Origin of the sequence: Candidatus Accumulibacter contiguus, assembly GCF_036625285.1 — a bacterium.
Classification (GTDB): Bacteria; Pseudomonadota; Gammaproteobacteria; order Burkholderiales; family Rhodocyclaceae; genus Accumulibacter; species Accumulibacter contiguus.
Map to the genome: position 1 here is coordinate 57,060 of NZ_JAZKUC010000001.1, position 115,343 is coordinate 172,402.

The 115,343-nt window shown below is 62.5% G+C and carries 102 protein-coding genes, 1 other RNA gene and 2 pseudogenes (2 of these 105 cut by a window edge); 52 read left to right on the plus strand and 53 right to left on the minus strand.

Annotated features, from left to right (window positions below; all coding sequences use genetic code 11):
- The 11 genes from V5B59_RS00275 to V5B59_RS00325 all read left to right on the plus strand — a co-directional run.
- Positions 1-83 carry the end of a DUF1175 family protein gene (locus tag V5B59_RS00275; protein WP_169069598.1) on the plus strand. The gene continues 637 nt to the left of window position 1, outside the view, so 83 of the gene's 720 nt are visible here — the last part of the coding sequence; its start codon lies beyond the left edge, outside the window; the stop codon is at positions 81-83.
- Positions 17-4,669: an alpha-2-macroglobulin family protein gene (locus V5B59_RS00280; RefSeq protein ID WP_308240060.1), complete on the plus strand. Its 4,653-nt coding sequence runs from the start codon at positions 17-19 to the stop codon at positions 4,667-4,669. The genes V5B59_RS00275 and V5B59_RS00280 overlap by 67 nt, the downstream gene beginning before the upstream one ends.
- The gene (locus V5B59_RS00285; protein WP_248594704.1) at positions 4,669-6,360 is read left to right on the plus strand and encodes a DUF2300 domain-containing protein; all 1,692 of its coding nucleotides are present in this window, start codon (positions 4,669-4,671) and stop codon (positions 6,358-6,360) included. The genes V5B59_RS00280 and V5B59_RS00285 overlap by 1 nt, the downstream gene beginning before the upstream one ends.
- Positions 6,357-7,175 carry a YfaP family protein gene (locus V5B59_RS00290; protein WP_169069533.1) on the plus strand — a complete coding sequence of 273 codons (819 nt, stop codon included), beginning with the start codon at positions 6,357-6,359 and terminating at the stop codon, positions 7,173-7,175. The genes V5B59_RS00285 and V5B59_RS00290 overlap by 4 nt, the downstream gene beginning before the upstream one ends.
- On the plus strand, positions 7,172-7,990 hold the full coding sequence (locus tag V5B59_RS00295; RefSeq protein WP_169069534.1) for a YfaP family protein: 819 nt from the start codon (positions 7,172-7,174) through the stop codon (positions 7,988-7,990). Before V5B59_RS00290 ends, V5B59_RS00295 begins: the two co-directional genes overlap by 4 nt.
- Positions 7,987-9,192 (plus strand): DUF3142 domain-containing protein, encoded by a 1,206-nt coding sequence (locus V5B59_RS00300; RefSeq protein ID WP_169069535.1) that lies wholly within the window; start codon positions 7,987-7,989, stop codon positions 9,190-9,192. The genes V5B59_RS00295 and V5B59_RS00300 overlap by 4 nt, the downstream gene beginning before the upstream one ends.
- Positions 9,193-9,448: 256 nt before the next feature.
- Positions 9,449-10,789 (plus strand): SWIM zinc finger family protein, encoded by a 1,341-nt coding sequence (locus tag V5B59_RS00305; RefSeq protein ID WP_248594697.1) that lies wholly within the window; start codon positions 9,449-9,451, stop codon positions 10,787-10,789.
- Positions 10,786-12,312, plus strand: a complete 1,527-nt coding sequence (locus V5B59_RS00310; protein ID WP_034914898.1) for a DUF5691 domain-containing protein — start codon at positions 10,786-10,788, stop codon at positions 12,310-12,312. Before V5B59_RS00305 ends, V5B59_RS00310 begins: the two co-directional genes overlap by 4 nt.
- Positions 12,313-12,337: 25 nt before the next feature.
- The gene (locus tag V5B59_RS00315; protein WP_034914910.1) at positions 12,338-13,426 is read left to right on the plus strand and encodes an ATP-binding protein; all 1,089 of its coding nucleotides are present in this window, start codon (positions 12,338-12,340) and stop codon (positions 13,424-13,426) included.
- A gap of 11 nt (positions 13,427-13,437) precedes the next feature.
- Positions 13,438-15,759 (plus strand): DUF5682 family protein, encoded by a 2,322-nt coding sequence (locus V5B59_RS00320; protein ID WP_169069536.1) that lies wholly within the window; start codon positions 13,438-13,440, stop codon positions 15,757-15,759.
- Entirely contained in the window at positions 15,756-16,955 is a 1,200-nt protein-coding gene (locus tag V5B59_RS00325; protein ID WP_169069537.1) for a VWA domain-containing protein, read from the plus strand. Before V5B59_RS00320 ends, V5B59_RS00325 begins: the two co-directional genes overlap by 4 nt.
- An 84-nt stretch (positions 16,956-17,039) precedes the next feature.
- Here V5B59_RS00325 and V5B59_RS00330 read toward each other — a convergent pair whose 3' ends face one another.
- From V5B59_RS00330 to V5B59_RS00455, 26 genes are all read right to left on the minus strand, one after another.
- Positions 17,040-18,065: a hypothetical protein gene (locus V5B59_RS00330; RefSeq protein ID WP_169069538.1), complete on the minus strand. Its 1,026-nt coding sequence runs from the start codon at positions 18,063-18,065 to the stop codon at positions 17,040-17,042.
- A 29-nt stretch (positions 18,066-18,094) separates the two neighbouring features.
- Positions 18,095-20,758: a calcium-translocating P-type ATPase, PMCA-type gene (locus V5B59_RS00335; protein ID WP_169069539.1), complete on the minus strand. Its 2,664-nt coding sequence runs from the start codon at positions 20,756-20,758 to the stop codon at positions 18,095-18,097.
- Positions 20,759-20,769: 11 nt separating this feature from the next.
- Positions 20,770-21,693, minus strand: a complete 924-nt coding sequence (locus tag V5B59_RS00340) for a sodium:calcium antiporter (protein ID WP_169069540.1) — start codon at positions 21,691-21,693, stop codon at positions 20,770-20,772.
- Complete coding sequence (locus V5B59_RS00345) at positions 21,690-21,953, minus strand: hypothetical protein (protein ID WP_211203313.1); 264 nt, start codon at positions 21,951-21,953, stop codon at positions 21,690-21,692. The genes V5B59_RS00340 and V5B59_RS00345 overlap by 4 nt, the downstream gene beginning before the upstream one ends.
- A gap of 206 nt (positions 21,954-22,159) precedes the next feature.
- Positions 22,160-22,522 (minus strand): hypothetical protein, encoded by a 363-nt coding sequence (locus V5B59_RS00350; RefSeq protein WP_248594698.1) that lies wholly within the window; start codon positions 22,520-22,522, stop codon positions 22,160-22,162.
- Positions 22,492-22,635 (minus strand): hypothetical protein, encoded by a 144-nt coding sequence (locus V5B59_RS00355; RefSeq protein WP_211203314.1) that lies wholly within the window; start codon positions 22,633-22,635, stop codon positions 22,492-22,494. Before V5B59_RS00355 ends, V5B59_RS00350 begins: the two co-directional genes overlap by 31 nt.
- A gap of 327 nt (positions 22,636-22,962) precedes the next feature.
- Positions 22,963-27,000, minus strand: coding sequence for a hypothetical protein (locus tag V5B59_RS00360; RefSeq protein ID WP_169069541.1), 4,038 nt, complete (start codon positions 26,998-27,000; stop codon positions 22,963-22,965).
- Positions 27,001-27,020: 20 nt separating this feature from the next.
- Positions 27,021-27,677 carry a phage tail protein gene (locus tag V5B59_RS00365; protein WP_169069542.1) on the minus strand — a complete coding sequence of 219 codons (657 nt, stop codon included), beginning with the start codon at positions 27,675-27,677 and terminating at the stop codon, positions 27,021-27,023.
- Positions 27,678-27,688: 11 nt separating this feature from the next.
- Positions 27,689-28,582 carry a baseplate J/gp47 family protein gene (locus tag V5B59_RS00370; protein WP_169069543.1) on the minus strand — a complete coding sequence of 298 codons (894 nt, stop codon included), beginning with the start codon at positions 28,580-28,582 and terminating at the stop codon, positions 27,689-27,691.
- A 5-nt stretch (positions 28,583-28,587) separates the two neighbouring features.
- Positions 28,588-31,641, minus strand: a complete 3,054-nt coding sequence (locus V5B59_RS00375; RefSeq protein WP_169069544.1) for a putative baseplate assembly protein — start codon at positions 31,639-31,641, stop codon at positions 28,588-28,590.
- On the minus strand, positions 31,641-32,036 hold the full coding sequence (locus tag V5B59_RS00380) for a GPW/gp25 family protein (RefSeq protein ID WP_169069545.1): 396 nt from the start codon (positions 32,034-32,036) through the stop codon (positions 31,641-31,643). The genes V5B59_RS00375 and V5B59_RS00380 overlap by 1 nt, the downstream gene beginning before the upstream one ends.
- Positions 32,037-32,044: 8 nt before the next feature.
- Positions 32,045-32,440, minus strand: a complete 396-nt coding sequence (locus V5B59_RS00385) for a PAAR domain-containing protein (RefSeq protein WP_034914372.1) — start codon at positions 32,438-32,440, stop codon at positions 32,045-32,047.
- Between the two features lie 3 nt (positions 32,441-32,443).
- The gene (locus tag V5B59_RS00390) at positions 32,444-33,079 is read right to left on the minus strand and encodes a phage baseplate assembly protein V (RefSeq protein WP_169069546.1); all 636 of its coding nucleotides are present in this window, start codon (positions 33,077-33,079) and stop codon (positions 32,444-32,446) included.
- Positions 33,076-34,149, minus strand: coding sequence for a phage late control D family protein (locus tag V5B59_RS00395; RefSeq protein ID WP_169069547.1), 1,074 nt, complete (start codon positions 34,147-34,149; stop codon positions 33,076-33,078). Before V5B59_RS00395 ends, V5B59_RS00390 begins: the two co-directional genes overlap by 4 nt.
- Positions 34,150-34,161: 12 nt before the next feature.
- Positions 34,162-34,851 (minus strand): LysM peptidoglycan-binding domain-containing protein, encoded by a 690-nt coding sequence (locus tag V5B59_RS00400; protein WP_034915962.1) that lies wholly within the window; start codon positions 34,849-34,851, stop codon positions 34,162-34,164.
- Positions 34,842-37,127, minus strand: a complete 2,286-nt coding sequence (locus V5B59_RS00405; RefSeq protein ID WP_332351301.1) for a hypothetical protein — start codon at positions 37,125-37,127, stop codon at positions 34,842-34,844. Before V5B59_RS00405 ends, V5B59_RS00400 begins: the two co-directional genes overlap by 10 nt.
- Positions 37,127-37,681 carry a phage tail protein gene (locus tag V5B59_RS00410; protein WP_034915954.1) on the minus strand — a complete coding sequence of 185 codons (555 nt, stop codon included), beginning with the start codon at positions 37,679-37,681 and terminating at the stop codon, positions 37,127-37,129. Before V5B59_RS00410 ends, V5B59_RS00405 begins: the two co-directional genes overlap by 1 nt.
- Positions 37,682-37,696: 15 nt before the next feature.
- Positions 37,697-37,822: a DUF6760 family protein gene (locus V5B59_RS00415; protein WP_308240066.1), complete on the minus strand. Its 126-nt coding sequence runs from the start codon at positions 37,820-37,822 to the stop codon at positions 37,697-37,699.
- Positions 37,823-37,848: 26 nt separating this feature from the next.
- Positions 37,849-38,226, minus strand: a complete 378-nt coding sequence (locus tag V5B59_RS00420) for a hypothetical protein (RefSeq protein WP_034915952.1) — start codon at positions 38,224-38,226, stop codon at positions 37,849-37,851.
- 58 nt (positions 38,227-38,284) lie between these two features.
- The gene (locus V5B59_RS00425) at positions 38,285-38,719 is read right to left on the minus strand and encodes a phage tail protein (RefSeq protein WP_034915949.1); all 435 of its coding nucleotides are present in this window, start codon (positions 38,717-38,719) and stop codon (positions 38,285-38,287) included.
- A 173-nt stretch (positions 38,720-38,892) separates the two neighbouring features.
- Entirely contained in the window at positions 38,893-40,032 is a 1,140-nt protein-coding gene (locus V5B59_RS00430; protein WP_169069550.1) for a phage tail sheath family protein, read from the minus strand.
- 9 nt (positions 40,033-40,041) lie between these two features.
- Positions 40,042-41,292 (minus strand): phage tail sheath family protein, encoded by a 1,251-nt coding sequence (locus V5B59_RS00435; protein WP_169069551.1) that lies wholly within the window; start codon positions 41,290-41,292, stop codon positions 40,042-40,044.
- 151 nt (positions 41,293-41,443) lie between these two features.
- Positions 41,444-42,298, minus strand: coding sequence for a Pvc16 family protein (locus V5B59_RS00440; protein WP_169069552.1), 855 nt, complete (start codon positions 42,296-42,298; stop codon positions 41,444-41,446).
- Positions 42,299-42,316: 18 nt separating this feature from the next.
- Positions 42,317-43,969: a DUF4157 domain-containing protein gene (locus tag V5B59_RS00445; protein ID WP_332351307.1), complete on the minus strand. Its 1,653-nt coding sequence runs from the start codon at positions 43,967-43,969 to the stop codon at positions 42,317-42,319.
- 36 nt (positions 43,970-44,005) lie between these two features.
- On the minus strand, positions 44,006-46,147 hold the full coding sequence (locus V5B59_RS00450; RefSeq protein WP_308240062.1) for an ATP-binding protein: 2,142 nt from the start codon (positions 46,145-46,147) through the stop codon (positions 44,006-44,008).
- Positions 46,148-46,759: 612 nt separating this feature from the next.
- The gene (locus V5B59_RS00455; RefSeq protein ID WP_169069603.1) at positions 46,760-47,515 is read right to left on the minus strand and encodes a fused MFS/spermidine synthase; all 756 of its coding nucleotides are present in this window, start codon (positions 47,513-47,515) and stop codon (positions 46,760-46,762) included.
- 422 nt (positions 47,516-47,937) lie between these two features.
- Here V5B59_RS00455 and V5B59_RS00460 point away from each other — a divergent pair, with 422 nt between their 5' ends.
- From V5B59_RS00460 to V5B59_RS00525, 14 genes are all read left to right on the plus strand, one after another.
- On the plus strand, positions 47,938-48,411 hold the full coding sequence (locus V5B59_RS00460; protein WP_034914782.1) for a 4Fe-4S dicluster domain-containing protein: 474 nt from the start codon (positions 47,938-47,940) through the stop codon (positions 48,409-48,411).
- Between the two features lie 12 nt (positions 48,412-48,423).
- The gene (locus V5B59_RS00465; RefSeq protein WP_169069554.1) at positions 48,424-50,271 is read left to right on the plus strand and encodes an aldehyde ferredoxin oxidoreductase family protein; all 1,848 of its coding nucleotides are present in this window, start codon (positions 48,424-48,426) and stop codon (positions 50,269-50,271) included.
- A 1-nt stretch (position 50,272) separates the two neighbouring features.
- Entirely contained in the window at positions 50,273-51,523 is a 1,251-nt protein-coding gene (locus V5B59_RS00470; RefSeq protein WP_034910387.1) for an NAD(P)/FAD-dependent oxidoreductase, read from the plus strand.
- Positions 51,523-51,777 (plus strand): sulfur carrier protein ThiS, encoded by a 255-nt coding sequence (gene thiS, locus V5B59_RS00475; protein ID WP_034910388.1) that lies wholly within the window; start codon positions 51,523-51,525, stop codon positions 51,775-51,777. The genes V5B59_RS00470 and thiS overlap by 1 nt, the downstream gene beginning before the upstream one ends.
- 24 nt (positions 51,778-51,801) lie before the next feature.
- A complete protein-coding gene (locus V5B59_RS00480; protein ID WP_169069555.1) occupies positions 51,802-52,059 on the plus strand; it encodes a hypothetical protein in 258 nt (85 codons plus the stop codon).
- 18 nt (positions 52,060-52,077) lie between these two features.
- Positions 52,078-52,176, plus strand: an RNA gene (ffs, locus tag V5B59_RS00485) — signal recognition particle sRNA small type.
- Positions 52,177-52,277: 101 nt separating this feature from the next.
- Complete coding sequence (gene dnaX, locus V5B59_RS00490) at positions 52,278-53,912, plus strand: DNA polymerase III subunit gamma/tau (RefSeq protein ID WP_332351316.1); 1,635 nt, start codon at positions 52,278-52,280, stop codon at positions 53,910-53,912.
- Between the two features lie 31 nt (positions 53,913-53,943).
- Positions 53,944-54,267 (plus strand): YbaB/EbfC family nucleoid-associated protein, encoded by a 324-nt coding sequence (locus V5B59_RS00495; protein ID WP_034910394.1) that lies wholly within the window; start codon positions 53,944-53,946, stop codon positions 54,265-54,267.
- Positions 54,267-54,869: a recombination mediator RecR gene (recR, locus tag V5B59_RS00500; RefSeq protein WP_034910397.1), complete on the plus strand. Its 603-nt coding sequence runs from the start codon at positions 54,267-54,269 to the stop codon at positions 54,867-54,869. Before V5B59_RS00495 ends, recR begins: the two co-directional genes overlap by 1 nt.
- Positions 54,870-54,968: 99 nt before the next feature.
- A complete protein-coding gene (gene petA / locus V5B59_RS00505; protein WP_169069556.1) occupies positions 54,969-55,565 on the plus strand; it encodes a ubiquinol-cytochrome c reductase iron-sulfur subunit in 597 nt (198 codons plus the stop codon).
- 3 nt (positions 55,566-55,568) lie between these two features.
- Positions 55,569-56,888: a cytochrome b gene (locus V5B59_RS00510; RefSeq protein WP_169069557.1), complete on the plus strand. Its 1,320-nt coding sequence runs from the start codon at positions 55,569-55,571 to the stop codon at positions 56,886-56,888.
- A 13-nt stretch (positions 56,889-56,901) separates the two neighbouring features.
- Entirely contained in the window at positions 56,902-57,612 is a 711-nt protein-coding gene (locus V5B59_RS00515; RefSeq protein ID WP_034916375.1) for a cytochrome c1, read from the plus strand.
- Between the two features lie 94 nt (positions 57,613-57,706).
- Positions 57,707-58,303, plus strand: a complete 597-nt coding sequence (locus V5B59_RS00520; RefSeq protein WP_034916377.1) for a glutathione S-transferase N-terminal domain-containing protein — start codon at positions 57,707-57,709, stop codon at positions 58,301-58,303.
- Between the two features lie 66 nt (positions 58,304-58,369).
- A complete protein-coding gene (locus tag V5B59_RS00525) occupies positions 58,370-58,786 on the plus strand; it encodes a ClpXP protease specificity-enhancing factor (protein WP_169069559.1) in 417 nt (138 codons plus the stop codon).
- A gap of 257 nt (positions 58,787-59,043) precedes the next feature.
- Here the strand turns inward: V5B59_RS00525 and V5B59_RS00530 are convergent, their stop codons facing one another.
- From V5B59_RS00530 to V5B59_RS00545, 4 genes and pseudogenes are all read right to left on the minus strand, one after another.
- Entirely contained in the window at positions 59,044-59,730 is a 687-nt protein-coding gene (locus V5B59_RS00530) for a TolC family protein (protein WP_332352160.1), read from the minus strand.
- The gene (locus V5B59_RS00535; RefSeq protein ID WP_332351322.1) at positions 59,667-60,464 is read right to left on the minus strand and encodes a TolC family protein; all 798 of its coding nucleotides are present in this window, start codon (positions 60,462-60,464) and stop codon (positions 59,667-59,669) included. Before V5B59_RS00535 ends, V5B59_RS00530 begins: the two co-directional genes overlap by 64 nt.
- Positions 60,457-63,681: pseudogene (locus V5B59_RS00540) on the minus strand (efflux RND transporter permease subunit). The gene V5B59_RS00535 and the pseudogene V5B59_RS00540 overlap by 8 nt, the downstream one beginning before the upstream one ends.
- A gap of 15 nt (positions 63,682-63,696) precedes the next feature.
- The gene (locus tag V5B59_RS00545) at positions 63,697-64,932 is read right to left on the minus strand and encodes an efflux RND transporter periplasmic adaptor subunit (protein WP_169069562.1); all 1,236 of its coding nucleotides are present in this window, start codon (positions 64,930-64,932) and stop codon (positions 63,697-63,699) included.
- A gap of 233 nt (positions 64,933-65,165) precedes the next feature.
- Here V5B59_RS00545 and V5B59_RS00550 point away from each other — a divergent pair, with 233 nt between their 5' ends.
- Positions 65,166-65,816 carry a TetR family transcriptional regulator gene (locus V5B59_RS00550; protein WP_332351325.1) on the plus strand — a complete coding sequence of 217 codons (651 nt, stop codon included), beginning with the start codon at positions 65,166-65,168 and terminating at the stop codon, positions 65,814-65,816.
- A 73-nt stretch (positions 65,817-65,889) separates the two neighbouring features.
- Here the strand turns inward: V5B59_RS00550 and V5B59_RS00555 are convergent, their stop codons facing one another.
- From V5B59_RS00555 to V5B59_RS00565, 3 genes are read right to left on the minus strand one after another with little or no spacing between them, the layout of a single operon-like run.
- Entirely contained in the window at positions 65,890-66,450 is a 561-nt protein-coding gene (locus V5B59_RS00555) for a hypothetical protein (RefSeq protein WP_169069563.1), read from the minus strand.
- Between the two features lie 31 nt (positions 66,451-66,481).
- Positions 66,482-66,907: a ProQ/FINO family protein gene (locus tag V5B59_RS00560; RefSeq protein WP_034918095.1), complete on the minus strand. Its 426-nt coding sequence runs from the start codon at positions 66,905-66,907 to the stop codon at positions 66,482-66,484.
- Between the two features lie 10 nt (positions 66,908-66,917).
- Positions 66,918-68,906 carry an SDR family oxidoreductase gene (locus V5B59_RS00565; protein WP_332351327.1) on the minus strand — a complete coding sequence of 663 codons (1,989 nt, stop codon included), beginning with the start codon at positions 68,904-68,906 and terminating at the stop codon, positions 66,918-66,920.
- A gap of 177 nt (positions 68,907-69,083) precedes the next feature.
- On the opposite strand from V5B59_RS00565, the gene V5B59_RS00570 reads away from it, so the two are divergent.
- The 4 genes from V5B59_RS00570 (at position 69,084) to V5B59_RS00585 (ending at position 72,468) form a co-directional block, all read left to right on the plus strand.
- A complete protein-coding gene (locus V5B59_RS00570) occupies positions 69,084-69,641 on the plus strand; it encodes a phasin family protein (protein ID WP_034918107.1) in 558 nt (185 codons plus the stop codon).
- Between the two features lie 45 nt (positions 69,642-69,686).
- Positions 69,687-70,904 (plus strand): patatin-like phospholipase family protein, encoded by a 1,218-nt coding sequence (locus V5B59_RS00575; RefSeq protein ID WP_034918089.1) that lies wholly within the window; start codon positions 69,687-69,689, stop codon positions 70,902-70,904.
- 90 nt (positions 70,905-70,994) lie between these two features.
- The gene (locus V5B59_RS00580; protein WP_169069564.1) at positions 70,995-71,654 is read left to right on the plus strand and encodes a TetR/AcrR family transcriptional regulator; all 660 of its coding nucleotides are present in this window, start codon (positions 70,995-70,997) and stop codon (positions 71,652-71,654) included.
- 40 nt (positions 71,655-71,694) lie between these two features.
- The gene (locus tag V5B59_RS00585) at positions 71,695-72,468 is read left to right on the plus strand and encodes a hypothetical protein (RefSeq protein ID WP_169069565.1); all 774 of its coding nucleotides are present in this window, start codon (positions 71,695-71,697) and stop codon (positions 72,466-72,468) included.
- Positions 72,469-72,550: 82 nt separating this feature from the next.
- Here the strand turns inward: V5B59_RS00585 and V5B59_RS00590 are convergent, their stop codons facing one another.
- Positions 72,551-74,029 (minus strand): WS/DGAT/MGAT family O-acyltransferase, encoded by a 1,479-nt coding sequence (locus tag V5B59_RS00590; protein ID WP_169069566.1) that lies wholly within the window; start codon positions 74,027-74,029, stop codon positions 72,551-72,553.
- Between the two features lie 80 nt (positions 74,030-74,109).
- Here V5B59_RS00590 and V5B59_RS00595 point away from each other — a divergent pair, with 80 nt between their 5' ends.
- The gene (locus V5B59_RS00595; protein ID WP_034908370.1) at positions 74,110-74,370 is read left to right on the plus strand and encodes an acyl-CoA-binding protein; all 261 of its coding nucleotides are present in this window, start codon (positions 74,110-74,112) and stop codon (positions 74,368-74,370) included.
- A gap of 32 nt (positions 74,371-74,402) precedes the next feature.
- On the opposite strand, the gene V5B59_RS00600 is transcribed toward V5B59_RS00595, so the two are convergent.
- Genes V5B59_RS00600 through V5B59_RS00615 form a run of 4 tightly spaced genes read right to left on the minus strand, consistent with a single transcriptional unit; the run spans position 74,403 to position 77,157 of the window.
- Complete coding sequence (locus V5B59_RS00600) at positions 74,403-74,681, minus strand: polyhydroxyalkanoic acid system family protein (RefSeq protein WP_034908372.1); 279 nt, start codon at positions 74,679-74,681, stop codon at positions 74,403-74,405.
- A gap of 18 nt (positions 74,682-74,699) precedes the next feature.
- Positions 74,700-75,566: a ribosome small subunit-dependent GTPase A gene (gene rsgA, locus V5B59_RS00605; protein ID WP_034908373.1), complete on the minus strand. Its 867-nt coding sequence runs from the start codon at positions 75,564-75,566 to the stop codon at positions 74,700-74,702.
- Entirely contained in the window at positions 75,563-75,898 is a 336-nt protein-coding gene (locus V5B59_RS00610; protein ID WP_034908374.1) for a 4a-hydroxytetrahydrobiopterin dehydratase, read from the minus strand. Before V5B59_RS00610 ends, rsgA begins: the two co-directional genes overlap by 4 nt.
- Before the next feature lie 20 nt (positions 75,899-75,918).
- Positions 75,919-77,157 carry a M48 family metallopeptidase gene (locus tag V5B59_RS00615; protein ID WP_034908376.1) on the minus strand — a complete coding sequence of 413 codons (1,239 nt, stop codon included), beginning with the start codon at positions 77,155-77,157 and terminating at the stop codon, positions 75,919-75,921.
- Positions 77,158-77,200: 43 nt separating this feature from the next.
- On the opposite strand from V5B59_RS00615, the gene orn reads away from it, so the two are divergent.
- Positions 77,201-77,746 carry an oligoribonuclease gene (gene orn, locus V5B59_RS00620; protein ID WP_034908380.1) on the plus strand — a complete coding sequence of 182 codons (546 nt, stop codon included), beginning with the start codon at positions 77,201-77,203 and terminating at the stop codon, positions 77,744-77,746.
- Between the two features lie 30 nt (positions 77,747-77,776).
- Here the strand turns inward: orn and V5B59_RS00625 are convergent, their stop codons facing one another.
- The 4 genes from V5B59_RS00625 to trxA all read right to left on the minus strand — a co-directional run bounded on the left by V5B59_RS00625 (position 77,777) and on the right by trxA (position 81,713).
- Positions 77,777-79,441, minus strand: coding sequence for an ArnT family glycosyltransferase (locus tag V5B59_RS00625; protein WP_169069567.1), 1,665 nt, complete (start codon positions 79,439-79,441; stop codon positions 77,777-77,779).
- A gap of 99 nt (positions 79,442-79,540) precedes the next feature.
- Positions 79,541-79,756 carry a 50S ribosomal protein L31 gene (rpmE, locus tag V5B59_RS00630; RefSeq protein ID WP_034908378.1) on the minus strand — a complete coding sequence of 72 codons (216 nt, stop codon included), beginning with the start codon at positions 79,754-79,756 and terminating at the stop codon, positions 79,541-79,543.
- A gap of 180 nt (positions 79,757-79,936) precedes the next feature.
- The gene (gene rho, locus V5B59_RS00635) at positions 79,937-81,193 is read right to left on the minus strand and encodes a transcription termination factor Rho (RefSeq protein ID WP_169069568.1); all 1,257 of its coding nucleotides are present in this window, start codon (positions 81,191-81,193) and stop codon (positions 79,937-79,939) included.
- A gap of 193 nt (positions 81,194-81,386) precedes the next feature.
- Positions 81,387-81,713 carry a thioredoxin TrxA gene (gene trxA / locus V5B59_RS00640; protein WP_034918327.1) on the minus strand — a complete coding sequence of 109 codons (327 nt, stop codon included), beginning with the start codon at positions 81,711-81,713 and terminating at the stop codon, positions 81,387-81,389.
- Positions 81,714-81,901: 188 nt separating this feature from the next.
- On the opposite strand from trxA, the gene fdxA reads away from it, so the two are divergent.
- Together fdxA and fadD are read left to right on the plus strand one after the other, a co-directional pair.
- The gene (fdxA, locus tag V5B59_RS00645) at positions 81,902-82,228 is read left to right on the plus strand and encodes a ferredoxin FdxA (protein ID WP_034918330.1); all 327 of its coding nucleotides are present in this window, start codon (positions 81,902-81,904) and stop codon (positions 82,226-82,228) included.
- Between the two features lie 115 nt (positions 82,229-82,343).
- Positions 82,344-84,020: a long-chain-fatty-acid--CoA ligase FadD gene (gene fadD, locus V5B59_RS00650; protein ID WP_288132517.1), complete on the plus strand. Its 1,677-nt coding sequence runs from the start codon at positions 82,344-82,346 to the stop codon at positions 84,018-84,020.
- A 49-nt stretch (positions 84,021-84,069) separates the two neighbouring features.
- Here fadD and V5B59_RS00655 read toward each other — a convergent pair whose 3' ends face one another.
- Complete coding sequence (locus tag V5B59_RS00655) at positions 84,070-84,669, minus strand: ankyrin repeat domain-containing protein (RefSeq protein WP_169069569.1); 600 nt, start codon at positions 84,667-84,669, stop codon at positions 84,070-84,072.
- A 251-nt stretch (positions 84,670-84,920) separates the two neighbouring features.
- Here V5B59_RS00655 and V5B59_RS00660 point away from each other — a divergent pair, with 251 nt between their 5' ends.
- The 5 genes from V5B59_RS00660 to ftsB all read left to right on the plus strand — a co-directional run bounded on the left by V5B59_RS00660 (position 84,921) and on the right by ftsB (position 89,808).
- A complete protein-coding gene (locus tag V5B59_RS00660; protein WP_169069570.1) occupies positions 84,921-85,463 on the plus strand; it encodes a hydrolase in 543 nt (180 codons plus the stop codon).
- Positions 85,464-85,566: 103 nt separating this feature from the next.
- Positions 85,567-87,210 carry a CTP synthase gene (locus tag V5B59_RS00665; protein ID WP_169069571.1) on the plus strand — a complete coding sequence of 548 codons (1,644 nt, stop codon included), beginning with the start codon at positions 85,567-85,569 and terminating at the stop codon, positions 87,208-87,210.
- Entirely contained in the window at positions 87,207-88,091 is an 885-nt protein-coding gene (kdsA, locus tag V5B59_RS00670; RefSeq protein WP_169069572.1) for a 3-deoxy-8-phosphooctulonate synthase, read from the plus strand. Before V5B59_RS00665 ends, kdsA begins: the two co-directional genes overlap by 4 nt.
- A 57-nt stretch (positions 88,092-88,148) precedes the next feature.
- On the plus strand, positions 88,149-89,432 hold the full coding sequence (eno, locus tag V5B59_RS00675) for a phosphopyruvate hydratase (RefSeq protein WP_169069573.1): 1,284 nt from the start codon (positions 88,149-88,151) through the stop codon (positions 89,430-89,432).
- 25 nt (positions 89,433-89,457) lie between these two features.
- Complete coding sequence (gene ftsB, locus V5B59_RS00680) at positions 89,458-89,808, plus strand: cell division protein FtsB (protein ID WP_169069604.1); 351 nt, start codon at positions 89,458-89,460, stop codon at positions 89,806-89,808.
- Between the two features lie 35 nt (positions 89,809-89,843).
- Here the strand turns inward: ftsB and V5B59_RS00685 are convergent, their stop codons facing one another.
- Complete coding sequence (locus V5B59_RS00685; protein WP_169069574.1) at positions 89,844-90,536, minus strand: SIMPL domain-containing protein; 693 nt, start codon at positions 90,534-90,536, stop codon at positions 89,844-89,846.
- Between the two features lie 217 nt (positions 90,537-90,753).
- Between V5B59_RS00685 and V5B59_RS00690 the strand changes: the two genes are divergently transcribed.
- Both V5B59_RS00690 and V5B59_RS00695 read left to right on the plus strand, forming a co-directional pair.
- A complete protein-coding gene (locus V5B59_RS00690) occupies positions 90,754-91,224 on the plus strand; it encodes a peroxiredoxin (RefSeq protein WP_169069575.1) in 471 nt (156 codons plus the stop codon).
- On the plus strand, positions 91,221-91,727 hold the full coding sequence (locus V5B59_RS00695; protein ID WP_034925611.1) for an FKBP-type peptidyl-prolyl cis-trans isomerase: 507 nt from the start codon (positions 91,221-91,223) through the stop codon (positions 91,725-91,727). The genes V5B59_RS00690 and V5B59_RS00695 overlap by 4 nt, the downstream gene beginning before the upstream one ends.
- A 72-nt stretch (positions 91,728-91,799) precedes the next feature.
- Here the strand turns inward: V5B59_RS00695 and V5B59_RS00700 are convergent, their stop codons facing one another.
- From V5B59_RS00700 to V5B59_RS00740, 9 genes are all read right to left on the minus strand, one after another.
- Positions 91,800-92,933: an ABC transporter substrate-binding protein gene (locus V5B59_RS00700; protein ID WP_034911143.1), complete on the minus strand. Its 1,134-nt coding sequence runs from the start codon at positions 92,931-92,933 to the stop codon at positions 91,800-91,802.
- A gap of 83 nt (positions 92,934-93,016) precedes the next feature.
- On the minus strand, positions 93,017-93,940 hold the full coding sequence (locus V5B59_RS00705) for a metallophosphoesterase (protein ID WP_169069576.1): 924 nt from the start codon (positions 93,938-93,940) through the stop codon (positions 93,017-93,019).
- Positions 93,940-96,552 carry a DNA mismatch repair protein MutS gene (gene mutS, locus V5B59_RS00710; RefSeq protein WP_248594699.1) on the minus strand — a complete coding sequence of 871 codons (2,613 nt, stop codon included), beginning with the start codon at positions 96,550-96,552 and terminating at the stop codon, positions 93,940-93,942. Before mutS ends, V5B59_RS00705 begins: the two co-directional genes overlap by 1 nt.
- A gap of 84 nt (positions 96,553-96,636) precedes the next feature.
- Positions 96,637-96,819 carry a hypothetical protein gene (locus V5B59_RS00715; protein ID WP_034911146.1) on the minus strand — a complete coding sequence of 61 codons (183 nt, stop codon included), beginning with the start codon at positions 96,817-96,819 and terminating at the stop codon, positions 96,637-96,639.
- A gap of 88 nt (positions 96,820-96,907) precedes the next feature.
- Complete coding sequence (locus V5B59_RS00720) at positions 96,908-97,969, minus strand: MaoC family dehydratase (RefSeq protein WP_169069577.1); 1,062 nt, start codon at positions 97,967-97,969, stop codon at positions 96,908-96,910.
- Between the two features lie 33 nt (positions 97,970-98,002).
- A complete protein-coding gene (locus V5B59_RS00725) occupies positions 98,003-99,058 on the minus strand; it encodes an HpcH/HpaI aldolase/citrate lyase family protein (protein ID WP_169069578.1) in 1,056 nt (351 codons plus the stop codon).
- Positions 99,059-99,117: 59 nt separating this feature from the next.
- Positions 99,118-100,338: a 2-methylfumaryl-CoA isomerase gene (locus V5B59_RS00730; RefSeq protein WP_034915844.1), complete on the minus strand. Its 1,221-nt coding sequence runs from the start codon at positions 100,336-100,338 to the stop codon at positions 99,118-99,120.
- Between the two features lie 24 nt (positions 100,339-100,362).
- Positions 100,363-101,592: a CaiB/BaiF CoA transferase family protein gene (locus tag V5B59_RS00735; protein WP_169069579.1), complete on the minus strand. Its 1,230-nt coding sequence runs from the start codon at positions 101,590-101,592 to the stop codon at positions 100,363-100,365.
- A gap of 145 nt (positions 101,593-101,737) precedes the next feature.
- Complete coding sequence (locus V5B59_RS00740) at positions 101,738-102,925, minus strand: CaiB/BaiF CoA transferase family protein (RefSeq protein WP_169069606.1); 1,188 nt, start codon at positions 102,923-102,925, stop codon at positions 101,738-101,740.
- A gap of 382 nt (positions 102,926-103,307) precedes the next feature.
- On the opposite strand from V5B59_RS00740, the gene V5B59_RS00745 reads away from it, so the two are divergent.
- The 11 genes and pseudogenes from V5B59_RS00745 to V5B59_RS00795 form a co-directional block, all read left to right on the plus strand.
- Positions 103,308-104,165 (plus strand): FAS1-like dehydratase domain-containing protein, encoded by an 858-nt coding sequence (locus V5B59_RS00745; protein WP_169069580.1) that lies wholly within the window; start codon positions 103,308-103,310, stop codon positions 104,163-104,165.
- 141 nt (positions 104,166-104,306) lie between these two features.
- Positions 104,307-104,810, plus strand: a complete 504-nt coding sequence (locus tag V5B59_RS00750) for a hypothetical protein (RefSeq protein WP_332351353.1) — start codon at positions 104,307-104,309, stop codon at positions 104,808-104,810.
- A 96-nt stretch (positions 104,811-104,906) separates the two neighbouring features.
- Positions 104,907-106,349, plus strand: coding sequence for a DUF6986 family protein (locus tag V5B59_RS00755; protein ID WP_288132500.1), 1,443 nt, complete (start codon positions 104,907-104,909; stop codon positions 106,347-106,349).
- 21 nt (positions 106,350-106,370) lie between these two features.
- Positions 106,371-108,038: an acyl-CoA dehydrogenase family protein gene (locus tag V5B59_RS00760; protein ID WP_169069582.1), complete on the plus strand. Its 1,668-nt coding sequence runs from the start codon at positions 106,371-106,373 to the stop codon at positions 108,036-108,038.
- 12 nt (positions 108,039-108,050) lie between these two features.
- Positions 108,051-109,232, plus strand: coding sequence for a MaoC family dehydratase (locus tag V5B59_RS00765; protein WP_169069583.1), 1,182 nt, complete (start codon positions 108,051-108,053; stop codon positions 109,230-109,232).
- Positions 109,233-109,234: 2 nt separating this feature from the next.
- Positions 109,235-111,253 carry a protein meaA gene (locus V5B59_RS00770; RefSeq protein ID WP_169069584.1) on the plus strand — a complete coding sequence of 673 codons (2,019 nt, stop codon included), beginning with the start codon at positions 109,235-109,237 and terminating at the stop codon, positions 111,251-111,253.
- Between the two features lie 55 nt (positions 111,254-111,308).
- Positions 111,309-112,310, plus strand: coding sequence for an ArgK/MeaB family GTPase (locus tag V5B59_RS00775; RefSeq protein WP_332352161.1), 1,002 nt, complete (start codon positions 111,309-111,311; stop codon positions 112,308-112,310).
- Positions 112,291-113,523, plus strand: a pseudogene (gene ccrA, locus V5B59_RS00780) (crotonyl-CoA carboxylase/reductase); the annotation flags it as partial. The gene V5B59_RS00775 and the pseudogene ccrA, both read left to right, overlap by 20 nt.
- Positions 113,524-113,682: 159 nt before the next feature.
- Entirely contained in the window at positions 113,683-114,045 is a 363-nt protein-coding gene (locus V5B59_RS00785) for a CBS domain-containing protein (RefSeq protein WP_248594713.1), read from the plus strand.
- A 128-nt stretch (positions 114,046-114,173) separates the two neighbouring features.
- A complete protein-coding gene (locus V5B59_RS00790; RefSeq protein ID WP_034912637.1) occupies positions 114,174-115,151 on the plus strand; it encodes an NADPH:quinone oxidoreductase family protein in 978 nt (325 codons plus the stop codon).
- A gap of 162 nt (positions 115,152-115,313) precedes the next feature.
- Positions 115,314-115,343, plus strand: partial view of a MaoC family dehydratase gene (locus V5B59_RS00795; RefSeq protein ID WP_034912642.1) — the 5' end (the start) only. 420 nt of this gene lie beyond the right edge of the window; the window shows 30 of its 450 coding nt (coding positions 1-30); its start codon is at positions 115,314-115,316; the stop codon falls past the right edge of the window.

Genomic DNA, 115,343 nt, shown 5'->3' on the forward strand with positions numbered 1-115,343 from the left:
AATGGAAGGATACACGGTGGCGACCACGCGACGACAACCCCAACTTCGCCGGCTATTACCGCCTGGCCTTCTTGTCACGCTGATCCTTGCGCTGCTGGGCATTCTCGGTCGGGCAACGGCCGCCGAGATGGCCGCAGCGAACTCCAACTATCGCCCGCTTGCCGGTGAGGAGTTCTTCCTGCTGGCCGAGACCAGCTACGCGTCTGACGAACAAGCCTCGGTGCGTCTGGAAATCCAGCGCGACTCGGCAGAGCTGGACGAATACGGCGGGGTAGACATCGCCGTCTACCGGGTGCCCGATCCGCTCGGCTTCCTGCGTGCCCAGAGCAATCTGCACCGCGTCAAGGTACCGGCCAAGCCGCAGCCCGAAGGCATGGCCAACATGCTCAAGCTCTCCTGGGACAAGATCTGGGCCAACACCCGCTTTGCCTGGAAACGTCTGTTCTCGCCGGCGGCACGCCGGGCGACGACCGCCGCCGCGCCCGAGTTGAAGACTGAAAAGGAAATCCTGACGCCGACGCGCCTGCGCCACCCGCCCGCCTATGCGCCACTGCCTGGTCTGACGCTCAGCGACCGCTTCCGCTACCCGGTGCATCGCGCCAAACCCATCGTGCCGCCGGCCGACGTCAAGCTCGCCGGCAGCAGCAGCGAGTTCCTGCCGAACAATGAAGGCAACGTTCGCGTCCCCCTCGGGCAGCGCACGCCCGGTCTGTACCTGGTCGAAGCCTCGGTCGGCAAGCACCGGGCCGTGACCCTGGTATTCGTCTCGGACAGCGTGGCGGTGACCAAGAATGCCGCCACGGAAATGCTGGTGTGGACCGCTCGCCGCAAGGACGGCGTTGCCGTCGGTGGTGCCGACGTCGTCTGGAGTGACGGCATCGGCGTCCTCAAGACCGGCAGCACCGGCGCCGATGGCGTCGCTCGTCTGGCCGCCACGAGTCCGGAAACCAGCTACATCTACGGTCAGGATCCGGCCGGCGGCGTTTTCATTTCGGAAAACTTCTACCATGACAGCGAGATCTACAACGCCAAGATCTACGCGGTCACCGATCGCCCGCTCTACCGTCCCGGCGACCTCGTCCAGGTCAAGTTCCTTGGCCGGGAATTCAGGAGCGCCCGCCGCTCCGAACCGGTCGCCTCGGGCGAAATTGGCGTCACGGTCATCGACCCGGCGGGGACCGAGGTTCTCACCCGCCGGCTGCGCTACGATTCGGCCAAGGGCGGCGAGACCGATTTTCGCCTGCCGACGGCGGCGCAGGCTGGCGGCTGGGAACTCGTCTTCGTCCGGGGCGAAGACAGTTACGGGGCCGCTTTCCGCGTTGCCGACTATGTCAAGCCGCATTTCGAGGCCGACATCGTCGTCGACAAGAGCGAGTTCAAGACCAGGGAGGCAGTCGGCGGACGCATTCGCCTCAGCTATCCCGATGGCAAGCCGGTGACCGGCGCGCTGGTCCGTATCACGGCGCGGGCGCAGCCACTGACGATGGTCGAAGGCGAACTGCGTTATGGCGGACAGTTTCCCATTGCCATCCAGGCTGCTGAACTGAAAACCGGCAGCGACGGCGTCGCTGTCTTCAGCCTGCCGCCGGCCGAGGAGCCTGCTCGCTACATCCTCAGCGTGCTGGCGCAGGACGGCGCCGCGTATCGCGTACGGGCGACCAAGGAAATCCTCATCGAACGTGGCGCCACCCTCTGGCAGATCAGCGCGCCCGCCTATTTCTCCCGCCCCGGCGAGGCAGTCGATTTCCGCTACACGCCGCAGGGCAAGGCCGGCCCCGGCAGTCAGCCGACGCGCTGGGAGATTCTCCGTCTCGAGGACCGGCAGCGGCGCGATGGCGCTCTCGCCGAGGCTTCGCTTGCCGATGGCGGTTCCGCGCGACTCGCCTTTCCCGAGCCGGGTTCCTACACCGTCAGCCTGCGTGACGCCAGGGGCAACCTGCTCGCGGCGACCAGCCACTGGGTTTCCGGCGAGGGAATGAAAGCGATTCCGGGCAGCGTCGAGATCGTTTTCGACAAGGAACACTACCAGGCTGGCGAGACGGCGCACGCGCTGATCACTTTCCCGCAGGCGGTCGGCGATGCACTGCTGACGCTCGAACGCGATCAGGTCGAGGCTTACGCACTGCTCAGCGGCAAGGCTGGCTGGCTGAGCGTCAGCCAGGTGGCGCCGGCACAGTGGCGGGCCGACATCCCGGTCCGGGAAGAATATGGCCCCAATGTCACTTTCTCCGTCCTCTACCTCGCCAATGGCGACTATGTCTTCCAGAACAAGGGCCTGCGCGTTGCCGTTCCGGGTGTCGAAGTCGCCATTCGCACGCCGCGTGAGCGCTATGCTCCGGGCGAGACCGTCACCCTCGAACTGGAAACGCGGGTCGCCGGACGGCCGACGCCGGCTCTCGTCAACCTCGGCGTCGTCGACGAGATGATCTACGTACTGCAACCGGAAATCGCGCCCAGCATCGGCAGCTTCTTCTATCACCCGCGCCGCAACAACGTGCGCACGACGGTCAGCCTGTCGTTCATCGGTTACGACCTGGCCCGTCTGCCGGCCAAGGGCAGCGCGCCGGTCCGCCGTTCGCTGTCGGAACGTGGCGTCAAGGTTCTCGAGCGTCCGCGGCGCGACGATACCGACACCGCCGGCTGGTGGCCGACGCTGATGACCGGCGAGAACGGCAAGGTCAGCGTCAGCTTCCGCATGCCCGATGCGCTGACCCGCTGGCGGGTCACCGCGCGCGCGATCACTGCCGGCGGCGTGGTCGGCCAGCAGACGCGGCACGTCGAGTCGCACAAGGACTTCTACGCCAAATGGACGGGTCCGACGACGTTCCGCCTGGGCGACCGCCCCGCTGCCACTCTCGTCGCCTTCAACCAGACCGGCGCCACGGCCAAGGTGCAACTGAGCGCCAGTGGCGGCGGCCTGGCCGTACGCCGCGAAGTCGAGCTGCAACCGGGAGCCAACAACCTCCCGCTGGCCCTCGACAAACCCGTCGGCGGCGACGTGGCGATCGTGCTCGCGCAGGGCGGCAAGGAAGTCGACAGCCTGCGCCAGGCGATCGGCGTCCTGCCCGCCGCCTGGCTCTCCGAACGCAGCCAGTCGCTGGAACTGCGCGATGCCGAGACGCGCCTGACGCTGCCGGCGGACGCGCGCGACCTCCGGATCAGTCTGGCGCAGGGCAGCGCCGGGCAGTTTGCGCGCATCGCCGAAGACCTCCTGGATTTTCCGTGGGGCTGTGTCGAGCAGACCGCCAGCCGCCTGCTGCCGCTCAGCTTCGTCTATCGCGGCCTGCCCGCCGATGCGCCGCGCGTGCGCGAAATCTCGCAATCGATCGCCACGCAGCGACTGCGCCTGGTCCAGATGGCCGGGCCGGAAGCGGTCTTCGGCTGGTGGGGGCCGGGCACCACCGACAGCGCCTGGCTCACCGCCTACGCCTATTACGCCGACTGGCACGCCGCGCGCGCGCTCGGCCTCAAACTGCCGGCGACGCACTGGCGGCAGAGCCTGGAAGCCTACAGCAAGCATGCCGCCAAGGAGCCGCTGCAGTTGCGTGTACTGGCCGTGTGGTTCCTGCAGGAAATGGAACTGCCGGTGCGCAACCTCCTGGAAGGTCTCATCCAGGAAGCCGCAACGCTGCCCGCGGCAAAGCCCGGCAGCCCGGGTCGCAACAGTCTCTGGCTGGGTGGCACGAACGCATCGGCCAATTCGCTGAGCCTGCTGCTGATCAGCCAGATGGCCCGCCAGCAGCAGCTCCCCATCGCCCCGGAACTCGCCCAGGCGATCGATGCCGCGCGCGAGTCGCTGCGCGCCCAGCCGGAAGCCCTCGGCCAGGCGCTGCTGGCGATGGAGGGCAAGGGGGCGGTGACGGAGGACGCTGCGCGCTGGCTGGCGACGCTCGGCCCTGGCGCACCCACCTTCGACCGTGCCCTGGCGCTCACCTGGTGGAACAAGGCCCTTGGCGGCAGTGCCCTGCCGGAAAGCGCGCCGCCAGGCCTCAAGGGGAGCTGGCAGCGGCACGGCGGCCCGTTTGGCGCAGCCACCTGGCGCTGGACCGACAGGGAAATGCCGGTCGCCATCAGCCTTGCCACTCCGCCACTTGCGCCGCTCAGCGCTTTCGTTCGTTACCGTTCGGCCGAACCCGAGCAGGGCAAGCTGCCGGTCAAGCTCGAACGACGCCTCTACCGTCTGGTGGTCGCCGAGACCGCCAAACCGGCCGGAAAGCCGCCCGACAAGCCACCTGCCGAAGGCGCCGCACTGGCCGGCGAGGCCGTCGAATTCAGGGCCGAAGCGGCGGCGGACGGCGACCTGCGCTCGAACGAACTGTACCTCGAGGAAATCAGGCTCAGCGCCAGCGCCGGGCAGTCGCTGCGCTACGGTCTGCTCGAGGTGCCGCTGCCGCCGGGTGCCGATGTCGAGCGCGGAACCTGGGGAATTCGCCTGCGCGGTCTGGACGGCGATACCGTCGTGCCGATGGAGAAGGCGCGTCATCAACCCGGCGAGCTGTCCTATGCGGTACCCGTCGACCAGCTTTCCGAAGGCCGTGTCTTCCGTCATCTGCTGCGCTTTGGCAGTCGCGGCAGCTTCGTTCTGCCGCCGGCGCGCTTTCAGCGCATGTACCAGCCGGATGAGAAGGCTTTCGAGGCGGTGACGGAGAGGCGCGTGCAGGTCAAGTGATGACAGGACTCCCGCCGCCACCACGCCCTGGCCTGCCAGTGCGCTGCCGGCTGTACTGCCTGGCCACCGGGCTGCTGCTGGCGGCTGCGCGGATCTCGGCGGCACCGGCTGTCGAACTGGTCTTCGGCGACCCGGAAGCGCCCACCGCGCTGCGTGTTTCCGCCGCCGGCAGCGAGGCCATGCCGGTACCCGGAACGACGCCGCTCGGCAGCCTGTGGAAGGTCTTTGTGCATGCCTACCTGAGCGCCGGCACGCGCCAGCCGGCCGATTACCACTGCAGCGGCCGCGACCCCGGCGAGGAATCGTATTGCTGTGCCCCCGGCGAGAGCATCGGCCGCGATGCGGCACTGGCCAAATCCTGCGGCCTCTATTTTTCTCCACGTCGGCTCGCCTTGTCGGCGGCCGACTGGCGGGCTTTCTGGCTGCGTCAGGCTCCGCAGGCACCGGCGTGGTTGTTCGAACTCGACAAGATGCAGCCGGCCAGCGAAGTCACGGTTCGCTCGCTGCTGGCCGCGCTGGCAGCCATCGACGCCGACACGCGCCGGCAGACGATGGCCGCGCTGCAGCGCGTCAGCCTCGAAGCGCGCGCCCGCCCGCTGCTCTCGCATCTGGGCAACTCGCTGCGCGTCAAGACCTGGAGCTGGAATGACGGCAAGGGCAGACGGATTGGCGGCTTCGCCGGCTGGCTCGCCGATGGAACGCCGCTGTGGCTGCGCGGCAGCGGCAGCAGCGCCCAGGTCATCGAGCAGGCGGCGCCGTGGCTGGCCGGCCAGTTGCCGCAGCCGACACCGCCTGACGAGGCTTGCGTACGCGTCCGTTTTTTCAGCCGCTACCCGCTCTCGGAAGTGCTGGTCGACGGCCGTCCGGCAGCCGAGGGCCCGCTACGCGGTCGTGTCGAAGCGCGTTTCAGCAACGCCCGCCGCCTGTTCTTCGCGAGCAGCGGCGAGCTCAGCCTCGGCCGTTCCGCCAGCCGCCCGGAAATCAGCGGCCGCTTCGCTCTCAACGAGTATGTCGCCCGCGTGCTGCAGCGCGAGGCTGGCGCGCAGCCGGCGGCGGCAGCGCGTGCGCTGGCGGTCGCTGCACGTACCTATCTCGTGCGCCACGCCGGACATGGCCGCGGCTGCTACGAGTTCGACGATGACAGCCGCACCCAGCGCGTCTCGCCGGCGCCACCGGAGCGGGCCGCCCTGCGCGCCGCCGAGTGGAGCGATGGCCTGGTCCTGAGTGGCGTCTCCGGTCGCTACCACCAGACCCGCAGCGCAGCGCAACAGCTCTCGTGGCAGGCCGCCGTGGCCGGCGCCAACGCCGGCGCGCGCTGGGACGAAATCCTCGAGAGCGCCTACGGTGGCGCCGGCTTCGGTATCGCCGGTGAAGCCGATGCCGGCGAATGTCAGCCGCTGAGCCGTGCCGAGAACTGGCTGGCTGGCCGGCAGGGCACCTGGAAGCGGCGGCTCGCCGGCGTCCCGGGTTTCGAGACGCCGGCGCCACTGCCGCGCGTGTGCCGCCTCGATCATGGCAACCCCTATGCTGACCTCGAGCGCGGCCGCATTTACGCGACGGGGATCGGCAGTGCCAATGAGCGGCTGACGATCGCTCACGAGTATCTGCATTTCGCTCTTGCCAACCATCCGCGTGGCCGCGACGAGGACTTCATCGAACGGACGGCGCGTACCCTGCTGGACATGCCATGATTCCCCGGACCTGCAAGCGTCGAATCCCCGTAGCGCTGCTGCTCGTTGCCACCGCGGCCACCGCTGCCGACACCGGCATCGTCCTCGACTCTCCGCGCGGCGGCTGGCGTAACGGCAGTCTCGCCGAAGACAAGGAATCGGCGATCGTCGCGGCTTACCCGAAACCGCCGGTCGATCGTGGTGGACAGAAAAATCGCACCCTGATCGAAGGACAATTGCGGCAGGCGGGCAAGAATCGTCCGCCCGGCCGACTGATCGTCAACGGCATCGACATGCCGCTGTACACCGATGCGCAGGGGCGCTTCGTCAAACCCTGGGCCTTCGGGCCAGGCAGCAACAGCGTCGAGATCGTCGCCCCAGGCGGCACTCGTCGCCGTCTGCAGTTTTACGAAAACCATGCCGAGAAGACGCACAGCAAGTTGCGCGTGGTCCTCGGCTGGGACGATCCGCGTGCCGAAGTCGATCTGCACATCCTGACGCCCGACGGCGAGCATGCCTTCTGGGCGCAGCCACTGCTCAAGCGTGGCGGCGGCCTGGACGTTGACAGCGTCGATGGTGGCGGCCCCGAGATATTTTCCACGGCAACGCCCTTGTCGGGCAACTATCTCGTCTATGTCAATTACTGGGGCAATTTCAACGCCGCCGGCTACAACTTCGATCCCGATGCCCACGACAAACCGCTGATCACCACCCGCATCACCATCGTCAGCAACGAAAACACTCCCGACGAGCGCCAGGAGACCGTGGTTGTCCCCTTGCGCCGCGTCGGCGACCTGACCTTTGTCCGCTCGCTGCGTTACGGAGAAAAGAAATGAGTCACCTGTCGAGCCGCCAATCGCTGGCCTTGTGCGCGCTACTTGCGGTGGTGGCGGCGGCCGACGCCCAGATTTCGCTGGACGCGCCGCGCGGTGGCTGGAAGCACTCCGGTGGCGAGTCGGCGCAGCACCTGCAGGACGTCCACTACCCGGCCAGTCGGGTCAATGCCGGGGGGGCGCGCAGCAGTGATGATGGTGGCGAACTCGGCGCAGCGATCCGCGGCAGAATCGCCGGCGCCGCGACGGCCAAGGCCAGACCGCCGCAGCTGCTGGTGGTCAATGGCGTTGCCATGCCGCTCAGCGTCACCCCGGATGGTTTCTTTGCCCGTCCCTACGCTTTTCCGCCCGGTGCCAACAGTGTCGAAGTACGGAGCGCTGACCGCCGGCAGGTGCGCAGGGTCAATTTCTACGACGCCAACCCGACTCGCCAGCGGGTCGGTCTGCGCGTCGTTCTCAGTTGGGACAGCGACATGACCGACATCGATCTGCATGTCGTTTCTCCGGATGGTCAGCATGTCTTTTTCGGCGAGCGGATTGCCAAGAACGGCGGCGCACTCGACGTCGATGTCACCGGTGGTTACGGCCCGGAAATCTACGCCATCCCGTCGCCCCCGCACGGCAACTGGCAGATCTACGTCAATTACTTCGGTGCCGGGATGGGCGCATACGGTGAAGCGGAGAGACAGGAAATCACCATCGCGCAGGTCGCGATCATCACCCGCGAAGGCACGCCCGACGAAAAGCTGCAGGTCTTCCGCGTTCCCCTGCGTCGCCCCGGCGAGCTGACTCTGGTCAAGTCCTTCGTCTACCCGTGATCGCTCGCCGGCTGCCAGTCGCGCTGCTGGCGGTCATGCTGCTCGCCGCCTGTGCAGAGAAAGCAGGCCCCCAGGCTCTCGAACACGAGGCCTATGTCTGGCAGCGACGCTGGTCGCCAGCACTGGCTGCGGCACTGCGGGATTCGGCCGACCTCGTGCGCGCCTGGCGGGTGCTGGCCGGCGAGGTCGATGCCGGCGGCAACTTTCGGCGGCTTGCCGTCGACCCGGCGGCACTGGCTGTCAGTGGTCGCCCGGCGATTCCTGTCGTACGCATCGAAGCGCCGCTGGCGACGCTCGACCGCGCGCAGCTGATTGCCGGCATCGTCGCCTTGCAGCGCGACTGGCCGGCATCGACGACGATCGAAATCGATCACGATTGCGGTACACGCCAACTCGCCGACTACGCGCGTTTTCTCGCCGCCCTGCGCCAGGAGCTTCCCTCCGGACGACGGCTGTCGCTGACCGTGCTGCCCGACTGGTTGGCTGCCTCAGAGCTGGACGGACTGTTGGCGACGGCCGACGAGATCGTCCTGCAGCTCCATGCGGTGCACGGATCGGCGCGCAGCCTGTTCGATCCCGCCGGCGCACGTGCCTGGACGAGCCAGCTCGCTCGCCGGATCGACAAGCCTTTCCGGGTGGCGCTGCCGACCTACGGCTCGCGCGTTGTGGTCGATGAGCGCGGGCGGATCAGGGCCATCGAGAGCGAAGTGCCGGTCGATCCCTATCGGGTCGCTGGCGTGCCGGACCAGGGACGCGAACTGTTCGCGCCTCCGGCCACGGTATCGGCCTTTCTGCGCTGGCTCGAAAAGTCGCCGCCGCCGCGGCTGTCCGGTGTCGTCTGGTTCCGCCTGCCGCTTGCCGGCGACCAGCGGGCCTGGACGCCCGCCACCTGGCGTGCCGTCATTCGCGATACTGAAACGGCGATCCGGCTGTCCGCCGAACTGCGGCCGGGCAATCAGCCGGGTCAGCAGCGCATCGTGCTGCGCAACGCAGGCATCATGGACACGACGCTCCCCGCCACCCTTATCGTCCAGGCCCCATGCCGTGGCCTGACGGGGAGTCAGAGCTACCTTCTCGAACGACAAGGCGAAGACAGCCTCTTCCTGCGTTCGCAACAAGCGCTGTTGCGCGCCGGCAGCGAAGTCAGCGTCGGCCTCGCGGACTGCCCGTCGGGGCCTGGCGGCCTGTGGATTGACGAGTAAGGGGTGGAGAGCGAGGGGCGACCGTTCCAGCGGTGATTCGAAGCGATCCGGGCCGGATGACGAGCATGTCGTCCAGTACATCTGCGGCCAGCGACAACTCGGGAGAACTGATACCATTCATCCCTATGGCGGCAAAGACCCATTCGCATAGGAAGTTCATGATCACTGGCTGGTGGCTGCGCGAAATACTCGATGGCCTACCGCGATTTCCCTCCTGCGTGGGTATTCGCGAAGAGGTGATCTGGGAGCCTGCGCTTTGACCGTCATCGGTGCAGAAGCAGTGCTGGCGCTGGCGCCGGATGCGTCGTCGGCGAATGCGGCGCGCGCGCTGGTGATGCCTGCCCGGTGGCCGGTCCTGGGTGCGAACGATGTCGCCGTATGGGGTGCATGTCAAGGCAGCGGATCAAAACCGTACCAGACACAAGTCGGGATCACCGGCGCCACCCCGGTATTTCGTTGCAGCTGTCCCAGCCGCAAGTTTCCCTGCAAGCATGCCTTGGCGCTGCTGCTGCTGCGTGCCAAACAGGAGGAACTATTCACCCAGACCGACGCCCCGGCCTGGGTCAGCGAATGGTTGAGCACACGCGCCGAGAAAGAACGGAAGAAGGAGGAAAAGCAGCGCCAGGAGACAGCCACTCCTGTCGATCCCGAAGTCGCCGAGCAGCGCGATCTGAAACGCCAGGCACAGCGCTGGAGCCGCATCGAAGGTGCGGCGACCGAGTTGCAGGCATGGCTGTACGATCAGATCGGCCGCGGGCTGGGCGCCATCGGCGATGAGCAGCTCGCTGGATGGCATACCATGGCCGCGCGCATGGTGGATGCACAGGCTGCCGGACTGGCATTGAGAGTGCGGGAGGCAGCGCAAGGCATCCGCCGGGGCACAGACTGGCCTGAGCGGCTGTTGCATCGCCTCGGCCTGTTGTATTTGCTGTGCACCGCAATTCGCCGCCGTGCAGAGTTGTCTCCGGAGATGCAGGCCGAACTTCGCACCATTGCGGGTTGGCCGTATGAAAAATCCGAGGTGCTGAGCACAGGAAAACGTCTGGCCGACCAGTGGACCGTCTTGGGACAAATCAGGGAAGAGAACGAAGACCACCTGACGGAACGGCGGGTGTGGTTACATGGGCAAAACAGTGGCCGACGTGCCTTGCTGCTGGAGCATGCCTTCGCCGGCAAGGGATTCGAGCAGTCCTGGCTGAACGGCTCCACTGTCGAAGCAACCCTGGCCTTTTTTCCGGGCACCAGCATGCTACGGGCACTGGTCGCCGAGGTGACGGCAAGCGCACAGACCCGATGGCCGGATTCGACCTTGAGCGCCGAGTGGCGGACGGTTGCCGAACGTGTCGCAAGCAGCCCCTGGGTACGTTTGCACCCGATGGTTTTGTCCGCGGCTGTACCCCTGCGGGCCGGTGACCATACTTTTTTGCTTGTCGAAGGCCAAACCGTAGCGCTGCATCTGGGCGATGACGACACCTGGAGATTGCTCGCCTACAGCGGTGGTCACCCGCTCGCGATGATGGGCGAATGGGATGGCCTGGCACTGCGGCCGCTCAGCGCATGGGGGGTCGATGGGCTGTGGCAAAGGAGTCCGGAGTGAGTACCTGGGCCGCATTGCTGCCGGTAGCCATGGTCGGTACCGAACGGCAGGCTGCCGTGGTGCCCGAGCTTGCTGGAGCGATCGGTGATCTGCTGGCCGAGCTTGCTGTGCTTGGCGACCACACCGCTCAACGTGTACTGCAAATGGCCGCCGTCTTGGCTACCTGCGCTCAGGCCGGCGTGCAGGGCACGGCCTGGCCGGGGCCCGTGCCGGCTGCAGCGGCCAGAGAAGTGCTGCCCACCGTGGATGACGCTTCTGCCGTGGTCTTGTTGGCCTGGGCTCTGCGCGAAGGGCCGCAACGCCTGCAGCAGCTTGTTTTTCAGTCGCTTGCCAAAAAGGGCTGTCGCTTGCCGATCGATCTGCTGCCATTGGCACTGGAGCAAGGCCGCCGCTCGCTGGCTTTGCGCGAATCATTGCAGCCAGTTCTGGGTGAGCGCGGTGTCTGGCTGGCAGGGCAGAATACCGCCTGGAACTATGCTTTTGGCGTAGAGGCTGCGGCGGCTGAGGAAGTGCGCTGGACGGAAGGCAGTCTGGCGCAACGGCGCGCGCTGTTGCGCGAGGAGCGCCGGCGCAATCCTTCTGCGGCGCGTGAACGGCTGACCGGAATCCTCGGCGAATTGCCTGGGCGCGAACGTGCCGAGCTGCTAGGCGAGCTGGCAACCGGCTTGTCGATGGACGATGAAGCGCTTCTCGACAGCTTGCGCAGAGACCGTAGCCGCGAGGTGAAACAGGTGACGCTTGGTCTGTTGCAGCGACTGCCCGACTGTGCCCATGTACAGCGGGCACAGCAGCGCATGCAGGCGCTGTTACGGCAGGAAAGAGTGTTGTTGCGCAAACACTGGCGGCTCGACGCGCCATCCGCCGTGGCGGACGAATGGAAAGCCGATGGCATTGAAGCGACACGGCCCACCCACGACGCGCTTGGCGAACGGGCCTGGTGGCTGTTTCAACTGGCCCGGCAGGTACCACTGGCCTGGTGGGTCCGATATACCGGCATGAACCCTGGCGATCTGGTCGAGTGGGCGATTTCCAGTGACTGGGCGGAGGCTCTGCTGCGGGCATGGCGCCACGCGCTGGCTGTCGAACCGGAGGTAGCCTGGTGCGAAGCCCTGTTGGACCACTCGCCGGAGACACCGTCTGCCGACAATTACATGAGCATTCTCGCCTTGTTGCCCCTGGCGAGACGCGAGCGCTATTGGGAAAAGCAGTTGAAGGATGGCAAATCCCGGTTGCGAACATTGCTCCATCAACTGCTGCAGGCCTGCCCACCCGGTGAATGCCTGTCAGCCAGTCTGTCGCTGGCCATCGCCAGTGCTGTCGCCGAAGCGGTCGGACAGCATGCCGACTTCAGCAACGATTACGCGCTACGTTCCGCCCTGCCGGAGCTTTGCTGTGTATTGCAGGGTGCGGCGCTGGAGCAGGTGCTAGAGCTATCCGGCGAAGCTGCCGGCAAGCCGGCGTTGCCAGAACTATGGCATACCGTCAGGCAGATCATCGCAACGCGGCAAGCCCTGAATTGTTAACGTATTGCTCGAACCCGAGGACACCATGACCGCATCCACTGCCATCCGCGAACATGCCGAGACACAATTTGCCGAAGAACTGTCGGAACTGAAAAGGCACGACACGCGTGCCCGCCCGCAAAACTGGGATCTGTCGCCATGGGCCGTCATCACCTACCTGATGGGTGGCAAGCTCGACAGCGGTTTCGCGATCAGCGCCAAATACATTGGCAATCAGCGCCTGATGGAAATTGCCGTGGCAACGCTGGCAACCGACCGGGCATTGTTGCTGTACGGTGTGCCCGGCACCGCCAAATCGTGGGTATCGGAACACCTGGCTGCGGCCATCAGCGGCGATTCGACGCTGCTCATCCAGGGCACGGCAGGCACCAGTGAAGAACAATTGCGTTACGGCTGGAATTACGCGCAGTTGCTGGCGCATGGGCCTTCTGAACAAGCCCTGGTTTCGAGTCCTCTGATGCATGCCATGCGGACCGGCAAGATCGCCCGTGTCGAAGAACTCACCCGCATCCCCGCGGATGTGCAGGATACGCTGATCACCATCCTGTCGGAGAAATCCCTGCCCATCCCCGAACTCAACAGTGAGGTCCAGGCAAGGCGTGGCTTCAACGTCATCGCCACCGCCAACAACCGCGACAAGGGGGTCAACGAGCTGTCTTCGGCGCTCAAGCGTCGTTTCAATACGGTGGTGCTGCCGGTGCCCGCCAGTGAAGACGAAGAAGTCTCGATCGTCGTCAAACGGGTAGCCGAAATGGGCCGTGCCCTGCAATTGCCGGCAGAGCCGCCGGCGCTCAAGGAGGTCCGGCGCCTGGTGCAGATATTTCGAGAACTGCGCAGTGGCCGGACCGCCGATGAAAGAACGCAAGTCAAGTCGCCCACCTCTACGCTATCGACCGCCGAGGCAATCTCTGTCATCAACAGCGGTATGGCGCTGGCTGGCCATTTCGGCGATGGCGTAATGCGCCCGCATGACCTCGCCTCCGGCCTGATCGGTGCAGTGGTGAAGGATCCGATCCAGGACAATATCGTATGGAACGAGTATCTGGAAACGGTGGTGAAAGAACGCGCCGACTGGAAGGATCTGTACCGTGCCTGCCGCGAGCAGCAAACCTGATCGCCACCGCAATGGCTGCACCGCATCTCTTTGGCATACGTCACCACGGCCCCGGTTGTGCTCGCAGCCTGGTGCGCGCGTTTGACGCCCTGCTACCCGATTGCATTCTGATTGAGGGTCCGCCGGAAAGCGAGGGCTTGCTGCAGGCCGTGCTGGCCGAGGGCATGCAGCCACCGGTGGCCTTGCTGAGTTATTGCCCCGACGAGCCACAACTGGCGGTGTATCACCCCTTCGCCGAGTTTTCGCCGGAGTGGCAGGCGATACGCTGGGCAGTATTGCATGCCGTGCCGGTACGCTTCATGGACCTGCCGATGGCAAATGACCTGGCATTGCAAAAGGCACATCGGCAAGCGGACGAAGCGTGTCCGGAACCCGCGCACGCAGAAGCTCCCGCTGCACAGGACCACCGGGATGATGCCAGCGCAGAAGCAGGCGCTCCGGCGAACCCGGCAGCCAGCGAGGACGACCGTGCGGGCGACCCGCTGAACTGGCTGGCGCACGCCGCCGGTTATGCCGATGGCGAAAGTTGGTGGAACCACATGGTGGAGGAACGCGGCGACGGCGAACAGCTGTTTGCCGCGGTCGCCGAAGCCATGACCGCCTTGCGGGCAGACTGGGGTGAGCAGCGCGATGACCCACAGGAGTCGCAGCGCGAGGTACTGCGCGAAGCGCACATGCGCCAGTGCCTGCGCGAGGCACAAAAAACAGGCGCGGAGCGCATTGCGGTGGTCTGTGGCGCCTGGCACTTGCGTGCCCTGCAGACGTCCGTCACCATCAAAGCCGATCAGGCCTTGCTCAAGGGTCTGCCCAGGGTCAAGGTGCAGTCCACCTGGGTGCCGTGGACCTACCGGCACCTCACGCGCAGCAGCGGCTATGGCGCCGGCATTGTTTCGCCTGGCTGGTATGAGCATTTGTGGCGCAGCCAGCATCTCCCGCAGCTGCGCACGGTCGGCTGGCTGGCACGCGTGGCGCGGCTGATGCGCGAACGGGATCTGGACTGCTCGTCGGCCCACCTGATCGAAGCCACGCGCCTGGCCGATGCGCTTGCAGCCATGCGCGAGCGTCCCGCTGCCGGACTGGAAGAATTGCAGGAGGCCACACGCTCGGTCTTTGCCATGGGGGACGATTCGCTGCTGCATTTCATCGCCGACGAACTGGTGGTGGGTGACCGACTGGGCAGCGTGCCTGCCGACGTACCCACCGTACCCCTGCAGCGTGATCTGGAACAGGCGCAGAAAACCTTGCGGCTCAAGCCGGAGGCCGTCCAGCGCACGCTCGATCTGGATTTGCGCAACAGCAACGACCTGGCCCGCAGCCATTTGCTGCACCGCTTGCGGCTGCTCGATGTGCCCTGGGGTGAGTTGGCCAAAGTGGGCCGCTCGCATGGCACTTTCCACGAAGTGTGGATACTGCAGTGGCAGCCCGAGTTTCTGTTGCAACTGATTGAGGCCAGCCAGTGGGGGCAGACACTGGTTCAGGCTGCCACCGCTCTGGTGATCGACAAGGTCGGGCGCGTCAGTGATCTGGCCGAACTTGCCGCCCTGGTGGATCGAGTCCTGCTGGCCGACCTGGACGCTGCAGTGCAAGCCGTCACGCAGGCGCTGCAAAGCCGAGCAGCGCTCACCGGCGATGTGCTGCAGTTATTGGCCACGCTGCCGCCTTTGGCAAATGTGTTCCGCTACGGCAACGTGCGTCAGACCGATGCGGCGATGGTTGCGCAGGTCCTGGACGGCCTGATCGTACGCGCCGCAATCGCCATGCCATTGGCTTGCCGTAACGTGGACGATGCGGCCGCTCAGAGCCTGCGCGAGAAATTGCTGGCCGCTCACACTGCGGTAGCGTTGCGCCAGGGCCAGGAGGAGACCCAGGCATGGCGGCAGGCACTGCAGCAGATCGCAAGCAGCACCAACACCAGGCAACTGCTGCAAGGCGTGGCGGTTCGATTGCTGCTCGACGATGCGGTCTGGTCGGTTGAACAGGTCGCGCAGGCGATGTCCTTCGAACTATCCATGGGGGCCGAGCCGAGCAAGGCCGCAGCCTGGCTGGAGGGGTTCCTGAACCGCAATGCGCTGGTGCTTCTCCATGATATGCGCGTATGGCAGCTGATGGACGAGTGGCTTGTGGGCTTGCGCGAAGAACACTTCGTCCGCGTGCTGCCTCTGGTACGACGCACCTTCTCGACCTTCAGCGCCAGCGAGCGCAGTGCTCTGGCACAACGTGCCGGACAGGGCAGGGTGGTCGCAGCCATGCCGAAACCGCTTGCCGGCTGGAACGAAGAGCGTGCTGCCCTGCCGCTGCCGCTACTGCGCCAGTTGCTGGGAGTGCAGCAATGAATCCAAGGATTTCCATCCCGCCGGGCGCACCAAGCGGCGTGCAACGCTGGCGGCTGGTGCTCGGCCGTGAGGCGGAATCGACTTGCGGAACCCCGCTTGGCGCAGCGGCCGAAATGGACAAGGCGCTGTCGGCGCTTTATGACCCCGAGGGTCCTGACGGCATGCACTCCAAAGAGCGGCGTGGCGGACGTGGCGGCTCGGCGCCGAGCGTGGCGCGCTGGCTGGGGGACATCCGCAAATATTTCCCGGCCTCGGTGGTGCAAGTCATGCAGCACGATGCGTTTGAGCGCTTGAACCTGCGCGAGATGTTGTTGCAGCCAGAGATGTTGCGCAATGTTCAGGCCGATGTGCATCTGGTTGCCAGCCTCATGGCCTTGTCACGGGTGATTCCCGCCGGCACGAAAGAAACGGCGCGAATGGTGGTGCGCAAGGTGGTGGATGAACTGATGAAGCGCCTGGATGAGCCCTTGCGCGCAGCGATCAGCGGCGCGCTCGACCGCAGCCAGCGCAATCGCCGACCGCGCCACAGCGAGATCGACTGGAATCGAACCATACGGAGCAACCTGAAACACTGGCAGGCCGAGTTCCATACCATCGTGCCGGAAACGCTGCTCGGCTATGGCCGCAAGGCACATCGGCCACAACGCGAGGTCGTGCTGTGCATTGACCAGAGCGGCTCGATGGCAGCCTCGGTGGTGTATTCCAGCATCTTCGGTGCAGTGATGGCCTCGCTACCGGCAGTCGCGACCAAACTGGTGGTATTCGACACGGCGGTGGTTGACATGAGCGAGCAGCTCGACGACCCAGTGGAACTGTTATTTGGTGTACAACTGGGTGGCGGCACCGACATCAACGCTGCGGTGGCTTATTGCCAATCCATCATCCGTGAGCCACGCAACACGATTCTGGTCCTCATCTCCGACCTGTACGAAGGCGGCGTCGAGGCGATGCTGCTGCGCCGTGCCGCAGAACTCGTGGACAGCGGCGTGCAGTTCATCACCTTGCTGGCCTTGAGCGACGAGGGTGCACCTGCCTATGATCGAGACCTCGCCGGCAAACTCGCCGCCCTGGGTGTGCCCTCGTTTGCCTGTACCCCGGATGCCTTTCCTGGCCTGATGGCCGCTGCGATTCGACGTGACGATGTCGCTAGCTGGGCAGCAGGTCAGGGCTTGGTGACGAGCCGGGCAGCTCGATAAAGGATAGAAAATCGATCGGGATGCGGTGTTCGCGCAGCAGTTGGCTGAGCTGGCCGGCGAACCTGACGGGGCAGGGTGATTGCGTCAGTCGAGCAGCCGCCCCGCTTCGTGGAGCAAGCTCCTGCAGCGAATGAGTTCTGCACGGGGAAAGCTGCAGGCGAGCAGGTTGACCACCGGAGCACTCCTCACCACCACTTTCGGCAGTACGATCTCGACCGCGGCCTCGCCAGTTCCTTCGGGTACCAGGACGTTCATCTGGTCGAGCCGCAACTTCGTCATGCCGATCCGAATGTAGTCGGGTCCGTGCGTGAGCACGTGCTGCACACGTCCGATGACGTGTTCGAGCGTCTCACCAGCGCTCGCTGCCAATGCCGCGAGGGAGCGCTCGTTCTCGGAGAGTTTTCGCTCCACGTCTTCGATTTTCTGTCGCGCACCAATGCCCTTTTCCAGCATCGCTTCGAGCCCGACACGCTGGCCCTTCAAGATCATCAGCCGCGTCTGCAACATCGAGCGCTGCTCCCTGAGATCCTTGCGCTGCATATCCAGCGATGTGATCTGTTGCAGCGCTTCCGTGAGCAGAAATTTGAAGGCACGGCGCCGGATTTCGATGCGCGCATCGTGCTCGCAGCCGCTTGGCAAGACCGGCTTCTTCTCGGTAAAAGAAACGCAGGTCCGCAGCACGTCGTTCTGTACCACACCACCGTCAGCCGCCACGCCGAAGCCTGTCGCCTCACGGCAGACGAAGCGCAATGTGGCCCACACGTGCTCCGCATCGGGCGTGTTCTCGAAGAAATCCTGAATCGCCTGGCTGCGGCTGAAGACCCTCGGGATGTCACGCGCGCTGGCGAAAAGGGCGCGCAAGCTCGGGTCCTCCGACCAGACCTTGGCGCTTGCTTCGATGGCGGGTGGAATCCCTGCCTCGATCTCGCGGCAGTAGAGCACCGCCTGCTCCACCGCCGGCCGGAGCTTGCCGCGGTAGCCGGCGACGAATTTCAGGCGCGGATCGATGATGCGAATGAGCTGCTCGATGCGCTGCTCGATGACCGCGGGGTCGACCGTGGAACCGGTCGCCTCGTCGTTGCCGCTGAAGAGCCAGTCGAGAATCCCCATCGATACTCCTTGTAGTGTCAGACAGGTTCCTATCCGGTGAGGATACGTTTGCACAGCCGCAAGAGCAGCTTGCGCGCCTCTTCGAGGAATAGCGTGGACGAGGCGACGGCCACCGCCACCGCCCACTCGGTCAGCGTCAGATCGACGGTGTCGAAGATGGCCTGCGCCGGGCGCCAATGCACGGCGACGATCTGCAGGACGACGACGGCGAAGAGGGCCAGCCACAGCTTGCCGTTGTTGAAAAACTGCGCGTTGAAAGCGCTCCCGTGTTCGGCGCGGGCGTTGAAGATGTTGAAAAACTGGAACAGCACAAAAGTGGTGAAGGCCAAAGTCATCGCCTTGGCAACATCGCCGGACTGCGTCGCCCAGGCGTAAGCACCCAGGGTGCCCACCGCCATCGTTGCGCCATAGAGCCCGATGCGCCACAGGCGCGGCGTCGAGAGGATTACCGCCTCCTTGCTGCGCGGGCGCTCGCGCATGATTCCGGGACGGGCGGGTTCAACGCCCAGCGTCATCGCCGGCGGACCGTCCATGATGATGTTCACCCAGAGGATCTGGATCGCCGTGAACGGCGTGGCGAAGCCGAACAAGGGCGCGCCGAGGACAGTGAGGATGGCGCCGATGTTGGTGGAGAGCTGAAAACGCACGAACTTGACGATGTTGTCGTAGATCGTGCGTCCTTCTTCCACCGCGCGCACGATGGAGGCGAAATTGTCATCGGTGAGCACCAGCGTCGCCGCTTCCTTGGTGACCTCGGTGCCGGTGATGCCCATTGCCACACCGATGTCGGCGGTCTTGAGCGCTGGCGCATCGTTCACGCCATCACCGGTCATCGCCACGACATGCCCCTTGGCCTGCAATGCCTCGACGATGCGCATCTTGTGCTCGGGCGCGACGCGCGCGAACACGGCGCTCTTCTCGACCAGCGCGGCGATTTCGTCCTGACTCAGGCCATCGAGTTCGCGCCCCTCGTGCGCCTCGCCGGAGAGGCCGAGTTCGCGCGCGATGGCCGCAGCGGTGACGCGATGATCGCCGGTAATCATCTTGACCTCGATGCCGGCGTCGCGGCAGGTGGCGATCGCCACACGTGCCTCGGCACGCGGCGGGTCGATGATGCCGACCAGGGCGTGCAGCGTCAGCTCGCGCACCCAGGGCAGCAGGTCGCCAGCGGGATCGAACTGCTCGGCCGGAATCACCCGCCCAGCCAGCGCCAGCACGCGCAGCGCCTGCTCGGCCAGTGCCTCGTTCTCGGCGATGAAGCGGTCGCGAATTGTGTCATCCAGTGGCATCACCACGTCGTGATGCAAATAGCCGATGGATAATGCCAGCAGGACATCCGGGGCACCTTTGACGCACAACCGTACCTGGTCGCCTTCATGGTGGAAGGTGGCCATGAACTTGCTGGCTGAATCGAAGGGAATCTCGGCGATGCGCGGCAGGTGTTCGACCGCCTCCTCGGCGTCGAGCCCGGTCTTGGCGGCGAGCGCCAGCAGTGCGCCTTCGGTCGGGTCGCCGATCAGTTGCTCATCCTTGATCCGGGCATCGACGCACAGCGCCGCCGGCAACAGGATGTGACGAACATCGCCCGCATCCGCGATACAGCCGTTGCTGCCATAGCCCTCGCCAGTGACGGCATGGCGTTGACCGTTGAAATAGACCGCCCGCGCCGTCATCTGGTTGAGCGTCAAGGTACCGGTCTTGTCGGAACAGATCACCGTGGTGCAGCCCAGCGTCTCGACGGCAGCGAGTTTCTTGACGATGGCGTTGCGCTTGGCCATGCGGTGCATGCCGAGCGCGAGGGTGACGGTCACTACTGCCGGCAGGCCTTCGGGAATCGCCGCGACGGCCAGTGCGATGGCGGTCATCGCCGTCTGTAGCAGCGGGTCGCCGCGCAGCAGGCCGAAGACAAACATCAGCGCCACGACGGCGCTGGCGATCAGTGCGAGGCGTTTGCCCAGGCTGTCAAGCTGCTGCTGCAGCGGCGTCTCGCCCTCGGCGGTGGCGGCGAGCAGCCCGGCAAGACGGCCCATTTCGGTGCCCATGCCGGTGGCGGTGACGACGGCTTCGAGGCGGCCGCGCGTCACCACGGTGTTCATGAACACCATGTTGTGTCGTTCCGCCAGCACCGACCTTTGATCAACAGCGTCGGGCAACTTGGCGACCGCCTGCGATTCGCCGGTCAAGGCCGCCTCCGCCACCTCAGCGCTGTGCGCCGACAGCACGCGCGCGTCGGCAGGAATGCGGTCGCCGGCCTCAAGCAGCAGAATGTCGCCCGGCACCAGATCAGCCGCCTCGATCAGGCGAACCTCGCCGTCGCGTCGCACGCGCGCCGTCGGCGCGAGCATGTTCTTCAGCGCCGCCAGCGCCGCTTCGGCACGATGCTCCTGAAAGAAGCCCAGCGTCGCGTTGAGCACCACCACCACGGCGATCACGATCGCGTCCTTGAGGTCGCCGATGGCGCCGGCCAGGACTGCGGCACCGAGCAGGATCAGGATCAGCAGGCTCCTGAACTGGTCAAGGAACTTGCGCCAGGCAGGCCGGGCCGGTTTTTCAGCGAGCCGGTTGGGACCATGCCTGGCAAGGCGTTGTTGCGCAACTTCTGCGGTCAGACCACGAGAGGGGTCTGACCCGATCTGGTGAAGGACTTCGGCAGTGGAGCGCGCATGCCAGGCAGTATCAGGATCAAGAGACATATTGAGTGAGATCAGGAAGTGAGCGTTGCCCAGACAAAGCCGACGTAGAGCATCAGCAACAGGAAACCGCGACCGCGCACGATCAGGCCGCTGCGGTTGGGCAGCAGCAGAAGCAGCGCGACGATGCCGCAGGCGAGCGTCAGCGCCACCTCGCTCATTGGCGCGACGATCGGATGTATCGTGCCGGCTACGCCAACGATGGCCAGACCGTTGAACAGGTTGCTGCCGATCAACGTGCCGACGCCGACATCGTCGTGGCCGCGCAGGCGAGACAGGATCACCGTCACCAGTTCTGGCAGAGATGTGCCGATTGCCACCAGGATCGCCCCGATCACGTAAGTGTCGACCGCAAACGCGGTGGCGATGCCCGTCGCGCCGCTGACAAACAGGCGACCGGCAGCGATCAGCGCGCCGAGGCCGAGTACACCGAGCAGCAGGCTCATGCCGGCAGACACTTCGGTGGCCTCAACGTCTGCCGCCACTTCTCGCTTGCGCAGGGCACTGCGCACGCTCCACACCAGCCAGGCGAAGAATACCGCCAACAGCAGCAATGCCTCGGCACCTTCGATCCGTCCGTCGAAAATCAGGAAGAAGCTCAGCGCCGGGACTGCGAGGGCAAGATAGAAATCGCGGCCGAAATCCTGCCGCGAGGTCTGCACGCCACCATACAGCAAGGCGAGACCGAAGATCAGCGCGATATTGACGATGTTGCTGCCCAGCGCATCGCCCAACCCGATCTCCGGCTGGCCAGCGAGTGCGGCGACGGTAGACACGGTAAGTTCCGGGCTGGAGGTGGCGAACGCCGCCAGTGTGGTGGCCACCACCACCTTCGGTACGCGCAGATGGAGTGCCGCGCCGAGGATGGACTTGAGGAATGCCTCGCCGCCCGCCGCCGCCAACAGCACGGCAGCCAGGATGAATGCCAGATCGGTCATGGCGATTGGTCAGACGCCTCGCGCGGGTGGCAAATGACCAACACATCGCACTGCGATTCCGCCAGCACATGCTTGGTCACGCTACCGAGCAGCAATTCTTCGACGACGGCCTCCACCCGACCCTTGCCCATCGCCAGGATGATGAGGAAGCCAATGACGATGTGGGCGATCAGCACCGGCTGGCGAAGCCACAACGACACGGTGCCCGCGGCGGCGGACATCCGTAACAGAAGAGCAAATTCACCAAAGACTCCGTGCATGATTCAGTGGCTCCGATTCGACACTTGCGCTCCTGGCTCAGGCTGGCATCAGGCTGGCATCAGGCTGGCGATAAGCCAGGAAGCCGATCAACACCACCGTTGCCCAGCCCAGGCGACCGACGTAGCGATGCAGTGCGGCCTCCCAATATTCCTGATCTGTTGCAACAACTACGGTGCCTCAGCGGACGGTTTTCCTGATTCTTGCGTTACGCTGCCAGCAATTCGTGCAGCCGGGTGGCCGTTTGCTCTTGCACCTCCACAGCCTCGAAAAGAGAAGCCGGGTAAAGAAAGTCCTCGCCGGAATCGTCAATGATCCGCAGCATGCTGTGGCTGTCCGCCGGGGCAAGCACTTCATAGAGCCGCCCGAGCGTCAGATCATCCGTCGAGAACTCGCCAAATCCTTCGCGAGACAGGCAAACCACAAACCTCATAGCCATTCCTTTATCTTCAGTTTCACCTTGCCGACAATACAGAATTCCATTGATCAATGCTACTCCAATTCCCGGACTTGCCGATGCCTTGACAAACACATCGGCATTCAGCCACGAAGAAAGGAAGTTTGTCGCCATTTTTCATAATCCCGACCATCTCCGGTATCGCAGATCACCGCAGCGATCCGCTCCAGAGCCGCATCGATTTCGCCACGCACCGATGCCGCCGCTTCCTTCGCCTCTTCCTGCATCCGCGCCGTAGGTTGGGCTGAGCCTGCGAAGCCCAACACCCTAAACAAGAAGCCAGGAAGCGCCGTTGGGCCGAGCGTGCGAAGCCCAAGCTCCTGAACCGGGCGGGAGAGGTGTGCAAGCAGAAAGATGCGAGGAAGATGCGCTGGTTGTTGGGCTTCGCAGGCTCAGCCCAACCTACACGGCTGGCGCGCAAGCTCAAGCGTGGCGAATAGCGAATGCGTGCTGCTGCTCGACAAGACCGGATGACGAGCTTTCCCAGCCGGCACCGCCTGCAGCGGGAGCGCGCGATCCAGTGTCACCAAGCGGCGCGAGTCGCTTTGGCAAGGCTACTTTTTCTTGCGATCAGCGATGCTCTTCTTCCGGCGGGGTGACGCGCTCTCGGGGGCGGCGCTCGGGGTCTCCGGAGCCTCGTCATCCGTCTCGATGGGGCCGCCGTGCTCTTGCGGGGTCTGATCGGGTTGCCGATGTGCTGCTGCCAGGGCTTCTTCGAGCTGTTTCCGGCGTTGTTCCTCTTCCTGCTGGAAGAATTCCATCCGCTGTCGCTGCTCTTCTCGGGTTCTGGCCCAGGCCTCTTCCATTCGCTGGTGCTCTTCTTCCAGCGCAGGGGAGGGGGCCGTGGGGGCCGGGGACGATGAAAAAACCGGCGGCGCCGTGGGGGTTGGGGGAGCGGGAGAATCCGCAAAGCTTGGGGGTGCCATGTCCATCTTCGCTGTCGTCTGGCGGGCGCTTACGCCGTCCGGTGCCGCTTTCGGGGATTTGCCATAGGCCTCGGGGTTGAGCAACTGGCCTTTCTCAAAATAGCCTGCCCCTTTTTTCTCTTCGACCGGGCGTCTGAGCTGATGGATGACCGGATCGTCGCGATCCGCCAGAACGAGGTAGCTGACCTCCCGGCCCGGTTCGCCGTAAACGGTGAACGCGGTGAAGTTGCGATTCCACTCGTAACCGGTCAGGAACGGCTTGCTGCCGATCGCGGTCAGGCTGACCGTGGCGTCTTCCTCCCTGGTCAGCGCGGCGAAGTAGGAGGGCATCTTGACGGTTCCCTTGCCCGCGGCGTCGAGTTGCACCTTGCCGCGGTACAGGCAGAGGTCTTCGGGCGATTCGACGAAGCTGTGGCGCAGCGTCTTGTTTTCGGGATCGAGCGGGTGGTCGATCAGGAAGGTACCGCTGCCTTTCGAGAGGACACCATTGACATGGACATTGCCGACGAAGTAACCAGCCCACTTTGTGCCGCCGCCGGGGGCGGGGCTAACGTAACTGTAAATGCCGTGCTTGGTTCCACTGCCTGATCCAACCGCATAGACCCTCAGGCCATAAACCTCGCCACTTCCGCCGCTATCGGCAATGACATAGACCCCTTCGGTGGTGTCCGTTGAGCCCGCTGGAGTTTCAGCAGCGAAGTATGCCGCCCGCTTCGGGCCGGCACCCGTTGCAGAACAACTGAGCGCCTCTTTGAATCCGCTTCCTTCGCCGGTTGCGAACGCTCGAATGCCGGAAACGGACCCGGAACCTTGGCTCTGGGCCAAGGCTTCGAGTGCGAGTGTCATGTCGGGTGAATCCTTTCTGCCATCCGCACGAAACGCGCCGGCCAGCTTGTGACCGCCGCCGTAGGCGTGGGCCGATACGGCGCATTTCCTTCCCGCTCCGGCGCCGCCGGAACTGGCGACGATCGCGATCGGCTCCCCGCTCCCGTCGTTCACCACCTCGGCCCAGACGCCATAGGTACCGTCGGCGGAACCGCCGCCTATTGCGCGGAACACGCCAGCGGTCTTTCGACCGGCACCCTCGGCGTGGGCAAAGAGGCCATATTTGGGTCCTGTTCCGGACCCGCCGGCGGTTGTTGTGAACGCGAACGTGTCGCCGGTCCCCTCGCTAACGGCAACCGCCCGAAGTCCTTCCGTGACGTCGGCCGTACCGGCATTGCGGTTATAGGAATAGAACTGCCCGCCATACTTGTTCCCTGAGCCATCGGCAGTACATACGATGCCCTGCTTTTGCCCCGGCCCTGAACCGAAGGCATTGACCGAGAACCCCAGCACGTTGCCGGTCCCTTGGCTACTGGCAGTGACCACGACTCCATCCGCGAAGTCGCTCGACTCGGCCGGGCTTTCGGCATTGAAGTACGCAGCCCGCTTGGGGCCAGACCCGAGTGCCACGCAACTGATCCCCTCTTTGAGACCTTTTCCATCCCCAGACGCTTCCATCCGCAAGCCCGAAACGTCTCCAGTTCCTGCGCTATTGGCTCGGACGTACAGCGCATTTGTCCACTCCGCTGTACCGGCCCCGCTGTACGCGCCAAACTGCCCAGCGTTTTTTTGCCCACCTCCCTCCACGATACTGGTAATGCCTTGTTTCGGTCCGCTTCCTGAACCCCTTGCGTTCACCTGGAGGCCCTTGGTAGCACCGTTTCCTTCGTTGTTGGCACGAACCTCAACGGCACTGGTGTAATCCGTCGAGCCCACTCGACTATCAGCCGCAAACAGGGCCGCACGTTTCTCACCAGCCCCGCTTGCCCAACATTGAATACCCTCTTTGAGGCCGGTTCCGGCGCCTTCTGCATTCACCCACAGAGCCATCACCTGACCAGTCCCATCGCTGCCTGCACCAGCCCGCAGCGCATTGGTGAAGCCCGGCGAGCTGGCCGCACTCGATGCATAGAACTGCCCGGCGAACTTGTCGCCAGCTCCACTCACCTCGCTGAGAACGCCCTGCTTGCGCCCGCTTCCCTCGCCAACTGCGTAGGCCTGGCAAGCGACTGTCTCACCCGTTCCGGCGTTCTGGGCGTAACCGAGCAGAGCCCTCGTGAAGTCCGCTGAACCGGCATCGCTGTAGGCGTGAAATCTCCCCGCGTCCTTCTGGCCGGCGCCGCTGACCTGGCAGGAAATTCCGTCCTTGCGCCCCGCTCCTGAACCCGACGCATCAACCAGGAGACCTTTCGTATCGCCCGTTCCTTCGGTCGTGGCGAGCACCTTGACGCCAACGGTAAGGTCCGCGGTGCCGCCGTCGCTCTCGGCGTAGAACTCGCCGGCCTGCTTGTGGCCGGTGCCTCTGGCAATGCTGACGATGCCTTGTTTCGGTCCGGTTCCTCCTGGGCCCCCGGCCTCCACCGACAGGCCCCGGGCAAGGCCGCTTCCTTGGTTTACGGCGCTGATGCTAACTCCCTCGGTAGGCTCGGTCGAACCGGCAGCGCTCTCGGCAAGGAATGAGGCGGCCTGCTTCTGTCCGCCACCGCGCACCTCGCTGACGACCCCGATCTTCAACCCGGTTCCCGAGCCGGTCAGGCCCGTCCATAGACCCATCACCGGGCCAGAACCTTCACTGCTGGCATCGGCGTGCAGCGCCTGGGTGAAGTCCGAGCCAGCTCCGCTCGTCGCGCTGAAGTAGCCGGCGTGCTTTTCTCCCCCGCCGCTGACTCTGGCGGTGAGGCCACGCTTCTCTCCGCTGCCGCTGCCAGTGGCATCGATGTCAATGCCGAAGACTGTGCCGCTGCCGTCGCTCGACGTGGTCGCGACGCGTCCGACGGCGACGCCAGCGGCGCCGTCGTCCGAGCTCACCACCAGCCGGCTGAGCGGCTCGGGCGTTGCGCCCAGACCGACATTGCCAGCATGCAGCTGCAAGTTGCCGACTATCGTTCCACCCGTGCTCGGCAGTGCACCCACATCCGCCGCCGTCGTCCCGTGCGGATTGCTGCCACCATCGAGACTCAGCGAACTGTGCCGGATCTGCGCGCCATCGCCGCCGGAGTGGTCGTGAGCATCGCCGTGGGTGACCAGCTTGCCGCGAACGCCGGCACTGAGCTTGCTTTCGTCGACGGCGCCATCGGCGAGCTGGTCGGTCGCCACCGCAGCCGGCGCCAGTGCCGCGCCTGCGAGTTGTCGCCCGTCAGCGAACACATCACCCGGATTGCCGGGAAGGTTGCCGCCAGCGGTCAGCGTGAATTGCGCCAAGCGGATCACGCTGCCGTCACCCGCCGGCGTCGTGGTGGACGCCAGTACCTGCGGCCTTTCCATGGTGCGGGTGTCGCCCGTGACGCCGGTGGCGGTACTGGGATCGCTTCCCTCTTCGTGGTAGGCGATCGTGACATGGACCGTCGCCCCGGCAGGGAAAGCCGCCGTGTCGCTCAGGCTGACGATGCGGCTGTCGAGCAATACCAGCTCGCGTCCGCCGCGATCGATGGCCATTCCGGGCTGGATGGTGATCTCCCGGTCGCCGCTCCGGCTGACCGCCAGTCCGTCGGCGACGCCGTAGTCGTGCAGCGCCGCGTTGTGCCGGCGGCGCATCACCAGATGGTATTGCTGTTCGTCGGTGAAATCCGACTCGACCAGGAACTGGTGATTGAAATAGTGCAAACGCTTGATATCAGCCATGGTGGTCCTTGCCTCTCGGGTTAATGGGCGAGATCGCCGAGCAGCGTGTCGACGCCGATCTGGGAGTGCACGCCGATCTGCATCGTGGTGTGCGCGGGATGGTAGTCATAGGCGGTGTGGGCCGGCTTCTCGAGGTCGATCAGGGCCCGGATGATCTGGTTCTGGCGCTGCAGGGTGGCCGGATCGGGATTGGGGATCGTCACGTTCACCCGGAAGTAATGCGGCGCGCTGCCGTTGATCTGGGTATCGACGCCGACGGTCGAATGCTCGCCGATCTGGAAGATGGTGTTCTCGCCTTCCGAGATTTCCGGATCCAGGCCCGTATAGATCTTCAACAGCTCGATCAGATTCTGCTTCGTGCCACGGCGGCGATAGAGCGGGACGATGTTGGCGAGGAATTCCCTCTGCTGGTTTTCCCGCCAGTCGGCGCGCAGCCCGAGCGCCACCCAGCCGGCCAGCCAGTCGAGGAATTCGCGTGGCGTCGCCAGTGGATCGAAAAGCTGGGGTATGGCGGCGATGATCTCTTCCAGCCCGCGCCTGGGCTCGCTATCGGCGCCATGCAGACCCGTCAGGACCTGCTCGAAGGCGAGCAGAAAACGACCCAGCAACGGGTCTTCGGAGAAGATGGCCGGCAGATGCTCTAGGTAGCTGCTACTTTGTTCTTCGCCAATCGCCATCGCATCTTCTCCTAGATCGCTTCAACTTTCACTGCCAGCGTCCGTGCGCTGACCAGTTCGTGCGGCTTGACCGTCAGTCCGATCTGCTTGCCTTGCGCGTTGTGGATCAGGCGCGCGGAATCGTTGCTGGCCAGCGTGACCTCGGTCACATAATCGACTCCCGGCAATTGATCGAGCAGCTGGTAGATTTCGGAGATGAAGACATTGCGCCCGAAAGGCCAGCCGGTCTGTTGCTCCCCGCCGCACAACGGATCGAGAAAAGCACGCAGGGTGGTGATCACTCGCGGCAGCAGTTCGCTCGGGTCGACATCGGGTAGCGCCACCACTGTGGCCTCGATATCCACCTCCACCCGCTGCGGGCCGACGACATGCACAAAAGTCGTCAGCAGCCGGCGCGGCTCCAGGTAGGCTTCGACGGCCTCGAGCACCGGGGTCAGGTCGCCGTCGTGACGGGGCACGACGATCACGCTGACATGGCCCGGCTGCTCGGCTTCGAAGTCGATCAGCGCGTTGCGCCGCGGCAGGCAGCGAACGCGGGCGACGCGTGCATCGGCCTCGAGCGCCAGCGCTTCGAAGTCATCGCAGGAGACCGCGCGTTCCTGGCGCCTGAGCGCCTGGACGCTGGTGCGGATATCGGTCGCCAGGGCTGCCGGGGTCATTCCCGAAGGCTTCCAGTCCTTGCCGTTGAGCAGCTTCAGAAAAGTACGGAGGTTGTCGTCGCTCACCCGGTTCAGCCGGTAAATCAGCATCTCGGACAACCAGGCGAACAGCTCGATCAGGGTGATGCCGGGGTCGGACGGATTGTGGTTGGTCCATTCCGGCGCGTAGCCGGGGATCAGCGTGCGCGCTTCCTCGACCAGGTCGGCATAGCGGCGATCGTCGAGATCGGGGAGGGTCAGCGGCATGGCGATCAGGTTTCCGCGAAGGTCAAACGAATGTCATGGATGCCGGAGTAAACCAGGAAACGGCCGCTCGCCAGCGCACCCGGACGTTCCTCGCTTTCGCTGACTTGCAGGCTGCGCAGATGGTCGACCCCCGGTACTGCTTCGAGCAACGCGTAGAGGTCTGAAGGATGCGGCTTGCGGCCGAAATCCCAGCCGTTGCGATCGAGCCCGCCGGTCAAGGGGTGCAGGAAGCGGGCCAGCGTCTGCGCCACCTCGCTTTCCACCGCGCTGGCGCCCTCCATGGAAAGCAGCGCCACCTCGACGGAGACGTCGACGCGCAGGTACTCGGGTCCGACGACGACCAGATCGGCTGTTGGAATGCGACGTTGATCGAGATAGCGCCTGACCTCGTCAAGGAGTGTCAGGCTCGGCAGGGGCTTGGCATCGCGCGTGCGCGGCACGACGATCAGGCTGACGGTACCCGGCCAGGAGCGCAGGGCAGCGGGGTCGCGGGCCAGATCGTGGAGCGGGACGCAGCGGGCGCGCGCCACTGCCGGCGAGGCCAGCACCGCCAGATCCTGGTAATCCTCGATGCTGACCGCGCGCTGCCGATGACGCAGGGCGCGCGGTGCGCGCTGCCGCAGCGATTCCAGCGTTTCCGCTTCGGCACCGCCCAGCGCCGGTTCCAGGTTGCTCACCTGGTCCACATACGGGACGGTGGTCTTCAACTGCACAACGGCATTCGCCGGCCGGTTGCCGACGACACCGCCGCCGGTCCGGTAGTGGGCCAGGCGGACATTGCCGGTACCGGCCGGCGGGATCAGGCCGTTACGGCCATTGCCGAAGCGAATCTCGCCGCTCAGTGCGTCAAGGACGTAGTGCCGGTCGCGCGGACCCGACCCGTAAAAGTCGGCCACCGGCAGCCAGCGTACCCAGATCTCGGGCGGCCGGCCGCCCGCTCCTTCGGTGAACGTGATCGCAGCGTCGCCGCTGGCTTGCTGGATCAGCGTCTGTTCGGCGGTGGCCGGCAGTTCGCGTTCACGCACTTCGAGGCGTTCGCCAGCCAGCAGGGGCGTGCGGATCGTACGAAAACGCTGGTTTTCGCTGCCATCGCTCGAACCGAGGATTTCGTTGCGCACGGTGACGGCCTGCAAGGCCATCGTCGTGTTGAAGAGCACGCGGCTCAGATGCGGTGCGAGCGGGTAGTCGCCGCTTTCCCAGCGGGCGCGTAACCAGTACGCCTGCCGGGCAAACTCGGCACGACTGGAAAAATCGCTCGGCGCCAGCCATTCGAGCAGACCCGAGCGGGTGAAGTTTTCCGAGCCATCCTGGACCTTCAGATCGCTCCACTGCATCCCGTTCCAGTACGCCCAGGCCAGCCGCAAGGGATCGGCCGAGTGCGCTGCCGGGGGAGAGGCGCTGGCCTCGCCGTACTTCAGCCCGGCACTGGCGAGGTACAGGCTGAGCTTGCGATTGGGAAAGACGCGCCGCGCCGCGGGCAGGGTGAAACCCAGATAGACCGTTGGCCGCGGTTCGGACGTCGCCTGAAACGGCTGGAACGGGGTGCCGGGGACGGCCGTGTAGACAAAATCGTTGTACGTCAGCAGCGCTGCGAGCGGCGTCGTTCGGGTCAGCAGGTAGTCGATGCTGAGTCGCCGGATCGAAGGCGCGGCAAAGGTGGCCGGGATGAAGCGATATCCATGTTCGGGATGTTCCGGATCGACCGGCTCGTAACGCGCTTCCTGGCCATAGTCGCCGGCATTGAGGCGTACGCGCAGCCAGTATTCCTCGAGGCCATTGACGGTTTTCGGTTGCGGCGGCTTGCCCAGTTTGCAGGTGATCGTCCCGGACTGGGTCAGGTTCGCGGTGTCATCGACCATATCGTCGGGCGTTACCCACGCCTGGCCGTTCCAGTAGTCCCAGGCAAGCTCGAGATTTTCTGATGCGCGCGTCGCTGGAATGGGTGGCTTCTTGGCGTCGCTGGGATTGGTCAGCTCGATGCGCAGGGTGATCGTACTGCCCGCTTCGGCAAACGCCCGGCCACGCGCCAGGTACAGCGTATCGCCGAAGCGCGGCTTGTCGCCGAAAGGAAGGAAATCCTTGCCCAGGTCGACCGGAAGCTGGTTGGCGAAGGCTACGTCGGCGGCCAGGCCGGTCGCTCCGATGGTGACTTGTGCGCTGAGAGACGCGATCTCAGGCAAGTGGCTGGCGCGCACCCTCCCGGCCTGAAGGGCGTCAGCAGGTGTGATCGGCGTCAGCAGACGGCATCGCAGCCAGCGGCTGGTCTGGTCGGCGAGACGCTGCTCGGCGATCGGAAAGGCGCGCAGGCCGGCAGTCAGCACGACATCGCCGTTGCGCGTCAGCGCTTCGGTCTGATCGACGGGTGCGAGCGGGCAGCCCTCCTTGCCGTCCCAGATTTCCCATTGCACGGTACGGGGATCGGGAGCCGGGTTCTCGCTCGTCAGTTCGAAGGTCAGGCGCAATTCCTGCAGATCGGATCGTCCGAACAGCGCGTCGTCACCGAGATAGAGGACATGCTCGAGCGCCCGGTTGCCCGCGAAGACCGGAATGGCGATTGCCGCTGGTGTGCTCAGCCATGGGCTGTAGTCGGCATAGCGATCGGCTTCCGGTTCGCGGACGAACAGGCAGGAAAGCTGCGCTGCGCCAACCACCAGTTCACCTGCGGTCTCGAACAAGACCGGTTCGTTCTCGCCTTCGGCCGGCGGCGAGGCGACCTGGGTCCCGCTCGGCACAATCGCATCGGCGATGCTGCCCGGCGCCAGCGAGAAGGTGAGCGGAACCCGGGCGGGTTGCGGTGGCAAGCGTGCCTCGCCGAGCAGGTCGAGAAAGGCGAGGAGGTTCTTGTCCGGAACTTGGTTGAGTCGGTGCAGGATGATTTCGGCAAAGCGGCTGAAGATGCCGATCAGCGCCGTCCCCAGCGGGTCGCTGCGGATCTGACCGGTCGCAGGATCGGTATATTGCTCGTGCCAGTCAGGTGCATAAATGGCCAGCAACTCGCGCAGTTGTCCGGAAACGGCGGCAGCTGTACGCGGATCGATCGGCGGAGCGGTCTTGCTCATCAGCTCGTGCTCCTGTCCAGATAGAAGGGATAGACCAGGTTGAAGGCGTTGTTGGTGGCGCGTACCTCGTAGTCGATGCTGATCAGCAGCAGCTCGCCGCCTGCGGCCGCCTGCACCTGGATGTCGAGCACATCGATACGCGGCTCGAACAGCAGCAGGGCCTGGCGGATGGCCTGCGTTACCCTGCCGGCGGTGGAGGCGCTATTGATCTCGAAAACCAGGTCGTAAATGCCGCAGCCGAAATCCGGACGCATCACGCGTTCACCCTTGGCCGTGCCCAGGATGATCCAGATCGACTGACGCACGCTCTCCTCGTACTCGGCGTGGTTGAAGAAGCCAAGTTCATCGAGTGTGAGGGGGAATCCCCAACCAACGCCGAGAAATGGTTTCGACATAAGCCTTCCTAACCGATGAACACCGTACCCACGGCGATTACCTGGCCAGCCGGCAAGTCCGCGGGATCGTTGCAGGTGGTCGCGGGGTCACCGTTGCGCGCGGCCATCTTGCCGTTGATTTTCACTGTCGGGCTGCCGATCCGGATGCTTGCCTGGTTGCCCGGAGGTTTCTGAAAAGCGGTTCCGGGTGGTGTCGGCAGATGGGGAGGCGTGTTGTCGGCCGTGCTGTCGACGGTCGCCGCCGGCTTCCCCTGGATGTTGACGTCGCTGCTCAGATTGCCGTTGATGATGCCGGTAAAAGGGTGCGGCAAAGGCGTCGGCAGCGGTGGCGTACCCGGGACGATGACGATATGCGTGTCGGTGGCGACGATCCGGTCGCCCTGTTTGGCGGCAGGTTGGCCCATGATTCAGTTGATATTGACGGTTGCACCCTGGATGTTCAGCGTTGCGCTGGCTGTTACGTCGATTCCCGCCCCAGCTTCGAGGCTGGCGTCGGCGGAGGACTTGATTTCCACCTTCCGGGCCTCGAGCTTGATCGTTCCCTGTGGCGCCAACAAGCTGATGTCCTGCTCGCTGGTGATGGTGATCGTGTTGGTCGCGGTGTCGAAGACGATGCTGTTCTTTTCGCTCTTGTCGATGATTTCGATCTTTTCCTTGCCGTCCTCGTCGTTGAGACGAACCAGATGGCCGCTGCGCGATCGGATCAGGCGCAAGGCATTCTTGCCGTCGGCGTTGTCGGCCGGCGGTTTGTCCTTGCCGTTCCACAGGCCGCCGAGGACATAGGGAAAACGCAGGTCGCCCTGTTCGAAGGCGACCAGCACCTCATCGTCCACTTCCGGCAGGAAGTACCAGCCGCGACCGCTGCCGGCCATCGGCGTGGCGATCCTCGCCCAGGCGCTCTCGTCGGCGTCGCTCAGCCAGGGGAACCTGAGCTTGACCCGTCCGAGCCCGTCGGGGTCCTGATTGTTGGTTACCACGCCAAACACCACGCCGGCGATGCGGGTGGCGTCGCCATGCTCGACAAGCAGGTTGAAGAAGCTCACGTCGCGTTCCTCCTGACGGTGAAACGGGTCAGATAACCCTGGTGGGGCGTATAGCCATGGTTCGCCGAGACGACATAGTACGGGCCGCTGAAACGTTGACCGAGCCCGTCGATCCTGATGACTGCGCCGGCCCGCAAGTCGGTGCGTCCCCGGCACGCTCCTTCACCCTCGATCAGTTCCAGTACGCCGCGATTGAAGCGGGCCTTGGCCAGTTGATCGGCTTCGGCCTGGGTGGCCAGCGGCTGCCGGCTGATCAATCCGACGGCCGCGCCGAAGGCGCTGTTCGCGAGAGCCGCGCCAGTCTGCCGGCCGCCCATCTTCGAGACTTCTGCCCCGGCCCTGGCCTGACCGATGATCTCCTGCTTGTCCTTGACGTTCCAGCCGCGTACCTCGACTTCGCTGACCTGGCCCACCGCAGAAAGCCGTGGGTAGAACTCCAGCAGGTCGTCGTTCAGCGTCAGGGTCATGATTTCGCTCGCCGCGTTGGCTACCGGCCGGAAAGACAGCGTCTTGTCATCGACGCTGACTTCGTATTCGATCCGGCGAGCGCGCTCCTGAAGAAACGCCAGATCGCTCTGGCCGGCCTGGAGCACGTAGTCATGGACGACACGGCTGTCCTCGGTCTGCGCAGTCAGCCCCGCTTCGCCGGCGATTTGCGCGGCGATATCGCTGTCTTTCTGCTGCAAGAAGGTACGCACCTTGCGACCCCGTTGCAGGCGGTGGCGGCGGTCATAACCGCGCACCGTCAGATGAGGCAGGCGGTCGGCCGCGAATTCGAGTTCCAGGGCGGTAATCTCGCCCTTGATCAGACTGGCCAGATCGTCCACATAGCCCAGCCTGACGTCGGCCACCTGGCCGACGGCAAACAGATTCCGGTCGTCGATCCAGGCCAGGAGCTGATCGTCGTGTTCCGATCCGGCCAGTTCAATGGCGAACATGCTCGGCAGCTCGACGCTGTCGTCGACCTCGACAGCGATGACGTGCGTTGCGACAGCCTTGGACAGGGGAGATCCGTTGACGGCGATCGCGAAATCGGCGATCAGCGGGCTGCGCGGATTGGCGACGGGCATCGTTGCTCTTCCTCAGCCGCGCCTGGGAATCGTCAGTGTTCGACCGACGTCCAGATGGCGCGGATCGTTCAGGTTGTTCGCCTCGGCGATCAGTCGCCACTGCGCCGGGTCACGATAGATTTCGGCAGCGATGGCACTCAGGGTGTCGCCGCGCTTGAGCTGTCGAGTGGTGAACTCCGGGTCGGTCTGGCGCTGGTCGAGTGCCGGGTCGAGGAACTCGGTGACCGTGATCGTCAGGGTGGCCCGCAAGGGTTTGCCGTCGCTGCTGAAAAACGTGAAGCGCTGGGCGAGGTTGCTGAGCACGCCGGTGAAAGGAAAATCGGAGTGGGCCGGCGGCGCGGCACCCCAGGTGATTTCGACCGCCGGTGGGCGCTGCAGCTCCTTCTGGATGCGTGTCAGTTCGACCACCTTGTTGGTCTCCTTGCGCACGTCGCCGCTGACGACGTCGTTGACCGGTTCGGTCACGTCGTAGAACAGCTCCAGATTCAACAACCGGCTGCCACCGCCAGCAAAGAACAGGGTCGGCGCATTCACCATGCGATTGGTCCGGGCGCTCGTCGGGCCGGTTGCACTGAGGGAATTCCAGGTGACTGACTTGCTGATCGAGTAGGTGTTCGGGTTGAAAAGCACCGCGAACCTCTTGTTCGTTATGGATTGGCCGCTTTTGTCGAGGGGAGTGATCGTCAGCTTGCTCAGTTCCATCCCTTGACTCCTCGACGTTCGCGTTCAATGGTCAGTTGGCGGTGGATACGACGGCTGAGCTGGGCGATCAGTGGCTCCCAGTCCCGTGTTTCCCCCGGCAAAGGGACATCGCTCGTGGGCGTGGAAAGGCTGGGCTGGCTGTCCGCAGGTGCCGAAGATGCGCCGCCGTTCGACGGACGGGCGGCGACAGTCGGCGTTTTCGTCGTTTCGAGGATTCCCGCGCTGCCGGCTCCCGGAGAGGGCGATGCGGCGATGCGTTGGCGCCAGACCATTCCCGAAACCGGGTCAGTGGCTGCCGCAGTGGCTTTTTCATGGATCACCGGCAGTGCCGACGTGACTGCCGTGTCAGGTGTCGCTTCATTGACTTCAGCCGCGTGCCGAGCCGCGGTCGGGTAGGCAAAGGGCAGACTGCCGCGACCCTTGGCGGCGCTGCTTGCCGCCAAGGCATGGCCTGCAAGCGGTGGATCGACCGATCGATGGTCGTCGATCGGCGCCGGGTTACGGACTGCGCCGGGCGTCGCGGATGGGGTTGCAACCGGGGTCCGGGTGTTTCCCGTTTGCCGGATCGAGGCGCCCGCTGCCCGCCGGAATGAAGTGTGGACTGGTTCGCTTCTGCCCGTAGCGGAGCGGTCGATTGCCGGGCGCGCGCTGGCCGCCGCTGGCGGGCCAATCGGGGCAGCGAGCTTCGCGGGTAGTGCGGCCGCCTGGTCAAACCGATGGCCGTCGGTCGGCGCCGGGTTACGGACTGCGCCGGGCGTCGCGGGTGGGATCGCAACCGGGAGCCGGCTGTCGCCCGGTTGCCGGATCGAGGTGCCTGCGGCCCGCCTGAAGAGGGTGGCCTGGGCATCGTCGGCCCGGTCGTGCGGTGTCGCCGATACCGCCGCGTGCGCGATCGTTTGCCGTGCGGCGGCCAGCGGGAGTTTCGCCGCCACCCGGGCGTCGGGAATGGCCCGTCGATTCGCTGCTGCTGCCTCCGCGGGAAACGCTGGAGTTGGGTAATCGGGCAGCAAACGCTGGCGCAGGCCGGCGTTGGTCATGGCAGAGAAGTCGGCGGTGCTCGCTGAGAGGTTTGTGGCAATTCTGTCCGACGACTGTGGGTCAGTTGGGGTGCGCGTGCCGGGAACTGCCGGACCACCGATGGCAGCGAGCGTTGCCACTCGATCAGACGGTTGGTCGTCGGGTTGCCCGCCGTGCGCCATTGACTTCCCGCTGGGCGCTGCTCCTTGTCGAGTCGAAAACGCCGCCGTAGCGGGCAGCACTTTTCGCCTGACCCGAACGCTTCCGGCAGTTAGAGGAGATGGTTCTGCCGTGAAACCTGTCGACGGAGGGCGGTCGACCTGCAACGGAGAGCGGTCGACCTGTGACGGAGAGCGGTCGACCTGCCCTGCGATGCTCGATCGCTCCGCCATTTCGGGTGTTACGCCCGCTGCTTGGGTGACGGCAGAGCGCAGGCTGCCGATCTGTCCATGGTGTGCTGCTTCCCCCGCCGGCCTGCTGGCAAGCGAGTCGCCAGACGCGGCGCCCGCAGTCAGATCGTTGTGCACAGTGGCCGGCCTGGTGGCGGAGGAAGCGGCGAACACGCGGAAAAGGTCAGATCGAGTCTCGGCCCCCCGGCCAGAGTCATAGCGGGCGAGCAGGGGTTTCAACAGCGTTACTATGAAAGTCGCGAGCGACTCACGAATCTCCCCTCCCCACTCGCGGGGGAGGGGTTGGGGGAGAGGGAAACGGTCATGACTTTCATCATCGGGGGTGTCTTGCAAAGTCATGACCGTTTGTCCGAACTCGCCGGCGGTACGACTCGCCTGCTGCCGTGACTGCTGCACATGGATTACCCCAGCCGGTCGAGTCGTGCGCTGTGCCAGGCGGTCAGTCAGCGGGCCGGCGTTTACCGTGCTCGCTGCCGGGGAATAAGGGGCGAGGTCAATCTTGCCGCTGGAATCCGGGTTTGCCTGCCGGCGGATGTCAAACCGGGCTGCCGCGGTTCCCGGCAATTCGGCTCCGCTACTCGCCAGGGTCACCGGGAAAGCACGGGCCGTCCGGTAAACGAAACCGGTGTGGCCACCTCCCGGTGGTATCTCGCCAGCACCGGCACGGGCCAGCAGTCGCTGCAGCAACGGAAAGCGCTGTCCAGCCCACACGGCCGTGCGGGCGTAATGCTGCTGCGGCCAGCGCACGTCAATCATTCCGAGTTCCTCGCTGCTGCGGGCGGTCGTGGCGTTCAGCCAGCCATCCTGACGGCAGAGGAATGTTCGCATCGGCCGCGGGCGCGCATCCATCAGAATAGCCCTTCGGAAAACGTCAACGAACCGCCACTGATGCGCTCAGCAACGACGCCGGCCACGACGTTTGCCAGTCTCGGCCGGCTGAGCCCACGGTGGGCAAGTTCCACGCTTTCAATGGCGACCCCGCCCGAACTGGCCACCAGCGAGGGTCCGCTCCAGCGGAAGGGGAAGGCCTCCTTGAAGTCCCACCAGATGACCGGGATGCGCTGTTTGTTCAGCAGGTAGATGGTGCCGTTCCGGCGTCTGATCCTGCCCTGTACGACATCCTGATGCCAGCCCCAGAGTCCATCGATTTGCGTCAGTCCGTGTTTGAGCAGCAGTGGCGGATACTTCGTCGGTCCGGCAAAACGATGCATGTACTCATTGACGCCGCCTTCGCGATACTCGAAGGTTTCACTTTCCACTTGCAGGCCACTGCATTCCGAAAAGCCGCCGGCCAGGATCCCTTCGATCTCCACCAGGAAATTGAAGGCCTGGTAGGGGTCGACACGCACCCCCGACAAGTTGGTCGCCAGACTGAAGGCGGTGTTCAAACCCAGTTCAGGCATATCGCTTGCTCCTCGTTACCCGCTCTCGGACTGCTCGTTCAGGCGTCGATTGATCCTGGCGATCTCCGACACCCAACGGCGCCGTTCCAGGTGGTCGAGATCCATGATCTCGTGTTGCGGCCAGTGAAAATGAAATCCGATGTACGCTACCTCTTCATAGAGCCGCTCTACGGGGTAGCGCCAGACTCCCCCTGCTCGCTCAACTCCACTTCAAATTCCTTCTCACAGTACGGGCACTGGGTATGCACCCGGTTGCTGCCGCTGTCGTTCAGGCGACGATAGAGATTCTGCAAGTATCCCAGATCGGCGGCGAAAAAACCCTCGACGATCTTGGGATTGATCTGCTCGAGGGTTCCCAGGCGAATGATGACGCGCGCCAACAGGATGATCAGCAGGTACGCCGGGTTGTTATGCACCCGTGGATCCTTGAGCGGTGCGATTTCATCAAAAGCCGTGGCCAGACGCATCACACCTTCCTTGTGCAGGTTGCCTTCGCTGTCGATATAGCCCATCGGCAGGGTGAATGGGAACTCGGTCTGCAGCATCATCTTTCCTGTCTCGTAGAAAATCATGAATGATCACATCAGACCTCAGGTCTGGCTGCTAGGCTTTCTTCAACTCCTCGTGCGTGATTTCCAGAGCCTCGATGGCGACGGCATTGTTGGTCGAATTGAATGTCGGACCGGTCCATTTGGAAGGCCAGGCACCGACGAAATTCCAGCGCAGCTTTTCCGCGCCGGTCTCGTCCAGCAGAATGATCGAACCGTTCCGCCGCTCGGCCTTGCCATCGATTACCGTCTGACGCCATTTCCACAATTCGTCCGAATCGGTGATGCCACGCTTGAGCGTGACGGGGACGTATTTGTTCAAGCCGGTCAGCTTGCGGACATGATTGGGGTCGGTCCCTTCGCGATAGTCGACCGGATCGGTGCTGACATCCAGGCCGCCACACTCCTGAAAACCGGCCTGGGTGATGCCATCGATTTCGACCATGAAATTGAAGCCCCGATAGGGATCGGTACGTGTTCCGGTAGGCATGGAAGCTCCTTCGCTTGGGTTGGGTGAAAGGGAATACAGGTTCTCATTGGACCGGGCAAGTTAATGTGCAAGTCGCGTATGCGACTCACGAATCTCCCCTCCCCCCTCGCGGGGGAGGGGTCGGGGGAGAGGGAAACGGTCATGATTTTCATGATCGGGGGTGCCTGGAAAAGTCATGACCGTTCGACGGAGTCCGTCGCACCCGCCCGGTGGATGATGCGCACCACGATGAACTCGGCCGGTGCGGTGGCGGCCAGACCGATTTCGGTTACCACCTGCCCAACCTCGCGGGTCTCCGGCGGATTGGTATCGGCATCGCACTTGACGTAAAACCCTTCGGCCGGCGTTTGCCCCTGCAAAGCCCCGGCTCGCCACAATCCGGTCAGGTACGGATGCAGCTCGCGCTGAATCCGTACCCATAAACGCGGATCGTTGGGCTCGAAAGCCGCCCAGGTCATGTTCCGGTCGACCCAGCGGCCAACAGTCAGGAACAGCCGTCGGACATTGATATGGCGCCAGGCGGCATCGCGATTCAGCGTGCGCGCGCCCCAGACGCGGATGCCACGCCCCGGAAACGCGCGCAGGCAGTTCACGCCTTCCGGGTTGAGTCGATCCTGCAACGAGTTGTCGATCGCCACTTCCAGATTCAGGGCATCGCGTACTTCCTCGTTGGCCGGCGCCTTGAATACGCCGACCCGGGCATCGGTACGCGCAAAGATCCCGGCCACATGCCCGCAAGGCGGGACCCATTGGTTCAGCGCAGTTTGCAGCCAGGGAAAATAGAGGGCTCCGTTCAGGGGTTCCGTCAATCCTTGCGTGATGCCTCGGCGCTGATCGAGCACACTGTCTACCGAACTGTTCGGCGCCGTATCGAGAATTGCCAGGCGATCGCCGTGCTCGGCGCAGTGGCTCAGCATGGCGTGTTGCACCTCGTTGATGGCGGAAGGGTCGGGCAGGAGTACGGCGTCCGGCATCGCCACCAGGTCGACGTCGATGAGCGCTCCCAGCTTGGCAAGAGCCTTTTTCAGGGCGGCCAGCCGATCGGCAGCGGCGGGATCGGCAAGTGCCACATAACACCGGCGACCACCATTGGCAAAGAAACCCGTGATTGCAGCTCCGAGATAGCCGTCTGGAGGGCACGGCAGGGCACCGACGAGTTCTTCCATGCGATGCAACAGAATCGGAGCCGGCACAGCCGCTCCGGTGACCGCCGCCAGGCCGACGAAACCAGCGATGCCGGTCGGCAGGCCGGTCGCTGGCTGGAGAAAGACGTCCTCGCGGTAGACACCAGGAGTCTGGCAGGTGGCGGCCATCCGTGTCGCCTACTTGCCGGGTGCAACGAACTGACTGATGCGGAAGATGACGAACTCCGCCGGCCGCACGATCGATACTCCGATCTCGGTGACTACCTGACCCAATTCGCGCAACTCTGGCGGGTTGGTTTCCGCATCGCACTTGACATAGAAAGCCTCCTGCGCGGTGGTGCCGAACAGTGCTCCCGAACGCCAGACGTTGGTGAGAAAGGCCGTTACGTTGCGATTGATTTTCTGCCACAGCGCGGGATTGTTGGGTTCGAACACCGCCCATTGCAGACCCTCATCGATCGACTCGCGCAGGAACAACAGGGTGCGGCGCACATTGATGTACTTCAGATCGGCGTTGGCATCGCCGCCGACGGTGCGCGCCCCCCAGGCAAAGATGTTGTCATTGAGCACGCGGATGCAATTGACCCCTTTCGGGTTCAAACCGTCCTGCTCCGCCTTGCTCAGGGGTTGCGTGACATCGAGCGCGCCGAGGATGACCTCGTTGGCCGGGGCTTTGTGCACGCCCCGCAGGTTGTCGACGCGTGCGTAGATGCCCGCCAGGTGACCGCTGGGGGGCACACCGATCACGCCATCACTGCCCTGCAGTCTGGCAGCGGGATCGAAAACCTTGATCCACGGGAAATACCAGGCCGCGTAATCGGTTTTCTTCGGCATCACGCCGGGATTGGAGTCAGCGGGAATCCGGGTCAGCGTCGTCAAATCGCTGACGCTCTCCGGTCCGTCGAGAATCGCAAAGCGATCGGATGTGCGCAGGCAGTGCGTCACCAGCTTGTCACGGCTGGCGTCATCGGTCATGCCGGGTGCGGCGACCAGAGCGATTTCGTCGATCGCCGCGAAGGCCTTGAGGGCATCGTCGAAGTCGGTCGCCGAGAGGACCCGTACCACGTAACAGCGGCTACCACCGTTGTTGAAGAAGCCATAGACCGCATGTGCGAGGTTACGATGACCGCTGTCGATCGCCGGACCGGGGTCCGTAGTCGCTGCCACCGCCTCGCTGCCGATCAGGTCGCCGAAGGCCTTGGTGAATTGTGTCCAACTGGTGATCAGCCTGGGAGTACCGGCAGGTGTCGGCAGGCTGAAGTCCACGAACTTGATTCCTGCGGGCGCCGCCTGGTCTTTGGCAAGGAGGTGAATCTTGTCCGGTACGACGCCGACGAAACCGGCCGTGCTGGTACTGACGCCAGCGATGGCCTTGATCGCCGACGGGACTTCTTCAACATAGACACCGGGTGACAGGTATTGTGACATACGCCTTACTCCTTAATGTGAAAGTCGCGTATGCGACTCACGAATCTCCCCTCCCCCCGCGCGGGGGAGGGGTCGGGGGAGAGGGAAGCGGTCACGACATTCATGATCGGGGGTGCCTGGAAAAGTCATGACCGTTAGCGGTTTGGATAGCCTAAATTTGCACGTCGTAGTTGTTTCCAGCGCTGACCGGAACGGTGATGCTGGTCGTCATCTGGGTTGCGCCGGCCTGTACTCGCAAGTCAAAGGTGCCCGGCTCCGGTACGCTCAGTGTATACCGGCCTGCCGCGTCGGTCACCGTCTCGACACCCGTCCGGAGCAGCGTCACCTGGGCGTGCGCTACAGGAAGACTGCTGGCGTCGGTAACCCTCCCGGCGACGCGCAGGAGGACTTGCCGGGTAGCCGGCTTCAGGTCTTCGCCTGCAGCGTTCGTGCGTTCCCCGAGATCGACCTGCCCGGTGATCGCGAGCGGTTCCGTGATCGGTGCAAACCTCTCCATTGCCAGTGTTGCCGTGACGGTGATCGACGGACGCAGCTTGTTGCCGATGGCCGTCCAGAAATCGGCGGGATCCTTCAAGCCGTCGGTTTGCGCCGCCAGCATCGGTAACGGCGGTTGCTGTCCCAGCAGCTGGCCTTGCAGGAACGCGGCGGGAATCGTCGGATAGCGGGCGAGCACCTGCAGCGTCTGGCTCAGCAGGCGATGCTCCTGCAACGGTAGCTCGCTGCCGCCGACCGGCCAGGCGGTGACCAGATACGCACAGGCGACCCGCAATGGCGGCGGATGGATGATCGCCTGACCGCTGTGGCGTTCGAGCAAAGGCTCGCTGCTGCGCAGTTCGAGATTTTCGCGGATGTCGTACAAGAACAGGTTGACCGTCGTCTGCGCCGGGTTGAAGGACTCCGCCGGCCGGTCAAAGACGACCTGCGCCGCCGCAAGTTCCGGGTAAGCGCTTGCCAGGGCTGGATCGTCCAGCAGAGAGCGCAGTGTCAGACTCAGGTCGCGAATCATGCTTCAGGAATATCCCGTCTATTCCGCTGGTGAACTCTGCCGTATCTCCAGGATGACCACCCGGTGTCTTTCGCTATTATCAACGTCCGGAACACCTTCCTCGCGCCAAATTTCTTCGCCATAGACACGCGGCAAGAAGTTGGCGCGTGGCAATAGATCCCTGATTCTACTCAGGATGTAATGAGCGCGCGCGCGCGCCAACTCCCGGTTGCGCTCGAAGTTGCCAAGAGGACTTGCATAGCCGTCAACGAAACCGGAGAGATCGCTTCCCCCTTCGCCATATGGATCAAGATTCATGAGAAAAGTGGTCAAACGTATGCTTTCTTCTTCTCGTGTCGAGGGATTCGTCCCTGGTGTCGCCTGACCGGTGTTGAAATAGTAAGCGTGGTGTCGTATCACGGTGATCGGTCCGAAGGTAATCTCCGGCGGTGGTGCGGGCGTTTCGATGTCAACGACGAATCCGCGCCCGGCGGTCAGGGTCGAGCCGGTAGACGTTCCCCATGAGCGGGAGTATCCGGCGCTGACGTCTACACCAATACCGAACGGCTCAAAGCTGCCGCCAAATTCCACCGGGATCTCATTGCCCACGCTCGTCGACTCGGTCGAGCCAAGCGTCAGAGCCAGTCCAACGCTGGTCTCCCCCTGAACCGGCGTGACGCTGAGAGACCAGGGCGCATCCCCGGCGCCACCCGTCAATCCGTGCGTCGGGGCATAAAGTCTTATCGCGCCACGTTCATCCACCGCAACCCGCCATGTGTAATCGACGTCCCAGGAGTTGGTGTTGTTGAGTATGGGGTCGTCGCGCTCAACAGTGACCGAGCCTGCAATTTGCAGAGAGGCATTGGTGTTCAAAGGGATCGAAATACTTTCTCGTTGACTGCTGGAAAAAGTACGTTCCATCGTTCTTTGTCCACCGACCGACAGCGAGACGCTGAGGTTGATCTCCATGTTGGAGTCGTCCATGGATCGCGGCACCTCACCCCAGCCTGCCAGCGGCACGGTCAAACGCTGTAGGCGTGGTATCTTGCCAGCAACGGGCGGCGGCACCAGCTCACCCGGTATCGGCGCGTGGCTCGCCGTGTCTGGCCTGGACTGTTCCTCCTGTTGCATGACCGCGCGCGCGACCCGGTCCGCCTCCTGTTCGCAGGGGTCGTCCGGTTGACTGACGGAGAGTTCAGCCTGAATCGTGCTGCCGCCTTGCTGCAGCACATGCGTCAGTTCATGAGCCAATGTCTCCCGTCCAGCCGAACTCTGCGGGTTGTACTCTCCCTGACCAAAGAAGATGTCCTTGCCGGTGGTAAAGGCACGTGCGCTCAGCGCTCGATTGAGCGTGTCAGCTTCTGCGTTGGTGTGCACCTGCACGCCGCTGAAGTCGGCGCCGAAAGCGGATTCCATGCGCGTGCGCACGCCGCTTTCCAGCGGCTGTCCGCGGCCAAGGGAACGCTGGATGGCTTGTTCCACGCCTGGAGCAGGCACAGACTCAGCATTGGCCTGTGTACGCTGGGCCAGGAGCCGCTGCACAAAGCGATTGCCGTGCGTGCGCTGGAGATTCTGCAACGCACCGGCCTCTTGCAGCGGCCGTGCTACCGGGTCAGGTTGCAGCGGGCGCTGCCTGACCTGTGCCGTCGTCGAGATTTCGCCATTGCCCTCGTGAACAGTCCTTGTCCTCACTGCCGAGCCCCCCGATGCTGACATCATTGACGCGTTTCACTTCACTTCATTCCACGTTCGCCCAATTTTCTGATGCTCCCGCCGTGCCGCCCGCAGCAGATGCGACATCCCGATCGTCTCTCCGGCGTCGGCAGCGTAAAACGCCGCCGTCAGCGCGATGTTCCTGATGTTCCCCCCGGCCAGCTTGACCTCGCGAGCCAGCACCGCCAAATCCAAATCCTCCGCCAGCGGCGCCTCGGGCGGAAACATGACTTCCCAAATGCGGCGCCGTTGCAGCTCGTCCGGGAACGGGAACTCGACGATGGCATGCATTCGGCGGACGAAGGCATCGTCCATGTGACTGCGCAGATTGGTCGCCAGGATGGCCACTCCTTCGTATTCTTCCATCTTCTGCAGCAAATAGCCCACTTCGATGTTGGCGTAGCGGTCGTGCGCGTCCCTGACTTCGGAACGTTTGCCGAACAAGGCATCGGCTTCATCGAAGAAGAGGATTGCATGGGTGTTCTGGGCGGCAGTAAAGATACGTTCGAGGTTCTTCTCGGTCTCGCCGATGTACTTGCTGACGACCTGGGAGAGATCGATCTTGTATAGCGTTAAAGATAGTTCATTGGCGATGACATCGCCAGCCATTGTTTTGCCGGTGCCCGGCGGACCCGAGAACAGGACGTTCAGCCCTTTGCCGAGAGCAGGCTTGCGGCCGAAACCCCATTGATCGTAGACGGTATGGCGGTGCTTGGCCTGCTGACAGATTTCGTGGAGCTGAGCCAGTTCATCGGCCGGTAAGACCAGATCGTCCCAGGTGTATCTGGGCGTGATCTTGCGTGCCAGATCGTGCAGATGGTGATCGGATTGGGCGCGGGCGGCGGCAAACAGTTCGGCGAGCGTCGGCTGGCTGTTCGGCGTTTCGTCGGGTCGCGTCGCTGTCAGGGCGCCACGCCAACGCGCCAGATTGACCGCGCCGGCAACGGTTCCGGAGATCTGTTCGGGCGTCAACTGCAGGCGCCCGGCCAGGGCCTCCAGCTCGCTCGCTGCCAGCGCGATGCCGCTCGCTGCCAGGCAGGTCTGCAGGTACGCCCGTCGTTGCCAGAAATCGATCGCCGGGAAGCGGATCGCCTGGATTGTCCTGGTCGGGTCGGCGGCGGGCCGCCAGGCCTGCGAACCGGCCAGAATGACGACGCCTGCATGCCTGCCGATCCTGTTCAGCAGATCCTGATACCGCCGGGCGTGCTCACCGGCCAGCAGCGTGTCGAAGCCGGTGCAATACAGCATGGCCTCCTGGAGGAGGGCAGTGCGGAACAGCACGGTCAGCACCGCTGCGAATTCCTCGACGGCAATCGGTGTGCGCGCCAGGTCGGCAACCAGCAGAGGCGCCCCGAGCAGACCGGCCAGCGCCTCGGCAAGCCCGCGTTTGCCGACGCCTGGTGGTCCCTGCAGGTAGAGTCTGAGCGATTGCTGCCTTTCCCTGGCCTGGATCGCCATTCCCGTGATGGCCTTCTTCAGCTCGCTGCCGACCGGCAGGTCGGCGAAAGTGGCCGTCGGTTCAGCCCATTCGCAGCACGATGTCAGACGGGCGTCGAGGGTGTCGTCAGCCAACAGGTAGGCGATGATCTGTCCATCCAGCTTGAGATACTGCGCCAGCAGCGGCGGCCGGAGTTGCTGAGGATCAGCGAGCAGGGAAAGCAGGGCATGGCGGCACAGAGGGGCTGCGGCGGCAACATGGGCGCGCCTGGCCAGCTTGTCCTCGGGCGAAGTGCACAGCAGATTGAAAGCCAGATCGATGCTCGGTCGACGACGCGTCACATCATCCTGCAGGTAGGCATAGAGCCGTTCGTAACGCAGATCCACTTCCGGCGCCAGGGCGACCAGAAGCACGTCCAGGTCGAACGACGATAGCTGGAACGCGCTTGCCAGGCGCCGCAGACGACACCGCTCGCCCAGAGCTTCCGACAACGGCAGCTCACGTGCAGCATTCTGCAGCACCGGGATACCGGGTTGACGGGCCAGCAAGGCCTCCACCTCGCCGAGTCCGATGTATAGCCCCCGGTAAGGATCAGCAGCCGCCTCGGGTCCATAGACAGACTGGGCTGCCGCAATGGCCGCCTGCAAGAGTCTGTCCAGCCGCTGCCATGCCGGCTGCAGATCCTGGAATGCCGAGTCTGGGGCGTTGAGTTCATTCACATGAATCGAGCCTGGTGTGTTGACTGTTCAGCCCCAGGGAAGGTTGATGCCGCAGCAGACCAGAAGGGTGCAGGACGACGCTTACAGGCCGGGCGAGCGGGATAGCCAATCCCCTGTCGGACAAGAACGGGTGAGCGATCGAGAAGTCGCCAGGCGTGGTACTCGACCGAGCGGCATCCCCGAGTACGACAAGTATCCCATCAATCGGCCGGGGATGCCGCACCTCTTTGCAGCAATTCTCATTATGACCGAAGCAATGGGGCGAACTGGTCGGAAAGCGCCTTTCTGCCGTCCATGAGAGGGGTTTGGCCACTAAATATTGCCGATTTCCATGCGATCAGTGGGGAAGCAGAAGGCCTCGTTGGCCAAAATGGGAATTGCTGGCCGATCGAGTTGACGCGCGAGCCACGCTTCGGCCCTGGCAGACTGGGCAGTGGCGGTTGCCGCAGCAGCGCGCACTTTACGAAGTACGATTACGTCAGTGCGCGCAACAGCCTGCCGTGCAGCGGCTTACTTGAACAATGTGGAGCAAGTAACCTGCAGGCGCAAGGGCCGGCGGGCCTACTCCGTGTTTCTTTGAGAGCGCCTGGCCCGCGCGCGGGGTTGGGAGGCTCAGAAGCGCAAGCGATCGTTGGCCAGATAGTGTTCCTGTTGCAGTCGGGCGACGGTCGGCAGGAGATTGAGCCCGGTTTCTTGCAGGCACTGGTTGGCGCGGTGGATCAGTTCGTCGTGGCTGGCATCGACGTGCTCGCCGGCGGCGGCGAAGGCGATGGTGTTGCCGCTGTCGCAGGAGGGAAAGATCATCGCACGGCCGTCGAAAGCCCGCTGGATGCGTTCGGCACTGGCCTCGAAAGCATGCTCGCGACCGAGCAGATTGACTGCCAGCAAACCATTCTCGCTGAGGCGCGCACGGCAGGCCTGGTAAAAGGGCAGGGTGTCGAGCACGCCGGCGCGGGCATCGCGGTCGAAGCCGTCGACCAGGATGTAGTCATGGTGGCTGTCGCCCTGGAGCATGTACTCGGCGCCATCGGCGATGACGACGCGCAGCCGCAGGGGGTCGTCCGGCAGTTTGAAGTGCAGGCGCGCGATCATTTCGACCTGCGGATCGATCTCGACGACGGTGATCCGGGTTGCCGGCAGGCGGTGGTAGATGAACTTGGCCAGCGATCCGGCGCCGAGGCCGATCAGCAAGGCCTGGCGCGGCCAGGGCGGCGCGCGCAGCAAGAGGCCAGCCATCATTTCGCGCGTGTAGGGCAGTTCGAGGGCGTTCGGACGCTGAATGCGCATCGCCCCCTGGATCCAGGCGGACGAGAAGTGCAGGTAGCGTACGCCGGCCTTCTCGCTGATTTCGATGGTGCTGCGGGCCATCAGGCGCTGCAGTTGCCGGCGGAAGTCGAGTGCCTGCAGGGTCTGGCGGAATCGCTCGGGAAGAGTGTGTTTACGTGCGGGCAAGGAATGGTCTGCGCGAAGGCTTCTCGGAAGGGGGAGCGTATGATTTCGTTTCCTGTATGCAAAAGCTTGTGCCGACAGGCCAAGCGGTACGACGGGGCAACCGTACATTTTGTCGACATTTTACCTGGTTCTTCGGATGCCATTTCGACGCTTGCTGGAGGCGAGGCGAAGTGCCGGCAATGCCTGCCTGAACTGCGCATACCTGGCGCATGCAGCGCTTTGTTGCAGCGCAACTTTCATAACGCTCCAGGGTTGCCTATAGTGCTCATTCCAGTCGCGGTCGGAGGTGCGACGTCATTCAACAGGATCATCGATCACTCAACGGAGGAGACGACGTCATGCAGAAGTCCTTGCACATCGATCCGGGCAAATGCACCGGTTGCTTGCAGTGCGAAATGGCCTGCTCTTACGAGAATACCGGGATTTTCAACCCGTCCAAATCGCGAATCAAGGTTTTCGACTTTCACCACGAAGGCCGCAAGGTGCCCTATACCTGCACGCAGTGCGCGGAAGCGTGGTGTCTCAACGCCTGCCCGGTCGAGGCGATCAAGATCGACAGTGGCAGCGGTGCCAAGGTGGTCCTCGAAGCGGTATGCGTGGGCTGCAAGGTGTGCACGATTGCCTGTCCGTTCGGGACGATCAATTACAACCATGACTCGGGAAAGGTCCAGAAGTGCGACCTCTGTGGTGGTGACCCGGCCTGCGCGACGGCTTGCCCGACCGGCGCCATTACCTACATTGATGCGGACTGGACGGGTCTGCAACGGATGCGTCAGTGGGCACAGAAAACCGATAGTGCGGCACGCCTTTGAGGAGGAACGATCATGGCCTGGACACGCAAAATTCTTCGCGTCAACCTGACCCAGGGGACCTGCAGCAGCGAACCGCTGAACATGGCCTGGGCAGCACAGTATCTCGGCCAGCGTGGGCTGGCCAGCAAATACCTGGTCAGCGAGATCGACCCGAAAGTCGACCCGCTGTCTCCGGAAAACAAGCTCATCTACGCGACCGGCCCGTTGACCGGCACGATGGCGTCGACCGGCGGCCGCTATTCGGTGATCACCAAGGGGCCCCTGACCGGCGTGATTGCCTGCTCGAATTCGGGGGGCTACTTCGGTGCCGAACTGAAATCGGCGGGCTGGGACATGCTCATCTTCGAGGGCAGGTCGCCGCAGCCGGTCTATCTGCACATTGAAAACGAGAAAGCGACCCTGCTGCCTGCGGACGATCTGTGGGGAAAGACCGTATGGGACACCGAAGGCACCCTCAAGAAGCGTCATCAGGATTCGCTGCTGCGGGTATCGAGCATTGGCCGCGCCGGGGAAAACCAGGTCCTGTTTGCGGCGATCGTGAACGATCTGCACCGCGCCGCCGGCCGCTCGGGTGTCGGCGCCGTGATGGGGTCGAAGAATCTCAAGGCGATTGCCGTTCGCGGTACGCTCGGTGTGGGCAACATCGCCGATCCCAAGGCATTCATGGCGGCCGTGACCGCCGGCAAGAAGGTGCTGGCGGAGAATGCGGTCACCGGCCAGGGTCTGCCGACCTACGGCACGCAGGTGCTGATGAACGTGATCAACGAAATGGGCGCTTCGCCGACGCGCAACCACCGCGATGTGCAGTTCGAAGGGGCGCGCAAGATTTCGGCGGAAGCGATGCACGAAAAGCGCGCCACCGACGGCAGGACGCATCTGGTCACCAATCAGGCCTGCTTTGGCTGCACCATCGCCTGCGGCCGGATTTCGCGGATCGACGAGACACACTTCTCGGTGCAGACCAAACCGGAATATTGGGGGGCCAACGGCGGCCTCGAATACGAAAGTGCCTGGGCGCTGGGCAATGCCAACGGCGTCGACGACCTCGAGGCGCTGCAATACGCCAACCTGCTGTGCAACGAAGACGGCATGGATCCGATCTCGTTCGGGGCGACGGTCGGTGCAGTCATGGAACTGTACGAGCTGGGTGTCCTGACCAGCGAAGAGATCGGCCTCGAAGCGCCTTTCGGTTCTGCCGCAGCCCTGTGCAGCTTGGCGGAAATGACGGCGCGCGGCGAAGGCTTCGGCAAGATCGTCGGGCAGGGATCGAAGCGTCTGTGTACCCGATATGGCCGGCCGGAGTTGTCGATGACCGTCAAGGGGCAAGAGTTTCCGGCTTACGACGGACGCGCGCTGCAGGGCATGGGTCTGGCCTATGCAACGTCGAACCGCGGTGCCTGTCATTTGCGCGGTTACGTGGTTTCCAGCGAGGTTTTCGGCATCCCGGTGAAGACCGACCCCAGGGATACCGACGGCAAGCCCGAACTCCTGAAAGCGTTTCAGGATGCCACCGCCGTCGTCGATTCGAGCGGCCTGTGCGTATTCACCACCTTCGCGTGGACCCTGCACGACATTCAACCGCAGATTCAGGCGGCTTGCCCGGGCGACTGGTCGCTGGAATCGCTGCTGGCGATGGGCGAGCGGATCTGGAACCTCGAACGCGACTTCAATCTGGCGGCCGGGATCACCAGCAAGGATGACACCCTGCCGCCGCGCCTGCTCACGGAACCGTGCAAGACCGGTGCTTCGAAGGGCATGGTGGCCGAACTCGGGAAGATGCTGCCGGAGTACTACAGCCTGCGTGGCTGGACCCCGGACGGCGTCCCGACAACGGCCACACGCGCTCGCCTGGGTCTCTGAGGTGACCCGCCACGTCATTATCGGCAACGGCCCGGCCGGGGTCGTTGCCGCCGAGACGCTGCGACGTGCCGATGCAGCGGCCGAGATCACGCTGATTGGTGACGAAGCCGAGCCGCCGTATTCCCGGATGGCGATTCCCTACCTGCTGATGGGACAGATCGACGAGGCGGGCACCTATCTGCGCAAGAATGCGGAGCATTTCGAACGTTTGCGCATCCGTATGCTGCGTGGCCGGGTCGAGGCCATCGATAGCGGAGCTCGCTCGCTCAGGCTGGCCGATGGCCAGCTGCTTCCCTACGATCGCCTGCTGATCGCCAGCGGTGCGCAGCCGGTTCGCCCGCCGGTTCCCGGCATCGATTTGCCAAAGGTCTGGTCGTGCTGGACGCTGGCCGATGCGCGGATGATCGCCGCCGGCATAGGCCGGGGCGTGCGTGTGCTGCAGATGGGCGCCGGTTTCATCGGCTGCATCATCATGGAGTCGCTGGCGGCGCGCGGCCCGCAACTGACGGTCGTCGAGATGGGTGACCGGATGGTGCCGCGGATGCTCGATGCCGTGGCCGGAGCGATGCTTCGCCGCTGGTGCGAGGCGCGAGGGGTGCGCGTCCTGACCGGCCGGCGGGTGGTGGCGATCGCTGCGGCAGGCGAAGCGCTGCGGGTCCAGCTCGACGATGGCGAAACCCTGGAGGTCGACGCGCTGATCAGTGCGACGGGAGTCAGGCCGAACATCGCTTTCCTCTATGGCAGTGGTGTCGCAGTCGATGCCGGGGTGCTCGTCGACGCGTCGATGCAGACCAGCGTCGCTGGTATTTACGCAGCCGGTGACGTCGCTGAAGCGGTCGAATTCGGAACCGGTCTGCGCGTCGTCAATGCCATTCAGCCCGATGCCGTCGAGCAGGCGCGCGTCGCGGCACTCCACATGGCCGGTCAGCCGGCAGTCTTGCCCGGCACCTTCGTTTTCAACATTCTCGATACCCTGGGGCTGATTTCCGCGTCCTTTGGTCAATGGCAGGGCGTTGCCGGCGGCGAAAGCGTGCAACTGCTCGACGAAGCCGGGTTTCGTTACCTGCGTCTGGCGTTTGACGGGGATCGGCTGGTCGGTGCCAATTGCATCGGCCATACCGAGCACATCGGGGTGTTGCGTGGCCTGATTCAGGGACAGGTGCGTCTCGGTGAATGGAAAGATCGTCTGCTCGCCAACCCCCTGCAACTCAGTGAAGCCTATCTCGCCAGGGGGCTGGCCATGGCGCACTGATGGAAATCACCTTGAAGCTGTTCGCTTCGCTCTCCGATTACCTGCCCGCGACGGCCCGGCGGACCAATGCCTTGTCACTCGACGTTGCCGACGGGTGCAGCGTTGCCTCGGTGATTGATTCCTGGGCGCTGCCGCCGCGCCTGGTGCATCTGGTTCTGGTCAATGGCGAATTCATTCCGCCGCATTTACGCGCCGAGCGCTGCCTGGCACCGGGTGACGCCCTGGCGATCTGGCCACCGATCGCCGGCGGCTGAGCCGTGGCCCATTTCACGATGAGCTTGACTATTCATGAATTCGAGCGCCAATTGCAGCCGCTGTTGACCGGCTGGTGCGTGGAGCAGCAAGCGCAGGAATGGCGCCTCGAGCGTCCAGAGCGCAGCGTGGACATTTCCTGCCGGCTGCTGCCGGCGCTACGGCTTGGCGCACTGCAGTTGCCGCGTCTCGTCGTGTCAATTGCCTTCACTGGCGGCAACGCCGACCAGGAAGCCGATTTCATCGACGACTTCCTGCGCTATTTCCAACGCGGCGGCGGCTGATGTGATAGCATTCCGAGTGGCGGGTCTCCCCGCATCGCAGGATGGTGAACCTGGTCAGGTCCGGAAGGAAGCAGCCACAGCCGTCTGATGTGAGTGCCGGGGGTAAGGCTCGCCACCTTCCACTTCCTTCTGCCACCGACCTTTGCCCAGAGTTGCCCCGAAACCCCTCCGTGGCCAACAGCAGCGGGGTCGGTAACGCCATCTGCTAGAATCCGCCCATGAGTTACCAAGTCCTGGCGCGCAAATGGCGCCCGCGAACATTTGCCAGCCTGGTCGGGCAGGAGCACGTTGTCCGGGCACTGACGCACGCGCTGACCGAACAACGCCTGCATCATGCCTATCTGTTTACCGGTACGCGCGGGGTCGGGAAAACCACGCTGGCGCGCATTCTTGCCAAAGCACTGAATTGCGAGAGCGGCGTCACGGCAAGCCCCTGCGGCGTCTGTTCCGCCTGCCGGGAAATCGATTCCGGGCGTTTCGTCGATCTGCTTGAAGTGGACGCGGCGACCAATACCAAGGTCGATGAAATGCGCCAGCTTCTCGAGAACGCGGTCTATGCGCCAACGCGCGGCCGCTTCAAGGTCTATGTGATCGACGAAGTGCACATGCTTTCGAACTCGGCCTTCAACGCCATGCTGAAGACCCTCGAAGAGCCGCCGGAGCACGTCAAGTTCATTCTCGCGACCACCGACCCGCAGAAAATTCCGGTGACCGTGCTGTCACGCTGTCTACAGTTCAATCTCAAGCAGATGACGCAGCCGCTGATCGTCGGTCATCTCAAACACATTCTCGAAGTCGAGGCGATCAGCGCCGAGAGCGCTGCCCTGCACCTGCTGGCGCGCTCGGCAGCAGGCAGCATGCGCGATGCGCTGTCGCTGCTCGACCAGGCGATCGCGCATGGTTCGGGCAAGATCGAGGAAGTGCAGGTGCGCGAGATGCTCGGCGCAGTCGATCTTGACCACCTGTTCTCGATTACCGATGCCCTGCTCGCCGGAGATGCGGCAGGCATGCTCCAGGTTGCCGACGAGATGGCCGCACGCAGCCTGTCCTTTGACGCGGCGTTGCAGGAGATGGCCAGCCTGTTCACCCGTCTGCAGATTGCCCAGCTCGCACCCCAGGCGATCGCCGACGATTTGCCGGAGCGTTCGCGTCTTCTCGAAATCGCTGCCAGGCTCGATCCGGAGTTCGTTCAGCTCGCCTATCAGATTGCCGTGCATGGCCGTCAGGAATTACCGCTGGCGCCCGATGAGCAGGCGGGTTTCATCATGACGCTGCTGCGTCTGTATGCCTTTCGCCCAGCGCTCGACGACGCTTCCGGCGGACAACGGAGTACTGCGCCCGCTGGCCGCCCGCTGGCGGCGCCACTGCCAGGCACCGCAGCCGCACCGCAGCCGGCACCCTCGAAGCTGGCGGCGGCGCCTGGGCAAACCGCGGCGTCTGTTGCGGCGATAGCACCGGTGCCTGCAGAAGCCGGTTCGGAAACTGGCTGGCACGACATTCTCGCCGCACTCAAGGTCAGTGGCATGGCACGGGAACTGGCACAGCACTGTGAACTGCGCGATCTCGGAAAGGCACGGATGCTCCTGCGCCTTTCCCCGACGCACCGCCATCTGCTGATGAAACCGGCACAGGACAAACTGCAGCAGTCGCTCGTCGAGCATTTCGGCCGGCCGCTGCAACTGCTGATCGAACTCGAAGAAGGCTCGGGGGATACGCCCGCTGCCGCCGCAGAGCGCGACCGCCGCGAGCGCATGGATCTCGCCATCGCTTCGGTCGAGCAGGATGGCTTCGTTCGAGAGCTCATCGAGACCTTCGACGCCACCCTGATCGAATCTTCCATAAAACCCATTTAATCGTTCAATCGTTCAAAGCGAGGCAAGCAAGATGATGAAAGGCGGAATCGCCGGCCTGATGAAACAGGCTCAGCAGATGCAGGAAAATATGAAGAAAGCTCAGGAAGAGCTCGCACAGCTCGAAGTCGAGGGACAATCCGGCGCCGGCATGGTCAAGGTGCTGATGACCGGTAACCACAATGTGCGCCGGGTCACCATCGACCCTTCGGTGATGGACGACAAGGAGATGCTCGAGGATCTCATTGCGGCCGCTCTGAACGACGCCCTGCGGCGCGCCGAGGAAGTTTCCCAGCAGCGGATGGCCGGTTTTTCCGCCGGACTCAATCTGCCACCCGGGTTCAAAATGCCGTTCTGATGAATACGCCGTCTAGCCTCGAGTCATTGATCGAGGCTTTGCGCTGCCTGCCGGGTGTCGGTCCAAAATCGGCGCAGCGCATGGCTTACTACCTGCTGCAGCACAATCGCTCCGGCGCCCAGCGTCTGGCTGAATCGCTGCAGCTGGCGCTCGGCGCACTCCGTCACTGTCAGCGCTGCAACACTTTTACCGAGTCCGAAATCTGCTCCCGCTGTCTCTCGCACAAGCGCGACGGGAGCCTGCTGTGCGTCGTCGAAACGCCGGTGGATATGAACATGCTCGAGCAGACGCATGCCTATGCGGGCTTGTACTACGTGCTGATGGGGCGCGTCTCGCCGCTGGACGGCATCGGCGCCGGCGAGTTGCACCTCGAGCGTCTGCTGGCACGTGCCTGCGATGGCGTGGTACGGGAAGTGATCATCGCCACCAATTACACCAACGAGGGGGAAGCAACTGCGCACTACCTTTCCGAACTGCTCAGGAGTCGCGGCGTCAGCGTGTCGCGCATCGCACGCGGCGTGCCGGTTGGCGGCGAACTCGAATACGTCGATGCGGGAACCCTGGCGCAGGCCCTGCGCGAGCGTCGACCGCTTGTAGGCTAGCGTTTTGGGCGTTTCGCGATTCAATCCGAATCAAGATTGACGTATAATGCGGCGGTTTAGTTCGTACCAACTTTTCATTACGTTCTAGGGATCAGCGCTATGAGCAATGAGAGCAAAGTGGACTGCGGAAGGCGGCGACTGGTCGTCGCCACTGCTGCGGTCGGCGGGGTAGGGGCGTTAGCCGCGCTCGTACCTTTCCTGTCCAGCATGCTGCCGTCCGAGCGTGCCAAGGCGGCCGGCGCGCCGGTGGAAGTCGACATCGGCAGCATCGAGCCTGGCCAGATGATCACCGTTGAATGGCGAGGCAAACCGGTGTGGATCATCAACCGCAACCCGTCCATGCTCGAAACGCTGCCCAAGCTCGATGACTCGGTGGCCGACCCGAAGTCCGAGAAGAACATGCAGCCGGCCTATTGCAAGAACGAGACGCGCTCGATCAAGCCGGAAATCCTGGTCGCGGTCGGCATCTGCACGCATCTGGGCTGCTCGCCCTCGGCCAAGTTCAAGAAAGGTGCCGACGAAGGCATGGACAGCAACTGGCTGGGCGGTTTTCTGTGCCCGTGCCACGGCTCCACCTTCGACTTTGCCGGGCGGGTCTTCAAGAGCAAACCGGCACCGGACAACCTCGAGGTGCCGCCGCACATGTACCTGTCCGATAAGCGGATTCTCATCGGCGAAGACAAGAAGGGGGCTTAAGCAATGGCATCGAATACCAATTTCGAAAAGTACAAGTCTGACGGTTCCCTGCAGGGCAATCTGCTCGAGTGGTTTGATGCCCGTTTCCCGGCCACCTCGATGTGGCGCGGGCACCTCTCCGAGTACTACGCGCCCAAGAATTTCAACTTCTGGTATTTCTTCGGGTCGCTGGCGATGATGGTGCTGGTCATCCAGATCCTGACCGGCATCTTCCTGGTGATGCACTACAAACCCGACGCCTCGGTCAACGCCAATGGCATTCCAGTGGCCTTTGCCAGCGTCGAATACATCATGCGCGACGTGCCCTGGGGCTGGCTGATCCGCTACATGCACTCGACCGGTGCTTCGGCGTTCTTCATCGTGGTGTACCTGCACATGTTTCGTGGCATGCTTTACGGCTCGTACCGGCAGCCGCGCGAACTGATCTGGATCTTCGGTACGCTGCTCTTCCTGTGTCTGATGGCCGAGGCTTTCATGGGTTATCTGCTGCCCTGGGGACAAATGTCCTTCTGGGGTGCGCAGGTGATCGTCAACCTGTTCTCCGCCATTCCGCTGATCGGTGAGCCGCTGTCGATCTGGATTCGTGGCGACTTTGTCGTCGGCGATGCCACGCTCAACCGCTTCTTCTCGTTCCACGTCATCGCCGTGCCGCTGGTGTTGCTCGGACTCGTCGCCGCGCACATCCTGGCTCTGCACGAAGTCGGTTCGAACAACCCGGATGGCGTCGAGATCAAGAAGCGCAAGGACGTTCACGGCAATCCGCTCGACGGCATCCCCTTCCACCCGTACTACACAGTGAAGGACATCGTCGGCGTGGTGGTGTTCCTGATGGTTTTCTCGATCATCGTCTTTTTCGCACCCGAAGGCGGCGGCTACTTCCTCGAGTACAACAACTTCCTGCCTGCCGATCCGCTCAAGACGCCGCCGCACATTGCACCGGTCTGGTATTTCACGCCCTACTATTCGCTGCTGCGCGCCATGGTCTGGCCGCTGTTCGGGATCGATGCCAAGTTCTGGGGGGTCGTGGCGATGGGTGCCGGCGTCGTCATTCTCGCCTTCCTGCCCTGGCTCGATCGCAGTCCGGTCAAGTCGATCCGCTATCGTGGCCCGATCTTCAAGACCCTGCTGGCATTGTTCGTGATTGCCTTCGCCATCCTGGGTTTCCTCGGCACGAAGCCGCCGTCCTACGCCTTCTTCGGCGTCATTCCCGGCGCACCAGTGGCGCAGGTTCTCAGTGCTTTCTACTTCCTCTATTTTCTGACCATGCCCTGGTGGTCGAAAATCGACAAGTACAAGCCGGAACCCGATCGCGTGACGATGTAAAGGACTGCACAAAATGAAAAAACTGCTTATGGCATTGCTCTTTGCCCCGCTCACTGCTCTCGCCAGCGGCGCTAGCGTGCATCTTGACAAGGCCCCGGATGTGCAGGGCGACAAGGCCGCCCTGCAAAGCGGCGCGCGGACTTTCGTCAACTATTGCCTGAACTGCCACGGCGCGAGTTTTGTCCGCTACAACCGCCTGACCGATCTCGGCCTCACCGAGCAGCAGATCAAGGAAAACCTGATGTTTACCGCAGTCAAGACCGGCGAAACGATGCGTATTTCCGCTCGCCCCGAGGAGCAGAAGATATGGTTCGGCGCAGCGCCCCCGGACCTCTCGCTGGTGGCCCGCGCACGCGCCTCGGAAGATGGTAGCGGAGCCGACTGGCTGTACACCTATCTGCGTTCTTTCTATGTCGACGAAAACCGCCCGACCGGCTGGAACAACACCCTGTTCGCCAATGTTGGCATGCCAAACGTCCTGTGGCAGTTGCAGGGTCAGCAGGTGCTGAATAAGGAACATCACCTGGAACTGGCCGTACCCGGCACGCTGACACCAGCCGAATACGACAAGCAGGTCGGCGACCTGGTCGGTTTCCTGGTCTGGCTCGCCGAGCCCGATGCCGGCTTTCGCAAGAAAATCGGTTTCGGCGTGCTGGCCTTTCTGGTCGTTCTTTTCGCCTTCGCCTATCCGCTGAAGAAAGCGTACTGGAAAGACGTCAAGTAGTAGCAGCGCCGGGTTTCACCGCGGCATCGCCGGCGAGGACGCGACAAGCGCCCGTAGCCGCCGCGATGCCGATTCGTTTTTGAGGGTATTGATCATGATGAATCTCTATTCGGGAACCACCTGCCCGTTCAGTCACCGCTGCCGTATCGTCCTTTATGAAAAAGGTATGGATTTCCAGGTGATCGATGTCGACCTCTTCGCCAAGGCCGAAGAAATTGCCATCATCAACCCCTACGGGCGAGTTCCGGTACTTGTTGAACGCGATCTCATCCTCTATGAGCCGAACATCATCAACGAGTACATTGACGAGCGCTTCCCGCATCCGCAGCTGATGCCGGCCGATCCGATCATGCGCGCGCGCGCGCGCCAGCTCCTGATCACCATGGAGCGCGAGGTCTTTGCCTACATCGAGCCGCTCGAAAAGAACAGCAAGGCCGCCGAACGCTCGCGCCAGCAGATTCGTGATCGACTCACCGAGATGGCGCCGGTATTCGTCAAGCAGAAGCACATGCTTGGCGAAGAGTTCTCGATGCTCGACGTCGCCATCGCGCCACTGCTCTGGCGGCTCGACCATTACGGCATCGAGCTGTCGAGAACGGCAGCACCATTGATGAAGTACGGCGAACGGATTTTCAGTCGTCAGGGCTTCATCGATGCGCTGACGCCATCCGAAAAGGCGATGCGCAAATAGCTGCCGGCGACGACCTGCACTCGCGCCTGCCAACCCCCTGCGCCAACACGCCTTGAGGAAGTGAACGTGGACCTGCCGTCGACCAAGCCCTACCTGATTCGCGCCATTCATCAATGGTGCTGCGACAACGGTTTCACCCCCTATCTGGCCGTTGCGGTCGATGCCCGAACGCGCGTACCGCGCGAACATGTCCGCGATGGCCGGATCGTCCTCAATGTCGGTTACGACGCCACCGCCCATCTCTGCATGGACAACGACAGCATCAGCTTCCAGGCCCGTTTTAGTGGTGTGGCCCGCGACATCTCGATCCCGATTGGCAACGTGTCCGCGATCTATGCTCGCGAAAACGGCGCCGGCATGGCTTTCGAACCCGAAGACGAAACCGCTTCCACAGCAACAGCCAGCAGCGCGCCCGACCAGGACGAGCCGCCTGATCCGCCACCGCCGCCAGTCAGCCGTGCCAAGTTGCAGCGAGTCAAGTGATCGACGATTCGACGATTTCTTTGCATCGGGTGCTTTGTCGATTGGTATCGCCACTACTACCAGCTCTGAAAGGAAAGTTTCCATCTCATGAAAAGTTGATGGCGATCTACCGAGCGCTGGGCATCAACCCCGCATCAGGAGGGACCCGAAAACTGGTTTCCTGACCTCGACAATACGAGATTGTTGTGCCATTAGAGATTGTTTCATTCGCAAGTTTTTGATTCAAAATAATATTTTTTCGGTATGTTAAACACCGGTTAATGTGGCATTAAATAGTCCCATCCACCCCCCATCGCTTTCGCCAGATCGATCAGCGCAAAGCGCACGTCGCGCGCGGCGAGGATCTGCAGGGTCTGCGCCTGCAGGAGCTGGCGCTGCGCGTCGAGCACGTCGATGTAACCCGAGTAACCGGAGCGGTAGCGCAGTTCGGCGAGTTCGAGCGAGGCCTTGAGCTTCTGCGCACGCTCGGTCTGTGCGGCGAGGGCGTCGCGGGTGCTGCGGTTGGCGATCAGTGCGTCGCGCGTTTCACGAAAAGCGCTCTGCACGGTCTGCGTGTAGCTGACCACTGCGGCTTCGCGGCGGGCGGTCTCGGCTTCGACGTTGGCCTCGATCGCTTTCAATCCGATCAGGGGCTGCAACAGCGAGGCGCCGATTCCCCAGGCGAGCGCCGGCGTGGAAAACAGGTTGGCAAGCGCTGCCGACTCGGAACCGTAGGATGCGGTCAGTGACAGCGACGGAAAATACTGCGCGCGCGCGGCATCGATGCGCAGGCTCGCGGCAGCGAGCTGGGCTTCGACCTGTCTGATGTCCGGCCGGCGTTCGAGCAGGTCCGAGGGCAGCCCCGACGGTACCTCCGGGACGCCAAGCAGGCGGACCTGCGTCAGGTCGCGGGCGATCCTCGCGGCGAAGACCTCGCGCGGCGAACGGCCGACGATCGCTGCCAGCGCCGTTCATAGGTGCCGACCGCGCGCTCGGCGACGGCGACGTTGGCGGCGACTGCCGCACGTTCGGCCTGCGCACGTTGCAGGTCGTAGTCACCGATGAGGCCGGCCTGGTAGAGATCGACCTGCAGGGCGACCGTCTCGTCGCGCGACTGCAGCGTGTCACGCAGCATGGCCAGTTCGGCGTCGGCCGCGAGCAGGCCGAAGTACGCACGCGCGGTCTCGGCCGCGACTGCGGTGCGTACCGTCTGGCGTGCGTACTCGGTCGCCAGCAGTTCGCTGCGCGCAGCACTCGCTCCGTTGCGATAACGTCCCCAGAGGTCGACTTCGTAGGAGGCGCGCAAACCGACGAGATAGTCATTGTTGGTCGGATTGAAATTCTCCGGCAGCGGCTGCGAACCGACCAGCGTCATGCGGTTGCGGCGACTATCGACGCCGAGGTTCATGCTCGGGTAGAGGTAGGACTGCGCGAGCAGCACGTTCGAGCGCGCCAGATCGACGCGCACCATCGCCGCCCGCAGATCGAGGTTGTGGGCCAGCGCCTCGTCCATCAGCGCCGTCAGGGTGGGATCGTTGAAGGTCGTCCACCAGCGCTCGAGATCTGGCGCGACGCTCGCGCTTGCCGGTGGCAGGTCGAGCAGCGGCGGTGTGGTCGGGGTCGACTGGCAGGCCGCGAGCGCGAATGTCGTCGCGGTGACGAGTACAAGGGTGCGCAGCGTCCGGCGGGGGTCAGTCATGTTTGCCTCCTTTCGCGAGCGGTTCCGGCGCCGGTGGGACGACCGGGATGACGTGATGCAGGTGCCGCACCTCGTCGAGCAGCTCGTCGTGCGAGCGCGTTTCGCGAATGCGCCGGTCGTAGAGCACCTTGAAGAACAGCGGCACGTGGAAGACGGCGAGCAGGGTCGCGGCGATCATGCCGCCCATCACGCCGGTGCCCACCGAATGCCGCGCGCCGGCACCGGCGCCGGTCGAGATGGCCAGCGGCAGGACGCCGAGGATGAACGCCAGCGAGGTCATCAGGATCGGCCGGAAGCGCAGGCGGGCCGCCTCGATCGCCGACGCCGAAGCCGACAGGCCCTCGGCGTGCTTCAAGCACCGCGAACTCGACGATCAGGATGGCGTTCTTGGCGGCCAGACCGAGCAGCGTCACCAGACCGATCTGGAAATACACGTCGTTGGTCAGCGGCGTCGCGTGAAAAAAGGGCCCGATGAGATTTTTCGCCCAGATCGCGACGAGTGCGCCGAAGGTGCCGAAGGGCAGCGCCAGCAGCACCGACAGCGGCAGCGACCACTTCTCGTACTGCGCGGCGAGGATCAGGAAGACCATCACCACCGCCAGGCCGAGCGCGAAGGTCGATGCGCCGCTCGATTTCTTCTCCTGGTACGACGAACCGCCCCAGTCGAAGCTGAAGTCCGGCGGCAGCACCTCTTTCGCGATCTGCTCGACGCGCGCGATGCCCTGACCGGAACTGATGCCGGGCGCCGTCTGGCCGATGATCTTGACCGCCGGCAGGTTGTTGAAGCGGTCGAGCGAATCCGGTCCGGATGCGTGCTTCACGTTGACCAGCGCCGACAGCGGCACCATCTCGCCCTTCTGCGAGCGCACGTAGAGTCCCCGATGTCGTCGGGGCGCTTGCGGTACTCGGGTTCGGCCGACATCAGCACCTGCCAGGTGCGTCCGTACTTGTTGAAATCGTTGACGTAGTAGGTGCCGAGCGTAGACGACAGCGCGGCAAACACCTCGTCGATCGCGACGCCAGCCTTCTTCGCCTTCTCGCGGTCGACGTCCACGAAGAGCTGCGGAACGCTCGCGCGCCACAAGGTCTGCGCGCCGCCGAGCTGCGGGTCGCTGTTGGCGCGCGCGAGGAATTGCTGCAGCACTTCCTGCAGGCGTCTGGAACCGCCGTCGCCGCGATTCTGGATGAAGAACTCGTAGCCGCCGGCGGTGCCGAGACCGAAGATCGCCGGCGGATTGAAGGCCAGTACCAGCGCTTCCCGGATGCCCGCGGTTTTCATGAACAGTTCGCCGACCAACTGCTGCGAAGTCGTCTGGCGCTCGTGCCAGGGCTTCTGGGTCACGAACAGGGTCGCCGCATTGTTGCGGAAACCGCCGCCAATGAAGTCGAAGCCGGCGAAGGCGACGACGTCCTGGTTGTCGGGATTGCTGCGTACCGCCGCCTCGACCTGCTCGACGACCCGGGTGGTGCGTTCGAGCGTCGCACCGTCGGGCAGGATCACCGCACTGATGAAGAAACCCTGGTCCTCGTCGGGGACCAGGCTGCCCGGCGTCGTGCGCCACAGGAAGGCGGTGATCGCCACCATGCCGGCAAACAGCACCAGCACCCGCGCGGCGCGCCGGATCATCCAGACGACGCCGTCGAGGTAGTGCCCGGTGACACGGGCAAACCAGGCATTGAACCAGCGGAAGAAGCGGTTCGGCTGGCGGTGGCCGTGCTTGAGCATGATCACGCAGAGCGATGGCGACAGCGTCAGCGCGACGATTCCCGAGAGCACCACCGAGATCGAGATGGTCACCGCGAACTGCCGATACAGCTCGCCGGTCAGCCCGCCGAGGAAGGCGATCGGCACGAACACTGCGGTCAGCGTCAGGACGATGGCGATGATCGGGCCGGTCACTTCGTGCATCGCCTGCACCGCGGCGTCGCGCGGCGGCAGGCCTTGCTCGCGCATGATCCGCTCGACGTTTTCCAGGACGACGATGGCGTCGTCGACGACGATGCCGATCGCCAGCACCATGCCGAACAGGGTCAGCGTGTTGATCGAATAGCCGAGCAGGTAGATGCCGGCGAAGGTGCCGATCAAGGACACCGGGACGGCGGCGAAAGGGATGATCGCCGCTCGCCAGCTCTGCAGGAACAGGTACACCACCAGGAAGACGAGCAACATCGCTTCGCCCAGCGTCTTCAGCACCTCCTCGATCGAGACTTTGACGAAGCGTGTCGTGTCGTAGGGTACTGCGTAGCTCAGGCCTTCGGGAAAGCGCTGCTGGAGTTCGTCTACGGTGCTCAGCACGCTTTTCGCGACGTCGAGCGCGTTCGCGCCGGGCGACAGGAAGACGCCGACGAGGGTGGCGGGCCGGCCGTTGTAGCGACCGTTGAACTCGTAGTCGCGCGAACCGAGTTCGACGCGCGCGACATCGGCGAGACGCACCGTCGAACCGTCGGGGTTGGCGCGGACGATGATCTCCCTGAACTGCGCCGGGTCGGCGAGGCGACCCCTGGATGTGACCGTGTACACCAGATCCTGGCCCTTGCCGATCGGCGACTGGCCGACCTTGCCGGCGGCGAACTGCGCGTTCTGTTCGTTGATCGCACTGGCGACGTCGCCGGGGGTGAGCTTCAACTGCGCCAGGCGATCAGGCTTCAGCCAGATGCGCATGGCGTAGTCCTTGGCGCCGAAGATCTGCACATTGGTCGTTCCCGGCAGCCGCTTCAGGCGGTCGAGAACGTTCAGCGTCACGTAATTCGAGGTGAACAGGTCGTCGTAGCGGCCGTCGGGCGAATAAAAGGCGAGCACCTGCAGGAACGCCGAAGAGCCTGGCTCGACGGTCACGCCCTGCCGGCGTACCTCCAGCGGCAGCCGCGATTCGACCTGCTTGACGCGGTTGCTGACATTGACCGCGGCGATGTCGATCTGGGTGCCGATTTCGAAGGTCACCTGGATCTGCGTGAGGCCGTTCGACGACGAATTCGACGACATGTAGATCATGCCGGGTAGACCGTTGATCGCGTTTTCGAGCGGCGCGGCGACGGTCGATTCGAGCACTTCGGCCGAGGCGCCGGGATAGGTGGCCTGCACCGTGACCACCGGCGGTGCGATTTCCGGATACTGGGCGATCGGGAGTGAGCGCATCGCCGCCAGGCCAGCAACGATGAGCAACACCGAGATGACCACGGCGAAGATCGGGCGGTCGATGAAGAAGCGAGAGAACATCGGCGCGTACTCCGCTTATCTGCTTGCTGTGTCGGCGGCCGGCGCTGCGGCGGCAGGCGGCTGGCCGGGGAGGGCTGCGGCGGCGGGCTCGGTGATGCGCACCGGCGAGTTCGGCATCATGATCCGCGCCAGCCCGTCGACGATCACGCGGTCACCGGCAGCGAGCCCCGATTCGATCAGCCAGACGTTCGTGCCGTCGCTCCGGGACCAGTCACCGACGATCACCGGTCTCGGGACGGCAATGTCCTTGCCGTCCTTGTCCTTGCCGGCGACATAGACAAACTTACCCTGCGGTCCTTCGAGTACTGCCACCTGCGGCACCGCCAGTGCACCCTGACGCTGTGCGCCTTTGAGCGCAACGCGAACGAACTGGCCCGGCTTCAGCGCGAGGTCGGAATTGGTGATCTCGGCGCGCATTTCGTAAGTGCCGGTCTGCGGGTTGACCCGCGTGTCGGCGAAGTTGATGCGGCCGCTGCTCGGAAAGGTCGAGCCGTCGGAGAGTTTCACCGAAACCTCGAAGGCATTGTTGCGCGGCAGCGTCAGGCGACCGTCGACCATCGCCTTGTTCAGCCGTAACTGCTCGTTGTCGGAAACGTTGAACAGCACCCAGATCGGGTCGACCTGCGAGACCGTCGTCAGCAAGGTGGTATTGGCGTTGGCCAGGCTGCCTTCCGATTGCTGGGCGCGGCTCGACAGACCGTTGATCGGCGCCACAACGCGTGTGTAGGCGAGGTTCAGCCTGGCCTCGCTCAGCTTCGCCTGTGCCGCCTTGATCGACGCCGCTGCGAACTCGGCGGCGGAAGCGGCGTCGTCGGCTTCCTTCTGGCCGATTGCCTTGCGCTCGGCGAGTGGCTTGAGCCGCGCCGCTTCGCGGTCGGCCTGGGTCTTCTGGGCCTGGGCACGCAGCAACTCGGCCTCGGCGGACGCCAGTTGTGCTTCGAAAGGTTTGGCGTCGAGCAGGAACAGCGGCTGCCCGGCGCGTACCGCTGTACCTTCCTGGTAGAGTCGTTTCTCGACGATGCCGGTGACCCGCGCCCGCACCTCGGCATCCTTCGATCCGGCAGTCTGTCCGACGTATTCGAAGGTCACCGGGAATGATGCGGGCTGGACGTTGATCGTCGTCACCTCGGGGGGTGGAAAACCGCCCATGCCGCCAGTGGGATGCTGCTGCCCACAGCCGGCTGCCGCCGCTGCGATGAGGATCAGGAGGAGCAGTGAAGGGGGAGAAAGGCGGGCAGGGGAGGCTGACATGGGATTCCTTACTATGGAAATCGCGAGCGATTCATGAATCTCCCCTCCCCCTCTCGCGGGGGAGGGGTTGGGGGAGAGGGAAACGGTCATGACTTTCATTATCGGGGGTGTCTTGCAAAGTCATGACCGTTTGGCTCGCATCGCGTTTTTGGAGAACGTGACTTGCGGAAGGTGCGAATTTTACGTACATTCAAGAATGTTTGTAAATAGGTTGCCGCAAGGGGACAGTAGAAATGGTGAGAAGGACGAAAGACGAAGCGCTGGCGACCCGCGAAGCGCTGCTCGACGCCGCCGAGCGGGTGTTCTGTGCCAGCGGCGTGACAAGCGCGACGCTGGGCGACGTGGCGAGCGCCGCCGGTGTCACCCGTGGCGCCGTCTACTGGCACTTCCGCGACAAGGGCGAACTCTTTGGCGCGATGTGCAACCGCGCCACCTTGCCCTTGCAAAGTCGCCTCGAGCAGGCGGCGGATGGCGATGGTGACGACGCCATCGCCACCTTGCATGCGGTGTCGGTACAGGCCATGCGCGAGATTGCCTCGAACCCGCGCACACGCGCGGTGCTGGAGATCCTGCTCTGCAAGTTCGAGCGGCTGACTCAAGCGGCCGACGGGGCACCGCAAATCGACGAAATGGATCGCCAGTGTGCCAACGCCCTCGAGCGCATCATTGTCCGTGCCATCGCGCAGGGCCACTTGCCCGCCGAAACCGACAGTCATCTCGCGGCACATTTGCTGCAGGCGTTTTTCCACGGAGTGATCCAGCACTGGCTGATGCATCCCGAGGCCTTCGACCTGGACACCGCGGCACCGGCGATGGTGGACACGATGATTGCCGGTCTGGTTGCGGCGCCGCCGCGGCGGGGTGCTGGCGGGAGGCCGGTATGACCCTCCGTTTCGGCGAAGTCGCCACCCATAACCACTTCGTCCTCGATCGCGGCGGCTATCAGCCGGTGCTTCTTCAGGCAAAGCCAGGGAGCCAGCCGCTTTGCGGGCTGCTCGAGACGGCTTCAAGCGTGCCCTGAAAGAGGGCTTCGATCACCGGTGCTTCCTGCCAGTTTTCATTCAGGAAGGTCAGCCCGACTTCTTCGACGAGCGCGCCCTGCCAGTAATAATTGGCGATTTCGTCGAGCGTCGACAGGCTCAGACTGTGTGGCAGTCGCAGGTAATCCAGCCAGCTCGAATCATGAAACGAGCAGATGTAAGCGCCCTTGCTGCGCGCTCTGGTCAGTGTCTTGCCGAAGACGCGCGCCGGATGTTTGGCGCGGAAGGTTTCTGCATCGACGCGCGTCGCGAAAAGCAACAGCGCGTGCAGGCGGCTCGGGAAGTTCTGGTAGATTCGCTGACGAAAATACTCCAGATGGTACTCGGCAAAGTAGTTCTGAACCGTCGTGAAGTGATCTTCGGGCAGTGTTTGAGCGAAGGGGTTGCCGACCAGGATGTCCCAGCCCGGCAACGCGGCATCTTCGTCCAGCCAGGCGTACAACTCGAGTGGGCTGCTGTCCTTGAGTAGATGGTCCATGATCTGTACGGAACCACTGCATGGCCAGGGCTTAGCGGTTGCGGCCAAATTTCTCGACCAGTTGGTCGAGCTTTTCGATACGCTCACGCGCCAGCGTCTCGGCCTCGCGCTGCGCCTTGCGCAGTTCGGCCTGCTTGCGCAGTCGTTCCTTGATCAGTTCCGAGGCATGGCTGCGATGCGTTGCCGGGATTTGATCGGCAGGCTGGCCGTCGAGGTCGAAGCGTATGCTGGCCTTTTCCATGGATTTCAGGTAGCGAAGCGAATGCGTGTGCATTCCCAGCGCGCTGCGCAGAGCCTTGCGATCCAGGCCTGGCAGCCGCGCCAGGAGTTGCTTGTCGATGCCGATGGCCAGTGGCAGAGCGTCGCGGAAGACCGGGAAGGTCTCCTGCAATTCTTTCAGGAGCTGGCGAGCGTGATGACCCGGGACGGGGATTGGGACTGGGTTGGGCGTATTCATGGGAAAGGATTCAGAAATGGATTCCCCGCATGATCTGCGAGAAAGCGATTTGGTCAGCGGTCTGCGGCTCGGACTCTTCGGGCCTGCGCATGGCCGCCGCACTGGAGTCGGGGAACATCCGGAAGGAAGTATTCATGGTGATCTGCGCAACCTTGGGCAGCAGCGAGTGCAGCAGGGCGCCGAAAATACCCAGCCGGGTGGCGATGCGCACCGGTTTGTGGATGATTGCCTCGACGACCAGATCGGCGGCATCTTCGGGGGACAGCGTCGGGACCTGATCGTACAGCTTGGTCGGTGCGATCATGGGAGTCCTGACCAGCGGCATGTTGATGGTCGTGAATTCGATGCCGCGATCGGCAAACTCGGATGCCGCGCAGCGTGTCCAGGCGTCCATTGCTGCCTTTGAGGCGACGTAGGCGGAAAAGCGCGGTGCGTTCGTCAGGACGCCGATCGACGAAATGTTGATGATCTGTCCCTTGCGTTTGGCAATCATTGACGGCAGGAAGCCCATCGTCAGGCGCAGCGCACCGAAGTAGTTGACTTCCATGGTACGTTCGAAATCGTGGAAGCGATCGAAGGAGTTCTCGATGCCGCGGCGAATCGAGCGGCCGGCATTGTTGACCAGGAAGTCGACGCCGCCGTGTTCCTCGGTCATGAATTTGACGAAGGAAGCGCACTGTTGCGGGTCGGCAATGTCGACCGCATGCGTGACCAGGCGCAGGCCTGCGGCTTCGAACTCACGGCGGACTTCTTCAAGCGCCTGCGCGTCGCGGGCGATGGTCACAGCAATCGCCCCGGCTTCAGCCATCTTGCGAATGGTGGCCTTGCCGATACCCGACGAGCCGCCGGTGACGAGGACGACCTTTCCTTCAACCTGGCCACGCAGGGTGTGATCGATGAACAGATCCGGGTCTAGGTGACGTTCCCAGTAGTCCCACAGGCGCCAGGCGTAGCTTTCGAGCGGCGGTACGGCGATGCCGCTGCCCTTGAGCGCCCGCTGCGTCTCGCGGCAGTCGAAGCGGGTCGGGTAATTGACGAACTCTAGGATGTCGTCGGGCAGCCCGAGATCCTTCATGACCGCCTTGCGGATGCGGCGCACCGGTGTCAGGGCGAACATCGCCTTGCGTACCGAGCGTGGAATGAAACCGAGCAGGGCGGCATTGATGCGCATCACCATTTCTGGGGCGTGCGCCGCACGGGCGAAGGTGTTGAGCAGATCACCGACGCGCATCGGCGTCGGATCGGTCAGGTGGAAGCACTGACCATCCTGGTTCTCGAGGTGCGCAATGTAGTCCATCGCAGCAACGACGAAGTCGACCGGTACGACGTTGATTCGCCCGCCTTCGATGCCGATCGCCGGCATCCAGGACGGGAACATCCTGCGCATCTTCTGGATCAGCTTGAAGAAGTAGTAGGGGCCATCGATCTTGTCCATTTCGCCGGTGCGCGAGTCGCCGACCACGATTGCGGGACGGAAAATGCGCCACGGGATTTTGCACTCCCTGCGGACGATGCCCTCGGAATCATGCTTGGTGCGGAAGTAGGGGTTGTCGAGGTTCTCCGCTTCGTCGAACATGTCCTCGCGAAACAGTCCCTCGAAAAGGCCGGCTGCCGCAATCGAACTGACCAGATGGAAGTGCCAGGCGTCGATTTCCTCGGCCAGGCGCACCGTGTTGCGGGTGCCGTCCACATTGGCACGCTGCTGGTCCTCGGCGCTGGCCTTGAGGTCATAGATCGCGGCCAAGTGGAAGAAGTGCTCGATCTTGCCCTTCAGCTTGTGAATGTCGGCTTTGGAGACTCCCAGCTCAGGCTGCGTGAGATCACCAACGATCGGGATGACACGTGTTTCGTCACTGCCCCAATACTCGTACAATTCCGCGAGTCGCGGCAGTTCCACGGCGCGAGTCAGAAAATAGATGATGGCCTCGGGGCGGCCGAGCAGTTTTTTTACGAGCCTCTTGCCGATGAAGCCAGTGGCGCCGGTAACGAAGTAATTCATTGCTGTCTCCTAAAATTCATGGTCATCTCCTGAATGCCTTGCCTGTCCGACTGTCATGCCATCGAGGCTGTCCCCTGGTCTTTAGTGTGCGTCCTCTAGATATTGTCACTAGACTGGCTTCACAGGGCAAGCAAAATACTTGTTGGCCTTTTGATGATTACCTTCAAGGAGAAAGAAATGGGCAAGAAACTCAAGGAATTGGCTGGTGATGTGACGGAAAGCCAACTGGCATCGACGGTCAAGGAATCTGCTCAGCAGATCTGGCTGGCCGGGCTTGGTGCCTTTGCCAAGGCGCAGGAAGAGGGTGGCAAGGTGTTCGACGCGCTGGTCAAGGAAGGCGAAAGCATTCAGTCCAGAACCCGCAAGATGACCGACGAGCGGATCTCGCAGGTTGCCGGCAAAGCGGCTGGAACCTGGGATCGCCTGGAGCAGGTATTCGAGGATCGTGTCGCGCGTGCCTTGGGCAGCCTCGGCGTGCCGAGCAAGCAGGATATCGACAATCTGTCCAAGCGCGTCATCGACTTGAGCGCAGTGGTGCAGGCCTTGACCGAAGGGAAAGCTGCTCCCAAGGTCGCCATCAAGCCGGCAGTCAAGGAAGATTCCGCTCCGGTTGAGCCTGCCGAGGCCAAACCGGCAGTGGCCAAACCGGCTGCCCGCAAGCCTGCGGCCGCGAAGCCGGTACCTCCGGTGACGCCGGCTGACGTGCTGAACACGCTGCCGCAGACCGGCGACTAAGCCTGCTGCCTCATCTAGTTGCGGTAAGCCAGGGGATTGCGCTCGATGGATGCTACAAAACAACGTTCGAAGCTCGGGCTGGCTCTCGCTGGCGGGGGTCCGGTGGGTGGGATCTATGAAGCCGGCGCGATGGCTGCCTTGGCGGAAGCCCTTGAAGGCGTCGACTTCACCGACTTCGATGTCTATGTCGGGGTAAGTTCCGGCGCTTTCATGTCGGCTGCGGTGGCCAATGGCCTGGGGCCTGCCCAGTTGGCACGCATGTTGGTGGAAGATGACAACGATGAGGTGTTCGACCCCGAAATGCTGCTGCGCCCAGCCGTCGGTGAATACCTGCGGCGAGTGCTGCAGGTTCCGGTATTGTTCTGGTCGTCCTTGCGACAGTATCTCTCCGATCCCTGGCATCTTCGCCTGGTGGAGGCGTTTCAGGGCCTCAGTCATGCCATCCCCACCGGGATTTTTGACAGTGCCGGAATCGACAGGCTGTTGAAGAAGCTGTTTTCGACGGGGGGGCGAAGCAACGATTTTCGTCAGCTCAAGCACCAGCTCTTCATCGTGGCGACCGACCTCGATACCGGTGAGTCGCTTGCCTTCGGCTCCGAGGGGCATGACGATATTCCCATTTCGCTTGCGGTGCAGGCGAGCGCTGCTTTGCCGGGCCTGTTTCCGCCGGTCAGGATCGGCGAGCGTTATTTCGTCGACGGGGCCTTGATCAAGACCCTGCATGCTTCGGTTGCGCTGCAAGCGGGCGCTGACCTGCTGATTTGCATCAACCCGCTGGTGCCATTTGATTCGCGCCTGGCTGCACGGCGGCCGCGGCACGAGAACCGGTCGCCGGCACCTGACCATCTGGTCGACGGGGGCCTGCCGGTAGTCCTGTCACAGACCTTTCGCGCCATCATCCACTCGCGCATGCGTACCGGAATGGATCGCTATCGACACGAGTTCGAGGGCAGGGATGTGATTCTGTTCGAACCGACACGTGATGATACGGACATGTTCTTCACCAATGTCTTCAGCTATCGCGGCCGCAGCCGCTTGTGCGAGCATGCCTACCAGCGCACCCGTAGCGAACTGTATCGGCGGCGCCATGAACTGCGGCCAATTTTCGAGCGGCACGGTATCGAACTCAACCTCGGCGTGCTCAAGGATCACAGTCGTTCGCTGCTGTCGCACAAGCGCCGCCCGGATCTGGCGACCAGCGCGAGTGCGCTGGACTCTTCGTTGAGCGATCTCGAGGTCTGGCTGCAGGCGCAGCAAATTTGATCCTGTCGGCGGCGACCGGCTGCACAGGATTCCCTGACGCATGCGGCAGTGCTATGCTCGCCGTCCAGGATAGATCATGGCGGACAGGTGATGGAAAAGAAACCGAAGCGGCGAACGCGTGAGCGCATCATCGAGACCAGCCTGCGCCTGTTCAATGACTTTGGCGAGCCGAATGTGACGACGACCGTGATCGCGGACGAAATGAACATCAGCCCCGGCAATCTTTATTATCACTTCAATAACAAGGATGAGATCATCGAGTCGATTTTCGTGGTCTTCGAGCGGGAGATCGAGGACACCCTGGCGGTGCCGACGCGACGGCCAGCCGATGTGGAGGATATCTGGCTTTTTCTGCATCTCCTCTTCGAAAAGATCTGGCAGTATCGTTTTTTCTACCGCGATCTGAACGATCTGCTGACTCGCAACCGCATACTGGAAATACATTTCAAGCGAATTCTGGCGCACAAGGTGCGCACCGCGAAGACCCTGTGCGAGGGTCTGGTGTCGGCAGGCGCCATGCGCGCCAACTCGGAGGAGTTGCGTGCGCTGGCAACGAACATGACGGTCATTGCCACCTACTGGCTCTCTTTCGAGTACGTCTGTGATCCGCGCGGCAAGCTCGACAGTGGTCGTATCGGGCGCGGTGTCTATCAGGTGATGGCGATGGTTTCGCCATTTCTGCTGGGGGAATCCAGAGGCCTGCTTGAAAGGCTGTCACAAGAGTATCTCGGCGCACCGCGCCGTGCCTGATGCAATGCTCACAATTCACCTTTCACCTGGAGGATGATCAATGGCCTGGAACAAGTTTCCCTATCCTGACAAGGCATATTTCTATGCCGGAGCGGCACTGCAAGTGAACTGGTCGCGGCTGCATTGCGGCGACTGCGAGCCTTTTCCCGAGGATCCGCGAGTACAGGAGGCCTGGCGGAGTTATCACGCCGGCGACTTTGGCCAGGCTGTCGAGGTCGGCTTGACTTGTGGCCTCGCGGGTTATAACGCGGCCAACAAGGCGGCGACGGTCTATGCCTCTTATCTCGAGACGGATGACGAGAAAAAGTGCGGTCTGCTGATGGAGGTTGCGCAGCGCTGCGAGGAGCAGCAGGAAAAGACGCCTGCTGATGTCAACGCATGGTACCTGCATGCCTTCGCGCTCGGTCGTTACAGTCAGAGCATCTCGGTGGTCAAGGCGCTCGCACAGGGTCTCGGTGGCAAGATCAAACATAGCCTGACCAAGGCCCTGGAGCTGCAACCCAGGCACGCCGATGCGCATATTGCGCTCGGTGCCTATCACGCCGAGGTGATCGACAAGGTCGGGTCGCTGGTTGGAGGAATCACTTATGGGGTAAAGAAGGACACCGGCAAGGACTTGCTTGAAGCCGCTCTGAAACTCAACCCCGACTCGGCGATCACCCGCATCGAGTATGCCAACGCGCTGGTAATGATGTTCGGCAAGGCGAAGATGAAGGACGCCGAGCGCCTCTACCAGGAAGCTGCGGCCTGCGTGCCGATGGACGCCATGGAGCGGCTAGACGTCGAAGCGGCGAAAGCCGAACTTGCCGACTGAGCACCTGCCTTGCCGCTTGCCTGGACCGACGAAAGTCTTTGTAATGTCTGCGACATCTGCAGATGGACTGCTTTTGTTAGGATCAACTGTTGGCCAGGACGAGCAGGTCTTCTGCCACCGCTACCGGGTCGTCAAGCCGGTCCCAGGGCTCGAGTAGCAACAGCCACAGGAGCTTGTCGAACTCGCGGGCAAAGCGGTCGACTATTTGCGCGGGATCGTCGACCAGTTTCTTGTCAGTGATGAGTCCGAACTGGACCCGGCTGTTGTAAGAGAGAATGCTGACGCCCATGCCGATGTCGCCGGCTTGCGGAACCCAGACCATTTCCTGCTCGATCCTGCTGCCGGCAAAAAAGCGGGGCTGCTGCGGACCGGGGACGTTGGTCATCACTGCCGTGGTCTTGCTGGCCAGCAGATTGAGGATCTGGTCCTGGATGAACTTGGGTGCCATGCCTGCGGCTCCCAGCAGGGTGAAGGTCAGCATCGCCTGATACGAACCCTTCAGCGCCGCCATCCTGGCGCGGGTGGCATACAGCCGGGCCAGCGGGTTGTCGATGCCGATCGGCAGTTCGAGAGCTACCAGACCAAAGCGGTTGCCGAGGTCCTCGATGTCATCCGGTGCGCGTAGATTGACCGGGACCATCGCACGAATCTCGGTGGCAGCCACCGGATCACCTCTGGCCAGCAGATAGCCACGCAGGGCGCCGGCTACCGAAGCCAGCAGGATGTCGTTCACCGAGCAGCCGAGAACCTTGCCGACGGCCTTGATTTCGGGCAAGGGGATCGGCTCGGACCAGGCGACTCGTTTGACCGTCCCCGCTTTACCCTTGTAGCGCGTCGGGCTGTCGTTGGGCATCAGGGCAAGTCTGCCGATTTCCTCGGCGATCGCCCCGGCGACGCGCAGGTAGTCGCGGATCGTCGCAGGATCATTGCGCAGGCCCAGGTACTGTCCCCATAACTGGCCACCAATGCGGATCGATGTCAATGCGACATCGCTGAGAGGATCGAAGATCATCCGCCAGAAAGCGTCACCGGCATCGCTTTCCTGCTCGTCCACCGCGTCCAGCGGGGTGACTGCCACCGTCCCGCCGTCCTCGGGGGTGTCGATGTCCTTGTCGGTCAACGAATTGATGACGCCAATCAGGGCGATGCCGTCGGCAATCGCGTGATGGATCCTGACCACCAGTGCGGAGTTGCCGTCGGCGGTGTCGACGAGGTTGAATTCCCAGCGTGGTCGTGAGGGGTTGAGTGGGGTGCCAGCCATCGTCGCAACGAATTTTTGCAGTTCGTTCTTGCCGGCAGGCGCCGGGAGAAAAGAGTGGCGGACATGCGCGTCGATGTCGAAGTCGGGGTCGTCGGCCCACCAGCTACCGTCGGCGTCCTGCGTGGCGATTTGCCGGAAACGACGGTAACGCACGATGCGCTGCGCGACGGTGTGCTTGAAACGTTCGGCGTCGATGCGACCCTTGAAGATCATCACACCGAGGATCTGCATGAGGTTTTCCGGGCGGTCCATGCGCAGCCAGGCGTTGTCGACGTGGGAAATTCTTTCGCGCGAGTTCATCGCCGGTGCTCCCGTGGGAAATGGCCAGCCCATATAATAGCAAGCCATTTCAAGAGATCATCAACCGGAGAGGAAACAACGTGAGTGACTTGCAAGCCCAGTTCGAGGCCGCCGTGGCCAGTTCCAAGACCCTGCCCGAGCGCCCGGACAACGCCACCTTGCTGAAGCTTTATGCCCTGTACAAGCAGGTGACCGACGGCGACGTCGAAGGCCGGCGCCCTGGGTTTACCGATCTGGTTGGTCGCGCCAAGTACGATGCCTGGGCTGCGATCAAGGGCACTGCGGCGGACGCTGCGATGCAGCAGTACATTGCCCTTGTCGAGAAACTGAAAGCATCCTGATCAGGGCCTGTCGGCTCGTCCGGCAGGCTGGTTCAACCGGGGAAGTTTTCGTCGAAGTATCGGTGGATCGCACGTTCGATTGCTGGTTTGACCGCGAAGAGCAGGAGCCCGAGACGGATGTTGAGGGCTACTTCCCTTTCGTTGAGAGACAGTTCGCCGGCAACGCCCGGCCGCTTGAAGCGCATCCGGTCCCCGTCCCAGGCGTAGTCGAGGTCGAACTCTTCCCCTAATTCGCCGGCCATGTGTTCGGCTGCGGCCCGCGCTTCGGCGAGGCTCTTGCCATGCTGGCGGCGAATGATGATATCGCTCATGTGAGAGTTCCTTTGATGTCAGCCGATTTCGGCACAGAGTGAACGGAAAACCGCATAGCGGCGCGGGTCGATGGTACCGTGCTCGACGGCGGCAAGGATGCTGCAGTCGGGTTCGCGGTGGTGCTGGCAATTGCGAAATCGGCATTGGCCGAGCAGCGGTCGCATTTCGAGAAAGGCCTGGGCAATGTCCTCGGACGAGAGATGGCGCAGGCCGAATGCCATCAGTCCTGGCGAGTCAATCAGCGCGGCGCCCGTACTGGGGTGATAGAGGCAGGCATGCGTGGTGGTGTGCTTGCCGGCGTTGAGCGCCTGCGAAAATTCTCGGGTGGGTGCACAGGCCTCGGGGATCAGGGCATTGATCAGGGTCGATTTGCCCATCCCGGATTGGCCAATCAGCAGGCTGGTATGGTCGGCCAGGTACGGCAACAGGCGTTCGCCATCGTTGCGCGCAGAGAGCTTCAGAACCCGATAACCGAGTTTCTCGTACGGCAGCAGGGTCGCCGAAGCTGCCGGTACCCGTTCACCGAGGTCGCACTTGTTGAGAACGATCAGAACCTGGATGTCCTGACTTTCGGCGGCGACGATGCAGCGTGTGATCAAATCGTCCGAAAACGGCGGTTCGGTGGCGACGACGATGATGATTTGTGTCACATTGGCAGCGATCAGTTTTTGCTTGTAGTGGTCCGAGCGATAGAGCAGCGTTCGCCGCGGTTCAAGCGTGGCGATTACGCCCTGGTCGGCGCTCGTTCGCTGCACCTTGACCTGGTCACCGCAGACCAGTTCGCTCTTTTTGCCACGAGGAACGCAGAGCAGCGTCTCGCCATCGCTCAGCTCGACCCGGTACTGCCGCCCGTAAGCGGCGATGACGCTGCCGGCCAGTCTCAAATTCGTGCCAGTGCTTCGATCTTGGCTGCGCAGATGAAATCGTTACGCGACAGGCCGGCAACATCGTGCGTGCTGTAGCCGACCCGGACACGGCCGTAGCCGACTTCGAGGTCAGGATGATGGTTCTCTCGTTCAGCGAGACCTGCGACGGTGTTGACGAATAGCAGGGTGGCCGCGTAGCTGGCAAAGGTGAACTCCTTATGGAGCAGACCGGGCTCGGCAATCTGCCAGCCTGGCAGGTCGGCCAGCAAGGCCGAGGCCTGTGCAGGATCCAGCGCGTGTTCGCTGCCGCGTAGCGGCCGGCAATGTTCGAGAGCAAGTTCGGTGAGCATGGGATCCTCCTGTTTTCTGCTTAGGCGTCCTGCAGGCGGGCGATGCGCAGGGCGGCGGGTGGGTGTGAATCGTAGAACAAGGAGTGTAGTGGGTCAGGGGTCAATGTCGCGGCATTGTCTTCGTACATCTTGACCAGTGCGGCCACCAGATCGCTTGCCGAAGCGTGGGCCGCTGCGTAGCGGTCCGCCTGGAATTCGTCGCGACGCGAGAGGAGACTGAGCAGCGGTGTCAGCAGAAAAGCAAAAACCGGTGCGGCGAGAAAGAAAAGGAGCAGCCCAAGGGCCGTGTTCTGGCTCGTCAGACCGAGACCGTTGAAGAACCAGCGAGCATCGATCAGTTGCCCGAGGATGGCGAGAAAGCCGAGCGACATGACGAAGAGCATGCCGATCCGCTTGTGCACGTGCCGGTGTTTGAAGTGGCCCAGTTCGTGCGCCAGCACGGCTTCGACCTCAACGGCCTGCAGGCGGCCGAGCAAGGTGTCGAAGAAGACGATGCGCTTGCTCTTGCCGAAACCGGTGAAGTAGGCGTTGCCATGGCTCGACCGCTTCGATCCGTCCATCACGAAGAGGCCCGAACTGGCGAAGCCGCAGCGTGCCAGCAGTGCCTCGACGCGCGCTCGGAGTTGGGCATCGTCGAGCGGGGCGAACTTGTTGAATAGCGGCGCGATCCAGGTCGGATAGACGAACAGGAAGAGCAGGTTGAAAGCGCACCAGAAGAGCCACACGTAGAGCCACCACAGTTCTCCCATTCTCGCCATCAGCCAGAGCACGGCGAGCAGCACCGGCGTGCCGATGACGATGGCCAGGCTGGCCTGCTTCAGCAGATCCGCGAGAAAGATTCGGAGGGTCATGCGGTTGAAGGCAAATTCTTCTTCTATGACAAATTGGTGATACAGGCTGAGCGGCAGATCAACGATGGCGGAAATCAGCAGGACGCTGAAGATCAGTGCGACCCCGTAGGGCAGGCCATCGAGTCGTGCTGACCAGAAATCATGCAGTGTCTGCAAGCCGCCACCGAGCGTGAAGGCGAGCAGCATCGCCACCTCGACGGCCAGGCCGACCCTGCTGAAGCGGCTGCGTGCCACGGTATAGTCGGCGGCCTTCTGATGAGTCTTGAGATCGACACGATCAGCAAAGTTTTCGGGCACGCGGCCACGATGCGCCATGACATGCGCAATTTGCCGCTGCGCCAGCCAGAGACGCAAGGCGCACATCACCAACAAGGCGGCAAGAAAGGCGAGGGAGAAGGTATTGAACATAGGCCTGTGACACAATGGAGGTTTTACGGTTCAGATGGATTATATGACACAGGCTGCCTCCTACCTCGTTTGGCTGGACATGGAAATGACCGGTCTGGCTCCTGACCGCGACCGCATCATCGAACTGGCGATGGTGGTCACCGACAGCCAGTTGACGACCATCGCCGAATCAACGGTGTGGAGCATACACCAGGAGGATGCCTGCCTCGATGCGATGGACGAATGGAACCGGAAGACGCACGCCCGCTCCGGGCTGCTTGATCGGGTCCGGGCGTCGGCACTCGACGAGACGGCTGTCGAGGCGGCCGCGCTGGAATTCATGCGGGCTTATGTTCCCCAGGGAGTCAGCCCGATGTGCGGCAACTCGATCGGCCAGGATCGTCGCTTCATGGCAAGGTACATGCCACGTCTTGAGGCCTGGTTTCATTATCGCAACCTGGATGTCAGCACCCTCAAGGAACTCTGTCGACGCTGGAAACCCGAGGTTGCAAAAGGTTTTGTCAAGCGCTCCGAGCACACCGCGCTCGCTGATATCCGCGAGTCGATTGAAGAGTTGAAGTACTATCGTGAGCATTTCATCAGGCTCTGAGGAAGTCGGCTGGTCAGCGGCGCCGCTCGCCTACCTGCCGGGCGGCTGGCCTTTCTTGAGGTCGCGCCGATAGAGGTGCAGTTTGTCGACGTTCCGACGCTCGGCGGGACGACCGCCTTCCCAGACCTTTCGCCAGCCACCGACTGCCGGGGCGCTGCCATCCTTGGGTGCGCCATGGATGAGCAGCCAGTCACACTTTTTGCCGTCCGCGGAGTTTGCCGCAAGCGTGCGAATACCGTCGAAGTAGTCCAGTGAGGCGACGATCGAATCGGCGAGGTTGGCACCGGCAATGCAGTTGCGCGTCTCGGGGAGTGCCTTGGCCAGGGACACCGATACCTGACGGTAAGTCTTGCCGTAGTCGATCCAGGGCATCCAGAGCGTCACGATCAGCAGCCAGAACAGGGTCAGACCAGCCATCCAGTGCATGATTCCGCGCATTGGCGAACGCGGGCTGGTGACAATCAGCCAGCACCAGACCAGCGTTCCAAGAATGGCGATACTGGCGCCAAGGAGGCTGAAGTGCCCCACGAATCCCGGCTCAAGTCGAACGGCCAGACGCGCCAGCCTTTCCGGCCAGCCGAAGACCATTGCGCACCAGCCAATCCAGGCCAGCAGGGCAAGGAGACTGAAGGTGATCATGCCAAACCAGTCAAAAGCATTCGCCGCGCCACGTCGCAGCGAAGCGACGCCCGGAACGGCCAGCAGAACCAGTGGCGGCAGCAGCAGCAAGGCTGGCGCACTGCGTGCCCCAAGGCAGATGCCGACCACCAGCAGTGCAACCATGAAAGCGAACATCGGCAAGGCCAGCGGGGTCGTTGCCCATTGGCGCCGCTTTGCCCAGAGTGCCCAGCAGGCGAGAGGGGAGGCTGGCCATGCGTACCACGGGAGCATCAGCAGAAGGCGTTGTATATTCAGCAGGGGTTGCGTGTTGCCGCCGAGTTGGTTTAGCTCGCCCTGCGAGAAGGCGGCGAGGTACTCGGGCGAGGTCGCGAACAAGGCAGCCAGCCATCCTCCGGCAAGCGCACAGGCAAGCAGCAGCGAGCCAAGCAGCAGCAGCGCTGAACGTTGGCGATGGTCGGATCGCCAGACCACAAACGCTGCCACCGGCAACAGCGGCAGCATCGCTGCCAGGCCGTTGGCGAGAAACCCCAGTCCTAGTGCCGAGCCGAACCAGGAAGCGCCTCGCAACGGCCGCCTGTCAAGCTGTGTCAGTCCCCAGTAGGCGGCGGTGTGCGCCGTCAGCGTCGCCAGCATGGGCTGTGCTTCATGCGCGTGGAACAGGAAGCCAATGCTGCCGGCAAGCAGCAGCGGCGCTGCCGGTGCTTGCTCGCGACCGTGCAGTTCGCGTGCGGCGAGGTGAATGAAGCCGAGGGCGAGCAGCGTGAATACTCCGCTGGCCAGTCGCGTCGCCTCATGTACCGGCAAGAGCCAGGACAACAGTCGACTGCCGGCGGCCGCCACCCAGTAGTAGAGGGGCGCGTCAGGGTAAGGGCGACCCGCAAGGCCTGGCGTCAGCCAGTTCCCGTTCGCGACCATGTCATGGACGACGCCGATCGTGACTGCGTCATCATTTTTCCAGGGGTCGTGACCGATCAGCCCCGTGCAAATATAGAGGGCGAGGAGAACCGCCAGAGTCCAGCCGCTGGGCGGCAATGGAATCCCCCGGAAGCGTGCATGCTCCGCTTGCACCGGCATATGGAAAGGCGTGCTGATCGTAGTGCCGAAAGCGGCTCTTGACGGAAACGAAAAAGGCAGCCGCGGGGCTGCCTTTTGCTGTCGAGCCCGCTGTTCGACCTAAGCCGGCTTGCGCATCGCGCCGTACTTCTGGTTGAACTTTTCGACGCGGCCAGCCGTATCGATGATCTTCTGTTTGCCAGTGTAGAAAGGATGACAGGCCGAGCACACCTCGACATGCAGCGCTTTCTTCATCGTCGACCGGGTGGTGAAGGTGTTGCCGCAGGAGCAGGTCACCGCGATTTCACCGTAGGCAGGATGGATGTTGTCTTTCATCTGGTGCTATTCCTGTAGGTTAAAACTGTTGTTCTGCCGCAATCAGGCGACAATTCGAGCGTGAGGCATTGAGAAAGGCGGTCATTATCGGCGATTTCTCCACTATCTGCAATCCGGCATCGGCGGGTGCAGGTCAACAAACCTTGGCCCGGCGGCTTCGTGAGCGCGTCTGCTGACCGATCAGCGGCGCATGGAGTCGAAGAATTCGGCGTTGTTCTTGGTGGCCTTGATCTTGTCCAGGAGAAACTCCATCGCTTCAAGGTCGTCCATGTTGTATAGCAGCTTGCGCAGGATCCACATCTTTTGCAGAACATCCGGTTTGAGCAGAAGTTCTTCGCGGCGGGTGCCGGAGCGATTGACATTGATCGCCGGATACACGCGTTTCTCTGCCATGCGGCGGTCCAGGTGGATTTCCATGTTGCCGGTGCCCTTGAACTCTTCGTAGATGACGTCGTCCATGCGGCTGCCGGTGTCGATCAGCGCGGTGGCAATGATGGTCAGCGAGCCGCCTTCCTCGATGTTGCGGGCAGCACCAAAGAATCGCTTTGGCTTCTGCAGGGCATTGGCATCGACGCCGCCGGTCAGCACTTTGCCGGATGCCGGCTGAACGGTGTTGTAGGCACGTGCCAGGCGCGTGATCGAGTCGAGGAGAATGACCACGTCCCGCTTGTGTTCGACCAGACGCTTGGCTTTTTCGATGACCATCTCGGCAACCTGCACGTGGCGCGTCGCAGGCTCGTCGAAAGTCGAGGCAACGACTTCACCGCGTACCGAGCGAGTCATCTCGGTGACCTCCTCGGGGCGTTCATCGATCAACAGGACGATCACCGTGACATCCGGGTGGTTGGTGGTGATCGCATGCGCAATATGCTGCATCATCACCGTCTTGCCGCTCTTCGGACTGGCCACCAGCAGACCGCGTTGCCCCTTGCCGATGGGCGCGATGATGTCGATGATGCGACTGGTGATATTTTCTTCGCCGCGGATGTCACGCTCGAGTTTCAGATGTTCAGCCGGGTGTAAGGGCGTCAGGTTTTCGAAGAGAATCTTGTTCTTCGATGCCTCGGGCACCTCACCGTTGATCTTGTCGACCTTGACCAGGGCAAAGTAGCGTTCCCCATCCTTCGGTGTGCGGATTTCACCCTCGATGGTGTCGCCGGTATGCAGATTGAAGCGCCTGATCTGGCTCGGGCTGACGTAGATGTCGTCGGTACTGGCCAGATACGAAGTATCGGGAGAACGCAGAAAGCCGAAACCATCAGACAGCGTTTCCAGCGTGCCGTCGCCAAAAATGCTTTCACCCTTCCTGGCCTGATTCTTGAGCAGCGCGAAGATCAGTTCGTGCTTGCGCAGTCGGTTGGCGCCTTCGACGTCGTTGGTGATCGCCATGTCAAGAAGCTGGCTTACATGGAGTGCTTTGAGTTCGGATAGGTGCATGTGCTGGAGACGAAGATGGGGAATAAACGCGCGGCGCGCCGCCGCAAATGCGATGCGCGTCTAACGGAGTGCCGTGGGATCGGCAGGGGTACTGCAAAAGGGAGAGGACGCCTGAAGGTTCTATGCGGATTTGTGGATTGCTACGGGCCAGCGGCTGCACCCAGCGAACCTTCAGAGCGTGAGGATAGCGACTTCAGAGGTTGCTGTCAATGAAGGTGATCAGCTGCGACCTGGAAAGGGCGCCGACCTTGGTGGCTTCAACGTTGCCATTTTTGAACAACATCAGCGTCGGGATGCCACGGATGCCAAAACTGGCGGGAGTCTTTTGATTGTCGTCGATGTTCAACTTGACGACTTTCAGGCGGCCAGCATAGTCAGTGGCGATGTCGTCAAGGATTGGCGCAATCATCTTGCATGGACCGCACCATTCGGCCCAGTAATCAACAAGAACAGGTTCGTCCGACTGAAGAACATCGGTGTTGAAGCTGTCGTCCGTAACGTGATGGATGTGTTCGCTCATGAAAAAGCCTCTTGCGTGATCTGGGATAGGGTACCTAGTGGAAGTGGGGCGCATGGCGAGTTGAGCCTTATTGGCTGGCCAGCTTTCCAATGCTAGCGAAAAAACCTCGCCAAGGGAAGCCGTAGACCTGTGTCGTAGCCGTCAAATCAGTTATAGTTCCATTCGTCTCAACTTGCGGAAGCGCGACGATGACGTACGTTGTTACCGAGAATTGTATCAAGTGTAAATATACCGACTGCGTTGATGTATGTCCTGTGGACTGCTTCCACGAGGGTCCGAATTTTCTGGTAATCGACCCTGACGAGTGCATCGATTGCACCCTGTGTGTCCCCGAGTGCCCGGCAGAGGCCATTTTTGCCGAGGACGATGTGCCGGAAGCGCAGCGCAGGTTCATCATGATCAATGCTGAACTGGCCAAGGCATGGCCGGTCATCGTCGAGCGCACGGAACCCCTGGCCGACGCCGACGAGTGGAACCACAAGCCGGACAAGCTGAAGTACCTGCAGCGTTCCTAGTACAAACCACAGCCTACGCTTGCTGCCGCTGCAGCGCAGGCGTACGGCAGACCAGAAAAAACTGGCAATGGAAACACGAGTTTTCCGATAAGAATGTCACAAAGGAGGAGGGCAGTTGGAAAAGATTTGGTTGAAGAGCTATCAGAAGGGAGTTCCTGCCGAGATTGAATTAAACGAATTTCAGTCGCTGGGCGAACTCTTCGAAAAAAGCGTTGCACAGTATCGCGACCGCGTGGCCTATATCAACATGGGTGCCCAGATCACCTACGGTGAACTGGACAAGTGGTCACGGGATTTCGCCGCCTATCTGCAATCGGTCCTCAAGCTGCCCCAGGGCGCCCGCGTGGCGCTGATGATGCCGAACTTACTCCAGTATCCGGTTTGTATCTTCGGTGCCTTGCGTGCGGGTTACGTGGTGGTGAACGTCAACCCGCTGTACACGCCGCGAGAACTTGAACATCAGCTCAAGGATTCGGGAGCCGAGGTCATCGTGATTGTCGAAAATTTTGCGTTCACGCTGGAGCAGGTGCTGGCCAGGACGCCACTCAAGCACATCGTGGTGGCTCGTCTTGGCGACATGCTCGGTTTTCCGAAAGGCGCTGTCGTCAACTTTGTCGTCAAGTACGTCAAGAAGATGGTTCCGGCTTGGAGTCTGCCGCGCGCAGTCAATTTCCAGGCTGCGCTCGCCAAGGGTGCTGCAGCGGAGTTGAAATCGGTGACCGTCACACAGGAAGACCTGGCTTTTCTGCAGTATACGGGTGGAACGACCGGCCTCTCGAAAGGGGCCATGCTGATTCATCGCAACATCCTGGCGAATCTGGCGCAGGCGCACGCCTGGATCAAGCCGGCGCTGGGTGACGAGCAACACATGGTGGTCACTGCGCTGCCGCTCTACCATATCTTTGCGTTGACGGCGAATTGCTTCACTTTTTTCAAGATTGGTGCCAGCAACCTGCTGATTACCAATCCCCGTGATATTCCGGGTTTCGTGGCGGAGATGGGCAAGTATCCATTCACGGTGCTCACCGGTGTCAACACCCTGTTCAATGCACTGCTGCACAATGATGCCTTTTGCGCGCTCGACTTCAGCAAGCTGAAAGTCACGCTTGGTGGCGGCATGGCTGTGCAGAAAGCGGTGGCGGAGAAGTGGAAGCAGGTCACCGGCAAGCCGCTGATCGAGGCCTATGGTCTGACCGAAACGTCACCGGCGGCGACCATCAACCCGCTCGATATTCCCGAGTATACCGGCGCCATTGGCTTGCCGATATCTTCCACCGAAGTGGCGATTCGCAACGATGCGGGCGCCGACGTTCCATTGGGTGAGCGCGGTGAACTCTGCGTCCGTGGTCCGCAGGTGATGAAGGGCTATTACAATCGTCCTGAAGAGACGGCCAAGGTGATCAGCCCGGACGGTTTTCTGTTGACCGGTGACATTGCGGTGATGGAGCCAACGGGCTTCGTCCGTATCGTCGACCGCAAGAAGGACATGATTCTGGTCTCCGGTTTCAATGTGTACCCGAACGAGGTCGAGGATGTGGTCGCACTGCATCCGGGCGTACTGGAAGTGGCGGCTGTCGGCGTACCGCATGACAAATCCGGGGAGGCGGTGAAGATCTTCGTCGTCAAGAAGGAACCGACACTGACCGCCGAGGCGCTGATCGCCCATTGCCGGGAACACCTGACCGGTTACAAGGTGCCGAGCCAGGTCGAATTCCGGACCGAACTGCCGAAGACCAATGTCGGCAAGATCCTGCGCCGCGAACTGCGCGACGAGGCGATCAGGAAGGCCTGATTGGCGAGTCCCGGATCTCTGCGCAATCAAGCCCCATCAGCAGCCACCATCAATCCTTCGCGGCGTACTGCTGGAGTACTTCGGTGGTTACCGGGTGCTTGTTCTGTGAGGCGTAGAAGAGGGGCGTCTTGCCGTTCTTGTCCTTCGCTTTCGGGTCGGCGCCGCGTTCGATGAGAACGCGTGATACCTTGGGCTGGCCGGTCGCGGCGGCCAGATGGAGCGGCGTTTGCCCGGTGTCGGTGGTTGCACTGACATCGGCCTTTCTTTCGAGTAGCAGTTCCACTTCGTACCGGCCACCCGCAAGCACCGCCGCGTGCAGCGGCGTCATGCCCACGCGGTCCCTGGCGTCGATCTTCGCGCCGCTCGTGAGCAGAAGTTCCGAGGCTTTGGTGCGTCCGTAAAAGGCCGCCATGTGGAGTGGGGTTCTGCCCAGGGCGTCGGTCACATTGACTTCGGCTCCGGCTTCCAGCAAAGCTTTGATCTCCACCAGATCGCCACGTATGGCGGCCTTTGCCAGTGGAGAAGCAGCGGTCGGGACATCCTCGACCTTGTTTGCACCAGGCGGTTCCGCTTTCACGGTGGCACTATTCTCGGGCCCCTGGCTACATGCGCCGAGGGACAGCAAGAGCACGGCAAGGGCAAGCAGCATGGTGCCAGATGGAACTGTATTCATTTGAGATATTCTCCTGCAGGAACGAAGCCGCTGCTCACTTTAGCCCAATTTCCAGTAAAGTGCTGCGCTTCTTGCCCAGAACAGTTGTCAACGGTCATGGCTTTTCCGGGTACCACCGATCATGGAAGTAATGCCCGTTTCCCTCTCCCCCGACCCATCCCCACGAGGGGGAGGGGAGATTCGTGAGTCGCTGATGCGACGTATACATGAATCCGAAGGAGTATTTCATGTTGATGCATACGGATCGTTCCGTCTTGTTGCTCGTCGATTTGCAGGAGCGTCTGCAGCCGGCGATCGACGCCGCCGAACTGGTGCTTGAAGCCAGCGTGTGGCTGACCAGGGTGGCCCAGCGGCTGGGAGTGCCGGTGATCTGCACCGAGCAGTATCCACAAGGCCTGGGACCAACGATGCCTGCGCTACGGTGCTTGTTGCCGGACGCATGCATCGTTGAGAAGATTCAGTTCTCGGCGGTTCCCGAGGGAGGGTTGTTCAAGGCACCGGGTGGCGACCGCGCACAGTTCGTGGTGGCCGGCACCGAAGCGCATGTCTGCGTTCAGCAGACGGTGCTCGATCTGCTCGCCGCTGGCCGACGCGTTTTCGTTGTCGAGGAGGCGGTCGGATCGCGGCGAAATGCGGACAAGGCACTGGCGCTGGAACGGATGCGTGCTCATGGTGCCGACATCGTTTCGCGCGAAATGGTCGTTTTCGAGTGGCTGCGGCAGGCCGGTAGCGATCTTTTTCGCCAGATCAGTCGCGAGTTCATCCGCTGAGCAGGGTGCCGCCGTCATCTTGGTGACTTGTCCGAGAAGCCGTCCGGTTTGAGAGCAACGGCATTTTCCGCTACAATCTGGATTTCCCGCTGCAGTTATCTCCATGACCAAATACGTATTCGTTACTGGCGGCGTGGTTTCATCGCTGGGTAAGGGTATCGCAGCCGCATCCCTGGGAGCGATCCTCGAATCGCGCGGCATCCGAGTCACCCATCTCAAGCTCGACCCCTATATCAACGTTGATCCCGGAACGATGAGTCCGTTTCAGCACGGTGAGGTCTTTGTCACCGAAGACGGGGCTGAAACCGACCTCGACCTCGGACATTACGAACGCTTCACCAATGCCAGGATGGAGCGGCGCAACAATTTCACGACCGGCCAGATCTACGACTCGGTAATCAAGAAGGAGCGGCGTGGCGAGTATCTCGGCAAGACGGTGCAGGTGATTCCGCACATTACCGACGAGATCAAGGCGCACATCAGGCGCGGCGCCGAGGGTGCCGACCTGGCGATCGTCGAAGTGGGCGGCACGGTCGGCGACATCGAGTCGCTCCCCTTTCTCGAAGCGATCCGCCAGATGGGTCTGCAGGAAGGTCGCAGTAATGCCTGCTACATGCATCTGACGCTGGTACCCTACATCGCCACTGCCGGTGAGCTGAAAACCAAGCCGACACAGCACTCGGTCAAGGAGCTGCGGGAGATCGGCATCCAGCCGGACATCCTGCTCTGTCGCACCGATCGCCCGATTCCGGAAGAAGACAAGCGGAAGATGGCCCTGTTCTGCAACGTGCAGCGCGAAGCCGTGATCGAGGCGCGGGATGCGGATTCGATTTACAAGATTCCGGCCATGTTGCATGACCAGATGCTCGACGAGATCGTCTGCCACAAACTCGGGATTCTCGCCAAGGCGGCTGATCTGACGGTTTGGAAAACGATCGTACACGCGCTGGAACACCCTGAGCACCAAGTCGACGTGGCTTTTGTCGGCAAGTACGTGGACCTGACCGAATCGTACAAGTCGCTGACCGAAGCGCTGATACATGCAGGCATTGCGACGCGCAGCAAGGTCAAGGTCAGCTACATCGATTCCGAAGAAATCGAGAAGAACGGTTGTGATGTCTTGCAGGGCATGGACGCCATCCTCGTTCCGGGCGGCTTCGGGCGGCGCGGTACCGAGGGCAAGATCGCCGCGATTCGCCATGCTCGCGAGCATGGCATTCCCTTTCTCGGGATCTGTCTCGGCATGCAACTTGCGGTCGTCGAGTTCGCTCGTCACGTGGCCGGCATGAACGGGGCGCACAGCACCGAGTTCGACAGGGATACTCGATATCCGGTGGTGGGTTTGATCACCGAGTGGCAGGATGCCTCGGGACGCCTCGAAAAACGTGACGAAAACTCCGACCTGGGTGGCAGCATGCGTCTGGGTGGTCAGCGTTGCGAGCTTGGCGAAGGCACCATGGCGCGCGCGATCTACGGGCAGGCGGAGATCGTCGAACGTCATCGCCACCGTTACGAGGTCAACAACATGCTGCTTGGTGAACTGGAAGGAAGCGGTCTGGTGGTCGCCGGTCGTGCGCCGGTCACCGATCTGTGTGAAGTCGTCGAGCTGCCGAAAGACGGGCCGAATGCACACCCTTGGTTTCTCGGCTGTCAGTTTCATCCCGAGTTCACTTCTTCGCCGCGCAAGGGGCACCCGCTGTTTACGTCCTTTGTTCAGGCCGCCGTCGCCTACCGGGCGAAGGTATGAAGCTCTGCCACTTCGAAGCCGGACTCGATCAGCCACTGTTCCTGATCGCCGGCCCGTGCACTGCGGAGTCGCTGGATCTGTGCATCGAGGTTGCCGGACGGCTGCAGGAGATCTGTGCCCGGCTTGCGCTGCCGTACATCTTCAAGGCCTCCTATGACAAGGCCAATCGCAGCTCCGGGCAGTCTCCGCGTGGTCCAGGGATCGACCGCGGTCTGCACATCCTCTCGGAAGTGCGGCGTCAGATCGGTACTCCGATCCTGACCGACGTACATCGCGAACCGGACATCGCCGCCGTTGCCGCTGTCGTCGATGTGTTGCAGACGCCAGCCTTTCTCTGTCGCCAGACCGATTTCATCCAGGCCGTTGCCGCCACCGGCAAGCCGGTGAATATCAAGAAAGGACAGTTTCTCGCCCCGGGCGACATGCAGAACGTCGTCGCCAAAGCCAGGGATGCCGCTGTCGGTGTCGATACGATCATGGTTTGCGAGCGCGGCGCTTCCTTTGGTTACAACAACCTGGTTGCGGACATGCGCAGTCTGGCGATCATGCGCGAGAGCGCTGCCCCGGTGGTATTCGATGCCACGCATTCGGTGCAGTTGCCAGGCGGGCAGGGCACCGTTTCCGGTGGACAGCGCGAGTTCGTACCGGTGCTGGCGCGTGCGGCGGTGGCCGTGGGCATCGCCGGGCTGTTCATGGAAACGCATCCGCGCCCGGAAATGGCGCTTTCCGATGGGCCGAACAGTTGGCCCCTGAGTCGCATGGAAGGCCTGTTGACGACGCTGGTTGCGCTTGATCGCCTGGTCAAGGCGAACCGTCTGGATGAACTCCAGTCCACGAATCCCCGGCAGCCAGAGTCACGCGCCGCCATGCGGCCGCAATGAACCTCCGGGGATTGCCGGATTGCCTCTCTTTAACATTATGAATAAAAAGGAAAGATCATGAGCTCTGTGGTTGATGTCGTCGCCCGTGAGGTGCTCGATTCGCGCGGCAACCCGACCGTCGAATGTGACGTACTGCTCGAATCCGGTGTCATGGGGCGTGCTGCGGTGCCTTCCGGGGCATCGACCGGATCACGTGAAGCCATTGAACTGCGCGATGGCGATGCCGCCCGCTATCTGGGCAAAGGCGTTCTGCAGGCCGTCGAGAATGTGAACACCGAAATTTCCGAGGCGATCATCGGCCTCGATGCCCAGGAACAGGCGTTCATTGATCAGACACTGATTCATCTTGACGGTACCGACAACAAGGCACGTCTTGGTGCCAACGCCATGCTGGCGGTTTCGATCGCGGTGGCCAAGGCTGCTGCCGAGGAATCGGGTCTGCCGCTTTACCGCTATTTCGGCGGTTCCGGGCCGATGCAGATGCCGGTACCGATGATGAACATCATCAACGGTGGGGAACACGCCAACAACAGTCTCGATTTCCAGGAGTTCATGATTCTGCCGGTGAGTCAGAACTCGTTTCGCGAAGCCCTGCGCTGTGGTGCCGAAGTTTTTCACGCGCTGAAGAAGCTGTTGCACAAGAAAGGCTTCTCGACCGCCGTTGGCGATGAGGGGGGATTCGCGCCCAACCTCGGCAGCCATGCCGAAGCCTTGCAACTGATCATCCAGGCGATCGAGAACGCCAGTTATTGTCCCGGCGAAGACGTGCTGATCGGTATCGACTGCGCGGCCTCCGGGTTATACCGGGATGGTCGCTATCATCTGGCCGGCGAGAGCCTGCAGTTGAACTCGCACGAACTGGTCGATTATCTGGCCAATCTGGCCGACCGCTTCCCGATCGTCTCGATCGAGGACGGTATGGCTGAAAACGACTGGGATGGCTGGAAAGTGCTCACCGGGCGCCTGGGCAAAAGCGTACAGATTGTCGGCGACGACGTCTTCGTGACCAATACCCGGATTTTCAAGGAAGGCATCAAGCAGGGCATCGCCAACTCGATCCTGATCAAGATCAATCAGATCGGCACGCTCTCGGAGACCTTTGCGGCCATCGAAATGGCCAAGCGCGCTGCTTACACGGCGGTGATTTCTCACCGCTCCGGCGAAACCGAAGACAGCACCATTGCCGACATCGCCGTCGGCATGAATGCCCTGCAAATCAAGACGGGTTCGCTGTCACGTTCCGATCGCATCGCCAAATACAACCAGTTGCTGCGCATCGAGGAGGACCTCGGGGACACCGCAGGCTATCCGGGTCGTGATGCCTTCTACAATCTGTCGTGACGGACTGAATTCGACATCCGCTACCGTGCGCTTGCTGGCTGTCATCCTGCTGGTGCTGATTGCCCTGCTGCAGCATCCGCTGTGGCTGGGCAAGGGCGGCTGGTTGCGAGTGTGGGATGTCGATCGGCAGCTTCAGCAACAGAAGGAAAGCAACGGCAAGCTGGAGATGCGCAACGCCGGGCTGGATGCCGAAGTACGTGATCTCAAGCAGGGTTACGATGCGATCGAGGAGCGTGCGCGCTTCGAACTCGGGATGGTCAAGCAGGATGAAGTTTTTGTCCAGATCCCCGACAAGCCTGCGAGCGAGAAGACCGTGGCGCCGGCTGCCGAGAAACCCACCATTGCAACCGCCCCGGCACGACCGGCAAAACGCTAGCCGCCAGTCCTGCCCGACAGGAGTCTCTGTACCGCTTATTCCGGGAGTTCAATCTGGCCCGCGACGCTGGCGGTGACCAGGGTCTCGCCGGCTTCGATCGGCATCGCTGCTGCCTCGGCCGAGGCCAGCGATGCCGCGCGCAGCATTGGCAGCGGTGGTGTGCGGCCACTGCTGTTGATGGCCAGGTGCTTGATCCGGTAAGGCTTGCCCAAAGCGTCGGCGATCAGCCTGGCGCGGGCCTTGAAGGCCGTGATGGCTTCGAGCGTGGCTTCGTTTTCGGCTTTTTTTCGGGTTTCCGGTGCTGGCAGCATGCTCAGGCTGGCAACGCCCAGCGACGCCTGGAGCTTGCCCAGCAACTCGGAGAGCGCGGCCGGATCAGAGCACTCCAGCGTGAGATCGGAGCGCATCCGCCAGCTTTCGATCTTGCCGCCCTTGGCGTAGACCGGATAGGTGTAAGTGGCACCGCTCTGGGTCCTGACGTTGCTGTACCCGCGTGCGGTCTTCAGACCGTCGGCGATCAGTCCGTTTACTCGTTTCGCCAGTTCGCTCGGCGTTGCGCCGGCCGCTTCGGCAAAGACCGTTGCGCGTGCCAGGTCGTTGGCGGCGGGTCGGCTGGCTTCGGCCGCCAGGTCGATGCTCGTGCCACTGCCGGGAGCTGCCGGTGCCGGTAGGGCGACCAGCAAGGCGAGCAGGGGCAGGGTGTGCAGCAAAGGTCGAAATCGCTTCATGTGGGTCTCCGGGTTTGCTGTGTTCGAGAATGACGAGTATCCTGCAGAACCTCGTGCAGGATCGGGAAATCGTTGCGCGGGAGCGACTGCCTCAGGCAGGGCTTATTGTAGCGGGATTCGGGCATCGCTTTCTTGTAGTCAGACGGCAGAAGCTTGGTTAGAATCTGCGTCACCCGCTCGCTTGTGTGCGATCGGGAAGGGTCTTTGAGGGGGCACCATGCTGAAAGCAGGACAGGCAGCTCCGATGTTCGTCCTCCCCGATGCGGATATGGAACTCATCGATATTGCCCAGTTTCAGGGTAAAAACAATATCATTCTCTTTTTCTATCCGAGAGATGACGCGCCGTGCTGTACGCTGCAGGCTACCGATTTCTCCGATCATGAGGACGAATTCGCGCGGCTGGACTGCCTGATCATCGGCATCAGCCGTGACGACTGCATCAAACACGCAGAGTTCCGGGACAAGCATGGTATTTCCGTGTGTCTCCTTTCGGATGCCGAGGGTTCGGCGTGCAAACAGTACGGTGTCTGGCAGGCGAAAGAGGTGAATGGGGTCAAGAAGCACGGCATCGTTCGCTCGACTTTTGTCATCGACAAACAAGGTGTTCTCCGTTTTGCGTCTTATGGAGTGAATGCCAAAGGCCACGCGCTTGAAATGCTGCGCACGGTTAAGGAACTCAAGCAATGAATATGCAAGTTGCAAAGAATATGGTGGTCACCCTGGATTATAACGTCACCGATGTGGACGGGCAGCTGGTGGATGCGGGTCAGGAGCCGCTGGTCTATTTGCACGGCGGTTACGATGACATTTTCCCGATGATCGAAGAAGCCATGCACGGCAAGCGGATTGGCGAGTCGGTGGTGGTGAAAATGCAGCCCGACGATGCCTTCGGCGAGTACGATGCTGAACTGGTCCAGCTCGAGTCACGCAGTCAGTTTCCCCAGGAACTGCAGGTTGGCATGCAGTTTGAAGGGGTACCGGAGGGTGTCGACGACGAAGATGAAGACGATGAAGTGCTGATTTACCGGGTGACCGAAATCGCCGACGACAAGGTCGTGCTCGATGCCAACCATCCCTTGGCCGGCATGGCCCTGGTGTTCACCTGTACCGTCACCGCTGTCCGCCCGGCCACTGCCGAAGAAATCAGCCATGGGCATACGCACGACGACAGTTGCGAAGACGAGGAATGACCGCCCTGCAAAGTGTCATCGGCACTTGCCGAGTCATTCCCGGTGTGCCGGGCGATCGCCCGCACACCAGGTCTAGCGCAGCAGCTTGCCGGCGCGATTGAGGATGGTGATGTCGACGAAGCGCGAGCCGGCGTGCCTCTTGGGGGAAAAGCTGATGAAGACGCCACCGGCGTCATAGTTCTTGAGCGCTTCAAGGGTGTCGCGCAGCTTCTTGCGAGTCGGGTTCGGGCCGGCACGGCGAAGTGCTTCGCCGAGGACCATGGCGCCAAGGTAGCCTTCAACGAAGGTATGGTTGAGCGTCACGTCCCTGGGTTTGAACTTCGCGAAATTGTTCTGGATTTCCCGGATCAGGGCAACGGTATGACTGTTCGGATCCGGAACGACTTGTGTGAGTGCCAGTCCTTCCGCCTTGTTGGCGCCAATTCGCTGCACGACCTGCGCCGCATCGGTTGTCGAAAGCGCGACATGCTGGGCGAGGCTTCCTGCTTCGCGCGACTGTTTCAGGAACTCGGCGCTGGCCGCGGTATTGGCAATCAGGATTACCGCCTGTGGTTTCGCGGCGGCAATGATCTTGACGGCGGCAGCGACGTCGGTCGTGTTTTTCGCGTAGGCTCCTTTGGCTACCAGGGTGCCGCCGGCATTCTTGATGAGCTGTTCGGCGCTCTGCAGTACGTCCTTGCCGAAAGGGTCGTCCTGATAGAAGACGGCAATGCGGATATAGCCGGTGGTGATGTACTGGTCGGTGATTTTCCCGACTTCTTCTGCGTAGCTGGCGCGGGTCATGAACAGAAACGGGTCGTTCCTGCGCACCAGCGATTCGCTGCCGGTGCGCACGGCGACCAATGGAATGCCGGCTTCACTGAGGATATTCTGGTCGAGAATGGCCTCGACGTTGCCAGTGCCGACGAAGCCGATGAATGCCAGGGGTTGCGACTCCTTGATCATCTCGCGAGCCAGCCGAACCGTCTCCTCGCTTTTGTAGCCGTCATCCTTCGAGAGCAGTCGAATCCTGGCCCCGTGGATGCCGCCTTCGGCGTTGACCGCGTCGAAATAGAGTTGCACCCCGGCCCGCATGTGTGTTCCCGTCGGTGCCAGAGGGCCGCTGAAAGCAGCGATCTGGCCGATGACGATGTCGGCAGCGCAGGGCAGCGCCAGGGCGAACAAGATGATCGCCAGGGTAGAGCGAACGAAGGAGATCAGCGGCATGGTCCAGTCCTCCTGATGCGGTTAAGCTCGCCGAGTGTAGGCCTTGTCGCCGCCGCTGTCGACGGCCTTGTTCGCTGCAGCAGTCAGCGCCGGTGGTAGGGGCGCACCTCGAAGCGGAAGAGTTGCGGCAACTGGTCGTCGATGATGACTTTCACCCAGCCCATGACGGGGTAGCCAAAGGTCTCCAGGCGAGTGAAGTTGCTGATCGGCAGCTTTGTCTTCGGATGGCGCAGCGGCTGGTCGATGCGCTGCCAGTGCGTGTCGCCATGCACCAGCAGAACCTGACCAGGGAAAGCCAGGGTCTCCATGCGCAGGGTTTCCAGCAGATCCCGGTAGCCAGCGTGCGTCAGACCGGCCGCGTGGTGCTTGAAGCCCGGGTTGGCCTGCATGACGATGACGATGCCGGCGGCCTGTTCGCGCCGTGCAACGGCAAATCCCTGCTGGAGCCAGTCGATGAGCACGGGATTGCGCGCCAGATATTCGCCGCTGGGCGTGCTTCCCATGCCGAAGTGGTTGTTCGGACCGGGAACGTTGAGCGACAGGAAGAGCACCGGGCCAAGGCGCCAGCGCAGGTGCTCCGGGGTATTAGCCTGCTGTTCGACCGGCAGCGTCTGCCTTCCCAGCGATTGCGGTTCTGCGAAAAACAGCTCGCGCAGCTTCTGCAAGCGTTCGAGTGGGTCGAAGTGACCGGCCGGCAGTTGCCGGCAGTCGGTCCATTCGTTGTCGCCAACGACGTAGAGCAGCGGCACCCGCGACGCAGCGAAGAGTGCGCGACGGTCGCGGAACAACTCGTCGCTGCAGATCGTCCGGCTATCCTTGAAATCGCCGGCATGGACGATCAAGCCGGGGTGCTCATCGGCGATGTCGTCGAGCATGCGCGGCAGTTCGCTGCGTTCGTAAGCGCTGTACGGGGTGTCGCCGATCACTGCGAAGCGCCAGGTTTCGGCGTGTACCGATCCGGCGAGCAACAGGCCAGCGAGCAGCGATGCGCAGGATCCTTGGATCATCAAAGCAGGGATTTGAGTTCGTAGAGGGCGTCGAGCGCCTCGCGGGGGGTCAGTCGATCGGGATCGATCGAACGTAGCCGCTCGATGGCCGGCGGGGTGGGGTGCTCCTGCGCTTCCGCAGCATTGGCCAGTGCCGTGGCAAAGAGATCGGGTTGCAGGGGGTTGATCGAAGCCCGTTGCTCGAACTCGCGCAACTGTCGTCGGGCCGCTTTCAGCACCGCGGAGGGAATTCCCGCCAGCGCCGCGACCTGAATCCCGTAACTCTGGTTGGCCGGGCCTTCCTCGACGGCGTGCAGGAAGACGATGCGCTCGCCGTGCTCGATGGCGTCCAGATGCACATTGGCCAGATCCGGGTACTCGTTCGCCAACAGCGTCAGCTCGAAGTAGTGGGTCGCAAAAAGGGTCAGACAGCGGTTTTTTTCGAGCAGATGGCGACAGATCGCGAAAGCCAGCGCCATGCCGTCGAAGGTCGAGGTACCGCGGCCGACTTCGTCCATCAGTACCAGGCTGTGTTCCGTGGCGTGATGCAGGATGGCTGCCGATTCGATCATTTCGACCATGAATGTCGAACGCCCGGCGGCAAGGTCGTCGGCAGCGCCGATGCGCGTGAAGATCTGGTCGAGCGGGCCGAGAACCGCGCGCGTTGCCGGCACGTAACTGCCGACATGCGCGAGCAGGGCGATCAGCGCGGTCTGGCGCATGTAGGTCGATTTGCCGCCCATGTTCGGGCCTGTGATCAGTAACAGCCGCCGCTCGTCGCCCAGGCGCGTATCGTTGGCAATGAAGCTTTCCCCGCCGCCGATCTGTTCTTCGACGACCGGGTGCCGACCGTCCTCGATCAGCAGTCCCGCCTCGGACGAAAACAAGGGTCGGCAATAGTTGCGCCTTTGCGCGGTATCGGCGAATCCGCTCAGGAGGTCGATGCCGGCGACCGCCTGGGCGATCTGCTGCAACTGCGGCAGATCATCCTGCAGGGTGGCGAGAAGGCCTTCGTAGAGCAGCTTTTCGCGCGCCAGGCCGCGCTCCTGCGCCGACAGGGCCTTGTCTTCGAAGGCCTTGAGCTCCGGTGTCAGGTAGCGCTCGGCGTTTTTCAGGGTCTGCCGGCGGCGATAATCGTCGGGCACCCTGGTGGCGTTGGCGTGGCTGACTTCGATGTAGAAGCCGTGCACGCGGTTGTACTCGACCTTCAGGTTGCCGATGCCCGTGCGCTCGCGTTCGCGCGCCTCGAGCTCAAGCAGAAAAGTGCCGCAGTGGTCGTTGAGGGCGCGCAGTTCGTCGAGATCGGCGTCGAAGCCCTTGGCAATGACGCCACCGTCGCGGATCAGGGCGGCCGGTTCGGGCAGGATGGCGCGACATAAGAGATCGAGGGCGGCATCCGGGGTGGCCAGTTGCGCATGCAATTCGGCGAGCAGTGGCGCTGCTGCCGCCGCGATCGAAAGCATTGCCGCCAGCGGCGCGCGCAGTTCGTGCAGGCGCTGCAGGCTGTCGCGCAGGCTTGACAGGTCGCGCGGCCGAGCGCTGCAGAGCGCGATCCGGCCGGCGATACGTTCGATGTCGGCAAAGCCGCGTAGCGCTTGCCGCAATGCATGCAGGGTACGGCCATCGTCGTCGAGCAGCATCGCAATTGCAGCGTGGCGGGCGGCCGGGATGGTCGGGTCACGCCAGGGGTGGTGCAGTGCATGCCGCAACAGACGCGCGCCCATTGCGGTGACGCAGTTGTCGAGCAGGCTGCACAGCGTTGGCGCCGGCTGGCCACGCAGGGTCTCGGTGAGTTCGAGATTGCGTCGCGTCGCCGTGTCGAGCCCGAGGAAGGTGGCATCGCGTTCGACGATCAGCGCCCGCAGGTGTGGCAGGGCACGCGTCTGGGTGGCCTTGGCATAGCGCAACAGTGCGCCGGCGGCGGCGATGGCCGGACGCAGGGCGTCGGCACCGAAACCGGCCAGCGAGCGGGTGGCGAAGTGCGTACAGAGTTCGCGGCGTGCGGCCTCGACGTCGAAATGCCAGTCGGGCTGGCGAGTCAGAGCCACCTCGGGAGTGAAAGTCAGTCCGAGGCTCTCCGGCACGATGATCTCGGCGGGACGGATACGATCCAGCGTGGCAGCGAGCTTGCTCGGTGCGACTTCACAGACGCGGAAATCGCCGCTCGCGAGGTTGATCCAGGCGAGGCCGGCAAATTGTTTGCTGGCGCACAAGGAAAGCAACAGCGTATTGCGCTTCTCGTCGAGCAAGGCCGCGTCGGTCAGGGTGCCGGGGGTGACGATGCGTGCCACGGCGCGCTCGACCGGACCCTTGCTGGTCGCCGGGTCGCCGATCTGCTCGCAGATCACCACCGATTCGCCAAGTCTGACCAGCTTCGCCAGATACTGTTCGACGGCGTGGTAGGGTACCCCGGCCATTTTGATCGGCTGTCCGGCCGACTGACCGCGTGTCGTCAGCGTAATGTCCAGTAGCCGCGCTGCTTTTTCCGCGTCGTCGAAAAACAACTCGTAGAAATCGCCCATCCGGTAAAACAACAGGATGCCTGGATGCTCGGCCTTGATGCGCAGGTACTGCTGCATCATCGGCGTGTGCCCCGTTACATCGCCTTCTCTTGCGTCTTGATTTTTCGGCATATTTCAGTCAAGCCGTTGATTTGTCTCGTAACATCGGTCATGTTGCCGATGCCTGAAGGTTCAACTACGTCCCACTATACCCATCTATACTTCTTGGCTTTCCAGTTGCAGGTGTTCGATCTCGTCGTGGGCCGCGGCTTTATTCGCGACAAAGGCCTCGACTTTCACCGGGTCAATCGTTTCGTTGAGGTGGAGCGTGCCGAATTGGGCGAGCCGGCGGCTGAAAAAGTTTTCCTGAGACCAGCGGGCGAACAGAGTGGCGGCCAAAAGCCAGGCGCTCGACTGGTAATCGGTTTGATGGACTTCGCCGTGGCCGCGACGCAGTCGCCCGTGTGGGCAGCGAAGCCGGTCGCATCTACTCCCTTCTCGGCATCAGCACCGTATAGTCGAAGTCGAGCAGCACGCTCGGATCATAACGGCCATCGGTGGTCTGGTAGGGAAAATCCGCGCAGGGCTGGTCCTTGGTGGCGACGGTACGCAGCCGCAGTGCGCCGATGTCCTTGCGTCCCGGCACGAGCAGTTGTTCGAGCACTTCCGACCAGGCGTAGACCGTGTCGCCGGCGAAAGCTGGCGTCACATGCCGGCCGCCGTTGATCGCCGCGATGCTGAAGGCATTGGCCAGCCCATTGTACGAAAGCGAGCGCGCCAGACTGATGATGTGGCCACCGTAGATGAGGCGGCGGCCGAAGCGCCCAGCAGCCCGTTCGGCCTGCTGGTTGAAGTGCACGCGCGCGGTGTTCTGGTACAGGCGGGTGGCCATCATGTGTTCGCTTTCTTCGATGGTCATCCCGTCCACATGATCGATGCGTTCGCCGACCTGGTAGTCGTTCCAGAGGTCGGTGCTACCGGACAGGGCCGTGTCGTATTGCTCGATCCGGATCCCGGTCGGAACCAGCAGATCACTGGCGGCAATGGCAGCGGGCAGATCCGGAACGACGCTTTCCGGGGCAGGCGACGCCGGGTCGCGCTTGCGGACCATGACCCAGCGGCAGTAGTCGAGGGCGATCTGTCCGCGCTGATTGACCCCACACGAGCGCACATAGACGACACCGGTCTGGCCGTCGCTGTTTTCTTTGAGTCCGATCACGGTGGAATCGGCGCTGAGCGTATCGCCCGGATAGACCGGGTGGCCGAAACGGCCCGTCGCATAACCAAGGTTGGCGACGGCATTGATCGAGATGTCCGGCACGGTCCGGCCAAAAACCATGTTGAAGGCGAGAAAATCATCCACCGGCGCCCGCGGGAAGCCCAGGCTATGCGCGAAGGTGTCTGCCGAAGTGGTGGCGAAGCGCGAGCCGGTCAAGGCGGTATACAGCGCCACGTCGCCCTCGGTAATGGTACGTGGCGTGGCGTGTGCGATCGTCTGGCCGACGTAAAAATCTTCGAAAAAGTTGCCCAGTCTGGTCTTCTCGCTCACGGTATTTTCTCCCCGAGGTATTGAGTCAATGCCTTACAGTCCATAAGCGGCGGCTAGCTCCGGATCGCGCCTGGCCACCAGCCGTGCCAGATCGACGATCACCCGCGCCTGCTTCCAGGTTGCATCATCCTGCATCTTGCCGTCGATCGTCGCCACGCCGCTGCCATCGGGCATCGCTTCGAGAATGCGCTTGGCAAACAGCACTTCCTTGACGTCGGGACTGAAGACGCGCTTGGCGATGGCGATCTGGTTCGGTGCCAGCGACCAGGCACCCGAGCAACCCATCAGGAAGGCATTGCGGAACTGCGCCTCGCAGGCGGCTTCGTCCTTGAGATCGCCGAAGGGACCGTAGAACGAGTGCAGACCGTGCGCCACTGCTGCATCGACCATGCGCGCAACAGTGTAATGCCAGAGATCCTGCTGGAAGAAGGCGCGCGCATTCTGCCCGGTTTCCTGACCGGGTTCGGGGTCGGCGAGGACACCGTAGCCGGGATGGCCGCCACCGACGCGGGTGGTCTTCATGCCGCGTGAGGCGGCCAGGTCGGCCGGGCCAAGGCTCAGGCCATGCATGCGCGGACTGGCGCCACAGATGGCCTCGACGTTGGTCACCCCCTGCGCGGTTTCGAGCAGGGCATGCAGCAGAATCGGTTTCCTGATCGCGTACTTGGCTTCGAGCAGCGCAACGTACTGGTCGACGAAATGAATGTCCCACGGCCCCTCGACCTTGGGAATCATGATCACATCGAGCTGGTTGCCGACATGTCGAATGATCTGTTCGAGGTCGTCGAGTATCCACGGGCTGTTCAAGGCGTTGACACGCACCCACATCGCGGTGTCACCGAAGTCGTTTTTCGACAGCAGGTCGATGAAACCGGCACGCGCCGCGTCCTTGGCTTCGATGGGAATGGCGTCCTCGAGGTTGCCGCACATCACGTCACACTGCCTCGCGGTTTCAGGCGCCTTGGCGCGAATCTTGTCGATGTGCGGCGGAAAGAAATGGATCATCCGTTCCGGCCGCACCGGCAGTTCACGCAGAGGCTGTGGCGCACCGATGGCGAGTGGCTTGTAGAAATGAACGGGTAGCTTCATGGCTTTTGTCCCTGGTGAAGAAAACGCTGATGGAACCGACTGCCTTGTCGGAGAGGATTTCAGTCTGGCCCGGCGACGACGCGCGCATCGTGCAGGCGGCCGACCTCGGCCTCGCTCAGGCCGAGAATTTCGAGCAGGATCTGGTCGGTGTGTTCGCCGAGGCGTGGCGCCGGCATCGCCGGCAGGCGGGGCACGCGGCCGAATTGGAGCGGCGTCGCGGGCATCAGGTAGGAGCCGATGCCCGCTTGTTCGGTCATCGTGAACAGCGGATTGTCGGTTGAGCAATCGGGGTCACAGGCAATGGTTTCCCGTACACTGCGATAGGGACCCCAACTAACGCGGTGGGCATTGAGGATGGCGGCGGCCTCGGCGAGCGTGCGCGCATGGAACCACGGTTCGAGCAGCGCAGCAATCTGCTGCCGGGCACGGAAGCGATTACCCTCGTCTTCGAGGTCGAGACCCAGCCGGACGCCGAGCGCCGCGACGGCCTCCTGCAGGCCGGTGGCCTTGGTCAGGCACCGCCACTGCATGCTGGTGAGGCCGACGACCATCAGGCGCTTGCCGTCGAGCGTTGCGAAATCGCGGCCGAAAGCGCCGTAGAGATAGTTGCCCTGCCTTGGCCGGTCGGTGTCATTGACCATCACCTCGGCAAGCATGCCGAAATTGCCGAGCATTGCCAGTGCCACATCCTTCAACGCGAGACGAATCAGTTGCCCTTCGCCGCTCAGCCGCCGGTGTCTTTCGGCGGCGAGCAGGCCCAGGGCGATCATCTGGCCGCTGATGAAGTCCCAGGCGGGAAAGACATGGTTCACCACTTCCGGCGAGGTGTTTGGCCCGGTCATCAAGGGCAGGCCGAGCTGTGGGTTCAGTGTGTAATCGACTTCCGAGCTGCCGTCACGGCGTCCGGTCAGATTGACCATGATCAAATCCTGGCGCCGTGCCTGTAGCGTCTCGTAAGCGAGCCAGCCTTTGGCCGGAAAGTTGGTGCTGAACAGGCCGGCATCGTCTCCTGGTGCACAGATCAGTTGCGTCAGCAACTCCTGGCCACGCGGTTTGCGAAAGTCTACGGCAATCGAGCGCTTGCCCTTGTTCAGGCCCGCCCAGAACAGGCTGTGTTTGCCGTCGAGCGTCAGCGGCCAGCGGCGATGGTCGAGGCCGCCGCCGAGCGGGTCGAAACGGATGACATCCGCTCCGAGCTGGGCCAGGGTCATGCCACCCAGCGGTGCGGCGACAAAAGCCGAGCCTTCGACGACGCGCAAGCCCTTGAGGATTCCATCCATTTTCTTCACCAATTCTCTTGGTCTTCAGATCACGCGCTTCTTGCGCAGTTCGTTGATCTCGTCTGCGGCAAGGCCGAGCAGATCCGAGAGCACTTCGTCGGTATGTTGCCCGAGCCGTGGACCCAGGTGCTTGATGCGGCCCGGCGTGACCGACAGGCGTGGCAGCACCGAGGGAACGATGACCGTCTCGCCGATGTCCTGCTCGTCGATGGCCACCAGATTGCGACGGGCGTGGAACTGCCGGTCGCCGAAAATGTCGGCAATGCTGTTCAAGGGGCCAGCCGGTGCGCCGGCAGCGAAGCAGCGGTTGAGAAGGTCATCGCGGTGCAGCGAACCGCACCAGTCACGGACGATTTCGTTCACATCATGGCGGTTTTCGAGGCGCGTCTTCTGATCGCCATAGACGTGTGCTGCGGCCAGTTCGGGTCGTCCCATGGCCATCGCCAGGCGCTCGAAAAGCTTGTCGGTGACGCATGAAATCGCCACCCACTTGCCGTCGTCCTTGGTCGGAAAATGGCCGTGCGGGCAGGCGAAGTCGTTATGGTTTGGCCCGTGCCGCTCGCGAATCCGACCGAACATGCCGTAGGCCGGTGCCAGTTCGTCGGTGCAGCGAAACACCGACTCGTACAGGGCGGCATCGATATATTGCCCCTGGCCGGTGCGCTCGCGGTGACGCAAGGCCATCAGAATGCCGATGCAACCGTAGAGTCCGGTCAGGTAATCGCCAAGGGTGGTCGACCCCGGCGTCACCGGAGTTCCCCTCGGCATGCCGGCGAGGAAGGCGATGCCGCCGACCGCGTGCGCGACCCGCGCAAAACCCGGTCGGTCGCGGTAAGGGCCGGTCTGGCCGTAACCGGTGACGCGCAGCATGATCAGGCCGGGATTGATCTCGCGCAGGACCTCCCAGCCGAGGCCCCATTTTTCGAGGGTGCCGGGCCGAAAGTTTTCGCACAGCACGTCCGACTTTTCGATCAGCTGCTTGAACAGTTCGACGCCTTCGGGCAGGTGCAGGTCGAGGGTCACCGATTTCTTGTTGCGTGCTTCGCTGAGCCAGGCGAGCGTATCCTTGCGCCTGCTCGGGGTTCCGAAATAACGCATCGGGTCGCCGCCGATCGGGTTTTCGACTTTCAATACCTCGGCGCCGAATTCACTCAGGATGGTGGCGCTGTAGGGTGCGGCGATGACCGTTGCGGCATCGATGACACGAATGCCCTCAAGTGGCAGCCGGGACCCGGCGGGATCAGTGGTGGTCATGGGAATCCTCGCGAGGGCCCGTTGATATGAAAGTCGCGCCAGCGACTCGGCAAGCTCCCCTCTCCACTCGCAGGAGAGGGGTTGGGAGAGAGGGAAACGGTCATGACTTTCATGATCGGGGGATGTCTGGAAAAGACATGACCGTTCAGATGATCTTGTGTTGCCGTAGCCGCTTGATTTCCTGTGCCGAAATCCCGAGCAGCTCGCGCAGGACCTCATAGGTCGCGTTGCCGAGCGGTGGCCCGAGATTGGAAATCCTGCCCGGCGTTTCGGACAGAGTCGGCACGACACCCGGAATCACGACTTCACCCAGACCCTCTTCCTGCAGACGGGCGAGGTTGCCGCGTGCCTGGAAATGCTCGTCCTCGAAGATGTCGGCGATACTGTTGAGCTTGCCGATCGGCACTTCGCCGTCGATGCACCGCTTCATGACCTCGCTGCGAGGCATCGAGCCAACCCATTCGATGACGATCCGGTTGACCTCGTCACGCGCTGCCAGGCGCTTGCGCTGATTGCCGTAGCAATCGGCAGCCGCGAGTTCCGCTTTGCCCATCACCGCAGCGAAGCGTTCGAACATCTTGTCGGTGGTGCAGGCAATGGCGACCCATTTGTCGTCGATGGTGCGGAAGTGGCCATGCGGAACGGCGACGAAGCTGCCGGCGCCTTCGCGTTCGCGCACCTTGCCGAACAGACCGTACGCAGCGGCAATCTCATCCATCTGGCGGAACACCGCCTCGTAAATGCCGATGTCGATGATCTGGCCCTGTCCGGTCGCCTCGCGGTGGCGCAGTGCCAGCAGGATGCCGATCGCGCCGTAGAGGCTGGACATGTAATCCCCCATCGGTGCGGTACCGGGAACCACCGGCGTTTCACCAGGGAAACCGGCGAGGTACGAGAGTCCGGCAAAACCATGCGCGATGTGCGCGAAACCCGAGCGTCTGCGATACGGGCCGGTCTGTCCGTAGCCCGAGACGCGCAGCATCACCAGGCCCGGGTTGGCCTTGCTCAACTCGTTCCAGCCGAGTCCCCATTCCTCCATCGTGCCGGGGCGGAAATTCTCGATCAGTACATCCGACTTGGCGACCAGCTTCAGGAACAGATCGACACCTTCCTGTTGGCGCAGATCGAGGGTGACCGATTTCCGGTTGCGGCCTTCGCTGAGCCAGGCCAGCGTCGCATCGTGCCGCTTCGACGCGGTTCCGAAACGGCGCATCGGATCGCCGGCGATGGGGTGCTCGACTTTCAGAATCTCGGCGCCGAACTCGCCAAGAATCGACGCCGCATATGGACCGGCGAGAAAGGTGCCTACGTCGATGATGCGCAGGCCGCTCATCGGCAGCTTGTCGTTCTCTGTCGAGCGATCCTGATCCGCATCGTCCTGCTGCGACTGCTTGCTGGCGGAATGATCGCCTGTCGGTGTTCCCTCCGCGTTGCCCGCAAGTCCAGACCGCAGCGGTGCGGACTCCGTCGAAGCCGTTCCCTCTTTCATTGCTGTATCCCCAGACAAGCTCGCCGGAAAACCGCTCAAGGCCCTGACTCGAAACAGGCACGGCACCGACGCCAGCGGAACAGTATAGGAGCAAATCCGTTTCCCTGGCGCAAAGATCTGAGGATTGCCCTGAATTGGCACCTCGCATGTGCGTCAACTTGCGTTTGGCCGTATGCTGTGCGCTACTTGCAGGACCGTTCAAGGAAACCCGGAAAGGATGATTTGCATGAGCGAAGTGACAGCAGACTACGCAGAGTGGATTGGCCGCCAGGAGACCACTGACGACGACCTGAGCCCGACAGCGGCGCTGGCAGCGGCAGCGATGCTCGATGACACGCAGACCGCTCTGGAGGCTGGGAGCGCACTGCCTCCGCTGTGGCACTGGTTCTATTTTCTGCCCAGGGCGCCGCAGGCCTTGCTCGACGTCGATGGACATCCACAGCGCGGTGGTTTCATGCCCCCGATCCCCTATCCAAGGCGGATGTTTGCCGGCGCGCGTATGCGCTTCCATCATCCGCTGCGGATCGGCCAGCCGGCACGACGTGTCGCGCTCATTCGCGATATCCGGCTGAAATCGGGCCGTTCCGGCACCCTGGCCTTTGTGTCGGTGCTCTACTGCTATTATCAGGATGGCCGACTGTGTGTCGAGGAAGAGCAGGACATTGTCTATCGCGAACCGGGGCCAGCGCTGGCGTGTCCGCGCGTACTCGACTGGCCGCCGTTACCGGCAAACGCCTGCGCACGCATCGTGACGCCAGACCCGAGACTTCTGTTCCGCTTCTCTGCGCTGACTTTCAATGCGCACCGGATCCACTACGATCGTCCCTATGCGATCGAAGAAGAGGGCTATCCGGGCCTGGTGGTGCACGGACCGCTGACCGCAGTGCTGCTGATGGAACTGCTTCGTCGGGAGGTGGCACGGCCGGTGCAGGAATTCAGCTTCCGGGGACTGGCGCCGCTCTTCGACCTGGCACCGTTTCGGATCGTCTGCACCACGCTCAATGAAAGGCAATGCTCCCTTGAGGCACAAGCGCCCGATGGCGTAACGGCGATGAGCGCCAGTGTCGAGCTCGCGCCGCTTTAAGGGTCATGACTTTTCCAGGCACTCGGTCGTGAAGGCCGTGACCGTTTCCGCAGGCGTTGCTCGCATCTTTCCTTGATAAATACCCATAATCGATCTTGCGGGGAAACCTCGTGAAGCGCTAGAATCTCATGGCGCCGTGTGGTGATTCGGCGGGAGTGGATTGACCAGGGGGAGGCGATGGCTGTCGTGCAGCAATGCGTCCGGGCGGGGCTGGTGCGTGCCTCGATGCATGCGCAGCTCTGGCATTCTCTGGCCGATGCAAGCGATCTGCTGCACCATCGACTGCTCTCCTGGGATGATCCCCGGCACCTCTTCCGTGGCACGCGCAGGAGGGTGGGCCAGGCGGTCAATCGCCGGCGGATTACCTGTCTGCTGCGGCCAATGCCCTTGGCCGCTGGAGCACCAGGGCCAGACTCCGCCCGCTCCTTCCCTGAACACAATTCCTCTCCTTGCCTGCCCCCTGGCGTCCTCCTGGTCGAGCCCAACCAGGTCTGGAGCCCGGATCACTCCGGCATCCGCCCGGCCCATGCCTGCGCGCCCCTTGTAGCGCTCATCGACCACCGCCAGGTGATCGGTCGGCGAATCAACCACCCCATTGAAGCCGTCGTCCGTCGTCTTGACTCCGGGGTCTGCTTGAACTGTTGATGGAACCCAGCCATGCTGTTGGGATGTTTCGAAATTTGCATACGCAATGATGAATGTGTGTTTTGAGCAACGATTAACGTATTTCGGAGGCAATACATGAAGCTCACGCTGACCCACGACGAAATGAATTCCTACTGCAGCGAGCTGCACGATTCCAATGCAGCTTTCAAGTCCGATTACCCTGCGGACTCCTTTGAGAGGCAGCCGGTGCACACGGTTTACGGAGGTGCCAATCTGTTCAAGGCCGGTTTTGCTGCCAAATTGGGTGAAGTGGCGCTCAAGACTCTCGACACCTATGCGCCCAACTACCTGGTGTTTGGCCGCGTTCTGGGTCTGCCGGGGTCGGAAACACTGCCGACGAACCCCATCTACCAGGAAAGCCTGACGCGTGCACTGGAAAGCAATCCCGAGCAGGTGCGCGGGGTCAAACCGGCGGCCTGGCTGGCTTACACGGTCTTCAACCGGGTGCTGAAAAAGCTGCAGACCGAGCCGATCGAGGACAACCGCATCGATTTCGAGGATGGTTACGGCAATCGTCCCGACGATGAGGAAGACGGCCATGCCGTCGCGGCGGCCGATGAAGTCGCCAGAGGCATGCGCGAGAATCTGCTCTCGCCATTTATCGGTATTCGCATTAAAACGTTTTCGGACGAGTGCAAGGTTCGCTCGATTCGTACCCTGGACATTTTCCTGACCCGCCTGGCCGAGAAAACCGGTGGCAAATTGCCACAGAATTTCATCGTCACGCTCCCCAAGGTGGTCACCGCGACGCAGGTTTCCACCTGCGCCAGGATTCTCGAGAATCTCGAAGCCCGACTCGGCTTTGCGAAGGATTCCCTGAGAATGGAGATCATGATCGAAACCACTCAGTCGATCATCAATTACCGGGGGGAAAACACGGTGCCGCTGCTGGTCGCTGCTGCTGGTGGCCGTTGCCGCTCGGCGATTTTCGGAACCTACGATTACACGGCCTCGTGCAACATCACGGCGGCACACCAGAGTCATACTCATCCGGCCTGCGATTTTGCCCGCCATGTGTTGCAGGTCAGCCTCGCCGGAACCGGCATCACCATCAGCGACGGTGCGACCACCAGCATGCCGATCGGACCCCACAAGGCTGCCAGGGACGCAGTGCTGACCGCCCAGCAGATGGACGAGAATCGCGCCGTCGTGCATGCTGCCTGGAAGCTGCACTACGATAACATCATGCACTCGATGCGACATGCCTACTATCAGGGTTGGGATCTGAATCCGGGGCAGTTGCCGGTGCGCTATGCGGCGGTCGATACCTTCTTCCTCAGCGGCCTGCAGGATGCCTCGGCCAGGCTGAACGCATTCCTGAACAAGGCCGCCCAGGCGACGCTGGTGGGCAATACCTTCGACGATGCGGCGACAGGCCAGGGCCTGCTGAACTTCTTCCTGCGGGGAATGGCGTGCGGGGCGATCACCGAGCAGGAAGTTCTGGCGACAGGGATCACCCTGGACGAGTTGCGTTCGCGTTCGTTTGTGCGCATTGTCAATAATCGGGCCAAACAGTAGCCACCAGGAAGGGAACGAACCATGACTGAGCTCAGGAGCGACATGAGCGCATTACCGTATCTCGAATCAGCCGATTCGGTGATCAGGAAATCACTGACCTGGATCAAGCAGCAATGCGTCGGCGGCAAGGGAGTCTCGAACGAGAAACTGGACGAGCACCAGATGGCCAGCTTCGATCTGGCCTGGTGTGCCGCCGAATCGACCGCGGCACGCTTTGCGGCCGAATATGCGCGCAAAGCGGCCGCCGCAACGGGCGATGGCGTCTGCCTGGAAGAGCGGATGGCCCGGGTTTTTTGTGCCGAGGCCTTGCAAAACATCCACAATCGTTTGCGGGCGCGACCGCAGAGTTTCGGTCTGAACGACGCCGATCTGGCGGACCTGGACTCTTCGGCTCTCAGCCGTTTCTGCCAGAAGCAACTGGATGCAGGCAATCTGGAAGCGCTGGGCAGGGAGGTCATTGCCTTGAACGGCGCCAGCGGTGCCTACCTGCTCGACGATCACGCCACGATGATGCAGGACACGTTCCGCAAACTGGCTACCAACGTGGTGATGCCTCTGGCCGAGGAGATCCATCGGGAAGACCGGATCATTCCACCGGAGATACTCGATCCACTGACCGAAATGGGTTGCTTCGGCCTGTCGATCCCCGAGCGTTATGGTGGTCTCCAGAGCGACGATCATGAAGATAACATGGGGATGATCGTGGTCACCGAGGAGCTCTCGCGCGGCTCGCTCGGTGCAGCGGGTAGCCTGATCACGCGTCCGGAAATCCTCAGCCGCGCCCTGCTCAAGGGGGGAACCGAAGAGCAGCGGCAAAAGTGGCTACCCCAGGTGGCACTGGGCGATCCCTTGTGTGCCATTGCCGTCACTGAACCGGATACCGGTTCCGATGTCGCCGCCATGCGCCTCAAAGCGAGCAAGTGCGATGGCGGCTGGATCCTCGACGGCGTCAAGACCTGGTGCACCATGGCTGGCAAGGCTGGACTTCTCCTGGTTCTTGCGCGCTCCAATCCGGACCGTTCGCTCGGCCATCGGGGGCTCAGCATGTTCCTGGTCGAAAAGGACTCGTATGAAGGGCACGACTTCGAATATCGACAAGCACAGGGCGGTGTATTGACCGGCCGGGCGATTTCGACCATCGGTTATCGCGGGATGCATTCCTACGAGGTCTTCTTCGACAATGTCTTTGTCCCCGATGAAAATCTGGTGGGTGGGCCGGCGGGCGAAGGAAAAGGCTTTTACTTCACCATGGCCGGATTTGCCGGCGGGCGTATTCAGACGGCTGCGCGTGCGATTGGTGTCATGCAGGCCGCTTTCGAACGGGCAGTTTCGTATTCCCAGGAACGTAAGGCATTCGGCAAGCCGATCGGCGATTTTCAGCTCACCCTCGTCAAGCTGGCGCGCATGGCGACGCTGCTGACCGTTTCCCGCCAATTCACCTACGCCGTGGGCAGTTTGATGGATCAGGGTCAGGGGCAGATGGAAGCCAGCATGGTGAAACTGTTCACCTGCCGGACGGCCGAGTGGCTCACCCGCGAAGCGATGCAGATTCATGGGGGCATGGGCTATGCCGAGGAGTCGCCGGTCAGCCGTTATTTCCTCGATGCCCGCGTGCTGTCGATATTCGAGGGAGCCGAAGAAACGCTGGCTCTGAAGGTGATCGCCCGCTCTCTCATCGATGCGGTGTAACAGGAGGATTCCATGTCGCAGGCAATTCGTTTCCGACCACAGGCCGAACTGGCCGCCAAAGTGCAGGTGGACGTGCAGCAAGTCCGCTATCCGCACTATGGCCGCTATCTGGAGGAGTTCGTGCCGGGGCAGGTGTTTGTTCACCCGCGTGGTTTCACCTTCCTCCGTGCCCAGATGGAGGCCTTTGCCCGGACCTACATGCAGTGCAATCCGCTCTACCTCAATGAGGAGTATGCCAGGGCCAGCGGCTTCGCGGGTCTGGTGGCCTCACCGCAGATGGTCTTCAATGTCGTTCTCTCGCTGGGTGTGCAGAATGATTCGGAAAAGGCGATGGCCAATCTCGGCTATTACGATGCCCAGTACCTGCGGCCGGTTCATGAGCTGGATAGCATTCGCTCGCTGACCAAGGTCATCGACCGCAAGGAGCGCGGTGCCGGCAAACCGGGTATCGTGACCATCCGGACCCTGGGCATCAACCAGAACGACCAGGTGGTCCTGCAGTACGAGCGGAAAATCATGGTTGCCGGCCAGGGAGACCGTCCATCAACCACCCCCCTGCCGGCGGCTGCGGTGATGCCGGCTTTCCCCTGGGTCGACGAGGCCGAGGTTTTTCTGCCGGACTTCCCGGAACCGCTTCCGTCCGGATTGACCGGCCCCAATTCCTGGTTCGAGGATTTTTCCGTTGGCGACATCATCGTTCATGCCAACGGCCGAACGATCACCGACGAGCATCTGCCGCTGACCTATGCGGTGGGCAATACCCATCCGCTGCATTTCGATCGGGTCTTCAGTTCCGGCTTGTCGGGCAAAATGAGCGGTGATCCGATTGTTTATGGGGGCCTGGTATTCGCCTGGCTGGAGGGCCTGGCCAGTCGCGATGTCAGTGAAAACAGCATTTGGGAACTCGGTTTTACCGAGGGCTATCACACCCAGCCGTCGATTGCTGGCGATACCGTTGCAGCCCTGTCGCGGGTGCTGGCTGCCGAATATGCTCCGGGCGAACTGGGCGCGAAGTTCGGCATCGTCACTTTCCAGTTGATTGGCGTCAAGAACATCACGGCGTCCAACGCTTTTTCCCGCTATGGCGAGGACCTGTTCATCAAGGAAAACGACAAGAAAGACCTGGGCAAGGAAAAGATTGATCAGAAGATTTTTGAGATCGAGAGACGTCTCTTGATCAGAAAAAGGAGATAGTCATGGCAACCGCCCGGAAGAATCGGGATCAGCCCTGGTTGATGCGGACCTATAGTGGTCACAGCTCGGCCAGGGCATCCAACGCCCTGTATCGAACCAATCTTGCCAAAGGCCAGACGGGACTATCGGTGGCCTTCGATCTGCCGACGCAGACCGGTTACGACGCCGATAGTCCCCTGGCGAGGGGTGAGGTCGGCAAGGTCGGTGTGCCCATCTCGTCGATCGAGGATATGGATCAGTTGTTCGACCAGATCCCGCTCGATCAGATGAACACCTCGATGACCATCAATGCCACGGCGGCGTGGCTCTTGTCGCTGTACATCGGCCTGGCGCAACGGCGAGGTATCGATCCGACCAGGCTGAGCGGCACCACCCAGAACGACATCATCAAGGAATATCTCTCGCGGGGCACCTACATCTATCCGCCGGGTCCGTCGATGCGCCTGATCGCGGATACGATCAATTACACGGTCAAGCATGTACCGAAATGGAATCCGACCAATATCTGCAGCTATCACCTGCAGGAGGCGGGGGCGACACCGGTTCAGGAGCTGGCCTACGCCCTGTGCACCGCGATGGCGGTTCTCGATCGGGTCAAGGCTTCCGGTGAAATCGCTCCGGATGCGTTCCCGCAGGTCGTCGAGCGGATCTCGTTCTTTGTCAATGCCGGCATACGTTTCATTGAAGAGTGTTGCAAGCTGCGGGCATTTGGCGAGATGTGGGACGAGCTGACCCTGTCCCGCTACCAGGTGGCAGATCCCAAGCTGCGTCGATTCCGTTATGGCGTGCAGGTGAACTCCCTGGGCCTGACCGAGCCGCAACCGGAAAACAATGTGCAGAGAATCGTCCTGGAAATGATGTCGGTGGTGCTCTCGAAACGCGCAAGAGCCCGCGCCATCCAGCTTCCGGCGTGGAACGAGGCGATGGGTCTGCCACGCCCCTGGGATCAGCAATGGGCACTGCGGATGCAGCAGGTGATGGCTTTCGAGACCGATCTGCTGGAGTACGACGATATTCTCGATGGGTCACCGGTCATTGCCGCCAAGGTCAGGGAACTGATCGAAGGTGCGAAAAGGGAAATCGAGAATGTCGAAGCCCAGGGCGGGATCATTGCCGCGATCGAGTCCGGCTACATCAAGCGCGAACTGGTCGGCAGTCACATGAACCGCTTGCGCGCCATCGAGTCGGGCGACCTCAAGATCATCGGAGTGAACTGCTTCCAGGAAACGGCGGAATCGCCGCTGACCCTGGGCAGCGATGGCGCCATCATGAAGACCGATCCGGCAGCCGAGCGTGAGCAAATCGAGCGGCTGCAGGCGCATCGCAAGAACCGCAACGATGCCGACGTTCGGGCCGCCTTGCAGGGTCTCAGCGATGCCGCCAGGAGTGGCGAAAACATCATGCCCAGTTCGATTCGCTGTGCGCTGGCGGGAGTCAGTACCGGCGAATGGGGCGATTCATTGCGTGCGGTTTTCGGCGAGTTCAGGCCACCGACGGGGATCGACATCGCCATTGACAGCCGCGAAGTCCTGGGCAAGAAGGATCGAGTCACCGACCTCAGGACCCGGGTCGCCAGTACGGGCAACGCGCTCGGCCGCCCGCTCAAGCTGCTGGTCGGCAAACCCGGACTGGACGGGCATTCCAATGGGGCCGAACAGGTGGCCGTCAAGGCCAGAGATGTCGGCTTCGAGGTCGTCTACGATGGCATCCGGCTGACGCCGCAACAGATTGCCCAGGCGGCTCAGGAGGAAGGGGTGCATATGGTTGGCCTGTCGATCCTTTCCGGAAGTCATATGGAACTGGTGGAGTCGGTTCTTCAGGAACTACGCCTGCGCGATCTCGCGAATGTGCCGGTGATTGCTGGCGGAATCATCCCGCGGGAAGATGCCGACAAACTGCTGGCACTCGGTGCGCGCGCGGTCTATACCCCCAAGGACTTCAATCTGAATGCCATCATGGAGGATATGGTGGACGTGATCCGCGAATGCAACGGGCTCGAACGGTTTGCCTTGCGGCCGTGACCGATCAATGACTCCAGTCAATCTTCCCGATCCCGAGCAGTTGGCTGTACGGATCATGCGCGGAGAGCGGGCGGCGGTTGCCAGTGGCCTGAATCTGCTGGACAACAAGCTTGCCGAGGCGCGTAACCGCTCGGCAAGCCTGCTGGCTTCGCTTTCCGGCGAGCGATGGCTGAATGACGGTCACCTGATCGGGGTGACCGGGCCTCCTGGTGCTGGAAAGTCCTCGCTCGTTTCCGCGATGATTCGCGAGTGGCGCTTGTCAGGCAGGACGGTCGGGGTACTCGCGGTGGACCCTTCCAGTCGCCCCGAGTTGGGAGGTGGCGCTCTGCTCGGGGATCGCATCCGTATCAAGAACTCGTCGCATGATGAGGGTCTGTTCATCCGCTCGCTGGCCAATCGCAATCAGTTGGGTGGAGTGGCCACCGAGGTCTGGCCGATGAGTTGGCTGATGTTGGCCTGTTTCGATATCGTCGTGATCGAGACGGTCGGCGTCGGCCAGACCGAAATCGATATTGCCGAGATCGGCGACACGGTCTGTTACGTGGCGCAGCCGGCCTCGGGCGATACCATCCAGTATCTGAAGTCGGGCATCATCGAAATTCCGGACATTTTCGCGGTCAATAAGTCCGACCTTGGCGCCCCGGCACGCAAGACGGCTAGCGAAATCGGCCGCAGCGCTTCCCGGCAGGATCGCCGGGAGGATTGGGATTATCCGGTGTGTCTGGTGAGTGCGACGATGAATACCGGGATCAAACCGTTTCACGATCATTTTGACAGGCACCGCAAGTTTCTTGCCAATGCCGGTTTGCTGGACAAACTGCGGATCCGCCATCAGAGTGCCTGGGTAATGCGCTTGCTGAAAGAGGAATTTGGAACTTTTGGCCTGGAGCTTGCCGGCGGCCAAACCCAAATTGGCCAGCGCTTGAGCGAAAATCGATTCAATCAGTTCGAAGAATACGAGCGTATGCGCAAGCATATTCTCTCCAGATTTTTTTCGGTAAACCAACCGAGCAGTCTAACCAAAAAGGAGCATCTTGATGAGCAAACAATTGTATGAACTAGGTGAAAAGCCTCCCTTGGGCGAAGTCCCGGAGAAAATGCACGCCTGGCTGATCCGCCCAGAACGTTTTGGCAAGCCCACAGAGGCGTTTCAGAAGGAAGTGGTCAATACCCCGTCGATCGCCGATGACGAGGTGTTGGTCTATGTGATGGCCGCCGGCATCAACTACAACAACGTCTGGGCGGGACTGGGCATCCCGGTCAATGTCATCGCTGCTCGCAACAAGGGCGGGGAACCCGAAGACTTCCATATTGGCGGCAGCGATGCGTCCGGAATCGTCTACAAGGTCGGCAAGGATGTCACCAACGTCAAGGTGGGGGACGAAGTGGTGATGCATTGCGGCCAGTACAGCCGCAATTGCGAGTGGGTCAAGAAGGGCGGCGATCCGATGTACTCGCCGACCTTCAAGATCTGGGGTTACGAAACCAATTATGGCAGTTTTGCCCAATTTACCCGGGTGCAGGCCCAGCAGTGCATGCCCAAGCCCAAACACATGAACTGGGAAGAGTCGGCGGCGTATACGCTGGTCGCGGCCACCGCCTGGCGGATGCTGCATGGCTGGGGTGCCAGCTCGATCAAGAAAGGCGATGTCGTGCTGATCTGGGGAGGTGCAGGCGGCCTCGGATCGATGGCGATCCAGATCGCCAAGGCGGTCGGTGCAACGTCGGTCGCCATGGTCTCGGGCGAGGACAAGTTCGACTATTGCATGAAGCTGGGTGCGAAAGGTTGCATCAACCGCAATGACTTCGATCACTGGGGAATGCTCCCGCACTGGAAGGATAACGCCGGCTATGCGAAGTGGCTGAAGGGCGTGCGCTCCTTCGGCGCGAAGATTTGGGAAGTGCTGGGCGAGAAGCGGGCGCCGAACATCGTCTTCGAACATCCCGGCGAAACCACCATCCCGACGTCGATCTTCGTTTGCGAGACCGGCGGCATGGTGGTCGTCTGCGCCGGCACCACCGGCTATAATGCGACCGTTGATCTGCGCTATCTGTGGATGCGGCAGAAGCGCCTGCAAGGCTCGCATTTCGCCAATACCGAGCAGTCCAACCAGATGAACGAACTGGCGCTGCGTGGCCAGCTCGATCCCTGCATGTCGCGGGCCTTCACCTACGAAGAGTTACCGATTGCCCATCAGTTGATGCACGACAACAAACATCCACACGGCAACATGTCGGTGCTGATCGGCTCTACCGGTTTTGGTCTGGGCGCCAGCGGCAAGCCGCCCGTGGCGATGGTGCACCCGACGCTGCCCAAGGGCGATGTCCATACCACACCGGCGCCTTATCCGATGTCCGTACCGCTGCCGAGCATCGCCGAGGGCGAAGCGCTGACCATTGCCGACGATGGCAGCAAGGTTCGCGATCTGATGCATCGGGGCATCATCTCCTGTACGCCGGACGATACCGTCGGCAGCGTGGCCAAGATCATGGTGGACAAGGAAATTCATGCGGTGGTGGTGATGGATGAGCAGGGCATGGCTGTCGGAGTCGTATCGCAAACCGATATGGTGCTGGCGCGGCAGGGCCGGACACCGGATCAGGCGCGCGCGATGCTGGCCAGGGAAGTCATGACCCCAGGTTGCGCGACCTGCGACGCAGACATGCTGTTGAGCGATGCGGTCAGCCTGCTGACGGCCCGGCGCATGCATCGCCTGGTGGTGACCGAGAAGGATCAGCCGGTCGGCGTGCTTTCCATGACCGACGTGGTGCGCAAGATCATCGGCGAGTAAGCAGCGCTCGGTCAAATCCTGGCGTTTCCCAGTCCCCTCCCTGTCCAGGGAGGGGGAAATGCAAAACTCCCTTCTCATCCCTCGGGGCCGAGAAGGGATTTTTTTGACACGATGGAGATTATTCCGCCATGCAAGCCATCGTCTGCCATGAACTCACCGGTCCGGCCGCGTTGCGGCTGGATGAAGTTCCGGAACCGCGCCCCGGACCCGGCCAGGTGCGTGTCCGTGTCCGTGCCTGTGGGGTCAACTTCGCTGATAGCCTGATCACCCGTGGCCAATACCAGAAGCAGCCAGCACCACCCTTCACTCCCGGCTTTGAAGTTTCCGGAGAGGTGATGGAATTGGGCACTGGCGTCGGCGGAATCGCCATCGGGGATCGGGTGATCGCCATGACGCCGCATGGCGGCTATGCCGAGCAGGTCATTGCGGACATCGAGCGCTGTGTGCCGATGCCGGCGGCGATGTCCTGGGAACACGGCGCGGCTTTTCCCGTGGTATTCGGTACCTCGCATCTGGCCTTGTGGCATCGGGCACGCTTGCGGGCCGGGGAGACTCTGGTGGTGCATGGCGCATCCGGCGGTGTCGGATTGACCGCCGTTGCCATTGGCAAGCAATTGGGGGCGACGGTCATCGCCACGGCCAACGGCCCGGAAAAGCTGCAGGTGGCCCGCGCACACGGCGCGGATCATCTGATTGATTCCGGCCAAGAGGACCTGCGGACGCGGATCAGGGAATTCACCGACGGTCGTGGTGCCGACGTGGTCTACGATCCGGTTGGCGGTGAGTTATTCACCGCTTCGCTACGCAGCATCGCCTTTGAAGGGCGCATCCTGATCATTGGTTTTGCGGGCGGCGCCGTACCGCAGATTCCCGCCAATCATCTGCTGGTCAAGAATGTGGACGTGATCGGTGTCAACTGGCCAGCCTATGTGGAATTGAATCCGCAGGTGATGACCGAGAGTTTTCGGACACTGATGCAATGGTATCTGGACGGCGCGATCAAGCCGCATGTTTCGGCGACCTACCCACTGGCTCAGGCAGTCGAAGCGCTCAATCAAGTGGTGACGCGCAAATCTACGGGCAAAATCGTCATTATGATGGCTTAGGATATATACTTGTCGTCATCCGGTGGTAATGCCTGTCCTTGCGACGAACCAGGTTCAAGGCATCCGGAAACCTCAATAAAATCGACTGGCGCTGGCAAGGGCGAGCGCCGTATTTACTGGGCGCGGCCATACCCGCGCTGATAATCACGAGAAAGGACTTTGATGAATCCCCAGAACGGTTACGATATTGAA

Excerpts from the sequence above, each read along its gene's own strand:
- V5B59_RS00285 (WP_248594704.1), top strand. The coding sequence starts at position 4,669 with ATGACAGGACTCCCGCCGCCACCACGCCCTGGCCTGCCAGTGCGCTGC.
- V5B59_RS00290 (WP_169069533.1), top strand. The coding sequence starts at position 6,357 with ATGATTCCCCGGACCTGCAAGCGTCGAATCCCCGTAGCGCTGCTGCTC.
- V5B59_RS00295 (WP_169069534.1), top strand. The coding sequence starts at position 7,172 with ATGAGTCACCTGTCGAGCCGCCAATCGCTGGCCTTGTGCGCGCTACTT.
- V5B59_RS00315 (WP_034914910.1), top strand. The coding sequence starts at position 12,338 with ATGACCGCATCCACTGCCATCCGCGAACATGCCGAGACACAATTTGCC.
- V5B59_RS00320 (WP_169069536.1), top strand. The coding sequence starts at position 13,438 with ATGGCTGCACCGCATCTCTTTGGCATACGTCACCACGGCCCCGGTTGT.
- V5B59_RS00325 (WP_169069537.1), top strand. The coding sequence starts at position 15,756 with ATGAATCCAAGGATTTCCATCCCGCCGGGCGCACCAAGCGGCGTGCAA.
- V5B59_RS00330 (WP_169069538.1), bottom strand. The coding sequence starts at position 18,065 with ATGGGGATTCTCGACTGGCTCTTCAGCGGCAACGACGAGGCGACCGGT.
- V5B59_RS00335 (WP_169069539.1), bottom strand. The coding sequence starts at position 20,758 with ATGTCTCTTGATCCTGATACTGCCTGGCATGCGCGCTCCACTGCCGAA.
- V5B59_RS00340 (WP_169069540.1), bottom strand. The coding sequence starts at position 21,693 with ATGACCGATCTGGCATTCATCCTGGCTGCCGTGCTGTTGGCGGCGGCG.
- V5B59_RS00345 (WP_211203313.1), bottom strand. The coding sequence starts at position 21,953 with ATGCACGGAGTCTTTGGTGAATTTGCTCTTCTGTTACGGATGTCCGCC.
- V5B59_RS00350 (WP_248594698.1), bottom strand. The coding sequence starts at position 22,522 with ATGGCGACAAACTTCCTTTCTTCGTGGCTGAATGCCGATGTGTTTGTC.
- V5B59_RS00355 (WP_211203314.1), bottom strand. The coding sequence starts at position 22,635 with ATGCAGGAAGAGGCGAAGGAAGCGGCGGCATCGGTGCGTGGCGAAATC.
- V5B59_RS00360 (WP_169069541.1), bottom strand. The coding sequence starts at position 27,000 with ATGGCTGATATCAAGCGTTTGCACTATTTCAATCACCAGTTCCTGGTC.
- V5B59_RS00365 (WP_169069542.1), bottom strand. The coding sequence starts at position 27,677 with ATGGCGATTGGCGAAGAACAAAGTAGCAGCTACCTAGAGCATCTGCCG.
- V5B59_RS00370 (WP_169069543.1), bottom strand. The coding sequence starts at position 28,582 with ATGCCGCTGACCCTCCCCGATCTCGACGATCGCCGCTATGCCGACCTG.
- V5B59_RS00375 (WP_169069544.1), bottom strand. The coding sequence starts at position 31,641 with ATGAGCAAGACCGCTCCGCCGATCGATCCGCGTACAGCTGCCGCCGTT.
- V5B59_RS00380 (WP_169069545.1), bottom strand. The coding sequence starts at position 32,036 with ATGTCGAAACCATTTCTCGGCGTTGGTTGGGGATTCCCCCTCACACTC.
- V5B59_RS00385 (WP_034914372.1), bottom strand. The coding sequence starts at position 32,440 with ATGGGCCAACCTGCCGCCAAACAGGGCGACCGGATCGTCGCCACCGAC.
- V5B59_RS00395 (WP_169069547.1), bottom strand. The coding sequence starts at position 34,149 with ATGCCCGTCGCCAATCCGCGCAGCCCGCTGATCGCCGATTTCGCGATC.
- V5B59_RS00400 (WP_034915962.1), bottom strand. The coding sequence starts at position 34,851 with ATGGAACTGAGCAAGCTGACGATCACTCCCCTCGACAAAAGCGGCCAA.
- V5B59_RS00405 (WP_332351301.1), bottom strand. The coding sequence starts at position 37,127 with ATGGATGCGCGCCCGCGGCCGATGCGAACATTCCTCTGCCGTCAGGAT.
- V5B59_RS00410 (WP_034915954.1), bottom strand. The coding sequence starts at position 37,681 with ATGCCTGAACTGGGTTTGAACACCGCCTTCAGTCTGGCGACCAACTTG.
- V5B59_RS00420 (WP_034915952.1), bottom strand. The coding sequence starts at position 38,226 with ATGCTGCAGACCGAGTTCCCATTCACCCTGCCGATGGGCTATATCGAC.
- V5B59_RS00425 (WP_034915949.1), bottom strand. The coding sequence starts at position 38,719 with ATGCCTACCGGAACACGTACCGATCCCTATCGGGGCTTCAATTTCATG.
- V5B59_RS00430 (WP_169069550.1), bottom strand. The coding sequence starts at position 40,032 with ATGGCCGCCACCTGCCAGACTCCTGGTGTCTACCGCGAGGACGTCTTT.
- V5B59_RS00435 (WP_169069551.1), bottom strand. The coding sequence starts at position 41,292 with ATGTCACAATACCTGTCACCCGGTGTCTATGTTGAAGAAGTCCCGTCG.
- V5B59_RS00440 (WP_169069552.1), bottom strand. The coding sequence starts at position 42,298 with ATGATTCGCGACCTGAGTCTGACACTGCGCTCTCTGCTGGACGATCCA.
- V5B59_RS00455 (WP_169069603.1), bottom strand. The coding sequence starts at position 47,515 with ATGGCCCGCAGCACCATCGAAATCAGCGAGAAGGCCGGCGTACGCTAC.
- V5B59_RS00460 (WP_034914782.1), top strand. The coding sequence starts at position 47,938 with ATGCAGAAGTCCTTGCACATCGATCCGGGCAAATGCACCGGTTGCTTG.
- V5B59_RS00465 (WP_169069554.1), top strand. The coding sequence starts at position 48,424 with ATGGCCTGGACACGCAAAATTCTTCGCGTCAACCTGACCCAGGGGACC.
- thiS (WP_034910388.1), top strand. The coding sequence starts at position 51,523 with ATGGAAATCACCTTGAAGCTGTTCGCTTCGCTCTCCGATTACCTGCCC.
- dnaX (WP_332351316.1), top strand. The coding sequence starts at position 52,278 with ATGAGTTACCAAGTCCTGGCGCGCAAATGGCGCCCGCGAACATTTGCC.
- V5B59_RS00495 (WP_034910394.1), top strand. The coding sequence starts at position 53,944 with ATGATGAAAGGCGGAATCGCCGGCCTGATGAAACAGGCTCAGCAGATG.
- recR (WP_034910397.1), top strand. The coding sequence starts at position 54,267 with ATGAATACGCCGTCTAGCCTCGAGTCATTGATCGAGGCTTTGCGCTGC.
- petA (WP_169069556.1), top strand. The coding sequence starts at position 54,969 with ATGAGCAATGAGAGCAAAGTGGACTGCGGAAGGCGGCGACTGGTCGTC.
- V5B59_RS00510 (WP_169069557.1), top strand. The coding sequence starts at position 55,569 with ATGGCATCGAATACCAATTTCGAAAAGTACAAGTCTGACGGTTCCCTG.
- V5B59_RS00515 (WP_034916375.1), top strand. The coding sequence starts at position 56,902 with ATGAAAAAACTGCTTATGGCATTGCTCTTTGCCCCGCTCACTGCTCTC.
- V5B59_RS00520 (WP_034916377.1), top strand. The coding sequence starts at position 57,707 with ATGATGAATCTCTATTCGGGAACCACCTGCCCGTTCAGTCACCGCTGC.
- V5B59_RS00535 (WP_332351322.1), bottom strand. The coding sequence starts at position 60,464 with ATGACTGACCCCCGCCGGACGCTGCGCACCCTTGTACTCGTCACCGCG.
- V5B59_RS00545 (WP_169069562.1), bottom strand. The coding sequence starts at position 64,932 with ATGTCAGCCTCCCCTGCCCGCCTTTCTCCCCCTTCACTGCTCCTCCTG.
- V5B59_RS00550 (WP_332351325.1), top strand. The coding sequence starts at position 65,166 with ATGGTGAGAAGGACGAAAGACGAAGCGCTGGCGACCCGCGAAGCGCTG.
- V5B59_RS00555 (WP_169069563.1), bottom strand. The coding sequence starts at position 66,450 with ATGGACCATCTACTCAAGGACAGCAGCCCACTCGAGTTGTACGCCTGG.
- V5B59_RS00560 (WP_034918095.1), bottom strand. The coding sequence starts at position 66,907 with ATGAATACGCCCAACCCAGTCCCAATCCCCGTCCCGGGTCATCACGCT.
- V5B59_RS00565 (WP_332351327.1), bottom strand. The coding sequence starts at position 68,906 with ATGAATTACTTCGTTACCGGCGCCACTGGCTTCATCGGCAAGAGGCTC.
- V5B59_RS00570 (WP_034918107.1), top strand. The coding sequence starts at position 69,084 with ATGGGCAAGAAACTCAAGGAATTGGCTGGTGATGTGACGGAAAGCCAA.
- V5B59_RS00575 (WP_034918089.1), top strand. The coding sequence starts at position 69,687 with ATGGATGCTACAAAACAACGTTCGAAGCTCGGGCTGGCTCTCGCTGGC.
- V5B59_RS00580 (WP_169069564.1), top strand. The coding sequence starts at position 70,995 with ATGGAAAAGAAACCGAAGCGGCGAACGCGTGAGCGCATCATCGAGACC.
- V5B59_RS00585 (WP_169069565.1), top strand. The coding sequence starts at position 71,695 with ATGGCCTGGAACAAGTTTCCCTATCCTGACAAGGCATATTTCTATGCC.
- V5B59_RS00590 (WP_169069566.1), bottom strand. The coding sequence starts at position 74,029 with ATGAACTCGCGCGAAAGAATTTCCCACGTCGACAACGCCTGGCTGCGC.
- V5B59_RS00600 (WP_034908372.1), bottom strand. The coding sequence starts at position 74,681 with ATGAGCGATATCATCATTCGCCGCCAGCATGGCAAGAGCCTCGCCGAA.
- V5B59_RS00610 (WP_034908374.1), bottom strand. The coding sequence starts at position 75,898 with ATGCTCACCGAACTTGCTCTCGAACATTGCCGGCCGCTACGCGGCAGC.
- V5B59_RS00615 (WP_034908376.1), bottom strand. The coding sequence starts at position 77,157 with ATGTTCAATACCTTCTCCCTCGCCTTTCTTGCCGCCTTGTTGGTGATG.
- orn (WP_034908380.1), top strand. The coding sequence starts at position 77,201 with ATGACACAGGCTGCCTCCTACCTCGTTTGGCTGGACATGGAAATGACC.
- V5B59_RS00625 (WP_169069567.1), bottom strand. The coding sequence starts at position 79,441 with ATGCCGGTGCAAGCGGAGCATGCACGCTTCCGGGGGATTCCATTGCCG.
- rpmE (WP_034908378.1), bottom strand. The coding sequence starts at position 79,756 with ATGAAAGACAACATCCATCCTGCCTACGGTGAAATCGCGGTGACCTGC.
- rho (WP_169069568.1), bottom strand. The coding sequence starts at position 81,193 with ATGCACCTATCCGAACTCAAAGCACTCCATGTAAGCCAGCTTCTTGAC.
- trxA (WP_034918327.1), bottom strand. The coding sequence starts at position 81,713 with ATGAGCGAACACATCCATCACGTTACGGACGACAGCTTCAACACCGAT.
- fdxA (WP_034918330.1), top strand. The coding sequence starts at position 81,902 with ATGACGTACGTTGTTACCGAGAATTGTATCAAGTGTAAATATACCGAC.
- V5B59_RS00655 (WP_169069569.1), bottom strand. The coding sequence starts at position 84,669 with ATGCTGCTTGCCCTTGCCGTGCTCTTGCTGTCCCTCGGCGCATGTAGC.
- V5B59_RS00660 (WP_169069570.1), top strand. The coding sequence starts at position 84,921 with ATGTTGATGCATACGGATCGTTCCGTCTTGTTGCTCGTCGATTTGCAG.
- V5B59_RS00665 (WP_169069571.1), top strand. The coding sequence starts at position 85,567 with ATGACCAAATACGTATTCGTTACTGGCGGCGTGGTTTCATCGCTGGGT.
- kdsA (WP_169069572.1), top strand. The coding sequence starts at position 87,207 with ATGAAGCTCTGCCACTTCGAAGCCGGACTCGATCAGCCACTGTTCCTG.
- eno (WP_169069573.1), top strand. The coding sequence starts at position 88,149 with ATGAGCTCTGTGGTTGATGTCGTCGCCCGTGAGGTGCTCGATTCGCGC.
- V5B59_RS00685 (WP_169069574.1), bottom strand. The coding sequence starts at position 90,536 with ATGAAGCGATTTCGACCTTTGCTGCACACCCTGCCCCTGCTCGCCTTG.
- V5B59_RS00690 (WP_169069575.1), top strand. The coding sequence starts at position 90,754 with ATGCTGAAAGCAGGACAGGCAGCTCCGATGTTCGTCCTCCCCGATGCG.
- V5B59_RS00695 (WP_034925611.1), top strand. The coding sequence starts at position 91,221 with ATGAATATGCAAGTTGCAAAGAATATGGTGGTCACCCTGGATTATAAC.
- V5B59_RS00700 (WP_034911143.1), bottom strand. The coding sequence starts at position 92,933 with ATGCCGCTGATCTCCTTCGTTCGCTCTACCCTGGCGATCATCTTGTTC.
- V5B59_RS00705 (WP_169069576.1), bottom strand. The coding sequence starts at position 93,940 with ATGATCCAAGGATCCTGCGCATCGCTGCTCGCTGGCCTGTTGCTCGCC.
- mutS (WP_248594699.1), bottom strand. The coding sequence starts at position 96,552 with ATGCCGAAAAATCAAGACGCAAGAGAAGGCGATGTAACGGGGCACACG.
- V5B59_RS00725 (WP_169069578.1), bottom strand. The coding sequence starts at position 99,058 with ATGAAGCTACCCGTTCATTTCTACAAGCCACTCGCCATCGGTGCGCCA.
- V5B59_RS00730 (WP_034915844.1), bottom strand. The coding sequence starts at position 100,338 with ATGGATGGAATCCTCAAGGGCTTGCGCGTCGTCGAAGGCTCGGCTTTT.
- V5B59_RS00735 (WP_169069579.1), bottom strand. The coding sequence starts at position 101,592 with ATGACCACCACTGATCCCGCCGGGTCCCGGCTGCCACTTGAGGGCATT.
- V5B59_RS00740 (WP_169069606.1), bottom strand. The coding sequence starts at position 102,925 with ATGAGCGGCCTGCGCATCATCGACGTAGGCACCTTTCTCGCCGGTCCA.
- V5B59_RS00745 (WP_169069580.1), top strand. The coding sequence starts at position 103,308 with ATGAGCGAAGTGACAGCAGACTACGCAGAGTGGATTGGCCGCCAGGAG.
- V5B59_RS00755 (WP_288132500.1), top strand. The coding sequence starts at position 104,907 with ATGAAGCTCACGCTGACCCACGACGAAATGAATTCCTACTGCAGCGAG.
- V5B59_RS00760 (WP_169069582.1), top strand. The coding sequence starts at position 106,371 with ATGACTGAGCTCAGGAGCGACATGAGCGCATTACCGTATCTCGAATCA.
- V5B59_RS00765 (WP_169069583.1), top strand. The coding sequence starts at position 108,051 with ATGTCGCAGGCAATTCGTTTCCGACCACAGGCCGAACTGGCCGCCAAA.
- V5B59_RS00770 (WP_169069584.1), top strand. The coding sequence starts at position 109,235 with ATGGCAACCGCCCGGAAGAATCGGGATCAGCCCTGGTTGATGCGGACC.
- V5B59_RS00775 (WP_332352161.1), top strand. The coding sequence starts at position 111,309 with ATGCGCGGAGAGCGGGCGGCGGTTGCCAGTGGCCTGAATCTGCTGGAC.
- V5B59_RS00785 (WP_248594713.1), top strand. The coding sequence starts at position 113,683 with ATGCATCGGGGCATCATCTCCTGTACGCCGGACGATACCGTCGGCAGC.
- V5B59_RS00790 (WP_034912637.1), top strand. The coding sequence starts at position 114,174 with ATGCAAGCCATCGTCTGCCATGAACTCACCGGTCCGGCCGCGTTGCGG.